Genomic DNA, 112,371 nt, shown 5'->3' on the forward strand with positions numbered 1-112,371 from the left:
GGTGTACCCGCGGCTAGACGGAAAGACCCCGTGAACCTTTACTACAGCTTGGCACTGAACATTGAACCTACATGTGTAGGATAGGTGGGAGGCTTTGAAGGCGTGACGCCAGTTGCGCTGGAGCCGTCCTTGAAATACCACCCTTGTATGTTTGATGTTCTAACGCAGGGCCCTGAATCGGGCTCGCGGACAGTGCCTGGTGGGTAGTTTGACTGGGGCGGTCTCCTCCCAAAGAGTAACGGAGGAGCACGAAGGTTGGCTAATCCTGGTCGGACATCAGGAGGTTAGTGCAATGGCATAAGCCAGCTTAACTGCGAGACGGACAGGTCGAGCAGGTACGAAAGTAGGTCATAGTGATCCGGTGGTTCTGAATGGAAGGGCCATCGCTCAACGGATAAAAGGTACTCCGGGGATAACAGGCTGATACCGCCCAAGAGTTCATATCGACGGCGGTGTTTGGCACCTCGATGTCGGCTCATCACATCCTGGGGCTGAAGTCGGTCCCAAGGGTATGGCTGTTCGCCATTTAAAGTGGTACGCGAGCTGGGTTCAGAACGTCGTGAGACAGTTCGGTCCCTATCTGCCGTGGGCGTTGGATGATTGAAGGGAGTTGCTCCTAGTACGAGAGGACCGGAGTGAACGAACCTCTGGTGTTCGGGTTGTCACGCCAGTGGCACTGCCCGGTAGCTAAGTTCGGAATCGATAACCGCTGAAAGCATCTAAGCGGGAAGCGAGCCCTGAGATGAGTCATCCCTGACCCCTTGAGGGTCCTAAAGGGCCGTTGGAGACCACAACGTTGATAGGTGGGGTGTGTAAGCGTAGCGATACGTTGAGCTAACCCATACTAATTACCCGTGAGGCTTAACCATACAACACCCAAGAAGTGTTCAGAGACTTGTAGCAGATACCGAGAACGAATAACTAAATCAGCTTTCTCAGATTGAAGATTTTGCCTGGCGGCAATAGCGCAGTGGAACCACCTGACCCCATGCCGAACTCAGAAGTGAAACGCTGTAGCGCCGATGGTAGTGTGGCATTCGCCATGCGAGAGTAGGACACTGCCAGGCACCCAATTTTAGATTACGCATTGAGCGTGGTCTTTACCGGTTAGTGTGCTGATATGGCTCAGTCGGTAGAGCGCATCCTTGGTAAGGATGAGGTCCCCAGTTCGATTCTGGGTATCAGCACCATTTTCAAGCAGTACAGCTTTTGCCTGACGGCAATAGCGCCGTGGAACCACCTGATCCCATGCCGAACTCAGAAGTGAAACGCGGTAGCGCCGATGGTAGTGTGGCATTCGCCATGCGAGAGTAGGACACTGTCAGGCACCTATTCAGAAGAGGCCTCCCATGCGGGAGGCCTTTTTGCATTTCTGTCCTCCCGCCGCAATTCCCTGCTTCTATTTCAGTAAAAATGCTGGGCTATCAAGGGATTGCTCGTTACTCTTTAGCCGTTGCCCGATGAACACGTGATGCTGCCTGCGAGGTATTGATGGCTACGTTGAAGGAAATTGCACAGGAGGCGGGGGTATCGCTTGCTACCGTATCCCGTGTGCTGAACGAGGATCCCAGCCTGAGCGTCAAGGACGAGACCAGGCAGAAGATCTTCGAGATTGCCGAGCGGCTGGAGTACAAGACCAGCAGCGCCCGCAAAGGGGTGCACAAGAGCAAGCTGCAGCTCCTGGCTGTCTACGCCTATCCCCAGAGCACCGAGGTCAACGATCCCTATTACCTCGCCATCCGCTACGGCATCGAGACCCAGTGCACCCGCCTCAACATCGAGCTGGCCCACTGTTACAACGGTGCCGAGGGGCGTGAGCTCTCTGCCGTCGATGGCATCCTGGTCATCGGCCATCTGCCGGAAGAACGGCTGGCCGTGCTGCGCGGCCTGTCTGCCCAGCTGGTGTTCGTGGATTGCCGCTCCCAGGGGGATTTTGACTCGATTGACGTGGATCTGGCACTCATCAGCCAGCAGGTAGTGGACTTCTTCATCGCCGAGGGCCATCAGCGCATCGGCTATATCGGTGGCCAGGATGATGGCCCGGATCTGCGGGAACTCGCCTTTCGCGATTATGGCCAGCGGCTTGGCGTGGTACAGGAGAGCGATCTCTATCGCGGAGACTTCTCCAGCGCTTCCGGCTACAAGCTGGCGAAGGAGATGCTGGCCGGCGACTGGCCCAGGGCACTGTTTGTCGCCTCCGACTCCATCGCCATCGGCGTGCTGCGTGCCATCCACGAGAAGGGACTGGCGATTCCCCAGCAGATCGAGCTTATCAGCGTCAACGATATCCCGACCGCCAAGTTCACCTTCCCGCCGCTCTCAACGGTGCGGATCCACTCCGAGTTGATGGGCTCCCAGGGAGTCAATCTGTTGGTCGAACGGCTACGTGACGAGCGTGATATTCCCCTTCGGGTGCTGGTACCGAGCAAGTTGACCCTGCGTGGCACTACGCGCTGATTTTAGTAAAATACCCTGCATTTTAGTCGTGCCATCTTGCGGTGGTGCGACACCCCTACCAAGCAAACTGCTTTGCCATATCATCCAATGACGTCACATCACAATGTTTTATAGTTGATTTTACTGCCATTCAGCCAGCTATCATCAACATCCATGCCACACCCATCCGCCCTATTCCCTTTTATCTTCCGCTTCTGATCTCGCTCACAAAACCATCCGCTCACTGTGATCAGGTTAAAACTTTACCTATTCAAAACTGATATTTAGTAAATATTTATCTAGGGTTTACCCAGTTAACGTTGCCTTGTTCCGGGAGGACATGTGAATAACTGGGAAAACGTCCAATTCGTTGGTGAAAACAGGCTGGCTCCGCGTGCCTACTTCTTCTCTTATGCCGACCACGCGCTGGCGGCCACCATGCAGCGCGAGCTGAGCCGCCGTTTTCTGAGCCTTAGCGGTCAGTGGCAGTTCCACTACTTCGACCACCCCCTGCAGGTGCCGGAGGCCTTCTATCACAGCCCCATGAGCGACTGGGGCCAGATAGCCGTCCCCAACATGTGGCAGATGGAGGGGCACGGCCAGCTGCAGTACACCGACGAGGGCTTCCCCTTCCCCATCGATGTGCCCTTCGTGCCGACCAACAACCCCACCGGCGCCTATCAGCGCAGCTTCACGCTGAGCCCGGCCTGGGATGGCGAACAGGTGATCATCAAGTTTGACGGGGTGGAGACCTACTTCGAGGTCTATGTGAACGGCCACTACGTCGGCTTCAGCAAGGGGAGCCGCCTTACCGCCGAGTTCGATATCAGCGCCTACGCCAAGGTTGGCGAAAACCTGCTGTCGGTGCGAGTGATGCAGTGGGCGGACTCTACCTATATCGAAGATCAGGACATGTGGTGGATGGCGGGGATTTTCCGCGACGTCTACCTGGTGGGCAAACCGGCCACCCATGTGCAGGACTTCTTCATCCAGACCGCGCTGGCCGATGACAGCCAGAGCGCCACCCTGAGCTGCGATATCCAGCTGGATAATCTGGGAGCGCCAGCCCGTGATCACCGTCTGGTCTGGTCCCTGCTGGATCAGGGCAGCGAGATCGCCAGCGGCTCGCTCGACCATCTCGCCATCGATGGCAAGTGTGATTGCCGCTTCACGCTGGATCTGGCCAACCCCCATCTGTGGAGCGCCGAAGATCCTTACCTCTATCAGCTGCAACTCTCCCTCTACAACGGTCAGGGCGAGCTGCTGGAAGTGATCCCGCAGCGGGTCGGGGTGCGTGAAATCACCGTCAAGGATGGCCTCTTCTACGTCAACGGCCACTACCTCAAGCTGCACGGGGTGAACCGCCACGACAACGACCACCTCAAGAGCCGCGCGGTCGGTATGGATAGGGTGGAGCGCGATATTGTGCTGATGAAGCAGCACAACCTCAACTCGGTGCGCACCGCCCACTACCCGAACGACCCTCGCTTCTACGAGCTGTGCGACCAGTACGGTCTGTTCGTGATGGCGGAGACCGACGTGGAGACCCACGGTTTTGCCAACGTCGGCGATCTCAGCCGCATCACCGACGACCCCTTCTGGGAGCCGGTGTTCGTGGATCGCATCGAGCGCCACGTGCACGCCCAGAAGAACCACCCCTCCATCATCATCTGGTCGCTCGGCAACGAGTCCGGCTACGGTTGCAACATCAGAGCCATGTACCAGCGCTGCAAGGGGATCGACCCGACCCGGCTGGTGCACTACGAAGAGGATCGCGATGCCGAGGTGGTGGATGTGGTCAGCACCATGTATTCCCGCGTCTCCCAGATGAACTGCTTCGGCGAGTTCCCGATGGCGAAGCCACGCATCCTCTGCGAATACGCCCACGCCATGGGCAACGGCCCGGGTGGCCTGAGCGAATACCAGCAGGTGTTTGACCGCCATCCCCACATTCAGGGTCACTACATCTGGGAGTGGTGCGATCACGGCATTCTGGATCAGGACGAGCAGGGCCGCCCAGTCTACAAATACGGCGGCGACTACGGCGACTATCCCAACAACTACAACTTCTGCATGGATGGCCTCATCTATCCGGATCAGACCCCGGGGCCTGGCCTGCGTGAATACAAGCAGGTGATCTGCCCGGTCAAGGTGCGCGCGCTGGATCTGGCGAGCGGCAAGCTGGAAGTGGAAAACCGTTACTGGTTCTCCAATCTCGACGACATCCGTCTGCTGGTCGAAGTGAAGGCCGAGGGCGAACTGCTGGCCAGCCAGCAGATCCGGCTGGAAGGGGTGGCTCCCGGTGCCACCACTGAGCGGCAACTCGAACTGCCATCCCTCGATGGGCGAGAAACCTTCGTCCAGCTGCGGGTCATCAAGGCCACCGCCACCCGCTACAGCGCGGCGAAGCACGAGCTTGGCCAGTACCAGTTCCAGCTGAAAGAGTCGACTCGCCAGCTGCAGCCCTTTGCCAACCCCAACGCCACTGCGCTGCAGATTGCCGACGAGCGCCTCGTGTTGACCTTGAGCGGCAGCGGCTTTGCCCTGCGCTTCTCACGCCTCGATGGCAAGCTGGTGAGCTGGCAGCAGGACGGTATCGAGCTGATTGAGCGGGCGCCACGCCTCACCTTCTTCAAGCCGATGATCGACAACCACAAGCAGGAGTACGAGAGCCTGTGGTACCCGAACCACCTGCAGATCATGCAGGAGCACTTCCGCACTCTGAGCTGGCGTCAGCTGGGTGAGGCGGTGGAGGTGACGGTGGAGAGCCTGATCGCGCCGCCGGTGTTCGACTTCGGTATGCGCTGCCGCTACGTCTACACCCTGAGCCCGAACGGTCAGCTGCACGTGGCACTGTCCGGTCAGCCCTACGGCGGTTATGACGACATCATCCCCAAGATCGGCTTCGAGCTGGGCATTCGTCAGGATCTCGACCGGGTGCACTACCTTGGCATGGGGCCGGGCGAGAACTATCAGGACAGCCGCCAGAGCAACTGGATCGACAGCTTCCAGAGCACAGTCAGCGAGATGTGGGAGCACTACCCCTTCCCGCAGGATAACGGCAACCGCCAGCAGGTGCGCTGGGCGACCCTGACCAACCGCCACGGCGCCGGTCTCTACGTGCGGCCTGATGCCCCCATCAACCTGAGCGTCTGGCCCTACAGCTGGGAGCATATTCACGCGGCGCAACACATCAACGAGCTGGAGCCGAGTGGTTATCTCACCCTCAATCTGGATCACAAGGTGCTGGGGCTGGGTTCCAACTCCTGGGGCTCCGAGGTGCTGGACTCCTGGCGGGTGCGCTTCGAGCCGTTCAGCTTCGGCCTGACCCTGCTGCCCATCGCCCGTGGCAACCTCAATCCGGCTGCGCTGGCCGGGCTCGATCTCACCATCAACGGCGGGAGGAACCTCGCATGATCACCCTGGACAACCTGACCCTGTTCAAAAACATCTACCGGGAAGGCAAGAAGTGGGGCCGCTGCGTGGAGGCCATCAACAACCTGGCGAACCTCAAGCCAGGTATCTGCCACTCCATCGGTGACTCCCTCACCTACCGCTTGCAGGAGGGGGCCAGTCCGGCCACCTCGTTGTTCGAGGGGCAGCGCCGCTACTTCGACGTTCATTACTACCTGGAAGGGGAAGAGACGGTGGAGTGGGCAGCCAAGAGCGAGCTGCGGGTCGAGCAGGCCTATGACGACACCACAGACCGCGAGTGGCTGGCAGGCGAGGTGCGTGAGCGCCAGCAGGTGGGCAACGGGCAGGTGGTGATCTTCGAGAACGACGAGGCCTACCGCTTCGTCGGCGATGCGCCGGTGCGCAAGGTGATCATCAAGGTCACCGTCGAAGGCGGCTACTTCAAAAACAAATAACAAGCCGCCGGTTCTGCACTGACAAAAGCCGGAAGGGCGGGGCTCACCCTACACATCATGCCCCGCTCTTTCGCTGAGATAACTACAGGTCTGGAGATGCACCATGTCTGATTCCAAACGCAATACGATAGGCAAGTTTGGTCTGCTGTCGCTCACCTTCGCGGCGGTATTCAGCTTCAACAACGTCATCAACAACAACATCGAAATCGGTCTGGCCTCGGCCCCGATGTTCTTTCTGGCCACCCTTTTTTACTTCATTCCGTTCTGCCTCATCATTGCGGAATTTGTGTCACTGAACAAAAACTCCGAAGCGGGGGTGTATGCCTGGGTGAAGAGCTCCCTCGGCGGTCGCTGGGCCTTTATCTCCGCCTACACCTATTGGTTCGTGAACCTCTTCTTCTTCACCTCCTTGCTGCCGCGGGTCATCGCCTACGCCTCCTATGCCTTTCTCGGCTACGAATACATTCTCACTCCGGTGGCGACCACGGCATTGAGCATGGTGCTGTTCGCCTTTGCCACCTACGTCTCCACCAACGGCGCCAAGATGCTCGGCCCCATCACCTCGGTGACCTCGTCCCTGATGCTGCTGCTGACCCTCTCCTACATTCTGCTGGCGGGTGCGGCACTGGTGGGCGGCGTGCAACCGGCTGACCCCATCACGGTAGAGGCCATGGTCCCCGATTTCAGCTGGGCCTTCCTCGGTATCACCACCTGGATCTTTATGGCGGCCGGTGGCGCCGAGTCGGTGGCGGTCTACGTCAATGACGTGAAAGGGGGCTCCAAATCCTTCGTGAAGGTGATCATCGTCGCCGGGATCTTTATCGGGGTGCTCTACTCCATCGCATCGCTGTTGATCAACGTGTTCGTCCACAGCGACACCCTGAAATATACCGGCGGCTCGGTGCAGGTGTTTGAAGGGCTGGCAGCCTACTTCGGCCTGCCGGAGATCCTGATGAACCGCTTCGTCGGTCTGGTCTCCTTCACCGCCATGTTTGGCTCCCTGCTGATGTGGACGGCGACCCCGGTGAAGATCTTCTTCTCCGAGATCCCGGCCGGCATCTTCGGCAAGAAAACCGTCGAGCTGAACGAGAACGGCGTGCCCGCCCGTGCAGCCTGGATCCAGTACCTCATCGTGCTGCCGCTGATGGTGATCCCGACTCTGGGCTCCAACACAGCGCAGGATCTGATGAACACCGTCATCAACATGACCGCCGCCGCTTCCATGCTGCCGCCGCTGTTCATCATGCTGGCCTACCTCAATCTGCGTCTGAAGCTCGATCACCTGCCGCGGGATTTCAGGATGGGTTCGCGCACCACCGGCATCGCCGTGGTGTCGGTGCTGATCGCCATCTTCTCGGTGGGCTTCCTCGCCTCCACCTTCCCGACCGGCGCCGACATCATGACCATCATCTTCTACAACGTCGGCGGGATCGTGATTTTCCTCGGCTTCGCCTGGTGGAAATACAACCGCTACGAGGCCTCCCTCAGTGCCGAGGCGCGCGCCAAAGAGGCCCAGCCGACGGCGCAGGTTGCCATGCAGACGCCATAGCCACTGCATTGAATCCGAATAAAACCGGGTGGCCGTTGGCCACCCGCAAACCGTTGAACCAGAAAAGGAAAAGAGCATGAGCGAGACGATCGAGTTTACCGAATTCAAGCGGGTCGAGATGAAGGTGGGCAAGGTACTGGAGGTGGTGCGTCACCCCGGGGCCGACAAACTCTACATCGTCCAGATCGATGTGGGTGGCGAGCGGCCGCTGCAGACAGTCACCAGTCTGGTGCCTTACTACAGCGAAGAGGAGCTGATGGGCAGCGAGGTGGTGGTGCTGACCAACCTCAAGCCCACCAAGATGCGCGGCGAGCGATCCGAGTGCATGTTGCTCTGCGCCGAGACCCCGGACGAGAGCCAGAGCGTGCTGTTGCAGCCGCGGGTGCCGATGGCGCCGGGCACTCCGATCGTCTGACTGGTATTGCGAGCCGGTGCGGGAGACGGTACCGGTTCACCAACGAGGCCGCCCACGCGGCCCGATCATAACAAGAGAGTAAAGCGCGGGGCCGACAGACCCTTGCCGAACACATCACAGAGTCACAGCGTTACCCGCAGGGAGCGCAAGTCCACTGGAGGACACCATGTCTGAATCCGTACGCGGCACCATAGGCAAGTTTGCCCTGTTGTCGATGACCTTTGCCGCCGTGTTCAACGTGCGCAACATCGTCAACAACAACATCGAGCTGGGGCTTAGCTCCGCCCCCATCTTCCTGCTGGCGACCATCGTCTACTTCATCCCGTTCGTCTTCATCATCGCCGAGTTCGTCTCGGCCAACAAAAACTCCGAGTCGGGGATGTACGACTGGCTTAAAAAACCGCTCGGCACCCGGATGGCCTATCTGGGCTCGTTTCTCTACTGGTTCGTGAACCTGTTCTGGTTCGTCTCCCTGCTGCCCAACGTCATCGCCTACGCCTCCTACGCCATGCTGGGCTATGAGTACAGCTTCTCGCCCATGGTCACCTCGATCATCTCCATCGTGCTGTTTGCGGCGGCGACCCACATCTCCACCAAGGGGGCGAGCTGGCTTGGCAAGATTGCCGAAATAGTGGCCTACGGGGTGTTTGCCCTGTTCGCCATCTATGTGCTGGGCGCCCTCATGGCTCTGAGTGGCGATCATGTGCCGGCCCAGCCCATCACGCTGGAGGCGATGACTCCCACCGTCAACTGGGCGACGCTCGGCATCATGTGCTGGATCTTCCAGGCGGCGGGCGGTGCCGAGACCGCAGCGGCCTACCTCAATGACGTGAAGGGCGGCCAGAAGTCCTTTATCAAGGTGATCATCAGTGCGGGTATCGTCATCGGTGCCATGTATGCGGTCGGTTCCCTGCTGGTGAACGTGTTCGTACCGCGCGAGAGCCTCACCTATGCCGGCGGCATGGTGGAGATCTTCACCGGCATGGCGCAGTACTTCGGGCTCTCCGAGGCGCTGGTGGGCCGCTTCGTCGGCGTGGTGCTGTTTATCGCCATGTTCGGCTCCATGATGATGTGGACCTCGGCGCCGGTGAAGATCCACTTCTCCGAGATCCCGCAGGGGGTTTACGGCGAGAAGACCACCCAGCTCAACGAGCACGGCGTGCCGGTGCGCGCCGCCTGGTGGCAGTTTGTCTTCGTGTTCGCGATGCTGGTGGTCAACGGCTTCGGCTCGGAATCCGTGCAGCAGATGATGAACACCGCCATCAATCTCACCGCCGGGACTGCCATGCTGCCGCCGATCTTCATCATGGTGGCCTACTTCGTGTTTCGCTGGAAACACGACGACACCCCCCGCGAGTTCCGCATGGGGTCGCGCACCTTCGGGATGGGGGTGGTGTCGGTGCTGATCGCCATCTTCGTGGTGAGCATGAGCGCTTCTGCCTTCCCGGCCGGAGTGGATCTGGTGCGCGCCTTCTTCATCAACGTCTTCATGACCGCGGTCTTCTCGGCGCTGGCCTACTGGTGGATCTCCCGCTTCGAGAAGCGCCAAGCCCGCAAGTCAGGTGGCAACGAGAAGAAAGCGGGCAGCGACACCCTGGCCAGCCAGCGCTGACCGGCATGTGGCAAACAGGAGACGGGCGACCAGGGTCGCCCGTTTTTTATTGGCCGGATCCGGGGCCGGAGGGGCAAACTCGTTTAGTTTTGCTGTTAGAATGTGCGTTATCGTTTAACAAAATGAAACAAATGAAGCCGCCGCTCAACTTTGCACCACAGGGTGTTCGGGGTAAGCTTGTCCCTTCGTATCCGGGGTCGCCGCCTGATGACGCCTTCCCCGTGCCCTGTCGTCCCCTCCCGTGCGGGACGCGCTTTCTCTGGAGACTCCCCGTGCGTCTGGATCCTTTTACCTCTGTGCTGATTGCCGTGGTGGCCCTGGCCTCCTTCTTCCCCTGCGAGGGGCAGGTGGCCGTCTGGTTCGGTCTGCTGACCAAGCTGGCGGTGGCGCTGCTCTTCTTCATGCATGGTGCCAAGCTGTCGCGCCAGAACCTGCTGGCGGGCCTCGGCCACTGGCGGCTGCACCTGGTGGTGATGGCCAGCACCTTCGTGCTCTTCCCGCTGCTGGGGCTGCTGCTCACGCCGCTGGTGCCCCAGTGGCTGAGCCCGGCCATCTATCTCGGTTTCCTCTACCTCTGCGCCCTGCCCGCCACCGTGCAGTCGGCCATCGCCTTCACCTCCATGGCTGGCGGCAATGTGTCGGCGGCGGTGTGCAGCGCCTCGGCCTCCAGCATTCTCGGCATCTTCCTCTCGCCGGTGCTGGTGGGGCTGATGATCAATGTGCAGGGGGAGGGGGTCGATACCTGGCACTCCATTCAGGCCATCATGGTGCAGCTGATGCTGCCCTTCGTGGTGGGCCACCTGTCACGCCCCCTCATCGGTGGCTGGGTCGACAGCCACCGGCCGCTCATCGGCAAGCTGGATCAGAGCTCCATCCTGCTGGTGGTCTATGTGGCCTTCAGCGAGGCGGTGGTGCAGGGGATCTGGCACCAGGTCGGCTGGTACGATCTCGCCAGCATCGTGCTGCTGAGTTGCGTGCTGCTGGCCCTGGTGCTGGGGTGGAACGTCTGGATCAGCCGTCGCCTCGGTTTCAACAGGGCGGACGAGATCACCATCGTCTTCTGCGGCTCCAAGAAGAGCCTGGCCAACGGGGTGCCCATGGCCAACGTCATGTTCCCCGCCGCCAGCGTCGGTGTCATGGTGCTGCCGCTGATGATCTTCCACCAGATCCAGCTGATGGTGTGCGCCGTGCTGGCCCGCCGCTACCGCGAGCAGGAGGCCCTGCCCCAGGTTCAGCAGGGGTAAGTCGTCTGGATAAAAAAGAGGGAGGCCATGGGCCTCCCTCTTTCGTTTGCCGCGTCTGCCGCGTCGTCAGCGTTTGCGCCAGACGGTGAGCTGGGCCACCGTGTGCTGGTACTTGCGGGCGGTCTCGCGGATGACGAAGGGGACGTCCCGCGGGGGCATGTGCTCCTCGAACTCCTCCGCCAGCAGCCGTTGCAGCGCCTGATAGGTGCCGAGGGCCTCGCCGTTTTCCCGAATGCCACCGAGCCAGTTGGCCTTGGGGGTGTAGTCGGTCAGCCAGGTGTAGGGGCTGGTGAGCACCAGCAGGCCGCCGCTGCGCAGGCGCGGAGCAATGTCCCGCAGGAAGCGGGCGGGCTCCCGCAGCCGGTCGATGAGGTTGGAGGCGAGCACCAGGTCGTAGTCGCCGTACTTGGGCTTGAGGTTGCAGGCATCCCCCTGGCTGAAGTGGACCCGCTCGCTCTGCTGGCGGCCAAGCTCATGGCGGGAGAGGCGCGCCTCGCAATATTCCACCAGATCCCCTTCCACCGGCACCGCATAGCGGAAGCTGTCCTGTCTTGCCAGGGTCAGGGCCACGTCGATGAAGCGGGCCGAGTAGTCCACCCCGTCCACGTGGGCGAAGCGGCGAGCCAGTTCGAAGCTGGCGCGACCGGTGGCGCAGCCGATGTCGAGCGCCCGCTCATGGCGGCCGCAGAGCTCGCTGGCAAGACCGGCCAGAGCCTCGGCGTAGTTGGCGACCCCGAAGTGGTTCGGCCCGTACTGGAAGTCGAGGTACTGAGCGACCAGGGTGTCGGTTTCATAGGGGTTCACGATGACGGGTTCCTGATGGCGGGAGACCAGGTAGCGGAAGCCCGCGTGCTGGAAGAAGTGGCGACGGAAGGCGTAGCGGGAGGATTTGAGTGCCTCGTTGCCGGTGCTGATCCAGCTTCCGCCCTTGATGAGGGTGTGTTTGCCGTCGAAGGTGGGGGTGGAGAAGTCGTCGTAGAGGGGGTGCACCTTGAACCTCTCGAAGCCGTCGATGGCTGTGCTGGTCCACTGCCAGACGTTGCCCACCAGATCGAAGAAGCTGCCCTGGGGGCAGGCATCCACCGGGCAGGAGGAGGCGAAGCGCGCCAGGTTGATGTTGCCGGGGGCCTCCATCCAGTCCGGCTGATCGCCGGCCAGTTGCTCCCGCAGCAGCATCCACTCCCCCTCGCTTGGCAACTGGACGGGCAGGCCGGTCTGATCCGCCTTCCAGCGGCAGAAGGCGGCGGCCTCCAGCTGGTTCACCTCCACCGGCCAGTCCCAGGGCATGGGGACCTGCTCGGTCATCAGCCGCAGTTGCAACTGCTCGGGTTCATTGGGATCGCCGACCCAGAAGGTAGGCATGCGGGCGTTGGCATACTGACGCCAGCCCCGGCCCTCGTCGTCCCACCAGGCGGGCGCTTCATATCCGCCCGCCTGCACGAAGGCCAGGTACTCGGCGTTGCTCACCAGCATGCGGCTGGCCTGGAAGGGGGCCAGCTCGATGTGGCGCTCGCCATATTCGTTGTCCCAGCCGTAGGTGGCGTCCTGTTTGCCGAGCCGCACCTGGCCGCCGGCCACCGGCAGCAGGGTGTTGACGGGGACGGCGGCGAGATCGTGGCGCGCCTCGGGGCAGACCGGCCACTGGGGCTGGCTGCGCACCCAGGCCAGGGGCAGCTGGCGGATCAGCACGCTGGAGGTCTCGAGGTGGATGCGCTCGTGCTCTATCCCCATCAGGATGACCCAGGCCGGGCTCTGCCAATGGATGGGCAGCTCGATCGGCATCCGCTCGATGAAATCACACACCAGGGCGCGCACCCGGCCGCGGTAGTCACGCAGCTCGGCCACAGTGGGCCAGTCGTAGTGGGTTTCGTCCAGATCGTCCCAGCTCATCTCGTCCACCCCGATGGCGACCAGGGCCTCGATGCGGGCGTCGAGCCGACCCTCGATGAGACGGGCCGCCAGCAGCTTGTTGACGAAGAAGGCGGCGGTATGGCCGTAGTAGAAGATGAGCGGGTGGCGCAGGGGGATCGCCTTGTTGAACCAGGCCCGCTCGTCGGCCAGGCAGTCGAACAGTGAGTCGTAGAGATCGAAGGTCTGGCAGAAGTAGGCGAGGAGCTCGCGGCGCTTGTGGTCGGGATCGTCGCCGGTCAGCAGCGGGGTGCGGGTGGGGGCAGGCAGGCCCGGATGGACGAATGGGTGGCTGGCTTGGGTCACGCTCTGACTCCTTGTTGATTCTGGCGGGTGAAGCAGCGATGGAGTGCTCTATACGCACCAGGTATCACTATTGGCTCAACGAACCGGGGCGGCAACCAAAAAAATGGGTCAACACCCCCCTTCGGGTGTGGTCAGATTGACCAGATTGTGGTCTGAATGACTCTTTGTTATGGACCCTTCGAGCCTCGAAATATTGAAATGGATATATAAATCATGATTTTAGCCGTATGGCACAGGGTTTGCTGATTGCCACTCACCTGCCGCGCCGTGCGGCAAAGAGGAAACGAGGAGTAGCGGGATGAAATGGATGCTGGGAGTGGTGCTGGCCCTGGGACTGACCGGATGCAGCTGGCAGGATGACGTCAAGGTGCGCGGGGAGGGGGCCGTGGTGGAGCAGCAGCATCCCCTGGGGCATGAGGTGACCCGGGTGCTGGCGGGCGTGCCCGCCAACCTGTACCTGGTGGCGGGAGAGAGCCACACCCTCAGGGTCAAGGGGGAGGCCAACCTGCTGCCCTATCTGGTACTCACCGAGCAGGGGGAGAAGCTGGAGATCGAGGTCAAGGATGGCTACCGGCTCGACCCCACCCAGCCGCTGGAGATCACCATCACCCTGCCGACGCTGCACGAGTTGGCACTGGCGGGGGTTGGCAACGGCGCCTTGCGCGACTTCAAGGGGGATGATCTGGTGCTCTCCCTGGCGGGCACGGGGGACATCGTCGCCAGCGGGCTGACGCTGGATCGGCTGGAAGGCAACATCGCCGGGCTGGGCAACCTGGATCTGGGGCAGGGCTCCGCCCGGGTGATGGCGCTTAACATCGCCGGCGCTGGTGGCGTCAAGGGGGCCGGGCTCGCCAGCGAGGAGGTCGAGGTGAGCATCGCCGGCAGTGGCGAGGTCGAGGTGCGGGCCCGGTCGCGGCTCAAGATAGAGATCGCCGGTGCCGGTGCGGTCAACTACTGGGGCAGCCCAGCGCTGACCAGCGAGATCGCGGGCTCGGGTCAGGTGAGCCGGTTGGGGAGCTGATCCCATCACCGCAACAATGAAAAAGGCCCCTCGGGCCTTTTTGCAGGATGCGACACTGTGGGACGACACCTCACTCGAGGGGGAGTGCGAGGCCCAGATCGGCGTTCAGGCGCATCAGCAGCCACTGCATGCCGGCGAGGTGCTGGTGGTCATGGCTGATGAGCAGGCGCACCAGACCGTCCAGGGTCACCTCCCCATAGCCGCCATAGCGGGCGCGGCGCTGCCAGGCGTCGGACGGCACCGTCTTCAGCCATTCGACGGTCTGCAGGCGGGCGGTGCGAAAGCGGTCGAGCTGCGTGGCGGTATCCTGCCGGGGGTAATCATGGTCCAGCGCCAGCTGATAGCCATCGAGGGAGGCGAGCTCCGGCAGGCTTTCCGCCAGGGTGCGACGAAACCGCACCTGATAGCCCAGCACCTCGATGTCCAGCAGGTGGCAGAGGTGCCCCCTGGCACTGAAACGCTCGGAGGGGATCCCGGCCCAGTTGGCGGGTTCCCAGTCCAGATGGCCGGTGGGGACCTGTGCCAGCAGCCGCTCGAACTGATCAGGCATGGCCAGCAATGTGGTGAAGAGAGGCATCCTTGTCTCCTGTTTCCGGGTGAATGGCCGCCCGCTGACGGGGCGGCCACGAGCGGATCAGCCTCAGGCCGGTTCGCCCAGGTGGTTGGCGTGAAAGCGCAGGTGCGCCTCGATGAAGCTCGCCACGAAGTAATAGCTGTGGTCGTAGCCGGCATGGCGGTTGAGCGTCAGGGGCCACGCCCGGGTGGCGGCCACTTCGGCCAGGGTGTCGATGCCGAGCTGCTCCGCCAGGAAGGGGTCGTCCAGCCCCACGTCCACCAGGGTCGGCAGGGGCGGGCTGTCGTGGTGGCGCAGCAGCTGGCAGGCATCCCACTCCTGCCACAGCAGGGGGTTGTTGCCGAGGTAGGCGCCGAGGGCCTTCTGGCCCCAGGGGCAGCGGCTCGGGTGGCTGATGGGGCTGAAGGCCGACACCGAGCGGTAGCGACCTGGCTCGCGCAGGGCGGCGATGAGGGCGCCGTGGCCCCCCATGGAGTGGCCGCTGATGGCGCGCTTCGTCGAGACCGGGAAGTGGGTCTCGATGAGCTCGGGCAGCTCCCGGGTGACGTAATCGTACATCTGGTAGTGATCCCGCCAGGGGGTCTGGGTGGCGTTGACGTAGAAACCCGCCCCCATGCCGAGGTCATAGCCGGGATCGTCCGCCACCCCTTCACCGCGGGGGCTGGTGTCCGGCGCTACCAGAGCGATGCCGAGCTCGGCGGCGATGCGCTGGGCCCCGGCTTTTTGCATGAAGTTCTCGTCGGTGCAGGTGAGACCGGAGAGCCAGTAGAGCACCGGGACTTTCTGGCCGGTGAGGGCCTGGGGCGGCAGGTAGATGGCGAAGCGCATCTCGCACCCCAGCACATTGGAGCGGTGGCGATACTGCTTGTGCCAGCCGCCGAAGCTCTTGTTGCTGCTGATGATGTCCAGATTCATGTAAGGACTCCTTGCCCCGCCCATGCGATGGGCGGGGCGCTCATGGGATCAGTAGTGGATGACGGTGCGGATGCTCTTGCCTTCGTGCATCAGATCGAACGCCTCGTTGATCTGCTCAAGGGGCATGGTGTGGGTGATGAAGTCGTCCAGCTTGAACTCACCCTGCATGTAGCGCTGTACGTAGCTCGGCAGCTCGCTGCGACCGCGCACGCCCCCGAAGGCGCTGCCGCGCCACACCCGGCCGGTGACCAGCTGGAACGGACGGGTGCTGATCTCTTGGCCCGCACCGGCCACGCCGATGATGACGGATTCGCCCCAGCCCTTGTGGCAGCACTCCAGCGCCGCGCGCATCACCTTGACGTTGCCGATGCACTCGAAGGAGAAGTCGACTCCGCCGTCGGTCATCTCGACGATCACCTCCTGGATGGGCTTGTCATAGTCGTTCGGGTTGATGCAGTCGGTGGCGCCCAGCTTGCGGGCCAGCTCGAATTTGCTCTCGTTGATGTCGATGGCGATGATGCGGCCGGCCTTGGCCAGGCGCGCGCCTATGATGGCAGAGAGGCCGATGCCCCCCAGCCCGAAGATAGCGACGCTCTCACCCTCTTTCACCTTGGCGGTGTTCATCACGGCGCCGATGCCGGTGGTGACGCCGCAGCCCAGCAGGCAGACCTCTTCCAGCGGGGCGGCCGGATCCACCTTGGCGATGGAGATTTCGGGCAGCACCGTGTATTCGCTGAAGGTGGAGGTGCCCATGTAGTGGTAGATGGGCTGGCCGTCCTTGGAGAAGCGGGTGGTGCCGTCCGGCATCAGCCCCTTGCCCTGGGTGGCGCGGATCTTCTGGCACAGGTTGGTCTTGCCGGATTTGCAGAACTTGCACTCGCCGCACTCGGGGGTGTAGAGCGGGATCACGTGATCGCCGACCTTGACGCTGGTGACACCCTCGCCGACGGACTCGACGATACCGCCCCCTTCATGGCCCAGGATGCAGGGGAAGACCCCTTCCGGATCTTCACCGGAGAGGGTGAAGGCATCGGTGTGGCAGACGCCGGTCGCGACGATGCGCACCCGCACCTCGCCGGCCTGGGGCGGCATGACCTCGACCTCTTCGATGGAGAGGGGCTGACCCGGTCCCCAGGCGATGGCGGCTTTACACTTGATGCTCTGAACCTGTGCCATGAATGACGTCCTCGTAGTGGTTGGATGAACGGAAATGAGTTCGGAGATCCAGTGTAGTTTCCCGCTGATTTGGTGATAATAACGCTAAGTATCAAATCACTTTTACACACAGGTAATAATGTTCGGCTGGGAAGGGGTCTGTGAATTTGTCAGCGTGGCGGAGCAGGGGGGCTTTACCCCGGCCGCGCGCAAGCTCGGGGTGTCGGTGGCCCAGGTGAGCCGCCAGGTGGCGCAGCTCGAAGACAGGCTGCAGGCCAAGCTGCTGCTGCGCACCACCCGCCAGGTGCGACTCACCGAACTCGGGGAGATCTATTTTCGCCACTGCCGCCAGTTGCTGGACAACCTCTACGAGGCGGAGCTGGCGGTGGGGCGCCATCAGGCGGTGCCCCAGGGCTCCTTGCGCATCACGGCCCCGGTCTCCTACGGCGAGAGCCGCATCGCCCCCCTGGTGAACGACTTCATGGTGCGCTTCCCCCAGCTGGAGGTGACCCTCAACCTCACCAACCAGTTGCTGGATCTGGTGCACGAGGGGTTCGATCTGGCGATCCGCCTCGGCCACCTCAAGGATTCGACCCTGGTGGCCCGCAAGCTGGCGCAGCGGGTACCCTATGTGTGCGCCTCCCCCGCCTACACCGCCCGCCACGGCATGCCCAACAGTCTCTCGGAGCTGGCCCGTCACACCTGCCTGGTGGGCAACGGCGACGAGTGGCACTTCACCCTGAACGGTAAACCCCACAGCGTGCGGGTACGCGGTCTGCTGCAGTGCAACAGCGGCCACGCCCTGCTGGATGCGGCCATCAAGGGGATCGGCATCATCCAGCTGCCGGACTACTACGTGAGCGACCACCTCGCCCGGGGGGAGCTCATCGAGCTGCTGCCGGAGCTGCGGGCCCCCGAGGAGGGGATCTGGGCCCTCTATCCCCACAACCGCCACCTCTCCCCCAAGGTGCGGCTGCTGGTGGACTATCTGGCCGAGCGCCTCAGCGATCCCCACCAACCCGCCCTGGTGCGCCCCATCGGCTGAGCCGTCGCCCGAAAAAGAAAAGGCCCGCATGTGCGGGCCTTTTGCATGGCATGAAGGGCGGGGCTATTCCCGCTCCTTGACGTAGGGGGTGCCGAGGGCCTTGGGGGCTACCGCCTTGCCGATGAAACCGGCCAGCAGGAAGACCGTCAGGATGTAGGGCAGCGCCTCGATGGCCTGCACCGGGATCGGGAAATCGCCGATGCTGACCCCTTGCAGCCGGATGGCGACCGCGTCGAGGAAGCCGAACAGCAGACAGGCCGCCATGGCGTTCCAGGGGCGCCACTTGCCGAACACCAGGGCCGCCAGCGCCATGAAGCCCTTGCCCGCGCTCATGTTGGGGATGAACTGGGCAGTCTGGGCCACCGCCAGATAGGTGCCCCCGATCCCCGCCAGCAGGCCACCGATGATGAGGGCGGTGTAGCGCATCCGCACCACGGAGATACCGGCGGTGTCGACCGCGGCCGGGGCCTCGCCCACCGCCCGCAGCCGCAGGCCGAAGCGAGTACGGAACAGCACCCACCAGGCCAGGGGCACGGCGGCGAAGGCCACGTACTCCAGCAGGGAGTGACCGCTCAAGAGCTCGCTGTAGAGCTGGCCGATGACCGGCACGTCATAGAGCTCCTTGGCATAGGGCAGGTCGATGGGGGCGAAGCGCGCCGCACCGGAGAGCGCCGGAGTCTGGCCCCCCTGATCGAACCAGTAGCGCCCCAGGGTCACGGTGAGACCGGCCGCCAGGATGTTGATGGCCATGCCGCTCACCACCTGATCACCCCGGTGGGTGATGGTGGCGAAGCCGTGCAGCAGGGCGAACAGGATGGAGATCCCCACCCCGACCCCCAGCCCAATCCAGGCGGAACCGGTGACGGCGGCCGCCGCCGCACTGGCGAAGGCGGAGGCTAGCAGCTTGCCCTCCAGGGCGATGTTGACCACCCCGGAGCGTTCACAAAACATCCCGGCCATGGCCGCCAGGATGAGCGGAGGCGCGGTACGGATGGTGGCATCCAGCATCAGGATCAGCATTTCGAACATGATCAGGCTCCTTTCACTTGGGCGGCCGGGCGGTTGGCAAAGGCCAGATAGGCCTGCTCGATGCGCGGGCGCAGCATGTGCTCCAGGGCGCCGCAGAACAGGATCACCAGACCCTGCAGCACCACGACGATGTTGCGGTCCACCCCGAACTCGAAGCTGAGCTCGGCGCCGCCCTGGTAGAGGAAGCCGAACAGCAGGCTGGCGATGATGACGCCGACCGGGTGGTTGCGGCCCATCAGGGCCACCGCGATGCCGGTGAAGCCGAAGCCTTCCACGAAGTTGAGCTTGATCTGGTGCAGCTCACCCTGCAGCACGTTGAGGGCGAAGAAGCCCGCCAGCATGCCGGAGATCACCATGGCCAGGATCACCACCTTGGGGTAGGAGATGCCCGCATAGGCGGAGGCACTCTGGCTTGCGCCCACGGAGCGGATCTCGTAGCCCCAGCGGGTATGCCAGATGAAGACCCACACCAGGGCCGCACAGATCAGCGCCCAGAAGAAGCTGATGTTGAGGGGGCTGTTGGGCATGGCGATGCCGAAACCGGCCGCCAGCTCGCTCATCTTCGGCAGCCAGCTCGCCACGGCGAACACCTTGCTCTCGGTGGCCATGGATCCTGGCGGCTTGAAGATATCCACCAGCAGGTAGGCCATCAGGGAGGCGGCGATGAAGTTGAACATGATGGTGGTGATGACGATGTGGCTGCCCCGCTTGGCTTGCAGCCAGGCCGGGATGAAGGCCCAGGCCGCGCCGAACAGGCCGCCGGCGATGATGGCGAGCGGCAGCAAGAGGGCGAACGGCAGCACGTCCCCGAGCAGCAGACAGACCAGACCGACCCCGAGGCCGCCGATATAGGCCTGCCCTTCACCGCCGATGTTGAACAGGCCGGCGTGGAAGGCCACCGCCACCGCCAGACCGGTGAAGATGAAACCGGTGGCGTAGTAGAGGGTGAAGCCTATCCCCTCGCCGGTGCCGAAGGCGCCGTACCACATGATTTCGGCTGCCTCGATGGGGCTGATGTCGAGGTAATAGAACAGGATGGCCGACACCAGGAAGGCCAGCAGGATATTGACTGCGGGCAGCACGCCCACGGATATCCAGGCAGGAACACGTGCTTGGCTCATGAATGGGCCTCCTTGATATCGTCGGGGACTATGTTCGCCATCATCAGGCCGAATCCGTTACAAGTGGTTGTGACCTTCATGATGTGGCTCCTTGTGATTGGCTTGCCGCCACGTCGTCAGGAACTATGTTCGCCATCATCAGGCCGATGGTGCGTTCATCCGCCCTGGCACCGTCCAGCTCGCCGACGATGCGGCCATCGGCGATGACCAGAATGCGGTCGGAGAGGCTCATGATCTCGTCCAGCTCCACCGACACCAGCAGCACCGCCTTGCCCTTGTCGCGCATGGCGATGATCTGCTGGTGGATGTACTCGATGGCGCCGATGTCGACGCCCCGGGTCGGCTGGCCGACCAGCAGCACATCCGGGTCCTGCTCCACTTCCCGGGCGATCACCAGCTTCTGCTGGTTGCCGCCGGAGAAGTTGGCGGTCTTGTGCTCCGGGCTCGGCGGGCGCACGTCCCACTTCTCCATCTTGGCCTGGCAATCCTGGCGGATCGCCTCCTTGTCCTGCAGCCAGCCCTTGTTGTACTGGGCACGGCGGTGATAGCCGAGGATGAAGGCCTCTTTCGCCTCGAAGCGGTTGATGAGCCCCATCTTGTGTCTGTCTTCCGGGATGTGGCCCAGGCCGAAGTTGCGCACCTGCTCCGGGTCGGCCGGGTGGCTCTGGCTTACGTCGTGGCGCTGCGCCCCGGCGATGGTGAAGCCGCCCTTGCTGGGCTTGAGGATGCCGCCGAGCAGGCTGAGCAGCTCGGACTGGCCGTTGCCGGAGACCCCGGCGATGCCGACCACTTCCCCTGCCCGCACCTCGAAGCTGACGGATTTGACCCGTTCCACCCCGGCGTCATCGACGTAAGAGAGGCCCTCGACCTTGAGCTTGGCCTCGCCCGGCTGGGCGGTGCCCTTGTCGACCTTGAGGCGCACCTTGCGGCCCACCATCAGTTCGGCGAGCTGCTCCTTGTCGGTGTCTTTGGTGGCGACATGGGCCACCATCTCCCCCCGGCGCATGATGGAGACCTGATCCGTGATGGCCAGGATCTCCCGCAGCTTGTGGGTGATGAGGATGACGGTCGCCCCCTGATCCCGCAGCTTTTTCAGCACCTCGAACAGGTGATCCGCCTCTTGCGGGGTCAGTACCCCGGTGGGCTCGTCGAGGATCAGGATGCGGGCACCGCGATAGAGCGCCTTGAGGATCTCGACCCGCTGTTGCAGGCCCACCGGCAGATCCTCGACCTTCTCGTGCAGCGGCACCTCGAGACCATAGTCCCGTGCCAGCTCGCCCAGCAGCTTCTCGGCGGCCGCCAGGCTCTTGCCCAGGCGCCAGCCGTTCTCGGCCCCCAGGATGACGTTTTCCAATACGGTAAAGTTGTTCACCAGCATGAAGTGCTGGTGCACCATGCCCACGCCTGCGGCAATCGCATCTTGGGAGCCATGGGGTTTGAACGGATTCCCGTCGATCAGCATCTCGCCTCTGTCGGCGTGGTAGAAACCGTAAATGATGCTCATCAGGGTCGACTTGCCGGCGCCATTTTCGCCGACGATGCCGTGAATGCTGCCTTTACGAACCTGAAGGTCGATCTGCTTGTTGGCGTACACGTCGCCGAACCGCTTATCGATACCCCTTAATTCGATGGCATAGCGATCTGTCTGGTCCATGATGCAGTCCTTGCGGGTCATGAAGTAGAGACTAAAAACCGGCCCGTGCGGGCCGGTCATCACTGGTTGAGAGTCGTAGCTGTGACTCGGTATTTGCAGGATCAGTACTTACAGGAGTTGTCGCTCATGTAGTCGTGCACCTTGATCTTGCCGGCGATGATGTCGGCCTTGATGCTCTCGACCTTGGCTTTCATTTCCGGGGTGATCAGCTTGGCGTTGTTCTCGTCCAGCGCCCAGTCAACCCCGCCTTCGGCCAGACCCAGAGACTGGATGCCCGGCTTCCAGCTGCCCTTGGCGGCGTCATCCCAGCTCTTGTACGCGGCCAGACCCACGGACTTGACCATGGAGGTCAGCATGGTGCCCGGTTGCAGATGGTTCTGGTTGGAATCCACACCGATGGCCAGCTTGCCTTCGTCCTTGGCAGCCTGATAGACACCGATCCCGGTGCCACCGGCGGCGGCATAGACCACGTCGGCGCCCTTGGCGAACTGGGACTTGGCCAGTTCTGCACCCTTGGCCGGGTCGGCGAAGGCTGCCGGGGTGGAGCCGGTCATGTTCTGATAGACGTCGATCTTCGGATTGATGTACTTGGCGCCCTGCTCATAGCCGCACTGGAACTTGCGGATCAGCGGGATGTCCATGCCGCCCACGAAGCCGACCTTGCCGGTCTTGGAGGCGATGGCTGCCAGGGCACCCACCAGGAAGGAACCTTCATGCTCCTTGAAGATGAGGGACTGGACGTTCGGCTTGTCGACCACCATGTCGATGATGGTGAACTGGGTGTTCGGGAACTCGGTGGCGACCTTCTCTACCGCGGAACCCATGTTGAAGCCGACGGCGACGATGGGGCCGTTGCCACGGCTGGCCAGACGACGCAGGCCCTGCTCGCGCTGAGCTTCGTTCTGGGGTTCGAACTCCTTGACCTTGACGCCTTTGTCCTTGTTGTAGACTTCGACGCCGTTGCGGAACACGGCTTCGTTGAAGGACTTGTCGAATTTGCCTGCGGTGTCATAGATGACGGCGGGCTCGGAGGCTGCCTGGGCGGACAGGGCAGCGAGGGTGAGGGCGGCCACGGTGGCCAGCTTGAGCACTTTAGTCACGATCGTATCCTTGATTGTTATGTGAGGGTCCACAACCTGTCTTGGCAGGTCATAAAGCACGCTGGCTAACTGTAAGTGAGCCAGCCCGTTGGTCAAGGGGATCATAGAGGAAAAACGTTTGCGTTAACGGTTTGAAATATAAGCAAATTGCCTTATAAGTGTTTGTTTTATGGTGTTTTTGCAGAATTAAATTCCGGGATTAATAGGGCTCGATCGACATTTGTGTTTGGATTCATGACGTTAGGCGCAACCGTTTTCCTCCCCTGATGAAAAAACTGGCTTCCATCGGCACCAGCCCTGCGGCCTCATCGACGCCATGTTGGCGGGCGGGCTGGCTGAGCGCCAGGAGGTCCGCCCGAGGTGTGACAGCCCAAGATGGATGGCTTTTTCCCCTCCCAGGGTCGTCGTCTGTGGCCGTTTTTCCTGCTCGCTCGGGGCCTGCGTGATGGCAAGCACACTCATATGGAAATGCATTGGTGTTTGTCATATGGATACGCTAGGTTATACCCGGATTAACTTGGCCCCCGGGATGGGGCCGTATTTTTTACATTTGTTCGGGTGATAAAAATGAAAAAAAACGTGCTGAGTATGGCAGTGGCTTGTGTGTTGTCCGGTGTCATGTTGACCGCTTGCGGGGGTGGTGGTGACGATAACGGTGGCGGCAGCAATGGTGGCAACAATGGCGGTGGCACCGACACCGGCAGCAAGCCTCTTCACACTGCCGTCTTCCTGGATTCCGTCGTGGGTGGCCTCGACTATCGGTGCAACGATTACACCGGTGTCACCAATGCCAAGGGTGAATTCCTGTTTGATGATGGCGACACCTGCGAATTCGCATTGGGCAACCAACGCCTGGGGGCGGTGACCCTCAAGGCGGGCAACTCGCTGGTGACCCCTTACACCCTGGCGGGTGACGACAAGGAGAAAGCGATCCGCATTGCGGCATTGCTGCAGACGCTCGACAGCGACAGCAATCCGGAGAACGGCATCACCCTCGACAAGGCGCAGGTCGCGCAACTGGGGATCGTCGAACTGGGTAGCGATGACGCCTTCAACACCTCCCTGGTCGAGGCGCTGAAAACAGCGGGCCTCACCAAGGCCGTCGTCTCTCTGGCTGCGGCGAAAGCCCACCTCTCCGCCACCCTGGCTGGCGTCAATGGCCGCTCCGTGGCGGTCGACAAGGTGCTGAGCGATCTGCAGGGACTGACCGATCTGAAAAACCTGGACGTCGAGAGCAAGTTCAAGGAGTACAAGGAGACCCTGCAGGCCGAGACCGGTGAGAGCGGCAAGGCCGATCGCCAGATCGTGCTGGCCATGCTGACCATGCTGGAGGTGACCAACAACCCCGTGGTGGCTGAACGCCTGGCCTTCACCTCGTCCGCCATTGGCAGTGGTTACAGCACCAGCCTGGCCAAGGTGATGGATGTCATCATCCATACCCCCGGCACCGCCTCCGTGGCGCTCAAAGGTGGCAAGGGATATACCCGTGACGTGGCCAAGCTGATGGGCGCCTATGCCGACAGCCTGGAAAACGTCGCGGCTGCCCTGGCCGATATCCAGGATCCGGATTACAGCGCCACCTATGGCGATGACGATACCGTCACCCTCAACCTCGACGGTGCCAAGGCCCTGCGGGCGTCGGCGATGGCGATGGCATCGGCCCTCAACATCGCCGCCTCCTACCAGTACGGTCCGGACAGCGCCTATGTCACCCAGCAGGAAGAAGTGACCTTGCCGCGTATGCACATCAAGGACACCTGGGGCATGCAGCCGACCACCACCTATGAAGAGAGCAGCAGCACCTTCGAGACCCAGTTCAGTCAGCAGGAAATCGAGCCGGATGCGCTGGTGGCGCACGCCGATTTCTTCCGTTTGACCGACGATGCCAAAGCACGGTTGGCCAAGGCCAAGTCGCAGTTGAAGGATGCGGTGAGCCTCGCTCTGACCATCGATCAGAGCAAGCTGGACGAGTCGTTGACCCAGGATGAGATCGAGGCCAATGCCGCGACCCTCAAGGAGCTGGCGAACCACTTTGCAGGCACTGTGCCCACTATCCAGTGGGAAAGCGTCGAGACCCGATACGTCAATACCGGCATGGGCTGGCAGCCTCAAGAGGTGGGGGTGAAGTACAACATCAATGTGCTGCCGTTCTTCGATGAGATGCTGGATCGCAGTGACATGACCATCAAGGTGACCGGCGGCTGTGATGGCGCCGTGGGGGCGCGGGATGCCGAGCTGTCCAAGGCCATGGGAGAGCCCATGTGTCTCATCACGAGCGACGAGTTCAAGGCACTTGCCCAGAGCGATCGCGGCGCACTGAAGTACATCGGCTGGATGCAGGAAGATCAGGAGAGCCACACCGCCATCTATGCCAAGGGGGTGGGTTATGACTGGTCAACCCAGATGACGCCGGTGGCCGGGTCGACCTTTGACAAGGTATTCGTCTCCTGTACCGACCTGGATGACAACAAGGTCAGCTGTGTCGATCAGCTGTAAACCAGTGGGAGCGCTCCTGACGGGGGCGCTCCTGTTGTGGATGCCGGTGGCACAGGCTGCCGGCATGCTGACGCGCTACACCGATTATCGGGAGCGTGTCTTCGATCGTCAGGGTCAGTTGCAATATCAATTGACCACCCACGAATACTTGCAGCGGATGCCCAGCGGGCGTCCGTCATTGTCCAGTCTGTTTGCGTTGCGAGAGATGCAACGAGCATCACTGCAGCTCAAGCAGGGCACCTTGATGGTGAATGACGTCATCGTGCGCTTCGAGCATGGGCATTATCAGGACGGCATGTTGATGATGGGGAACACGGAAGTGACCCTGCCTGAGGGCCGCATGCTGGCCGCTTCACTGCGATTTGATCCCGTCCAGCAGGTGCTGGATGCCCCCCGCGCCCGGTTGCTCAGCTTTTCCGGTGAGGTACTGGGCCAATACCGGGACTATCACCGCCCCCTTCGTTGATCCTGCCGGTTGGTCTCTGGCGGCTCAGGCCGTATAATCCCCGCCTGTATAAATAAACAGGAGTGGTGATGGACGTTTCAACCCTGCTCGACGGGCTCAATGACAAGCAAAGAGACGCGGTGGCGGCCCCCCGTTGCAACCTGCTGGTGCTGGCCGGTGCCGGTTCGGGCAAGACCCGGGTGCTGGTGCACCGTATCGCCTGGCTGATGCAGGTGGAACGCTGTTCACCCTTCTCCATCATCGCGGTGACCTTTACCAACAAGGCGGCGGCCGAGATGCGCGGCCGGGTCGAGAAGGTGATCGGTGACGGCGTGCGCGGCATGTGGATCGGCACCTTCCACGGCATCGCCCACCGCCTGCTGCGGGCCCACCATCTGGATGCGGGGCTGCCGCAGGATTTCCAGATCCTCGACTCCGACGACCAGTACCGCCTCATCCGCCGGGTGCTCAAGGCGCTCAACCTCGACGAGAAGCACTGGGCCCCGCGCGCCGTGATGGGCTACATCAACGGCAAGAAAGATGAAGGCTTGCGCCCCGGCGACATCGACCTCTACGGCGACCCCGTCACCCGCACCTATCAGCAGATCTACAAGACCTATCAGGAGACCTGCGATCGCTCCGGTCTGGTGGACTTCGCCGAGCTGCTGCTGCGCGCCCACGAGCTGTGGCTCAACAAACCGCACATCCTCGAACACTACCGCGACCGCTTCCAGAACATCCTGGTGGACGAGTTTCAGGATACCAACGGCATCCAGTACGCCTGGCTGCGGATGCTGGCGGGCAACAGCGGCAAGGTGATGATCGTCGGCGACGATGACCAGTCCATCTACGGCTGGCGCGGCGCCAAGATCGAGAACATCCAGCGCTTCCTGACCGACTATCAGGGCGCCGAGACCATCCGCCTCGAACAGAACTACCGCTCCACCGCCAATATCCTCAAAGCGGCCAACAGCGTTATCGCCAACAACGCCGAACGCCTTGGCAAGGAGCTGTGGACCGAAGGGGCCGAGGGCGAGCCGATTTCGCTGTATGCAGCCTTCAACGAGGTGGACGAAGCGCGCTTCGTGGTCGGCCGTCTCAAGGATTGGAAGGAAAAGGGCGGCCTGTTGGCCGACTGCGCCATCCTCTATCGCTCCAACGCCCAGTCGCGGGTGCTGGAAGAGGCGCTGATGCAGGACGCCATGCCCTATCGCATCTACGGCGGCCTGCGCTTCTTCGAGCGGCAGGAAATTAAAGACGCCATGGCCTACCTGCGTCTTATCAACAACCGTGGTGACGACGCCAGCTTCGAGCGGGTGGTCAACACCCCGACCCGCGGCATCGGCGATCGCACCCTCGAGATCCTGCGCGGCAACGCCCGCGATCAGGGGCTCAACCTGTGGCAATCGGCCAAGGCACTGCTCAACGACAAGGTGCTGACCGGTCGCGCCGGTAACGCGGTGCGCGGCTTTGTGGAGCTGATCGACGCGCTGGAGGAGCAGGTCGCCATGCTGCCGCTGCACCAGCAGGCGGATATCGCCATCCAGAACTCCGGCCTCAAGGCGATGTATTTGGCGGAAAAAGGCGAGAAATCCCAGGCGCGGGTAGAGAACCTGGACGAACTGGTCACCGCCTGCCGCCAGTACCAGCGCCCGGACGAGCTGGAAGATATGAGCGATCTCTCCGCCTTCCTCGCCCACGCGGCACTGGAGTCCGGCGAGAATCAGGCGGACGAATATGCCGATGCGGTGCAGCTGATGACATTGCACAGCGCCAAGGGCTTGGAGTTCCCGCTGGTGCTGCTGGTCGGCGTCGAAGAGGGGATGTTCCCCAGCCAGCAATCGACCGAGGAGTCGGGCCGGCTGGAAGAGGAGCGCCGCCTCTGTTACGTCGGCATGACCCGCGCCATGGAGAAGCTCTACATCTGTTATGCGGAGAGCCGCCGCATCTACGGCCGCGAGATGTTCCACAAGCCGAGCCGCTTTATCCGCGAGATGCCCGCCGAGTGTCTGGAAGAGATCCGGCTGCGCACTCAGGTCAGCCGCCCCACCCAGTACGGCCGCTTCAGCCAGAACGAGGTGCAGCAAAGCTTCGACGCCAGCGGCATCAAGCTCGGCCAGCGGGTGCTGCACCCGAAATTCGGGGAAGGAATCGTGCTCAACTTCGAAGGGGTCGGCCAGCAGAGCCGGGTGCAAATCCAGTTCGACGACGTCGGCGCCAAGTGGCTGGTGACGGCGTATGCCAGATTGGAGATGCTTTAAGTAGCCACGCTCTCACAATCACTAAAGGAGCCATTGGCTCCTTTAGTGATAAAGGATCTTGCATACTAGATATGCCATTATTTCTGAACAGGCCTTTCTTAACTTAACATTATTGACTATTCGTCGAGCGGACTCTCCAGTGTTCTAAGGCAAATCAGGCCACCTTTTCTGAACCTGGCAGCCGCAAATAGTGTTTCAATATCAAATTCCCTCATCCCATAATTTTTTGGGCCAGGGTCTGCAACAACGGCGATACCTGAAACGTAGTCGGTGATTACAACAGCATGACCAAGATCTACCTCATCATTACCATATAACCTTCCTGCACTGAGACAACATATCAACCTGCTGCCAGCTGATAGCTCTCCTATTAATAGCTCTTCAAATCGCCATTCTTCATAATCATTGGCTTTAAAATATTCGAAACAGTATTTATCACCAATGGAAAGATCATCCAGTAGCTTGTTAAGTGTTGCTGTCTGTATCCTGGTACCAATGTTTATATCATTGTCATCATCAGTGACTACACCCAGATATCTCCCAACCGAGTCCTGCTCTAATGATGGCAGTATGTCTTGAAGAATCATGCAGATACAAGCAGGCACGCAGTGGTAAGGCAATGCCTGTATAACATTATTCATCAGCTTTTTTTCCTGCACACTGACGACTTATTTCTTCTATCAGCTTGTGTTCAGGATCGACCCAGCTCAGCGGTTTGATGACTTTACCATCACTGTTGAACCTTGGCTCACCATTTTCCCATAGTTTAGACATGTTCGCATCGTGAACTATCTTAAATAGTCCGTCTGGTCTCACTCCCATTTCAACTAAAGTGCCCAAAGCGAAATATATGAGATCAATCATTGCATCTGCTTGTTCTACAACTGTCTCTGATGCTACAAATTCATCAATCTCTTCCAGCATCCATTTGTATCTTGCTTGAACCCTTTCCGCAGGGAGCATATTAGGCTGCTCTTTATGGGGATGTGAAAATGCAACATGAAAATCACGAACCATGTCCCACTCTTTGTTCATATTATGAATCCTCAGCTATTATTGATTAATAGGCCACGCGATCGAGCACTATCAACTATGGCATTAATCGCTCGACGAACTTTAACCTGATGAAAATAGTTACTATCGTTTTCACACTCCGTTTTGAGCGCCATTATATCAGATTTTATATCCTCATCCAAATCGATAACTCTGAACAGTTGTAAGCCTTTCCGATTAAACTTCTCATCTATTTCTTTTGGGCTCAAGTCTGTATCTGCTCTGAATATGGTCAGCACATGAGAAATAGGGGAGATATACTGGAGACTATTTTTTTCGATAGTAGTGTTTAGTATTTCTGCAGCATTGATTAGAGAGGAGCCTCCAGAACAGTTGCAATCTATAATAGCCCCATTAAGCTCTCTATCACTGACCTTAGCCCGTTCGATAAGGAGATTCAAGCCTTCAATATTGGCATTATTCATCATGTTGGGATTTTTCCCACGAAGTCGAGAGCGATCTGCATCTGGCTTTACTATTAATAGTTGACAATCACCTATTTCCTTACACAACTCCTTAACAAAAGTCGGATTGCCCAGTTTTGGTACGACAATGAAATCAAATGGCTTTGTCTTCTTATATATCTCAGTATACAACCCATATAATATTCTCACCATCTCTTTACACTGAACATCATCTAGTGATGCATCCATGGTATTTATATAATATGAAGATTTAGTTGGTGTTTTCGAACCATATACGAGCGGATGCTCGTGCTTATATATATGCTTAGAAATAAATATTATTAACTTTTCTATGTCGGAAGAAGGTCGGAGAATGCTGTGCCTAACAGCAGGATTAATTATATTAAGCCGGTTCATTGTATGAGTGCTTCCTAGACCGACAGCGGTTAATGTCTCCTTCACTGCCTCTTTTATTTGTTTATCTGGTGCATCACCATATATCCATGAAGAAATATACGGTAGTTTCTTAAAGACCCCGAAAGACTTCAGTATTTCTCTTAAAGAACTAAGAAATAGTAGTAGAAGAATCAGCTGTACAAGAATCATGTCAAAAGTCATGCTACTGATCTTATTGATTAGTTCATTCATGGCGATCCTCGCTCATAGAAGAGATCAGTTCTGCATCACTCAGAAATGCCTGCCCGCCCACGCTGGAAATATATGATATGATTTTCTCTGTTTTCTCTCTATCATTGTAAACCAACCAAGTCGGTTTGCTAGGGAGCCATGATACCTTTCTCTCAAACACATGCTCAGGATAATCTGACGCTATTCTATTGGAAAAATCTGATTTACCATCTAGATATAAATCACCAACCATGAAATTCTTAGTTATTTTATTAGTATCATCTATTATTGAAATATATTCATCAAGGCTTATAAATGGAAGAACTGGCTTGATGTTTACACTGGTAAGAATATTATTCTTGCTCAGGCTTTCCAATGAAATGAGGCGATTCCTATAAGATGAGGTGCCAGACTCGAAAAGATCTATGTGATTCTTGTTGGTAATCGAAATACTGAATTTTAATCGTCCACCTAGTTCCCTTAGTGAGGTATCTAAGTCTACGAGGAAAGAGATGTCTCTAGATGTGAGACGCCTTTTACTAGAAAAGCTGACTACCGGTTTTTGGTAATTTTTAACTTGAGCGAGTATTTTATTGATGTAAGCCAGATCTATATGTGGCTCTGAATCACAACATGGATAGATGATAGTAGAGTCGACATTGCCTATAGATTCCACCTTCATATTTCTGATTAACTCTCTATCTGAGTCAAAACATGCGAACTCCGAGAAACAGTAGCTACATTTAAAAGGACATTTCTTTTCGCCACTCATGAAGAGTCTTGTCTTTTCCATATATAGGGTTCTTGATTATGCGTCTTATGGTGAGTTTGGTTGTTGACCTAGTGACATTATCACAAATGAAAAGGAAAAACGGAATCTGGGACACCCATCTTTCTGGCAGAAGGCGCAGCTGGTAATGCTACGCCCTGTTTATTAGGTGAAGATATCGGATCACTTGACCAACTTGCTCTCTATCACCCCTTGCTTTCCTTCCTCCTCACTGACCTGACTCAGCTTGGAGCGGGCCATCAGCAGGCCCATCTTGACCTCCTGCCAAACGCAGCAGTTTTTGCCCGCCTCGGCACTAAGAGTCTGGGTGGCGTCGTTCTCCGACCTGTAAGAGATGCGGCTGCCCGGTGCACTCTGTTTTGGTTGGAAGAAAGGCAAATAAAGGTTCGCATGAGGCTTTGTTGCCGGGCAACCACTCAAACCGCCACCGGTGTGACGGGATTCAATATTTTGGCAATTAACGGACATGGCGTACCGCTTTGACGCTCAAACCAGCCAAGGCATACTGCCCCGTCACCAGATGGGAGTCATTGATGTCTAAGTGGATACCGACACTGCGCCGACTGAGGTTGTGGTTGTTACGAAAAACGGCGCTGGCACTGCTGGCCAGCCTGCTGTTTATTATCTCGTTTACCCTGTTCCAGTACGCTTCTTGGTGGCCAACGCTGACAGACAATGCATTCCTTGTGTGGGGCGGCTCCTATCAAGGAAATACCTTTGCGGAGTTGATCCCGGCCATGCTGGAGTTCAGCGCCGTGCTTGCTTGTGCCTTCTGGCCGCTGTTTTTGCTGACGCCCCGCCCGCTGTTGATGCCGCTCTTTGCCGGGCTCTGGTTGTGGCAGACCTATGACATCGCCTTTATGACGGCAACCGCGTCGACCTGGCTGCCCCACGAGATCATCCAAACCTTTATCCTGCTTCACTCCCATTGGCTGCTGCTCACCCTGCTGGCGCCGCTGCTGCTGATCCGCCAGCTCGGCAGGCGGCTATTTGCTGATACATCGGCAACACAGGCAGGGGGCGTCATCCTGGACGACGGACGGTAGCCAGAGGGAGCGATTGATTACGCGATCGTCCGATGACGCTTCGCTAATCGAACCTACATGCCGCATACAGCGCATACAGTTGGGTATCGGCGTTTCGCCCGAGAGGCAAAAAAACCAAGCTCCCGCCTGTCGGGCTCACCGCAACTGAAACGCCTTGACGAGATATTCGATAAAGAGCCGCACGTTGCGGGACTGCTCCTTGTGGAAGGGGTAGACGGCGAAGAGGGCGTGGGGGTCGGGTTGCCAGTCGGGGAGCAGTCTGACCAGGGTGCCGTCCGACAGGTCGTTCGACACGAATTCATCCGGTACCAGGATCACCCCGAGCCCCTGCACCGCCGCCTGTTTCAGGGCGATGCCGTTGTTGGCGCAGAAGCTGGCGGGGGGCAGCTCCACCGCCACGCTTTCCGCGTCCCGGGTGAAGAACCACTTGTTGGGGGAGGAGGAGAGGCTGTAGCGCAGGCAGTTGTGGGCCTTGAGATCCGCCGGGTGGGCGGGCTGGCCCGCCTCCTTCAGGTAATCGGGGGCGGCGCAGAGCACCCGCTGCACCTCGCACAGGGGTTTGGCGCGCAGGGTGGAGTCCTCCAGGGTGCCAGCCCCCCGGATCACCACGTCCAGCCCCTGATCCACCAGATCCATGTAGGCGTCGCTCAGGATCACCTCGATGCCGATTTCCGGGTAGCGGCGCTGGAATTCGCAGACAAGGGGGTTGAGGCGGATCAGCCCGTAGGACATGGGCATGCCGATCCTCAGCCTGCCCCTGGGGGTGAAGGAGGCGGCCATGATGGACTGGTCGGCGGCCTCCAGGCTGTCCAGCACGGCGCATATCTGGCCGTAATAGGCCATGCCCGATTCGGTGACGCTCAGCCGCCGGGTGGTGCGGTTGATGAGGGCGATGCCGAGAAAGGCCTCCAGCTCGTTGATGTTCTTGCTGACCGCCGCCTGGGAGAGGCGCAGGTCGTCCGCCGCCGCCCTGAAGGTGCCCATTTCCACCACCCGGCGAAAGACGTTCAGCGCCGTGATCTTGTTCATCCTGCCCCCGTTAATTCACTACTGGTAAATGATGGCGCCATCATTGCGCACTTTTATCACAATAGTGCGGATCCCCGGGGTGTCCACCCCCCATCCCCCGCCAGACAGAGAGTTGCCCGCGGTAGAGCGGCCCGGATCATGGCCCTCCGGGGCGTGGCGGGCCCGGCAGAGACGCAGACGAAAGAGAGGCGATGGGCCCCGGGCACCCCGGCCCGTGACGGCAGGCATAAAAGCAGGCGGCAGGGCCCGGGCCCCGCCGCCAGATGGCACGCACCGGCTTACTGCACCTTGCCGGGGGCGGGGGGCAGGGTGATGCCGACATCGGCCCAGGGGTTGGTGCCGAGCAACTGGGCGTGGGGCACGTCCGCCTGGTAGCGCATGGTGAATGCCTTTGGACCGTGGGCGAAGGCCACCAGCAGTCCCTGTTTTGCATCCATCAGCCCGGCGTGCATGCCGAGCCCGTGGTAGCTGACTCGCACCGCCTTGTCCTCCAGGCCCACCTTGTCTATCTGGAAGCGGGCGATGCTGCCGTCTTTGAGGGTAAAGCCCCAGCGGAACGGCCCGCCGCTGACCACCGTCATCACCTCGTCGATGTCGGTGCCGTCCTCGGCGGAGTTGACGTGCATGCGGCCATATTTGCCGAGCACGGCGCTGCGGGTGCGCTCGTCCAGCGCCATCAGGTCATAGACCTTGGGGTAGGGGCCGACGCCTGTCTCCTCGGTGGCGACGCCGCCCCCTTGCACTGCGGGCGCGCGCCCTGCGAGCCTGGCCTGTTCCAGCAGCTCCCCCTGACTCAGGTTGAAGGCCGCAATCAGGGCGCCGTGCTCCGCTTTGGTCAGGGCGCGGCGGTGAGAGGCTTCAAGCAGCGGCCTGGCGGCCTCGGGAATGTCGACGGTGACCACGTTGACGCCGATGGGGTTGAGCGCGTTGTTGACCGCTTCGACGCCGGTCACGGCGGGGCGGCCATCGCTGAACTGCACCGAGACGATGTCACCGGCGAAGGTGTTGAAAGAGAAGGCCGAGGCGAGGGTGCCGGCCAGCAACGGGATAGGGGTGAGTTTCATACAAGACTCCTCGTTAAGGTTCGAGAAGCAGTCTAGGGCGGTGATGTGTTCACTGAAATGACACTCGGATGATATGAAAATTCACTGACAGTAATGAATCGTGGGGATCAGGGTCGTCGGCCCGCCCTGGGGGAGCGTGCCCTCTGCCAGAGGGTGTGAGCCCGGTTGACGCAACGGGGCCCGGCTTGTGGTATGACTCGGGGCGTCACCAAACAGAACCTGTCGGAGGACGAGACAATGCTGGCGTTGATCACCACGGCGCACCACACCTGTTATCCCAATCCCATCGCCTTTCGGGCCGGAGAGCGGGTGCGCATCGGCCACGAGGACGACGAGTTTCCGGGCTGGGTGCGCACCTTTACCGCAGACGGCAACGAGGGGTGGGCGCCCCTGTCCCTGCTGACCCCGATCGGCGCCAGGGAGGCGCAGGCGCGCCAGGACTATACCGCCCGGGAGCTGGACGTGGCGGCGGGGGAGCGGGTTCGAGTGGATCGGGAGCTGGCAGGCTGGCTCTGGGTTCACAACGAAGCGGGGCAATCAGGCTGGATCCCAGCCAGCTGCATCGCCTCGCCCTCATAAGGTGGCAGCGGCTCGGAGAAGGAGTAGAGCGGAGAGAGAAACCCGGCCAGCGACGGACGTGCGGCCGGGTGAATTGTAAAGAGTAGGGTGACGGAAAACGGGATCAGCCTAGTCTAATCAACTCGATGGGGGCGTAGCGCTCCTGGCTGTTTGTCAGCAGCACGCACTTCTCATGTTCCGCCTCATAGGGGGTCAGGTTGTCGGTGTGCGCCTCCTTGAGGGTGTCGACCGCGCCGGTGGCGGCAATCATCACCCGTTGGCCCAGGGTCAGCACATTGCGGTTTCGATCGTAGATCTTCATGGCATTCTCCTTGTGGGATGGGTGCCCCGGCCCGTGCCGGGGCAACGGGCTCCAGACTACGCCCCTCGAAAAACGAGATGCCTGTCACAGATCAAAAAAAGGGGAAAGAGGGACGCGGTGCGGCGACGGGGCGCGGCGCTCTGGTCTCGCTGCCTGCCGGTGATCGCCACTGCCTGTCGCAGGGCAAGGAGGACGCCCTCGCTTTTCATCCCCTCGGGCTCGAACTGCAAGGGGGATGCGCTATAGTGGAGCCGCTCGTTTTACTGCCTTCAACCAACCGAGAGTGCATTATGAATCGTGATATCGCAGCCCAGTTCATCAAGATGCTGACCAACCTGGACCAGTGTCTGGCCAAGGCCGAGGCCCACGCCGAGGCGAAGAAATTCAACGTGGACAACTTCTTCAATGAGCGCCTCATCGTCGACATGCTGCCCCTGAGCAAGCAGGTGCTGATCTGCTGTGACAGCGCCCGCGCCGTGGTGGCCACCGCCAGCCTGAGCGAGCCGCCGGTGCTGGGGGATGATCCCAAGACCATGGCGGATCTGCGCGCCCACGTGGCCAAGACCATCGCCTACCTGCAAGGCAAGCTGGACGCCGATTTCAGCCAGTATGCGAGCGGCCACTACTACCCCTACTGGGCCGGTGGCAAGGGGATGGACGGCCACAGCTGCGTCCACGAGTACGGCATCCCGAACTTCTACTTCCACCTCACCATGACCTATGCCCTGCTGCGCCAGGCCGGGGTGGATCTGGGCAAGCGGGATTACCTGGGCGGTCTGAACCTGCAATAAACCGCGCTTCAGCGACGACAAAGCCTGCCCCCTGGCAGGCTTTGTCGTTTTCGGCCCGGCTCAGCGCCCCAGGTTGTCGGCCAGTTGTTTGGCGCGACTTGCGGCCCACTGATCGATCATCTTCTCCATCTCCTCGGCGGTGATGGGGGAATCCTTGTGGGTGGTGTCCGGGCTCTCGCGAGCGTCCATCACCCGCACCAGCAGCTTGCCGCTCTGGGCGTCGAGCAACTGGGCCATGCTGCCCACCCTGAGCAGATAGGGCTCCTTGCCTATTACCTCGCGGGTGACGTTGATGGCGATCTTGGCGGGCAGCAGATCCCGCAGCTTGGGGTCGGGCCGGGTCAGGTCGAAGTTGGTGATGGCCGCCTGCACCCGCATCACGCCGGGACCGGGTTCGGTAGCCATCTTGACGCCGTGGCTCATCAGCTCCCGCTGGAAGGTGGCGTGGTAGTAGCGGCCGATCTCGTTCTGCTCGTTGGCGGTCAGCAGATACCACTGGCCGTTCTCCTGGCGGATGAACTGCAAGGGATCGAGCAGCACCTGATGGTACTGGCGCAGATCCACGCCGGGCTCCTTGTAGATGCGCTGGTTGGGGTTGCTCTCGCTTTGCTGGAAGGCCGTCAGCGGGATCGCCTGCAGGCTGTGGGTGACCTGGTTCTTCACGGCGCACCCGCCCAGCAGGGCGGCGGCCATGGTCATCATCAAGACTCGTTTCATGGGGGCTCCTGGCGGTGGATGGTCGCTGCAAGAACGCAGCCCGCCCTGCCCACAGAGATACCTGATCAGGCCCCTCTCTCACAAGGGGTATCTATGCGGGGGCCACCGGGGGAGCCCCCGTGTCGGGTCACTCGGCGGGGATCTCGGGCTCCACCAGGGTGGCGAGCTGCATCAGGGACTCCTGCCAGCCGAGGTAGCACATCTCCACCGGGATGACCGCCGGGATACCCGCCTGTTCGATGGCGAGATCGGTGCCGCACAGCACCTGGGTGAGGGTGATGGTGACCTGCATCTCCCCCGGCAGGTTGGGGTCGTCGAAGCGGTCGGTGTAGCGGATGCGCTTGCCCGGCTCCAGCGCGAGATACTCGCCGCCGAAGGCGTGGGTGTGGCCGCTGGCGAAGTGGGTGAACGACATCCTGAACTGGCCGCCGACCCTGGCATCCAGCGCCGCCACCTTGCAGGTGAAGCCATGGGGGGGCAGCCATTTGGCCAGGGCGTCCGGCTCGATAAAGGCCTGGTATACCCGCTGTGGCGGGGCCTTGAGTACGCGATGCAGGGTGACTGTGTTCATGGGGGACTCCTCTTGGTGGCAACAGGGACGGGTCGCAGCAAGGATAGCCGTCATCCCCGTGGCCTGCGGGGGTGCGTCGCCTCCTTTCGCCTGCAGAGAGGATTTTTCGTTTTCTCTTCAAGGAGTTGATCAAGATAGAGGTTATTGTCACCGTTCGCTCATATAATCGCCGCCATGCAAGCGACTCGGAAGGATTCGATGACACAGCTGATGGCGGCCCTGCTGGGGCTGTTTTACGCCAGCCTGATCTGGGCGGCGCCCGTCCCCTTCGTGACGGCCCCCGGCCCCCATGCCACGCAGGGGAGGCTGGAGCCCCTGCTCTCCTGGTTCTCGGGGGAGTTTTCCAGCCAGGAGCAGGCCACCTTCGATGCCCGCTTCACCAGCGCCGAGCTGCGGCTGGTGGAGATCTGGCCCGGGGAGGGCCCCTTCCGCTGGGTCTATGCGGAGCAGTTTCTGACCGAGCGGGCGCAGCGACCGTTTCGCCAGCGCATCTACCGCCTCTCCTCCCTGCCCGATGGCCGCATCCTGATGGCCGAACTGACCATGCCGAGGGCCACGGATTTTGCCGGCGCCTGGCGTCGGCCCGAGCTGCTCGACTCCCTCACCCCGCAGCAACTCTCCCTGCGCGAAGGGTGCGAGATCTGGCTGACCCGCCAGCCGAGCGGGGAGTACAAGGGGCAGACCCGGGTCGGGCACTGCGCCACCGATTTTGGCGGTGCCACCACCCTGGTGCAGTACCTCTGGATCGGCCCGGACAGTGTCCGGTTGCTGGACAGGGCCTATGACAACGGTGCCCATCAGCGCTGGGGCAGCCCGGGGGAGGGTTACGTCTACCTGCGCAAGGGGATGCGGCGCGGGGAGTAGTCGCGCCGTCCGTCAAGGCCCCTCCCTGCTTGCCGCCAACAAGGACGTGCCGGTCAGGCCGCTGGCCAGTGCCCTTGCAGATCCACCAGGATGGAGAGGCTGACCGCGCCAAACAGCAGGCCCGTCATCAGGTTGAGCGGGCGCTGGATGCGGCCGAGCAGGTGCTGGGCGCGGGGAGTGGAGAGGCTCCAGGCCAGGGCGCTGAACCAGACGAGGGAGAGCAGGAACAGCTCCAGGATCAGCAATCCCCGGGTCAGGCCATCCACCTGGGGTGTCACCATGGCGGCCAGCAGCCCCATGAAGAACAGCATCGCCTTGGGGTTGAGCAGATTGGTGGCCAGCCCGCTCTTCACCCCCTTGCGCCAGCCCGGCCGCTCGCCTCCGGCGCGCAGCGCCAGATCCCCGCTTCCCTGCCAGGCCGCCTTCAGCGCCCCCCAGCCCAGCCAGCCCAGATAGAGGGCACCCACCAGTTTCACGGCGAGAAAGAGCCAGGGCTGGCTTGCGATCAGCAGGCTGATGCCGGTCAGGCTCAGGGTGGCGTGGAGCAGGATGGCGAGCGCGATGCCAAGGGCCGCTCCGAGGGCGGTGGGCCTGTGCAGGCTGGTGCGCAGGATGAGTGCGAAATCCGGGCCCGGGCTCGCCAGAGCGACGAGGTGGACGAGACCCAGGGTCAGAAACAGGCTGGTGAACATAAAAGACCTCCGACAGCGGTATGGAGGTGACAGCATGGGGCAGGACGGGGGACGGGAGATTGTAAAAGATTGCAGCGGCGGTGATTCAGGCGGGCAGCATCTGCTGGCGATACTCCGCCGGGGTGAGCCCGAACGCCTGGCGAAAACCGTGGTGGAAGTGGCTCTGATCGAAGAAGCCCACCGCCAGTGCCACTTCGCTCACCGGCAGACCGCTGCCGAGCAGGCGCTTGCCCTGTTCGAGGCGCAGCCGCTTGAGCCAGGCATAGGGGGTCATGCCGGTCTTCTTCTTGAACTGACGCAGGAAGGCGAAGCGATCCAGCCCGAACAGGGCGGCCAGGTCCTCCAGGGTGTGGCGCTCGTCCAGCCGGGCCAGCAGATGGTCGCGCAGGAACCTGAGCTGGGGATCCGCCAGGGCGTGGCGCTCGGGGGCGAGCCGGAACAGTTCGCCCAGCAGGGCCAGCAACTGGCTCTCCGCCAGCAGGCCGTCGGGGGCAGGGCCGTCCAGGTGCATGTGCAGGCGGGCAAAGCCCTGATAGAGGTCGGGGCGGCTCTGCAATCCCTGGTGGAAAAAGGGCTCGGGGTGTTCCGGCAGCCAGCGGGCCAGCTGCTCGGGGGCGATGGAGAAGACCCGCACCTCGTACCCTTCCGGCAGCAGGCTGAGGCCGTCGTGCATCTCGTCCGGGTTGACGGTGGAGAGTTCGCCGCGCACCAGGTTGTGGCTGTTCCCCTTGTGGATGAACTTCTGGCCGCCCCGCTGCACCAGACCGATGTGGTAGTCCAGATGCACGTGGCGGCCATAGCTGAACTCCCTGTGGTGGGAGTGGGAGAGTTCAACCCCCGGCAGCAGCCGGGATTGCCAGTAGTGGATGCGGGATTGGGGTGCGTTCATCCCCTATTGATACCCCGAAAGCGGCCCCTTGGCTTGTAGATTATTGCGCCGGCGCCTCAGCCGGCCTCCTGGCGCCGCTTGCCGCTGCGCAGGCCATCCAGGCTGAACAGCACCAGGGCGCTCCAGATGCAGCCAAAGGTGATCATCTTGTCCAGCGCCAGCGCCTCGCCATACAGGGTCACCGCCAGGATGAACATCAGGCTGGGGCCTATGTACTGGAAGAAGCCCAGGGTGGAGAGCTTGAGCCGGGTGGCCGCTGCGGTGAAGCAGAGCAGGGGGGCCGTGGTGACGGCGCCCGCGGCGATGAGCAGCAGGTTCAGGTGCCAGTCATTCTGGGTGAGGTGGCTGGTGGGGCTGTCGGCGATGCCCCACAGATAGAAGGCGGCCGGCGGCAGCATGATCAGGGTCTCGATGAGCAGGCCGGTGAGGGCGTCCAGGGCCAGTTTCTTGCGAATGAGGCCGTAGATGGCGAAGCTCGAGGCCAGCACCAGGGCTATCCAGGGCAGGGAGCCGAAGGCGATGAGCTGGACGGCGACACCGACAAAGGCGAGCCCTACCGCCCACCACTGCAGGCGGCGCAGCTTCTCGCTCAGAAACACCATGCCGAGCAGCACGTTGAACAGGGGGTTGATGTAGTAGCCCAGGCTCGCATCCAGCATGTGGCCGTTGTTGATGGCCCAGATGAACAGCAGCCAGTTGCCGCCGACGGTGACGGAGGTGAAGGCCAGAGTGAGCAGCACCTTGGGCTGGCGCAGCACCGCCTGCACCTTGTGCCACTGGCGTCCGAGCAGCACCAGCACCATCAGCAGGGCGCAGGACCAGATCATGCGGTGGGTCAGGATCTCGGCGGCCGGCACGGCGGAGAGGGACTTGAAGTAGATGGGTGCCAGGCCCCAAAGGGTGTAGGCGCCGAGGGCATAGAGGACGCCCTGGCGCTGGATCTGTTGTTGCATGCGGATAACCTTCACTGGAGTGCGGATGTCGGGAAACATCGCAAAAAGTCAGTGTAGCGATCCTTTTGCAGGGAAAGAAGACAATAAATGGGTCTGACGGGATTTTAACAGCAGGAGCGACTTCAGCGACCGCCCCCGCGGCGGATCTTCTCCACGTCCATCAGCAGCCACAGCATGAGGGCGATGGCGGAGATCCAAGGGCCCCAGGTGACATAGGCTTCCCCCTGACCCAGCACGAAGAACAACAGCGGCAGTCCCACCACCAGAAACAGTACACTTCCCAGAAAAAACAGCATTTTTATCTTTAAATTTAATGGCTTGCTATTTGACGATTATATCGATTGAGCGAGGGGATAAAAGAGTAAAAATGAGAAAGGGGGATTTCTCCCCCTGTTTTGTTGATAAGCGTCATTTATGACGTTATTCGAGCTGGATCCAGGTGCTTTTCAGCTCGGTGTACTTCTCCAGGGCGTGCAGGGACTTGTCGCGCCCGTTGCCGGACTGCTTGAAGCCGCCAAACGGCATGGTCATGTCGCCGCCATCCCAGTTGTTGACGAAGACGGTGCCGGCGCGCAGGGCGCGGGAGCCCTTCACCGCCTTGTTGAGATCCGCCGTCCAGATCGCCGCGGCCAGGCCGTAGTCGGTGTCGTTGCCAAGGGCGATGGCCTCTTCCAGGGTGTCGAAGCCGGTCACCGCCAGCACGGGGCCGAAGATCTCCTCGCGGAAGATGCGCATCGTCGGGGTCACGTCGTCAAAGATGGTGGGTTCGATGTAGTAGCCGCCCTCCTCGGACTGGGTGCGCTTGCCCCCCAGCAGCAGCTTGGCGCCCTCCTGCTGGCCGATGGCGATGTAGTTGAGCACCTGCTCCATCTGGATGTGGTCCACCATGGCGCCGATGCGGGTGGTGGGGTCGAGCGGGTTGGCCGAGATCCACTCCCGGGCGTGGGCCAGCAGCCGCTCCATGAACTGGGGCTTGATGCTGTTTTGCACCAGCAGGCGGGAGGCGGCGGTGCACACTTCCCCCTGGTTGTAGAAGATGGCGCCGACGGCGCTTCTGGCGGCGGCGTCCAGATCCGGTGCATCCGCCAGCACGATGTTGGGGCTCTTGCCGCCGCACTCCATGAAGGCGCGCTTGAGGTTGGACTTGCCGGAGCACTGCACCAGATGCTTGCCGATCTTGGTGGAGCCGGTGAAGGTGATGCAGTCGACGTCCATGTGCATGGCCAGCGCCTCGCCCACGGTGTGACCAAAGCCCGGCAGCACGTTGAAGACACCGTCGGGGATGCCCGCCTCCTTCGCCAGACCCGCGATGCGCAGGGCGGTGAGGGGGGATTTCTCGGAGGGTTTGAGGATCACCGAGTTGCCGGTGGCGAGCGCCGGCCCCAGCTTCCAGCATGCCATCACCAGGGGGAAGTTCCAGGGCACGATGGCAGCCACGACACCGAGGGGCTCACGGGTCACCAGGGCCAGGGCGGACTCTTCCACCGGGGCGACCTGATCGTAGATCTTGTCTATCGCCTCGGCGTTCCAGGCGATGCAGTTCGCGGCGGCGGGGGCGTCATACCCCATGGCGTCGCCGATGGGCTTGCCCATATCCAGCGACTCCAGCAGTGCCAGCTCCACCAGGTTCAGGCGCATCAGCTCGGCGAAGCGCTGCATGATGAGCTTGCGCTGCTTGGGGGAGAGGCCGCACCAGCGCTTGTCGTCGAAGGCGGCACGGGCCGCCTTGACCGCCAGCTCGGCATCGGCGGCGTCGCAGGAGGCGACCCTGGTCAGCAGTTGGCCGTTGGCCGGATTGATGCAATCGAAGGTGGCGCCGTTGACGGCATCCCGGTAGGTGCCGTCGATAAAGGCTTGCGAGGGCAGGGTCAGATGGGCGGCCTTGTGTTGCCACTGGGCCAGGGTCAGGTCACTCATGTTCACTCCTTGAACCGGCAGAAAGTCAGTCTCCGCGTATCAATATGCTAAACATCCTGCCGCTTGTAAATCCATCTTGTAACAATTCATTAAACACTGACCCCGAACAACCCGGGCCAACGGCGGGGCAAACCGGGCGCCCTGGCCTGTGGTGTCGGGGGTCGCGCGGCGGGGCGGGAGCCCGTGTCGCGGGCCTGATCCCCGGGTCGGGCAGGGGTGGATCCCGGCGGGCTGTTCCGAGAGAAGGCCCGTCAAAAGCTGGCGGGCGTGTTGGCCGAGATCAGCACGCACTCCTGATCCCCCACGTTGCGAAAACGGTGGGGGGTGCGGCTGTCGAAGTAATAGCCATCCCCCGGTGCCAGCAGGTGAACCTGCTCGCCCACGGTGACTTCTACCTGACCCCGGATGACGATGCCGCACTCTTCCCCTTCGTGACTCAGCATGTCGTCACCGGTGTCGGCGCCCGGGGGCAGTATCTCCTGCATCATGCCGATGGCGCGGTTGGCGCGGCTGTGACCCACCAGACGGTAGCTGATGGGGTGGGTGCCGAGATCCGGCATGTCGTCCGCACGGAAGATCACCTCGGAATCCATCTCCGTCTCGTCGGTGAAGAAGCTGGCCAATGACATGGGGATGCCTTCCAGCACCTTGCGCAGGGAGGCCACCGAGGGGCTCACCTGATTTTTCTCGATCTGGGAGATAAAGCCGTTGGTCACACCGGAGCGTTTTGCCAGCTCGCGCTGGGAGAGGGCCGCCTTGGTGCGAACCGCCTTGAGGCGGTGACCGATATCCATCGATAGACACTCCTTGACTGTTTACTATTATTAAAATTGTGTTAAATATCTTATACCACCCCTGAGGGGTGACACCAAGCCGGGCGATAAAAGCCCTTTTTTATGGATTCAGGTGTTTAATTTAATAGGCATGAGCCGGGTGTTACTAAACGCCTTAAGGATGAGGTGACCATGAAACCTGTCAGCGACATCAATACCCCCGACATGTCCGCATTCTGGATGCCGTTCACCGCCAACCAGCAGTTCAAGGCGGCGCCGCGCATCCTGAAGTCGGCAGAGGGGATGTATTATCACTCAGAGGATGGCCGCAAGATACTGGATGGCACTGCCGGACTCTGGTGTTGCAACGCAGGCCATGGTCGGCGCGAGATCGCCGAGGCGGTCTCCCAGCAGATCTCCCACCTCGATTTTGCCCCCACCTTCCAGATGGGCCACCCCCTGCCGTTCGAGCTGGCCAACCGGCTGGTGGAGATCGCCCCCAAGGGATTCGGTCACGTCTTCTATACCAACTCCGGATCGGAGTCCGTGGACACCGCGCTCAAGATTGCGCTGGCCTGGCAGCGGGCTCGCGGCCAGGGGACCCGTACCCGGCTCATCGGCCGCGAGCGCGGCTACCACGGGGTGGGTTTTGGCGGCATCTCGGTGGGGGGCATTCCCGGCAACCGCAAGTGGTTCGGCTCCCTGCTGACCGGGGTGGATCATCTGCCCCACACCCTCAATATAGGGAAAAATGCGTTCACCAAGGGGTTGCCAGCAGAAGACCTCGCCCTGGCCGATGAACTGGAGAAGATTGTCTTCCTGCACGACGCCAGCAACATCGCGGCGGTCATCGTCGAGCCCATCGCCGGCAGCACCGGGGTCATCATGCCCCCCAAGGGCTATCTCAAGCGGCTGCGGGAGATCTGTACCAAACACGGCATCCTGCTGATTTTTGACGAGGTGATCACCGGTTTCGGCCGCCTCGGCTCCCCCTTCGCCGCCCAGGAGTTCGACGTCATCCCCGATATGATCACTTGTGCCAAGGGGCTCACCAACGGCGCCATCCCCATGGGGGCCGTGCTGGTACAGAACCACATCTATGACGACATGATGGCGGCGGGCAAGGGGGCCATCGAGCTGTTTCACGGCTACACCTACTCCGGCCACCCGGTGGCCGCGGCGGCGGGTCTGGCCACCCTCGAGATCTACCGTAACGAGAACCTGCTCAGCCGCGCCGCCGATCTGGCAGGCTACTGGGAGGAGGCGGCCCATTCTCTCAAGGGCTGCAAGCACGTGAAGGATGTGCGCAACTACGGCCTGGTGGCGGGCATCGAGCTCGAATCCATGCCCGATGCACCGGGCAAGCGGGCCTACGAGGTGTTCGTGCGCTGTTTCGAGAAGGGGGCGCTTATCCGGGTGACCGGCGACATCATCGCCCTGTCGCCGCCCCTCATCATCGAGCGCAGCCAGATCGACGATCTCTTCACCCTGCTGCAGGACGCCCTGCAGGCCCAGGACTGACCCCCACATCACACAGGATGGCGCTCGTCCCGGGCGTCATCCCCCTGTGCTGCCCCGGCGCGGCGAGGGGAGGACGGATGACCCATCACGGAGGATTTATGAGTTACAGGATCGACAACTTCATCGACGGCGAGACGACCGAGAGTCGCAGCGTGCGTTTCGGTGCCATCTTCAATCCGGCCACCGGCCAGCAGCAGGGCTCCGTCGTTCTCAGCACGGCCGACGAGTGTGCCGAGGCGATTGCCTGCGCCGAGCGCGCCTTTGGGGAGTGGTCCCAGACCCCGCCGCTGGTGCGGGCCCGGGTGCTGTTTCGCTTCAAGGAGCTGATGGAGCAGCACAGGGACGAGCTGGCCCAGCTCATCAGCCGCGAGCACGGCAAGGTCTTCTCCGACGCCCAGGGGGAGCTGACCCGGGGGCTGGAGGTGGTGGAGTTTGCTTGCGGCATTCCCCACCTGCTCAAGGGGGAGCACTCTCTCAACGTGGGCCGCGGGGTGGACAGTCACTCCATGATGCAGCCGGTGGGGGTCTGCGCCGGCATCACCCCGTTCAACTTCCCTGCCATGGTGCCGCTCTGGATGTTCCCGGTGGCCCTGGCCTGCGGCAACACCTTCATCCTCAAGCCCTCGGAGAAGGATCCGTCCCTCTCCCTGCGCATGGCCGAACTGCTCAAGCAGGCGGGCCTGCCGGACGGGGTGCTCAACGTGGTCAACGGCGACAAGGAGGTGGTGGATGTGCTGCTGACCGACCCGAGGGTCGGTGCCGTGTCGTTTGTCGGCTCCACCCCCATCGCCCAGTACATCTATGCCACCGCCTCGGCCCACGGCAAGCGTGTGCAGGCCTTGGGCGGCGCCAAGAACCACATGGTGGTCATGCCGGATGCCAATCTGGATCAGGCGGTTTCCGCCCTGATGGGGGCCGCCTATGGCGCGGCGGGCGAGCGTTGCATGGCGATCTCGGTGGCCGTGGTGGTGGGTGACGAGACCGCCGATGCCCTGGTGGCGAAGCTCTCGCCCCTGGTGGCGGCCCTGCGGGTGGGCCCCGGTCTCGGTCAGAGTCCGGAGAACGAGATGGGACCCCTCATCAGCCAGGAACACCTGGCCAAGGTGCGCGGCTACGTGGATCAGGGGGTGGCCGAGGGGGCCGAGCTGGTGGTGGATGGTCGGGGCCTGAGCCATGGCGAGGGCTACTTCATCGGGGGCAGCCTGTTCGATCGGGTCGGCCCCGAGATGCGCATCTACCGGGAGGAGATCTTCGGCCCCGTGCTCGCCATCGTGCGGGCCCCGGACTACGAGACGGCCCTGCGCCTCATCAACGAACACGAGTACGGCAACGGCACCGCCATCTTCACCGGTGACGGAGATACCGCAAGGGACTTCACCACGCGGGTTCAGGTCGGTATGGTAGGGGTGAACGTTCCCATTCCGGTGCCCATGGCGTTTCACAGCTTCGGTGGCTGGAAACGGTCCATCTTCGGGCCGCTCAACATGCACGGGCCGGATGGGGTGCGCTTCTACACCCGGATGAAGACGGTGACCGCCCGCTGGCCCCAGAGCCTGCGCGCCGGCGCCGAGTTCTCCATGCCGACCATGAAGTGAGCCACCGGCTCGCTGCCATGGCTTTAATCTCTTGCCCCCGCAGGCCGCCGGTCTGCGGGGGCGCTTCTGTCAAGGAGTAACAGATGCGACTGGGTATTCTCGATTGTGACCGGCTGGACCCCGATTTGGTGGGGGATTTTGGTCCCGTTTACTCCGAGATGTTTATCAAGGGTTTCCGGGCGTTGGCCCCCGAGCTGGAATTTCGGGTCTGGTCCGCCCTCGACGGCGATCTGCCCCCGGATCTGACCGAATGCGATGCCTGGCTCATCACCGGCTCGCGTCACGATGCCTACAGTGACATCCCATGGATCCTGGCGCTGCGCGACTGGATCCGCCGGGCCCACGATGCCAACGTCAAGCTGGCCGGGGTCTGCTTCGGCCATCAGGTGATCGCCCAGGCGCTGGGAGGGGAGGTGATGAAGTCCACCAAGGGGTGGGGGCTGGGGGTGTCGGTCCATGCCATGCAGACGACAAAACCCTGGATGGCGCCGGGGCTGGACACCATCCGCATCCTGGCAAGCCACCAGGATCAGGTGGAGCAGCTTCCGCCGGGGGCGACCCTGCTCGCGGGCAACGACTTCTGCCCCAACTTCATGTTCCTGCAGGGGGATCACATCGTCGCCATCCAGGGGCACCCGGAATTCTCGGTGGCGTACAACCGGGCCCTGATCGAGCGGCGACGGGACAGGCTGCCCGATGCACATTACCAGAGCAGTCTCTCTTCCCTGGAAGGGGAGGTGGATTCCGCCACCATGATGCAGTGGCTGCTGCAGTTCCTCGGCATCCTGCCGATCGGGGCTGACGCGCGCTGAACCCTGTTTGTCATATCCACCGCGCTGATGCTAGATTTTGTAGCAAAATGAAGGATCAAGCGGCGATATGCCCAGTCCGGATGATACACTGGCCGCCATTTTTGGCGGCCTGGTCCATCGACGAGCGCCGCGTCAGTCTGTGAGGGGGCAACCTTGAAACTACAGCAGTTGAAGTATCTGATCGCGGTGCGGGACCACAATCTCAACGTCTCCGTTGCCTCCGATGCGCTCTATACCAGCCAGCCTGGGGTGAGCAAGCAGATCGGCTTGCTGGAGAGCGAGCTGGGGGTGCGCATCTTCGAGCGCCGCGGCAAGCACCTGCACCGGATCACCCCGGTGGGGGAGGAGATCATCAAGTGTGCCGAGGCCATGCTCAATATCGAGAGCAAGATCAAGGCCATCTCCCGGGAGTACCTGGATCCGACCGTGGGCACCCTCAACATCCACACCACCCACACCATCGCCCGCTACCTGCTGCCGAAAAGCGTCACCTACTTCACCAAAAAGTACCCCAAGATCTCGTTCCACCTGCATCCTGTGATGTCCGCCACCAAGGAGCAGATCAGCAAGGGATACTCGGATTTTTCCATCGTGGCCCACGAGATAGGCTTCGACAAGGAGCTGATCGCGCTGCCCGCCTACCTCTGGACCCTCTCCCTGGTGGTGCCCCAGGAGCACCCCCTGGCCAAGGTGAAGAAGCCGACCCTGGAGCAGCTCTGCCAGTATCCCATCCTGAGCTACGAGAGCGGCGCCACCGGGCGTCAGGTGCAGGACAAGGTGTTCCAGGCGGCCGGCCTCACCCCCAACTACTACATGACGGTGATGGATGCCGGCGTCATCAAGCGCTACGTGGAACTGGGCTTTGGCATCGGCATCATCTCCTCCCTGGTAGCCAACGATAGCGATGCCCCCGGCCTCGTGGCCATCAATCTGGAGCACCTGTTCGAGCCCTGCCCGGCCCAGATCTGCTTCAGCAAGAGCATCCTCTTGCAGAACTACATGTATGACTTCATCAGCTCCTTCTCCCCCCATCTCACCAAGGAGATGATCCAGAACGTGATGCAGCAGCCGACCCAGGCGCGCATCGACGAGCTGCTGTCAGGGGTGGAGCTGCCCGTCTACTGATCCCGCTTCCGTTTCTGTGCCGGCACCCCGGGGGGCCGGCCTCCTCCCGCCGAGGTTTCCATGTCCCGCATCCTGCTGCTCGCCAATCTCAACTGTGATCATGTGCTCTCCCTGGCCGAACCCCTGGTGGCGGGGGCGCGGCTGCAATACGTGGATCAGGGGCGCAGGCTCGGCGGCGGCGCCGCCAATACCGGCATCGGACTGGTGTGGGCGGGGCACGAGGTGATCATCGCCTCCCGGGTCGGGCTGGACGACACAGGTGACTGGCTGCTGGAGCAGGCGGCCTCATACGGCCTGGATTGCAGCCATGTGGAACGCTTTGGCGGCGAGACCGGCGAGCTGCTGGTGCTGGTGGACGCCACCGGTGAGCGCACCATTCTCAGGCGCCCACGTCGTCCGGATCTGCCGGGGGATCTGCCGACCGAAGGGGTGGACTGCCTCTATGTGAACTATCCGGGCACCGCCATCGTGGGCTACATGCGCCAGATGCTCGCCAAGAGTTTCGTGGTGGCCCAGTATCCCAAGGGGGGGCAGGCCAGCCGCCCTTGCCACGTGCTGGTGGCCTCCCGCTCCGATCTCGGCGAGGTGAGCGACCCCTGGCAGCATGCCCGCCAGCTCGCGGGGGATCAGCTCGAATGGCTGGTGCTGACCGAGGGCAAGGCGGGAGCCGTGGCCATTCACGGGGAGGAGCAGGTCAGGGTGGCGGCGCGACCGGTCTCCGTGGTGGATACCACGGGGGCGGGGGATGCCTTCGCGGGCGGCCTCATCCACGGTCTTGCGCGGGGCATGGCCATGGCCGATGCCCTGCAGTGCGCCGTGGACTGGGGCGCCTTCGCGGTGGCCTCCGAGAGCTCCATCCCCTCCCAGGCGCTGCGCAACTGGCTGAAACAGCCCCACTGAACTCGCCGGACATCGGCTCCGGCGATGGCAGAGGAGGTGGGGATTTGTCGACGGAAACCGCCAAAACCCCTCGCCGAGGCGGCAAGTTTGCGATCAATCAAAGAAAGTGTCGATTTATGTACATCTTCGTCGACACCCGCCCGGGCTGCTCTTACCCTTGTGACTTCACGACTCGGTCGAAGAAGCCCATCCCGTGCACACGCATGTGCAGACCCCCTCTTTGGCCACCGGCTGTCGTCCTGATTTCTGGCTTGTAGTAAGAGGCAAGTGCGACCATGCAACTGACACGATTTACCGACTACGCCCTGCGTACCCTGACCTTCCTGGCCATCCAGCCCGGTGATCGCCTGTCGACCATCACGGAAGTGGCCGACACCTTCGCCATCTCCCGCAATCACGTGGTCAAGATAGTGCATCAGCTCGGCATCAAGGGATACATCGAGACGGTGCGTGGCAAGCATGGGGGCATCCGCCTCGGCCGTGCCGCCGTCTCCATCAACCTGCGCGATGTGGTGATGGACATGGAGCACGTGCTCTGCCCGGTGGACTGCAAGCGCGAAAACTGCCGTCTCTCCGGGGGCTGCCGCATCCAGGGCATTCTACGCCGCGCCATGCACGCCTTCCTGGAGGTGCTGGGGGAGTACACTTTGGCGGATGCGGTGCGAGATCCCACTCGTCTGTGCCACCTTCTCGGTATAGAGCAGGATAATATTCTGACCATGGCATGATGCCACGGTGAATGACAGAGGGGCCTACGGGCCCCTCTGTCATTGCTGGCGGTCAGAGCTGGGGCACAAGGGTGATGGCTCCGTGCAGGCAGGCGAGGCCGCAAGCGCCGCAGCCATCGCAGGCGGCCATGTTGACGGTCACTCCCTCGCTGCCGACCTTGATCGCCTGCTGGGGGCAGGCATCTTCGCACAGCAGGCAGTAGTAGCCCTGACGTGCCTGGCAGCTCGCCTCTATCCTGACCCGGGTCTGCACCTGACGGCCGAGGCAGAGATCCAGTGCGCCCGTGGGGCAGGCTCTGGCGCAGCTGCCGCAATAGCTGCACTGGCCACAGGCGAGATCCAGCACTGGGGTACCGGCGATGGGGCTGCCGTCATATTCGGGGCGATCGGCGGGCTTGATGAGGCCGTTGGGACACGCCTTGAAGCAGTCGCCACAACGGGTGCAGAGGGTGAGGAACTGGGACTCGTCGATGGCCCAGGGCGGGCGTGCCTCATGGCAGACCACCTCGGGTCTGCGGGGGCTCCCCCATGCGTGTGCCAGCCAGCGACAGAAAAAATGCGTCATGCCCACCCCTATACCTATTAGGGGTTAATTTTATCCAGTTTTGGGCCGGCAAGCCAGAGAATAGCGGCGGGCAGGATCGCAAGCCGGGTTGCCCTTGTGTAAGCTAGGCGGGTCTTTTTGCGGGATTGAATGAACTCATGTGGCTATTTCTGTGGCGTGCTTCTCTGCTCTATGTCTTCCCCCTGCTGATGTGGGCCTACTGCCATCTCAAGGGTATCGAGTTCAGTGAACTGGATACCGGGGTCAACAGCCACAAGTGGGTGGTGCTGGCGGCCTATCTGCTCTATGTGCTGATCTGGTTGCTGCTCAACCGCTATCTCGAACTCTTCCTGCGCCAGCGGGGGCGCCGATGACCCCGCTGCTGACCTGGTGGCCTGCCATGCTGGCTGGCGGGCTGGCGCTGCTGTTCGGCTGGTGGTGGGGGCGGCGCAGCGGCCGTGAAGAGGCGCTGCTGCTGGAGGAGCGTTATCAGGGGTTGCAGGATCGCTGGGACGCGCTGCAGGACGAGAAGATGCTGGCTCAGCAGAAACTGGATCAGCAGCAGACCCTGCTGCTCAAGCTCACCGCCCGTCTCAAGGAAGCCGAGGCGACCCTGCGCAGCGAGCGCATCGCCAGCGCCGAGAAGTTGCAGTTGCAGCAAGAGGCTGAGCAGCGCCTCAGCCAGCAGTTCGAGAACCTCGCCAATCGTATTTTTGAACAAAATGCCGGCAACTTCCGCGAACTGAATCAGAACAGCATGGATCTCCTGCTGACTCCACTCAAGGAGCAGCTCGAGGGCTTTCGCCGCCAGGTGGGAGAGACCCACGCCCAGGAGACGGCCCAGCGCCACAACCTCAAGTTCGAGCTGGAGCGCCTTGCCGAGCTCAACGCCCGCATGACCGAAGAGGCGGCGGCGCTGACCCGGGCCCTCAAGGGCGACAGCAAGCAGCAGGGCAACTGGGGGGAGGTGGTGCTGGCGCGGATCCTCTCCGAGTGCGGCCTGCGCGAAGGCCACGAGTACCACACCCAGGTCAACATCGAGGTGGACAAGGGCAAGCGCTACCAGCCCGACGTCATTGTCCACCTGCCCCAGGACAAAGACATCATCATCGACGCCAAGGTGTCGCTGACCGCCTATGAGCGCTGGTACAACGCCGCTGATGAGCTGGAGAAGGCGGTGGCGCTCAAGGAACACGTCGCCTCGGTGCGCAACCATATCCGCGAGCTGGGCCGCAAGGATTACCAGCAGTTGCCCGGGGTGCGCACCCTGGACTATGTGCTGATGTTCGTGGCGGTGGAGCCTGCCTTCCTCGCTGCCCTGGAAGCGGACCCTTCCCTGGTGCGCTACGGGCTGGAACACAACATCCTGCTGGTGAGCCCCACCAACCTGATGGTGGCGCTGCGTACCATAGAGAACCTGTGGCGCTACGAGCGGCAGAACCAGAACTCGCGCCAGATAGCGGAGCGGGCCGGCCGCCTCTACGAGAAGCTGCGGCTGTTCGTGGAGGAGATGCAGCAGATGGGGGGCAGCCTGCACAAGGCGCAGGAGAGCTACGACAAGGCGATGGGCCGGCTGGTCAACGGTCGTGGCAACCTGATCGCCCAGGCCGAGCGCTTTCGCGAGCTGGGGGTCGAGGTGACCAAGCCCTTGCCGGACGCGCTGGTGGACAGGGCGCTGGAGCGGGAGGAGTCGGCGGACTGAGGGGAATCGTCATTCGCCGGGACAACGAAAAGGGCAGCCATTGGCTGCCCTTTTCGTTTCATGCAACAGCCTGGACGGCTGCTTATTGCTTCCAGAAGGAGGGGAAGAAGAGCACCGCCACCGTCAGGATCTCGAGGCGTCCCAGCAGCATGCCAAACGACAGTATCCACTTGGCCGCATCCGGCAGGCTGGCGAAGTTGGTGCTGGGACCGATGACAGGCCCCATGCCCGGGCCCACGTTGGCCACGGCGGTGATGGAGCCCGAGATGGCGGTCAGGGGGTCCAGCCCGATGGCGGCGAGCAGGGCGGCGATGAGCAGGATGATGGCGAAGTAGACCAGCACGAAGGAGATCAGGGAGCGGATGATGGCGTCGTTGACCGGACGGCCGTTGTACTTCTGGGGAAACACGGCGGAGGGGTGCATCAGCTGGCGCATCTGTTTCTTGAACAGGGCGAAGGCCACCTGGACCCGGAAGATCTTGAGCCCGCCCGAGGTGGAGCCGGAGCAGGCGCCGAGTGCCAGCAGGATGATGAAGATAATGGTGGTGAGCGGGCCCCAGGTGCCGAAGTCGCCGAGTCCGAAACCCGTGGTGGTGAGCACGGAGACGATATTGAAGCTGCTGATGCGCAAGGCATCCATGAAGCCGTAGATGTCTCTCACCCAGAGATAGAAGGTGACGACCAGTGTCACCCAGACGATCAGCCAGAAGAAGCCCTGCACCTGGGCATCCTTGAACAGGCTGTTGTCACGGCGGGAGAGAGCCTGCACATAGAGCAGGAAGGGCAGGCCACCGAGGAACATGAAGAGGGTGCCTATCCAGTGCGCCGCGTGGGAGAAGTGGGACATGGATTGGTCCGAGGTGGAGTAGCCGCCGGTGCTGAGGGTCGTCATGGCGTGGTTGACCGCTTCGAACAGGTTCATGCCACTTACCCAGTAGGCGAGGAAGCAGAGCATGGAGAGCACCAGGTAGACCAGCACTATGTTGTTGGCCACCGTTTTGGCGCGGGGGGCGCTCTTGTCGGACCAATCGGAGCTCTCGGTCTGGAACAGCTTCATGCCACCGACGTTGAGGTAGGGCAGCACCGCCACCGCCATCACGATGAAGCCGACCCCGCCCAGCCACTGCAGGATGGATCGCCACAGCAGGATGCTGTGGGCCATGCCGTCCAGCCCCGACAGCACGGTGGATCCCGTGGTGGTGACCCCCGACATGGTCTCGAAGTAGGCGTCGGCAAAGTCGATATGGGTGATGAAGACGAAGGGCAGGGCCCCGAAGACGCAGGCGACCACCCAGACCGAGGTGGTGAGCAGGAACATCTCCCGCACGCCGAGGTGAAACTCTGCCTTGCGACCGTAATGGAGGCAGAGCAGGGCGGCACCATGGGTGATCAAGACCGACTTGAGAAATTCGACGAAACCTTCCGAACCGGTCAGCAGGGCCAGCAGGGTGGGCAGCCACATGAAGAGCGCCAGCTTGGAGAGTACCAGCCCGAGCGTGAAGACGATGGGATGCAGCTTGATCATGCAAGATAACCTGGTCGTTGATTGAAAAAAGACCCGGACCTTTCCTGAGAAAAGGGGCCGGGTCCGGATACCGTTGCCAGAGACATGGCCGGCTTACAGGAAGAAGGGACTGGGCTGGAACAGACGCTCCACTTCCGGGATGTACTTCTTGTCCACCAGGAACATCACCACGTGGTCATCCTGCTGTATCTGGGTACGATCGTGGGCGATCAGCACCTCATCACCGCGCACCACTGCGCCTATGGTGGTGCCCGGGGGCAGCTTCAGCTCGCCCACCGTCTTGCCCACCACCTTGGAGGTGTTCTCGTCCCCGTGGGCGATCGCCTCGATGGCTTCGGCCGCCCCGCGGCGCAGGCTGTAGACGTTGGCGATGTCGGCGCGGCGCACATGGGTCAGCAGGGCCGAGATGGTGGCCTGCTGGGGGGAGATGGCGATGTCGATGGAGCCGCCCTGTACCAGGTCCACGTAGGCGCCGCGCTGGATCAGCACCATGGTCTTCTTGGCCCCCATCTTCTTGGCGAGCAGGGCCGACATGATGTTGGCCTCATCCTCGTTGGTCACCGCGATGAAGACGTCGATCTGGTCGATGTGCTCCTCCGCCAGCAGCTCCTGATCCGCCGCATCGCCGCAGAAGACGATGGTGTGTTCCAGATGCTCGGAGAGCTGCTCCGCCCGCTTCTGGTTGCGCTCGATGAGCTTGACGCTGTAGCGCTTCTCTAGCTGGCGGGCGAGGCCGGCGCCTATGTTGCCGCCGCCGACGATCATGATGCGCCGGTAGGGGCTCTCGAGGCGTTGCAGCTCCGACATCACGGCACGGATATGGCCCGCCGCAGCTACGAAGAACACCTCGTCATCGGCTTCGATGATGGTGGTGCCCTGGGGGCGGATGGAGCGCCCCTGGCGGAAGATGGCGGCGACCCGGGTTTCGATGTTGGGCATGTGTTCCCGCAGGGTGGAGAGCGCATTGCCCACCAGGGGGCCGCCGTAATAGGCCTTGACCGCCACCAGGCCCACCTTGCCGTCGGCAAAATCCACCACCTGCAACGCCCCCGGATACTCGATCAGGCGACGCACATAGTCGGTCACCAACTGCTCGGGGGCGATCAGGTGATCCACGGGGACGGATTCGGGCAGGAACAGGCGATCCCGCTCCACCAAATAGGCGGGGGAGCGAATGCGCGCCACCTTGTTCGGGGTGTTGAACAGGGAGTAGGCGACCTGGCAGGCGACCATGTTGGTCTCGTCGCTGTTGGTGACGGCGACCAGCATGTCGGCATCCTGGGCGCCGGCTTCGCGCAGCACCCTGGGATGGGCGCCGTGGCCGTTCACCACCCGCAGGTCGAATTTGTCCTGCAGTTCGCGCAGGCGCTCGCTGTCGGTGTCGACGATGGTGATGTCGTTGTTCTCGCCGGCGAGATTCTCGGCCAGGGTGCCACCCACCTGACCCGCGCCCAGAATGATGATTTTCATAAGGCCATCTTACTCAAGGTTGTTGCTTCGTAATGAGGCGGCCCGTCACCGGGCCTGCCATCCGCCGGTTCGGCCTACAGCTTGATGAGCTTGGCATAGTAGAAGCCGTCCATCTCCGCCTCGCCGGGCAGGAACTGGCGACCCGGACAGGCCGGGGTGTCTTCTGCATGCAACGGCACCAGGCGGGCATCCGGGGTATCGGCCAGGAAGGCGCGGATCTGCTCCCGGTTCTCTTCCGGCAACACGGAACAGGTGGCGTAGAGCAGGGTGCCGCCCTGCTTCAGCTTGCCCCAGAGGGCGTCGAGAATGCGGCGTTGCAGCTCGGCCAGTTCGCGGATGTCCTGATCCCGGCGCAACCACTTGATGTCGGGGTGACGGCGGATGACGCCGGTGGCGGAGCAGGGGGCATCCAGCAGGATGCGGTCGAACTGCCCCTGTGGCCACCACAGATCCGGCGTGCTGGCATCACCGTGGATCACTTGGGCCTGAAGGCCGATACGATCCAGGTTCTCCTGCACCCGCTTGAGGCGGTTGTCATCAGCGTCGACGGCAACCACGCCGGCAAGGGCCGGCTGGCGTTCCAGCAGGTGGGCGGTCTTGCCACCGGGGGCGGCGCAGGCGTCCAGCACCCACTCGCCCGGCTGGGGATCGAGCAGGGCGGCGGCCTGCTGGGCTGCTCCGTCCTGCACCGAGCAGTCACCCTGCTCGAAGCCGGGCAGCTTGGTCACGTCGCAGGGGCGCTCCAGCAGGATGCAATCTTCCCCTTCCACACCGGCCATGGCCGGGATGCCCGCCTCGCTCATGCGGGCCAGCATGGCCTCACGGCTCTGGCGCTGGCTGTTGTTGCGGATCCACATGGGCGGGCGCTGGTTGTTCGCCTCCATGATGAACTCCCAGTCATCGGGATAGGCCTGACGCAGGCGCTTGGTGAGCCATTCGGGGTGGCCGAGGCGGACGCTGGGGACGCGGTCGATGCGCAGCAGGATCACTTCGGCGCTGCGCTGGAAGTTGCGCAGTACGCCGTTGATGAGGCCGCGCAGGGAAGAACCCTTGAGCAGCTTGACGGCGTTGACGGTCTCGGCCACGGCGGCGTGAGCCGGAATGCGGGTATAGATGAGCTGGTAGAGGCCGACCAGGATGAGGTAGTGGAAGATGCGGCTCTTGTTCTTGAGCGGCTTGTCCATCATCTCGCTGACCGCCGCATCGAGACGGGGCAGCCAGCGCAGGGTGCCGTAGCAGAGTTCTTGCAGGAGGGCGCGATCGCGAGGGGCGACCTTCTCCTGGGCAGCAGGCAGAACGGCGGAGAGAGATTGACCCTGATCCAGCACCTGTTGAATGACGAGAGCAGCCTGTGCGCGTGTTTTCATAGCGTTACCTTAGATGCACAAGTCGGGGCCAGGGCCCCGCTTGTGTCAATTCAATCCAGATCAAATCAGTTGCGTGCCAGGTTCAAACCAGTCGCGGCGAGAGTTGAGCAGATCCGAAACGGACATGGCCTTCTTGCCGGGAGGTTGCAGGGTCAGCAGGCGCAGCACGCCCTGACCGGTGGCAACCTCGATCCCCTGCTTGTCGGCCTTGAGCAGGGTGCCGGCTGCCTGGCCGTGATCCTGTGCGACGACCTCGGCCTGCCACACCTTGACGGTCTGTCCGGCGACGTCGAACCAGCTGATGGGCCAGGGGTTGAAGGCACGGATGCAGCGCTCGATGGCAACGGCGTCCATCGACCAGTCGATGCGGGCCTCTTCCTTGGAGAGCTTCTCGGCGTAGTTGGCCAGCGCATCGTCCTGGGGCTCGGCGGCGGTGTCGCCGGCAGCCATGGCGTCCAGGGTATCGACCAGTGCCTGCGGGCCCAGACCGGCCAGCTTGTCATAGAGGCTGGCAGAGGTCTCATCACTGGCGATGGGGCAGGTTACCTTGCGGATCATGGCGCCGGTGTCCAGCCCCACGTCCATCTGCATGATGGTGACGCCGGTTTCGGCATCCCCTGCCCAGATGGAGCGTTGAATCGGGGCGGCACCGCGCCAGCGCGGCAGCAGGGAGCCGTGCACGTTGATGCAACCCAGACGCGGCGTATCGAGCACCGCCTTGGGGAGGATGAGGCCATAAGCCACGACGACCATCAGATCGGCACCCAGAGCAGCCAGTTCGGCCTGCGCCGCTTCATTGCGCAGGGAGGCAGGTTGATAGACCGGCAGATCGTGGGCCAGCGCCAGCTCCTTGACCGGGCTGGCGGTGAGCTTCTGGCCGCGACCGGCGGGCTTGTCCGGCTGGGTATAAACGGCGACGACCTCGTGGCCGGAAGACAACAACGCCGCCAGATGACGGGCGGCGAAGTCGGGGGTACCGGCAAAAATCAGTTTCAGCTTGTTCAATGGAGCGGATCCTCAGAGGACTTTGCGATCTTCACGGGCCATCTTTTCCAGCTTCTGACGAATGCGCTGGCGCTTGAGCGGGGACAAGTAATCCACAAACAGCTTGCCGACCAGATGATCCATCTCATGTTGTATGCAGATGGCGAGCAGATCGTCCGCTTCCAGCTCGAAGGTGTTGCCGTGACGATCTTGCGCCCTGACCTTGACCCACTCGGCGCGCGGAACCAGAGCACGGTTGCCGGGCACGGAGAGGCAGCCCTCTTCGATGCCGGTGCTGCCGGACTGCTCCAGGATCTCCGGGTTGATCAACACCAGCTGTTCTTCGCGGTTCTCGGAGACATCGATGACGATGATGCGCTGATGAATGTCGACCTGGGTCGCGGCCAGGCCGATGCCTTCCTCCGCGTACATGGTTTCGAACATATCATCTACAATGTGTTGTAACTCGGGTGTAAAGGCTTCGACAGGGGCCGCGACTGTGCGCAGACGCTCATCGGGGAAACGCAATACATCTAGAATGGCCATAATTTTTTCTTTAGTTTCATATAAACGCAGTCAATATTGACGTAATTCTAGTCATTTACGCCGACAAAAAACAGCAACACTTTGCGTGCAGAAGTAACAGGGAGTGTTATGTATCTGAAGCAAATCGTCGTCGCCTGCCTGGCGACAGCCCTGGCCGGTGGCGCCATGGCACAGCAGTTGACGCTCAAATCCGGTTACCCCGAGACTTATGTGGTGCAAAAAGGGGACACCCTCTGGGACATCTCGGGCCAGTATCTGGCCGAACCCTGGCTCTGGCCACGCCTCTGGAACATCAATCCGCAGATCGCCAATCCCCACTGGATCTATCCCGGTGACGTGCTGCACCTGAGCTGGGTCAATGGTGAGCCTCGGCTCGGCAAAGCCAGTCAGGGGGGCAAGCAGGTCATCCGTCTCTCGCCCAAGAACCGCTATGAAAACAAGGCCAATCCCATACCGACCCTTCCTCTGAGTGAGATAGCGCCCTTCCTGCAGACCGACCACATTCTGGCCAACAGCCAGCAGAGCAAGGACCTGCCCTATGTGCTCGGCAACAATGACAAGCATGTCGGGATGCTGGAGGGCGACATTCTCTATGTGAAAGGAGCCCTGAACCCGGGCCAGAGTTATGGCCTCTATCGCCCGGGGGTGGCATACAAGGACAAGCATACCGGCGAGTCGCTAGGTCAGGAGGCAATTTTTGTCGGCACGGTGCGGGCAGAGGAGTACCTTGCCCACGACACCACCAAAGTGACGCTGACCCATAACCGGCGTGAGGTGTATCAGGGCGACAAGGTGATGCCGCTGCCGTCGCAGGAGAGCATCTCTGCCGTGTTCATGCCAAAGGCGGCACCCTCCATTTCCCCCGGCTATGTGATCGAGCTGCCGAGTAAGGTACATGGTGGGGGCAAATTTGATGTGGTACTCATCAACAAGGGGGAGCGTGATCAGGTGGCCCCGGGCGATGTGCTCGAGATCCTGCGCCCGGGAGCCGAGATGGTAGACAAGAATGGCAAGGTGTCATATCGGGAATATTCATCCGTCTATGACAAGGCGTTCTATTCTGCCGGCAAGTCATCGCTGCCTGCCGAGGCCGTTGCCAGAGTCATGTTGTTCAAGGTCTACGACAAATTGAGTTACGGTCTTATCCTGCAGAGCCAGGATCTGGTCGGATCTGGTTATCAGGTCAGTAATTTCTGACGTGCCCTTGCCACTGGAGCGGTTGTCGCTATGGCTGACGCTGGATGCCGTTACAGGCATAGGCCCGGTCACCGCCGCTCGCCTGTTGGCTCATGTGGGTGGTGACATCACAACTCTGTTTGACTCAGACGATGGCGCCCTGCGAGCTCTTGGCCTGCAGAGTGTCCAGATTCAGCAGATGAGATGGCCTCTTCCTGTCGTGGAGCAGGGATTGAGCTGGGCCGCCGAGCCCGGCAATCACCTCCTCTGTCCCGATGACCCCGCATATCCTGCCCTGCTCAAAGAGATCCCCGGCGCCCCGCTCTTGCTCTACTGCCGCGGGAACGTCTCATCCCTCTCCCTTCCACAGTTGGCGATGGTGGGTACCCGCCACCCCACCTATGCCGGCAAAGACAATGCGACACGTTTGTGTGCCGAGTTGGTGGGCTGTGGTCTGGCGATCACCTCCGGCCTCGCGTTGGGCATCGATGGCGTTTGCCATCAGCAGGCGCTGGCATCGGGCGGAATCACCCTGGCGGTGCTCGGGTCCGGTCTGGATTGTCTCTACCCCAAGCGTCATCAGGGGTTGGCGATGCAAATCCTCGAGCAGGAAGGCCTGCTTGTTTCCGAGTTGGCGCCCCAGCAAGGCCCCCTGGCTGAACACTTCCCTCGCCGCAACCGTATCATCAGTGGCCTGTCGCTGGGGACACTGGTGGTGGAAGCGGCAGAACAGAGTGGTTCGCTCATCACGGCCCGTTATGCGCTGGAGCAGGGCCGCGAGGTCTTTGCCGTTCCCGGCGCCCCGCAAAATGCACAGGCAGCAGGGTGCAACCGTCTGCTTCAACAGGGTGCCAAGCTGGTCTTGAATGCCGCCGATATCCTGGAAGAGTTTCCAAGGCTGGTCTTGCCCCCTGGACCCGCCAACGGTTCTTCCGAGGCGCAGCATAATAGCGAATTGCCTTATGCCGATTTGTTGGATAACGTAGATTATGAGACCACGAGCGTGGATACCGTTGCCGAACGGGCCCGGCTTCCTGTCGATGTCGTACTGGGCAGGTTGGTAGAGCTGGAGCTGGTTGGTGCAGTGATGGCGGTAGCCGGTGGATACGTCAGAGCGAGGAGGGCGAATCATGTTTGATGTATTGATGTACCTTTTCGAGACCTACATCCACAGCGATGCAGATGTGATGGTCGAGCAGGATGAACTCACCGACGAACTGAGCCGGGCCGGTTTCGACAAGGACGAGATCGAGAAAGCGCTCAACTGGCTGGAGCGACTGGCCAACCTGCACGACAGCGAGCGGGAAGTCTATGTCACCGCAAGCCAGCAGGGCTCTATGCGGATCTATGCGCCGCAGGAGCTTGTTCGCCTCAGTACTGAATGTCGCGGTTTCCTGCTGTTCCTGGAGCAGGCGCAAGTTCTGAATGCCGAAACCCGTGAAATCTGCATTGAACGGTTGCTCGAGCTGGACAAGCCGGACATCGAGCTGGACGATCTGAAGTGGGTCGTCATGATGGTGCTGTTCAATGTGCCAGGCAGCGAAAACGCCTACCAGCAGATGGAAGAGCTGGTGTTTGACGAGTCGGACGGCGTCATCCACTGACAGCCCGGTGCCGCGCTGGTAGAATTCAGGCCATCTGGATTTCAAGGCGCGGCCCATGTCAAAGATCGATCACCACCTCTTCTCTGCCCACGAACATGCCTTCGAGCGCGAGCCGTGCCCGCAGTGTGGTGCTGAACTGGTGATCCGCCAGGGCAAGCACGGTCCCTTCCTTGGTTGTTCAGCCTATCCCGCTTGCGATTACATTCGCTCCCTCACCCCCTCCGGTCGCGACATAGAGAAAGTGCTTGAGGGGTCGTCCTGTCCGGAGTGTGGCCGTCCACTGGCCATCAAGAAGGGTCGTTACGGTCTGTTTGTGGGATGTACCCAGTACCCGGCCTGTCAGCATATCGAATCCCTTCAGGAGAGTGACGATACCCAAATCCTCTGCCCGGAGTGTGGCAAAGGTCATCTGGTGAGCCGCACGTCCCGTTATGGCAAACAGTTCTACTCGTGTGACGCCTATCCTCACTGCAAGTATGTGGTGAATGACAAGCCGGTTCCCATGCCCTGTCCCGAGTGTGGCTGGGGCATCATGGTCGAGAAGAAGGTGCGGGGAAACCTGCGCTGGGTCTGCCCGCAAAAGAAATGCTCCCACCAGATTGAGCGGGTATAATCTCGCCGCCCGTGATCAGGCAGGCGGATTGCTGGTCAGCGTGAGGTTGTGAGCCGATGCGCATCGCCCAAGTCGCCCTGCTCCTGATCGCCATCTCAAGCTCCCTGCGGTTGCTCGGTTCACTGATGCACTCAAGCGTCTGAACCGAAATGCATGACTGAAGAGGAGCAGGGATATAGCCCATATCGCAGCAGTGATGGCCCAGATGCCGTCATGTCGGTTCAACATACAATCCAGTGATGAGAGGCGGCAGCGTGGCTGTCGCATGTGCTTATGCCAAATGAATTTGAACAAGCGGTTGCCGCCCTTCAAGGAGAAGGGGTTATCGCCTATGCCACCGAAGCCGTGTTTGGTCTGGGGTGTGATCCTGATTCCGAAGCCGCCGTGCAGCGGCTGCTGGCCATCAAGCAGCGGCCGGTGGAGAAGGGATTGATCCTGATCGCGGCAGATCTGGCGCAATTGCAGGACTACATCGACCTGAGTCAACTCAGCGATGAGCAGCTTGCTCGCGTGCAGGCGAGCTGGCCTGGTCCCTTCACCTGGATCATGCCCGCTCGCGCGACGACGCCGTCCTGGTTGACCGGTCAGTTCGAGACCCTGGCGGTGCGGGTCACAGGTCATCCCCAGGTGCAAGGGCTTTGCCGGGCATTTGGCAAACCGCTGGTGTCCACCAGTGCCAATCTCACCGGTGAGGAGCCCGCTCGCCGGGTGGCTGATATTGGCGATCTGCTGGCAAGCCAGCTGGCTTACATTCTGCCCGGCGAAGTCGGGGGGCAAGCCAACCCGTCCGAAATCAAGGACGCCCGCACCGGGGCCATTATTCGCCCATCCTGAGTTGGGCACGGCCCTGTTTCATGCAGGTTGTGCGATGAGGTCATGACAATACGAGAAGTGCAGGCAGTGCATGCATGATGCCTGTCTGACAGGAGATAAAATGAGCAAACCGGATGTGGCCCAGGTAAAAGCCTTCCTGCTGCAATTGCAGGATGATATCTGCCGTGGCCTGGAGCAGGCCGATGGATGCGGGCGCTTTGTGGAAGATGCCTGGAGTCGCGAAGGTGGTGGTGGCGGTAGAACACGGGTGCTGCGTCAGGGGGCGGTGATCGAGCAAGGTGGGGTCAACTTCTCCCATGTCTATGGCGATGCCATGCCGGCATCCGCGACCGCACATCGTCCCGAACTGGCTGGCCGCAGGTTTGAGGCCATGGGGGTATCGCTGGTGATCCACCCGCATAATCCCTATGTACCGACCAGCCATGCGAATGTGCGGTTCTTCATCGCCGAGAAAGAGGGGGAGGAGCCGATCTGGTGGTTTGGTGGCGGCTTCGACCTGACGCCCTTCTATCCGTTCGAAGAGGACGTGAGGCATTGGCATCAGGTCTCCCATGAGCTCTGTCAGCCGTTCGGCACCGACATTTATCCCGAGTTCAAATCCTGGTGCGATCATTACTTCTTCCTCAAGCATCGGGGCGAGACGCGCGGGGTGGGTGGTCTTTTCTTCGATGACCTGAACCGCTGGCCATTTGCCGACTGCTTTGCCTTCATGCGTGCAGTGGGTGAGGGTTACCTGGCGGCCTACTTGCCGATTGTCGAGCGACGTAAGGAGCTTGCTTATGGGGAGCGGGAACGGGCATTCCAGCTTTATCGCCGTGGCCGCTACGTGGAGTTCAATCTGGTCTACGACCGCGGGACCCTGTTCGGACTGCAGACGGGGGGGCGCACCGAATCCATTCTGATGTCGATGCCGCCGCTGGCGCGCTGGGAGTACGACTGGCAGCCGGAGGCTGGCAGCCCGGAGGCATTGCTCTACAGCGACTACCTCAAATCGCGCGAGTGGTTGTGACCAGAGGGGCCATGATGGCCCCTTCTTATTGGCCGATATTCGGCTTGTTCCTTCATGAGAAAACCCGTTAAATCGGGATATTGCCCTCAAAAGGAACGCCTTGATGGATCGTTATCTGGTTTTTGGCCACCCCGTGCGCCACAGCAAATCTCCCTTCATTCATACCCTGTTTGCCAGGCAGACCCAGCAAGCGCTGGAGTATGGTCTGGCAGAACCTGCTGTCGATGAGTTTGCCAGCGCTCTGAACCACTTCTTCGCCGAAGGAGGGAAGGGGTGCAACGTGACCGTACCTTTCAAGGAGCAAGCCTTTGGGCTGGTGGAGCGGCTGAGCCCCAGGGCCAAGCGGGCGGGAGCGGTCAACACCATCAAACTGACGGATGATGGTGTGCTGCTGGGTGACAATACCGACGGCGCCGGGCTGGTCGCCGATCTCAAGGCTCACGGAGTGAACCTTGCCGGTAGCAGGATCCTGCTTCTGGGGGCCGGTGGCGCTGCTCGTGGTGCCCTGGCCCCCCTGCTGGCGGAAGCGCCGGGCGAGATCGTCGTGGTCAACCGTACCCATGCCAAGGCGGAACAGCTGGCTGTGGAGTTCAAGGATCTGGGCAGCATCACGGCTCAATCCTATGAACAGCTGGTGGGGCCGTTCGATCTCATCATCAATTCCACCTCAGCCAGTCTGCAAGGTGAGTTGCCACCTTTGGCTCCAACCCTCATCCACCCGGACATCGCGATCTACGACATGATGTATGGCGCAACGGACACAGCCTTCATCGGCTGGGCCAAGCAACATGGTGCGCGCCATACCATGGATGGATTGGGCATGCTGGTCGAGCAGGCTGCTGAGGCCTTTACCGTATGGCGAGGGATCCGGCCCGGCACCAAGCAGGTATTGAGAGAGTTGCAGCGCAATCTGCGCGTCGTGTGAACCAGCTTGTGCGCTCTATTGGGCTGTCGGCAGATCTGATGTAGAGATTCTGCATCTCTGGATAAGGGCTCCCTCGTGATGCGGAACGGCACGTGTGATGTGAAACGGTCGTTCTGCGGTGGGTGTGTGGCAGAACCGGTGCCATTTTTATAAAACCATTGCGTAACAATAAGTTACTTTTACTTTTCCGTCACTCGCAGGATTTTTTTGAGTTTTTTCTCAAAGCAGCGGAACTTCTGTAACGGACTGCTGACTAACTGAATAGTTGAGGAAGTGCTAGCTAGTCACCTTTATAACTCCCCGGTATTCGTACTGGGGATTTTTTTATCTACATGAAAATTATGAATATTTTTTCCTTCCCTCATATTTGAAACTAAATTACATAAATTACTTTCACTTTCTGCTGCTTTGCTGTACAGTTGTGGGCGTAGGGTACAGAGGTAAGATGTTCTATCTTTCAGACCTTTTATTTCACGTAATTGAATGTGGCTGAATAGCAGCCCCGATGAGTCATCGTCGGGGCGTTTTTTTATGCGCAACATTTAGAGTAAATGCTTTAATTGTTGCCGTTCTTTGTTAGAATGAAGGCGCTTCTTGAGGAAAACCAATCGTCTTTGTTCTCGAGAACTCGCTTTTTCCCAAATTTTTGAACTCATTTCTTCAGGCCGGTTTGCAATGACAATACCGGCCTCATTTTTATCCCTATATTGCCTCATTGTGTAATTAAATTTCAGTTTCGTTTGTTACAGCCTTCAATTCTGATTTTCTACTCGATATTCATGAAAACGCTATCAGGTTGATGATTAGTTAATTCTTTTCGCGTCTAAACATGCTATCGGTATGATTTAAATATATTTTTTTAGGTTTTTCTTCAGAGGTGGCGAAGGCGGGGAGGAAGGGCTCGGAGATGGGGGGATCATGAAAGTCTTTCAATCAGCGGAGGTCCAACTCCGCCAATTGCAGCCAGGGAGAGGAGTCGTTTACTCCTCGTTCTGATGATCTTCGTCGTCTGCCTGGGCGTTGTCTGCTTCGGATAGATACCAGCCGCTCAGGGTCTGGGCCAGCTTCTCGACGCCGATATTGGTCAGAGAAGAGAATGCTTCAACCTGGATCTGCGGGCCCAGTTCTGCCACCGCCTGACGAACCTTGATCACCTGGTTGTTGCGGGGCCCCGGGCTTAACTTGTCCGCCTTGGTCAGCAACAGCATCACCGGCAGTTCACGGTGTGAACTCCATTCCAGCATGTTCATGTCGGTTTCCTTGAGCGGATGGCGGATGTCCATCAGGATCACCAGCCCTTTCAGGGACTCCCGTCGCTGCAGGTATTCAGCCAGTGACTTTTGCCACTTGAGCTTCATTTCCAGCGGAACCTGGGCATATCCATAGCCAGGCAAGTCTACCAGGCGTTTGCCCGGCTCCAGCTCAAACAGGTTGATCAGCTGAGTACGGCCAGGGGTCTTACTGGTACGCGCCAGGTTCTTGTGTTTGGTCAAGGTATTCAATGCAGACGATTTGCCAGCGTTGGAACGACCGGCAAACGCAATCTCGACACCCCCATCATTTGGCAGGTGGCGGATGTCGGGTGCGCTGGTCACAAAATGCACCTTATTGAAATTCAGAGTTTGTGTATCCAACGTAAATTCCCCATAGAGATAGAGGGTTATAGAGTTACTTTTTTGTGAAATAGTGTAAAATGGCGTCGCTTGAACGCGTTTATTTTAACATGCCTTCAGCGGCATGGGATCTGGAAGCCTAATAACGAGAAAGTTGGAACGCCATGAAGAACCTAGTCATTACACTTGCTCTGATGGTTGGCGTAACTGGGATGGCACAAGCCAAGGGCGATGCCGCTGCGGGACAAACCAAGGCTGCCGTCTGTGCGGCCTGTCATGGACCGGACGGCAACAGCCCAGTCGACATGTATCCCAAGATTGCTGGTCAGCACGCATCATATATCAAAAAACAATTAGTTGAACTGAAGGCTGCAGCTTCTGGCCAAACTGGTCGGGTTGCGCCCATCATGGGACCCATGGCGTTGCCGTTGTCCGAGCAGGATATGGACGATCTTGCCGCCTATTTCTCCAGCCAGAAGGTGACGCCGGTTGCCGTGCCCGATGATGTGGTTGCCGCAGGCAAGGCGCTTTATATGGGGGGAGACATGGAGCGAGGCCTGGCCGCCTGTACCGCCTGTCATGGCCCACGGGGTTCCGGCGTCGAGCAAGCGAAGTACCCCAGCCTGTCAGGGCAGCATCCCGCCTATATCAAGGCCCAGCTCACCGCTTTTCGTTCGGCGACCCGCGACAACGATCCCAATGGCATGATGCGGGATGTGGCCAAGAAACTGACGGATCAGGACATCGAGGCGCTCTCCAAGTATGTGGCGGGGCTTCACTGATATAGCCTGTCAGTTATCTTGTTGAAAAGAACAGGGAACCATTGTGTTCCCTGTTCTTTTTTGAGGTTGTAGCGATCGCCCGTAAACAGCCTGCATTGCTGTAAGAGATCTTCTATATACGGGGCTGGTCGTGTCTGAAAGATCGCTCACAGATATTTTTTTATGTTTTGTTTTTCAATTAATTAAGAAATAAATCATCACTTTGTACCAGTTCGAAATGTGCTTTGGTTGATTGAGTCATCCAGCGAAGAAGTTACAGTAGGCAATCAGGATTGGCCGGAGAGAGGGTGCAAGACCCGTCTTCGGTTTGACAGGATGTCGGCTCGGAGCATGCGATGAGCAATAGATGCAAAAAGCCAGGATGGTGACCGCCAGGGATGAGCGGGGCTGCGGGAGGTAACCACCCCGATGGGAGGCAGGATGTCGCCGGTTTGGGTTAGACAAACAAACACACGCACACTCAGGACTGGTCAATAAGGATCAGGATGATCCAACGAAATGATGCGCCGTGGTTCGCCCAGGGATAAGGCGATTGGCTACCAGGGAATGGAACTCGCATGATGGAAAAAGGCAGCTTCGGCTGCCTTTTTTCTATTGGGTCATTAACCCGCCAAGACATTCTGTGTCAAAATACCAGCAACATGCCCAGAGGATGCCGATCCTGCGGTGTTCAGCGACCCAACGTGGTCGAATTGGTGCGGGATCCCACTCTTGTTCCATATTTACTGTTCCCCGCTTCAGCATCCTCCCCGGACGACACGCTCCGGGGGTTTCCATTCAGTTATTTGTCGGAGTCATTCATGTCGGCCAAACAACCCAACCGCAAGCCTACCGGCAAGCGCAAAGAATCAGATGCCAGTGCCCAGGAAGGTCGTGAGCGCAAGCGCGCCGCCAAGCGCAAGGGCCTGAAGGCGGGCTCCCGCCAACAGGTCGAGCAGGCGGGCAAAAAGAGCGGCTCCAAGCAGGCCAAGGATCCACGCATCGGCTCTCGCAAGCCCATCGCGCTGATTGCCGACGAGAAGGGTAGCAAGCCGGTGGCGACCAAGCCTGCGAAAGAGAAGCGGGTGGTGATGACCCCCGAGCAGGAGCTGGCGTCCATCGAGAATGATGATCGCCTCAATGCCTTGCTGGATCGTCTGGATGCCGGTGAAACCCTGGAGGCCGCAGAGCAGGCATGGGTCGATCAGCGGGTTGACCGTTATCAGGAGCTGATGGACGAGCTCGGTATCATCGACAACGACGATGACGAAGATGGCGACATGGATTTTGATGATGCCGATTTTGACGAGCCGAGTCAGCCTGCCTCCGAAGAGGAGTTGTGGGAGCGTTTCTCTCAGGCGGACTACCAGCCTGAAGCCAAACCCGAGCCGAAGAAAAAGTGATGAGTGGATGGATGCTGGCCGCCCTGTTGGGTGGCCTGATTTTGCTGGGGCTTGCCGTCTATGCCGGCGCCCTGATGGCGCGCCTCAAACGCCAGCAAGAGATGCAGCAGCACGCCATTGCGGCCCGCAACGAGCGGATCCTGGAGAGTGTCAGGGTGATCGCCCACGCGGTACGAGATGGTCAGTGCGACTACTCAGAAGGCGCCATCCGGCTGACCAATCTGCTGGATGCCTTGCAAATAAAGGGGGGCCGCGCCTTTGCCACCGAGTTCCCGGGGCTCTACGGCCTCTATGAGAAGGTGAAGGAGATGCCGACCCATGAGGCGAGGCGGGCACTCAAGCGCAATGAAGTGATGAAGATGGATCTCGAACGCAGCGGCTACGAGGCCGAGCTGGAGGCGCAGATCCTTGAGGATGTCGCCAGACTGAAGGATTTTCAGTTAAGCCGGTGAGCCCATGACAAAGACAGAGGAAGCAAGCGTGCAAGCAGAACAGATTGTGTGGGATCAGGCCCTGATCGAAAAATACAACTACAGTGGTCCGCGTTACACCTCCTATCCCACTGCGCTGGAGTTCAACGAGGGGTTCGGCTATCCGGACTTTGTCCAGGCAGCGGGCCAGTATCCTGCACGCAATCTGTCGCTCTACGTGCATATCCCCTTCTGTCACAAGCTCTGCTACTACTGCGGCTGCAACAAGGTCATTACCCGGCACCAGCACAAGGCAGATCAATACCTCGACTACCTCGAACAGGAGATCAAGGGCCAGGCCCCCCTGTTCAAGGAGAGACTGGTCACCCAGCTGCACTGGGGTGGCGGCACACCCACCTATCTGAGCGAACCCCAGACTCGTCGTCTGATGGCCATGTTGCGGGAGCACTTCCACTTCGCCGAGGAGGGGGAGATCAGCATCGAGGTGGATCCCCGCGAGATCGAATTGTCCATGCTGGATGTGCTGCGGGAGCTCGGTTTCAACCGCATCAGCCTTGGCGTTCAGGACTTCAACAAGGCGGTCCAGGTCGCGGTCAATCGGGAGCAGGACAACGACTTCATCCGCGCCATGCTGGTTCGTGCCCGCGAGCTGGGGTTCCGCTCCACCAATCTGGATCTCATCTACGGTCTGCCGCACCAGAACCGGGAGAGCTTCCATCACACCCTGGAAGAGGTGCTCAAGACCGACCCGGCCCGCCTCTCCATCTTCAACTATGCCCACCTGCCGAGCCGTTTTGCCGCACAGCACAAGCTGAAAGAAGCGGACATGCCGGCGCCGCAGGAGAAGCTGGCCATGCTGCAGGACACCATTGCCTTCCTGACCGGCCAGGGTTATCAGTTCATCGGCATGGACCACTTTGCCAAGCCCGATGACGAGCTGGCCGTCGCCCAGCGCGAGGGCAAGCTGCATCGCAACTTCCAGGGCTATACCACCCAGGGGGATTGCGATCTGCTGGGGCTGGGGGTCTCCTCCATCAGCATGATGGGGGATGCCTATTCCCAGAACCAGAAGGATCTCAAAACCTACTATGCCCAGGTCGAGTCACTGGGCCATGCCCAGTTGAAGGGGTGCTCCCTCAATCGGGACGATCTGATCCGTCGTGAGGTGATCAAGCGCCTCATCTGCGATTTTTCCCTGAACTTCGCCGCTGTGGAGCAGGCCCACGGCCTGGTGTTCAAGGAGTATTTTGCCGAGGATCTCAAGCTGTTGCAGACCTTCATCGATGACGGCCTGGTGCGCATGACCGAAGAGGGGCTGGAGGTGGTCTCCACCGGTCAGCTGCTGATCCGCAACATCTGCATGTGCTTCGATGTCTACCTGCGCAACAAGGCGCGCCAGCAGCAGTTCTCCCGGGTGATCTAGGCCGGGCAATGTCGTGGGACAATAAAAAAACCGCCTTTCGGCGGTTTTTTTATTGGGTTTTACCCCTGCTCAGCGTTGAGCCGCACGGGCACTCAGCTCGGCCTTCTCGGCTTCGCTCAGGAAGGCCAGGGTCAGGCCGTTCTGCTGGGCGGTGCGGATCTCGCTCACCGTCATGCTGGCAGCCGAGGCCGCCACCTCGTATTCATGGGGCAGGTCGATCCCCTCCACCGCCGGATCGTCGGTATTGAGGCAGGCCAGCACGCCGGCGGCCAGGAACTGGCGGATAGGATGCTCGGCCAGACTCGCCACCGTGGTGGTCTGGAGGTTGGAGGTGAGGCAGGACTCGATGCCGATGCGGTGTTCGGCCAGATAGGCCATCAGGGCCGGATCCTGGATGGCCTTGACGCCGTGGCCGATGCGCTCGGCTCCCAGCTCGCGAATGGCCTGCCACATGCTCTCGGGGCCGGCGGCTTCACCGGCGTGCACGGTGACCCGCATGCCTGCATCCCGCACCCGGCGGAAGTGGTCGGTGAAGAGATCGCCCGGGAAGCCCAGTTCGTCGCCGGCCAGATCGATGGCGACCAGGCGATCGCGATGAGCCAGACAGGCATCAAGCTCCTGCTTGCACTGCTCGGTGCCGAAGGTACGGCTCATGATGCCGATCAGGTTGGTCTTGATGCCGAAGTCACGGCTGCCTGCGGCCACGCCGTCGATGATGGCTTCGACCACGCCCTGCGGGTGAAGTTTGTGGGTCATCGCCATGTAGGCCGGGCTGAAGCGCAGCTCGGCATAGTCGATCCCGGCACGCAGCAGATCTTCCACGTTCTCGTAGGCGACCCGGCGGCAGGCATCGTAGTCGGCCAGCACGGCTACACCCCAGTCCAGTTTCTTCAGGAAGGCCACCAGACTCGGCTCGTTCTCGACGATCTGCACGTGCGGGCGCAGGGCTTCAAGCTCGTCGGCCGGCAGTCGGATGTTGTGCTGACGTCCCAGCTCGAGAATGGTCTGCGGGCGGATGTTGCCATCCAGATGGCGATGCAGGTCGGTCAGGGGGAGGGATCTGTCAATCATGGGGCACCTTCTGCGAGTCGGGTTGGAAAGCCTGCCATTCTAGGCGGGGCGCCTGAAAAAGATACCCCGTTTGCAAGCAAACGGGGTGTGATTGGTCAGGCTTTCCCTCAAGGCGTGATGGGAATCGTTTTTCCCGCAGGCTCAGGGAATGTCGAGCTCCTTGAGCTTGCGGGTCAGGGTATTGCGGCCCCAGCCGAGCAGGCGGGCAGCCTCCTGCTTGTGACCGTGGGTGTGATCCAGTGCCGTCTCCAGCATGATCCGTTCGAACTGGGGCATGGCATCCGCCAGGATATCTGTCTCCCCCAGCGCCAGCTTGGCGGCCACCCAGTCCTGCAACTGCTGCTGCCAGCCACCGGTCAGGGCGGGCTGGCCCGGCTCGGCGGTGCTGGTGATGGGAGTCAGCAGCTCGGTGGGCAGATCGCCTACCAGCACCTCCTGGCCCGAGGCCATCACCGTCAGCCAGCGGCAGACGTTCTCCAGCTGGCGCACGTTGCCCGGCCAGGGCAGGCGGCTGATGTAGGTCTGGGTATCCGGGTGCAGGCTCTTGGCCTCCACGTTCAGCTCCTTGGCGGCTCGCAGCAGGAAGTGCTGGGCCAGCTGGGGGATGTCCTCCCGGCGCTCCTTGAGGGCCGGAATATGGATGCGGATGACGTTGAGGCGGTGGAACAGGTCTTCCCGAAACTCGCCGTCGGCGACCCGCTTCTCCAGATTCTGGTGGGTGGCGGCAATGATCCGCACATCCACCTGCACCGGTTGGTGGCCGCCAACCCGGTAGAACTGCCCGTCCGCCAGTACCCGCAGCAACCGGGTCTGCACGTCCAGCGGCATGTCGCCTATTTCGTCGAGAAACAGGGTGCCGCCATCGGCCTGTTCGAAGCGGCCGTGACGAATGTTGTTGGCGCCGGTGAAGGCTCCCTTCTCATGACCGAACAGCTCGGATTCGATGAGATCTTTCGGGATGGCCGCCATGTTGAGGGCGATGAAGTTCTTGTGGGCCCGGGGGCTGTGCTTGTGCAGGGCATGGGCAACCAGCTCCTTGCCGGTACCGCTTTGACCGTTGATGAGCACCGAGATGCTGGAGCGCGACAGCCGGCCGATGGCGCGGAACACCTCCTGCATGGCAGGGGCTTCGCCGATGATCTCCGGAGTGGTGGTGGCTTCCTGTTGGCGAGCCTTGCGCTTGGTCCGCTGCTCCTTGAGGTGGTTCTCGGCCCGGCGTACCAGGGTGACCGCTTCGTCGATGTCGAACGGCTTGGGCAGGTATTCGAAGGCACCGCGCTGGTAGGCGTTGACCGCGCTGTCGAGGTCCGAGTGGGCCGTCATGATGATGATGGGCAGATCGGCCTGGCGGCGATGGATCTGCTCCAGCAGGCTCAGGCCGTCGATGCCCGGCATGCGGATATCAGAGAGGATCACGTCCGGTGAGCGCATCTCCAGTGAACTCAGCAGGGCTTCGCCGTCGGCGAAACTTTCGCATTCGAAGCCTTCGCTGCCAAGGGTGCGCTCCAGAACCCACCGGATGGAGCTGTCGTCATCGACGATCCACACTTTTGCTGTCATGAGGTTCCCTTATTTGCGAAGTGGTAGATAAATGGTGAATTCGGTGTGGCCCGGCCAGCTGATGCAGTCGATGCGACCCTTGTGCTGATCGATCAGGTTCTGGGCGATGGAGAGGCCCAGGCCCGTTCCCCCTTCCTTGCCGGTGATCATGGGGTAGAAGAGGGTGTCGCGAATGGCGTCGGGAATGCCGGGGCCGTTGTCGATGATCTTGATTTCGGCCGCCAGGCGATAGCGCTGGCCATGGATGGTGATCTGGAAGGCGGTGCGCGTCTTGATGCGGATGAGGCCGTCCTGATCCCCAAGGGCCTCGGCGGCGTTGCGCACTATGTTCAGGAACGCCTGTTGCAGCTGGTCCGATTCCATCTCGAATTCGGGGATGCTGGGGTCGTAGTCCCGCTCGATGCGGATCTGCGGCGGCAGCTCCAGGTCCACCAGACGGCGCACTTGTTCCAGCACGGAGTGAACGTTGTGCATCTGGTGACGGCCGGGACGCTGGGGGCCGAGCAACCTGTCGACCAGCACCCGCAGGCGATCGGCCTGCTCGATGATGATGCCGGTGTATTCACGCAAGGCCGGGTCGGGCAACTCCTTTTGCAGCAGTTGGGCCGCGCCGCGCAATCCCCCCAGGGGGTTCTTGATCTCGTGCGCCAGGCCGCGCACCAGCTCCTTGGCGGCCTGCTGCTGGGCGTGTTGCTGCAGCTCCTGGCTGATCTTCTTCTGCTGATCGATCTTGCGCAGTTCTACCACCATCAGTCGCTGTTCATGATCGGCCATGGGACTGACGCTGATCTCCACCAGCCTGGGCTCCCCCTCCACCACCAGGGTGACTTCGCTGTCGGTGAAGCCCTGCCCCGAAATGAGGCACTGTTTGAAACGCTGCAGATCGAGAGAGATGTGTTCCAGCAGGTGGGGCAGTTCGATGCCGATCAGTCGTCGTTCGCTGAGGGAAAGCAGCTGCTCTGCCGCCGGGTTGACGAATTGAATGCAGAGACGTTCATCCATGAGAATGACGGCGGTCAGCAGATTGTCCAAGAGTGTCTTGGCGTTGTCCGAGCGGGTTGGCACAGGTTTCTCCCTAAAACGGTGCTGTACACCTAGAATGCACCAATGTAGTGCATCAAGTTTACCCGCATCGGTGCGTCACATCACCCCTAATTGGCTTTGGGGGCGGCTCTGGGAGCCTGATTCACCGACGCCCTGTGCAGGTAAAAGGTGGTTGGCTTAGATTTAGCAAGGATCGTACCGTCTTTGGCGAGCAACTCGAGCCGTGCCTCGTAGGCGCCCCTATCGAGGTTTTCCACCCGTATGGCCAGGCTGTTGTGAACCAGGGGCACCGCCTTGCCGTTCAGGATAAGACGCACATCGTATTGCACCGGGACCTGGGGAGAGATCTCGCCCTGGAAGACGATGTTGCCGGTATTGTCGCGCAATGTGCTGCCCGGTTCCGGAGAGATGAGGTCGATCTCCAGGGGAGCGGCTTCCAGGGCTTTCCTGGCATCGACACCGGTCAGGCTGTTGAAGTTGTCCACCTGGACCGAGTGGGGGGCTGTGCCGATGAGCGGCGAGACCCGCAGGTCCACCTCTTTTGCGCTCTTGCCGGGAGGAGGGGCATCGGTGTAGTGGGTCACCCCCTGGGGATCGACCCAGGAGTAGACGCGGGCGGCCTGTGCGGAGCAGGAGGCCATCAGCAGGAGGCTCAGCAGCCAGGGTACAGTGTTCATCCATCTCTCCTTGACGGGGTTCACCTTAATCCTATCAGAGAAAAACCACGGGGTCGGGGTGTGAGCAGCCGAGGGTGGTACGGCTCCGTGAACGGGATCATCTTTCTGCATGATCGTGCCCGTTCGGCGGAATTTCCGTTGCCAGAATGAAAAAAACCCGCCAGATGGCGGGTTTGTCATGGGAAAGCGGATTAGACGGAGTAGTACAGCTCGAACTCCAGCGGGTGCGGGGTCATGCGCACGCGGTCAACATCCTGCTGTTTCAGTTCCAGATAGGAGTTGATGAAGTCATCGCTGAACACGCCACCACGGGTCAGGAACTCACGGTCTGCATCCAGTGCGGACAGCGCTTCGTCCAGGGAACCGGCAACGGTCGGCACTTCGGCGGCTTCTTCCGGCGGCAGATCGTACAGGTTCTTGTCCATTGCATCGCCCGGATGGATCTTGTTGATGATACCGTCCAGACCGGCCATCAGCTGGGCAGCGAAGGCCAGGTACGGGTTGGCAGCCGGATCCGGGAAGCGTACTTCGATGCGGCGGGCTTTCGGGCTCGGCACGACCGGGATACGGATGGAGGCAGAACGGTTGCGGGCGGAGTAGGCCAGCATGACCGGTGCTTCATAGCCCGGCACCAGACGCTTGTAGGAGTTGGTGGTCGGGTTGGCGAAGGCGTTGATGGCCTTGGCGTGCTTGATGATGCCGCCGATGTAGTGCAGTGCCATCTCGGACAGACCGCCGTACAGGTCGCCTGCGAACAGGTTGACGCCGTCTTTGGCCAGGGACTGGTGGCAGTGCATGCCGGAGCCGTTGTCGCCAAACATGGGTTTCGGCATGAAGGTGACGGTCTTGTTGTAGGCGTGGGCCACGTTGTGGATCACGTACTTCAGGACTTGCACTTCGTCAGCCTTCAGGGTGAGGGTGTTGAAGCGGGTTGCGATCTCGTTCTGACCGGCGGTCGCCACTTCGTGGTGGTGAGCTTCGACGACCTGGCCCATCTCTTCCAGCACCAGGCACATGGCGGCACGGATGTCCTGGGAGGAGTCAACCGGGGCAACCGGGAAGTAACCACCCTTGACGAACGGACGGTGACCCTTGTTGCCGTGCTCGTAGTCGGTACCGGAGTTCCAGGCAGCTTCTTCGGATTCGATCTTCACGAAGCTGTGGCCCATGGTGTTGGAGAAGGTGATGTTGTCGAACATGAAGAATTCCGGCTCCGGCCCGAACAGCACGGTGTCAGCGATGCCGCTGGACTTCAGGAAATCTTCGGCACGCTTGGCGATGGAGCGCGGATCGCGGTCATAGCCTTGCATGGTGGCGGGTTCCAGCACGTCACAGACGATGTTCAGAGTGGTCTCTTCGGTGAACGGGTCCAGTTTGGCGGAAGCCGGGTCCGGCATCAGCACCATGTCAGACTCGTTGATGCCCTTCCAGCCGCCGATGGAGGAACCATCGAACATCTTGCCGTCTTCGAAGAAGTCTTCGTCAACCTGGTGGGCAGGGATGGATACGTGCTGCTCTTTACCCTTGGTGTCGGTAAAACGCAGATCAACAAACTTGACTTCGTGTTCCTGGATCAGGGCCAAAACGTTCTGGGCTGACATGCTAAGTAACCTCCGGTGTTAAAACTCTTTGGGTGAATGCGTCGTCACATTCACATAAGCCAGTATCGTGCCAAGTTTGTGACAGCTTGATTTCAGGGCACTTGCACCGTTTCAGGCTGTCGAGAAACCCGTTCTCATGCCGGTTGCTGCATTAAAGTGGTGCAACCTTGGATCGTTTTGGTGCACCGAGATGGTGCGCCAGCGTATCCAGGCCATCTAAGCAGCCTTTTGCTGCGGGGTCCATGATCCTGATCCTTTGTTGTGTGTGAATGTGTTGCAATTCTGCTAGGCAGATCACAAAGGCGAGAGTACAATTAGCGCCCAATTTTACCCGGTGATTTGAGGCGAGAATGTTAGAGAATTTACGCAATATTGCGATTATTGCGCACGTTGACCACGGCAAAACGACTCTGGTTGATAAGCTGCTGCAGCAATCCGGCACTCTGGATCGCACCAGCGAAGGTCAGGAACGGATCATGGACTCCAATGATCTGGAACGGGAACGTGGCATCACCATTCTCGCCAAGAACACTGCGATCCGCTGGAACGACTATCGCATCAACATCGTGGATACCCCGGGTCACGCCGACTTCGGTGGTGAAGTTGAGCGCGTACTCTCCATGGTTGACTCCGTGCTGCTGCTGGTCGACGCCGTTGACGGCCCGATGCCGCAGACCCGTTTCGTGACCCAGAAGGCGTTCGCCCAGGGTCTGAAGCCCATCGTGGTCATCAACAAGATCGACCGTCCGGGTGCTCGTCCTGACTGGGTAATGGATCAGGTCTTCGATCTGTTCGACAACCTGGGTGCCACCGATGAGCAACTGGACTTCAAGGTTGTTTACGCCTCTGCACTGAACGGTTGGGCCACCCTGGATCAGGACGTCCCGTCCGAGAACATGGAACCCCTGTTCCAGGCCATCGTCGACAACGTGGAAGCCCCGAAGGGCGACGTTGACGGTGCCTTCCAGATGCAGATCTCCCAGCTGGACTACAACTCCTACGTGGGCGTCATCGGTATCGGCCGCATCACTCGTGGTCGCGTCAAGACCAACCAGCAGGTCACCATCGTCGGTGCCAACGGCAAACCGCGTACCGGCAAGGTCGGTCAGGTGCTGGGCTACCTGGGCCTGTCCCGTACCGAAGTGACCGACGCGCAAGCGGGCGACATCATCGCCATCACCGGTCTGGGCGAGCTGAAGATCTCCGACACCATCTGTGACAACAGTGCCGTCGAAGCCCTGCCGCCGCTCTCCGTTGACGAGCCGACCGTGAACATGACCTTCCAGGTCAACACCTCGCCGTTCGCCGGTAAAGAAGGCAAGTTCGTCACCTCCCGCAACATTCTGGAGCGTCTGAACCAGGAGCTGGTCCACAACGTGGCCCTGCGCGTGGAAGAGACCGAAGATCCGGACAAGTTCCGCGTCTCCGGCCGTGGTGAACTGCACCTCTCCATCCTGATCGAAAACATGCGCCGCGAAGGTTACGAACTGGCGGTATCCCGTCCGGAAGTTATCCTGCGTACCGTGGATGGCGAACTGCAAGAACCGTTCGAAACCGTTACTGTGGACGTGGAAGAAGCGCATCAGGGTTCCGTGATGGAGCAGCTCGGCCTGCGTAAAGGCGAGATGACCAACATGACCCCGGATGGCAAGGGTCGCGTCCGTCTGGACTTCATCATCCCGAGCCGTGGTCTGATCGGCTTCCAGACCGAGTTCCTGACCATGACCTCTGGTACCGGTCTGCTGTACCACACCTTCGACCACTACGGTCCGCACAAGGGTGGCAGCATCGGTGAGCGTCAGAACGGTGTGCTGATCTCCAACGCCACCGGCAAGGCCCTGACCTTCGCCCTGTTCGGTCTGCAAGATCGTGGTCGTCTGTTCATCGGTCACGCGACCGAAGTGTACGAAGGCCAGGTGATCGGGATCCACTCCCGCTCCAACGACCTGACCGTCAACTGCCTGAAAGGCAAGCAGCTGACCAACATGCGTGCCTCCGGTACCGACGAAGCCCAGGTGCTGACTCCGCCGATCCGCATGACCCTGGAGCAAGCTCTGGAGTTCATCGACAACGATGAGCTGGTGGAGATCACCCCGAAAGCCATCCGTATCCGTAAAAAGCTGCTGACCGAACTGGATCGCAAGCGCGCCGGTCGTGCTTGATCGATAGCTGTTCATCGACAGACCAAAGAGAGGCCTTAAGGCCTCTTTTTTTATGGGCTCGACATGAGGGCGCATGGGGCCTGAGCTCGATGGAGGCGCATCCGGCCGGTCTGCGGGTGGCCAAATGACCACCCTATCTGACACAATGTCTGCATGATCACGCTTACGAGAAACAAGATGCAGCAGCAGATCCGCGGCCGTCTGGCCCATGCACTCTCCTTCTTGCGCCACGATGGTGCCCACTTCGCCCAGTTTGTCTGGGGCCGCTTCCAGCAGGACAGATTGACGGTGACCGCCGGTTACCTGGCCTATGTCACCCTGCTCTCCCTGGTGCCCATGATCGCCGTGGTGTTCGGTATGATGTCGGCCTTTCCGGTGTTCCAGAGCCTGAAGCAGGCGATGGAGCAGTTCGTCTATCACAACTTCGTCCCCACCGCCGGCGAGATGCTCAAGGAGTACATCGACGGCTTCGTGGCCAACGCCACCAACACCACGGCCGTCGGTATCGGTGCCCTGATCGTGGTGGCCCTGATGCTCATCTCGGCCATCGACAAGAACCTCAACTACATCTGGCGATCCACCCGAAGCCGGCCCTTGGCCCAGGCATTCGCCATGTACTGGATGATCCTGACCCTGGGCCCCGTGCTCATCGGGGCCAGCATCGCCATCTCCTCCTACATTCTCTCGCTCAGGTTGTTCGCGGCTGACAGCCTGTTCGGTATCGGCTATCTGCTGCTGCGCAGCCTGCCGTTCCTCTTCTCCGTGCTCACCTTCCTGCTGATCTATACCGTGGTGCCCAACTGCCGCGTGCGGCTGACCCACGCCTTCATCGGTGCCCTGGTGGCGGCCACCCTGTTCGAACTGGCCAAGCGCGGCTTTGCCATCTACATCACCAACTTCCCCTCCTACCAGGCCATCTATGGCGCCCTGGCGACCATTCCCATCCTGTTCGTCTGGGTGTATCTGAGCTGGCTGGTGGTGTTGCTGGGGGCCGAGACTACCGCCTGCCTCGGGGAGTACGAGAAGCCCGGTGCAGAGGAACTGGCCTGACGCCGGCCGGCCATCACACCGGATCCCGACACAAAGGGGTTGGCCCGGGCAGGGCATTTATTGGTAGCATCGACGACCGCTCATCCCGCAGGATGGGCGGTCGTGCTGTTTTGAGAGGAGAGGGATGTGATTGCACTGATTCAGCGGGTCAGCGAGGCCAGCGTAACGGTAGAGGGAGAGGTGACCGGGGCCATCGGCCAGGGGTTGCTGGTGCTGCTCGGGGTGGAGCAGGGGGATGACGAGGCCAAGGCGGACAAGCTGCTGCACAAGGTGAGCGGCTATCGCATCTTCTCTGACGAGAACGGCAAGATGAACCTCAACGTGAGCCAGGTGAGCGGCAGCCTGCTGGTGGTCTCCCAGTTCACCCTGGCGGCGGATACCGGCAAGGGGATGAGACCCAGCTTCTCCGGTGGCGCCCATCCCGCAGATGCCGAGCGACTCTATGAGTACTTCGTGGCTCGCGCCAGGGAGAGCGGCGTGCCGACCGAAACCGGCCGCTTCGCCGCCGACATGAAGGTCAGGCTGCTCAACGACGGCCCCGTCACCTTCTGGCTGCAGGTATAAGGGTGGCAGGCAGGGCAGGCCTCACCGGAGGGGCAGGACGCGATGCCTGCACACTTCGCAGATTCTTCACCCTGCCGGTGCTCGCCCGCCCTGGCCATGCTGACGGGTCGCGTGCAGGATGACGTTGCGGTAGCCGGGCACGTCGTGGACGTGGGTCGGGCCTATCCACTCCTCTGCCAGTCGCAGAGCCTGTGCCTGTTCGAGCCGGGTGCGGGGCAGCAGATTGATGATGAGGGTTCCGCTCAGGCGGCTGGCCAGTGCCTGATAGAGCGGAGCCTGGAACAGCAGAAGGGGGTTGCCGTCCTGGCTGAACAAATCCAGCAGCACCAGATCGTAGATCTCCTGGCTCTGGTGCAGGAAGTGCAGCGCATCGGCGTGATGCAGCCGAGGCGAGCCCCCTGACGAGGGGAGGAAGAACTGCTGGAACAGGGTGAGGATCTCGGCATCCAGATCCACGCAGTCGTGGTGGGCATCGGGCCAGCGTGCCGCCAGGTGACGGGTGAGATCCCCTCCGCCCAACCCCAGCTCCAGGATCCGGCTTGCCTGCTTTGGCAACTGCTCCGCGATGCTCCGTTGATGAGGCAGACAGAGGCGGGCCGGCTGGTGGAGGCTCATGGCGGATTGCACCACGCCGTCCATTTCCAGCCAGCGATGACGGGCATTTTCAAGCACCGAAACGCGGCGTTCGGGTTTGGCACTGAGGTGCAATAAGTGATCGGCTTGGTACGCTTGCAGATTGAAGTCCATGAATTTGCACGGCAAGATGGCTTTCGACCAGTGTAACTCAAGGATGTTGTTATGTACCGGGTGGTCATCCCCCAAACGGCAGCCGAGCTGGATACCTACTACAGGCTGCGCCGGGAGAAATGGTTGCGTCAGTCCTTCCATCTGCCAGTCGGCGCACACTCAAGGATCGCTTTATGTACCGGGTAGTCACCCCAGAAACACCAGCGGAGCTGGATGCTTACTATCAGTTGCGCTGGGAACTACTGCGCAAACCCTTCAATCTGCCCCTTGGCTCCGAGCGTGACGAGTACGATACCGTTGCCATTCACCGGCTGATGCTCTCACCCGACGGAACGCCCATCGCCGTGGGTCGCCTCTTTGTGGGCGGCGATGAAGCCCAGATCCGCTTTATGGCGCTGCGACCCGAATTTCGCGGCCAGGGGCTGGGCGCCCGCATGGTGGAAGATCTCGAGCAGCTTGCCCGCGACGAGAAGGTGAAACGGCTGGTGATGAACGCCCGCCAGGAGGCGGTGGAGTTCTATCGCCGCTGCGGCTTCCTCGAGGTAGGGGAAGGCCCCGTCTCCTTCGGCCGCATCCCTCACCGCCAGATGATCAAGTCCCTGAGTCCCATGCAGACCATCCAGTACCGTCCAGAGTGGTGCCAGGATCTCACCACCCGCTGGTCGCGGGGTATTCCCATCAGTGAGAAGATGGGGGTGCACATCACCCACTACGATGGCCAGACCTTCCACCTCAAGGCCAACCTGGCGGCCAATCTCAACGTCCACGACACCATGTTCGCCGGCAGCATCTACAGCCAGTGCGTGCTGGCGGGCTGGGGTCTTATCTGGTTGCAGCTCAAGGAGGCAGGGCTGGGAGGCGATACCGTGCTGGCCGAGGGCAACATCAAGTATTACCGGCCGGTGAGCGAAGAGCCGGAGGCGCGGGTGGCCCGGGAGGGCATGCCCGCCGTGCTCGAGCCGCTGAGGGGCGGAGAGTCCGCCAAATTCAGCCTGCGGGTGCAGTTGTTCAGTGGCCGCAAGCTGGCGGTGGAGTTTGTCGGTCAGTACGTGGTGCTGCCCATCAAGCGCGGCGCACGCTGATCCCTGATGTTCACAGCAACAAGGCCTCTTCGCGAGGCCTTGTTCGTTATTGGGCGGCAGGGGCCGGGGGCCGGGGGCGCCAGAGCGGGCCGCTTCGTCCCTGGGCGGGGTAGCGCACACCTGCCTCCCAGCCACAGGCGTCCTGTCCAGTGGGGAAACTCCAGCCCAGGTCGGGCGCATTGAGGGGGCCGCGCCAGCGGGCGAGCAGCTCGGCGCAGCGTCCCTTGTTCAGGACCCCGAGGTCGAGCTGCCACTGGTCTGCGGCCAGGTCGACACCCCCTTGCAGCGCCAGCAGGTGGGTGATGGTGGAGGCGCCACCTTGCTCGATCCGTACCTTGCCCTGCTCCGCCCTGGCATCCAGCCTGATCTGATAGAAGGGGGTGTCTCCGCGCTGCATCGCCTGCCACAGCGTCTGCGGTGTCAGATCGGGGGGGGTCTGCTCCCTGAACCAGTCATCCAGCAGGGGGTCGATGCTGACCTTGTCCCAGAAGGGATCCTTGCTCTCCAGGCTCAGGCTGCCCTGAAGGGTCCGGCGCCAGTTGGCCGTCTGCTCGCCGGGCTGCCCGTTGAGGTCGGCCTGCAGATCTGCCGCCAGATCCACCTTGCCCGCGAAAGAGACGGGGGAGTGCAGCAACTTGCCCCACTGCTCCAGAGCCAGCTGCTTGCCCTGCAACTGCAGGCGGCTCTCCTGCCCGGGCGTCCTGCCCCACTGGCCGCTCAGGTTGAGGGAGCCCTCGTCGGGCAGGGAGGTGGCGAGGGTGTTGAGCTGCCAGGAGCTGGGGGTCAGCTCGCCATCCAGGGTGCCGTTGCGGGCACTGAGACCGTCCCACACCAGCTCGAACCACTTGCTCTCGATGCGGGCACGTCCCAGCAGGGGGCCTGGCTGGTTGCCCCGCAGGGCGAGATCGTTCAGGTAGAGTTGCCAGCCGGTCAGGGAGAGGGGCAGGGTGTCGTCGAAAGAGAGCACCTTGAGCTTGTCGAAGGCCAGTTTGCGGATGTCGATCTGTTGCGGGCGCCAGCCCTGCCAATCCTGCCACCACCCCTGGGGCAAACTGATGTCCATGCCGCTCAGGGCCAGATCCTTCAGGGTGAGCTTCTGCTGCTGGGTGTCGAGAGCCAGCTCGACGTTGAACTCCCCTTCGTATGCCTTGCCTCGCAGCTCGGCATCCAGCTGCCGGGGGGAGAAGGCGAGCTTGCCCTCGACGGCCTCAAGCTGGAACAAGCCGCGGCCCATGTCGCCCAGGGTGCCCGCCAGATAGCCGCTGGGCTGGCTGCCCGCCTGCCAGTCGAAGGCGGTGAGCTGGCCGTTGAAGTTGTTGAAGGAGAGCTCCTGATCGATGGCATTGATGCTCATCTGGGCAAGCTGACCCCTGTCCAGGGTGATGCGGCGCAGGGGGAACTCGCCAGGGGGAATGTCACCAAGCTCGAGGCGCATGGCGCGGGCCTTGAGATCGTGCAGTTGCAGGCTGCGCTCTGGCCAGTTCAGCACCATACCGGTCTCGAGCAGGCCGTCGAACAGGTTGGTGCTCAGTCTGTCGGTGCTGAGCACCTGCCCCTCCAGCCGCCCCTTGAGGCTGAGACGGGCCAGGGTGAACATGGGGGTCTCCAGCTGGTTGATGCCCAGGGTGAGGTTGGCCTGGGGCTGGCGTCTCGGGTCGATCAGTTCCCAGTCACTCAGGGACGCACTGAGGCCGCGCAGGGTCAGGGCCTCGCTCTGCAGGCTCAGGTTGTCGATGGTGCTGTCGCTGATGGTGAGGGAGTGAACCGGCAGGCTTGGCAACTGGTTGGGGAGCGGCAGCTTGATGACGGGACGGATGAGGTCCAGGTGGGCGATGCGCACATCCCGGTTCAACCAGTCGATGTGCTCGATCTCCAGATAGAGTTTTTCCAGCTGTACCGCATCCCCATAGCGCACCTGTTCCGCCAGCAGTGTGTAGGGGTGCAGCGGATTGAACACCAGTCGGCCTATGGTGACGGGCACCCCGGTCTGCTGGCTGAGCCAGTTGGCGATGGGGCCTTTGGCGCGCTCGGCATCGAACAGGCCGAGACCGACCCAGACAAAGAGCAGCAGGAAGGCAAAGGTGTAGAGCAGGCCGCGCAGCCAGGAATTCATCAGTGCTTTCCTCCTGTTTCTGTTGCTTGGTCAGGCATTCGAGTAGTGATCCCGTAGACCGAGCCAGCATCGTATCAAGGGTTCGACATGGCTCGTGTGTTTATCCATCAGGCAAGGTGACCCTCTTCTGCATCTGCCCTGGTCAAGCATTGGAGTAGTGGTCCCGCAGGCCCAGCCAGCGGCGGATCAGGGGCTCGACATGAGCCGGGTGTTTGTCCATCAGGAAGCGCGCCATCTTCTGCACCTGAGGGATGAGCGGCTGGTCGCGCACCAGATCGGCGATCTTGAGATCGGCCAGACCGGTCTGGCGGGTACCGAGCAGCTCGCCTGGGCCGCGCAGTTCCAGATCTCGCTGGGCGATGAGAAAGCCGTCATTGGTCTCCCGCAGTACCCCGAGGCGGCTCTGGGCGGTCTTGGACAAGGGGGCATGATAGAGCAGCACGCAGTGAGAGGCCACCGACCCCCGCCCGACCCGGCCGCGCAGCTGGTGCAACTGGGCCAGCCCCAGTCGCTCCGGGTTTTCGATGATCATCAGGCTGGCATTGGGCACATCCACCCCCACCTCGATGACGGTGGTGGCGACCAGCAGTTGCAGTATGCCCGCCTTGAACTCCTCCATCACCCGTTGTTTCTCGACGGGGCGCATCCGACCGTGTACCAGGCCGATGTGCAGGCCGGGCAGCAGGGTTTGCAGCTCGGCGGCAGTGTCTTCGGCGGCCTGGCACTCCAGCACCTCCGACTCCTCGATCAGGGTGCAGACCCAGTAGGCCTGCTTGCCCTCCTCGCAGGCGAGCCTCACCCGCTCGATCACATCCTGGCGGCGACTGTCCGGCAGGGCGACCGTGGTAATGGGAGTGCGGCCCGGCGGCAGTTCGTCGATGATGGAGGTGTCGAGGTCCGCATAGGCGGTCATCGCCAGGGTGCGGGGGATGGGGGTGGCGGTCATGATGAGCTGGTGGGGATGCACTCCTTCCCGCTCCCCTTTTTCCCGCAGGGCAAGGCGCTGATGCACCCCGAACCTGTGCTGTTCATCGATGATGACCAGGGCGAGGCGCTGGAATACCACCTGCTCCTGGAAGATGGCGTGGGTGCCCACCACCATCTTGACGCTGCCGTCCGCGATGGCGGCCAGCGCCTCTTCCCGTGCCTTGCCCTTCTGCTTGCCCGCCAGCCAGCCCACCTTGATGCCGAGCGGCTCCAGCCACCTGGCGAAGTTGATGGCGTGCTGCTCGGCCAGCAGCTCGGTCGGGGCCATCAGCCCCACCTGGCAGCCGTTGCCGATGGCCTGCAGGGCGGCCAGTGCCGCGACCAGCGTTTTACCTGAGCCCACGTCCCCCTGCACCAGCCGCATCATGGGGTGGCTCTGTTGCAGATCCCGGCCGATCTCCGCCACCACCCGGCTCTGGGCGCCGGTGGGGGTGAACGGCAGGGCGCCGAGCAGCTGCCGGACCAGCTCGGGAGCGGGCTTGAGGGCACGGGCCAGCTGGGTCTGTGCCTGGGCCCGCACCTTCAAGACCGAGAGGTTGTGGGCCAGCAGCTCTTCCAGTACGAGCCGCTGCTGTGCCGGGTGCTGGCCGCTCTCGAGCAGGGCCAGCGCCACCGAGGGAGGCGGGCGGTGCAGCAGCTTCAGGGCGGCGGCCAGATCGATCTGCTGGGGATAGAGGCCGGCAGGCAGCAGCTCCTCGACCCCGTAGAGGTCGAGCTGGGCCAGGGCCTGATCCGTGAGGCTGCGCAGGGTGAGCTGGCGCAGCCCCTCTGTGGTGGGGTAGACGGGGGTGAGGGCCTCTTCGGTCTGGCCGGCCTGCTCTTCGCCGAGCAGCTTGTACTCGGGGTGGGCCATCTCCAGGCCGTACTTGCCGGGACGGGTCTCGCCGAAGCAGCGGATAAGGCGGCCCTGGGCCAGGCTGTTTTTCTGGGCAGCGGTGAAATTGAAGAAGCGCAGGGTCAGGCTGCCGGTGCCGTCGCTGATACGGCACACCAGCATGCGGCGGCGCCCCATCACCAGCTGGGTGTCCTGGATCTCGCCCTCGACGGCACCGTGCAGGCCGGGCGGCAGATCGCCGATGGGCCACACCTGGGTGCGGTCCTCGTAGCGCAGGGGGAGGTGGAACAGCAGATCCTGTACCGTGGCCAGCCCCAGCCGCTCGAGTTTCTCCAGCATCTTGCTGCCGACACCCTTGAGGCTGTCGAGGGAGATTTTATCCAATTTCATCAATTAGATGCCCGAAAACACTGTAAATATGTCCAGATGATAGGGGTTGTTGCGGCCTCGATGCAAGCCGCGTTGTGCCGTTCCGGGCTGGTGGGCAAGGGAGCGGGGGGAGGGTCATCCATGAAAAAGGCCTGCCGGAAACGGCAGGCCTTTTCACTGACGGGGCGCCCTGGCGGTCAGATGATGCGCTTGAGCAGGAGGTGAGCCTTGACCCTGTGGATCCGGGCCAGCAGCTTGCGCACCTGATCCGGGTAATCCTTGATCTGCTCTATCTGGTCGAAGTGACTGATGCGGCGGGTGTGGGCCAGGATGTTCTCCCGCTCCGCACTGAACTGCTCGCGCAGGTGATGGTGCTGGTCGTGTACCAGCAGGCCGTTCTCCAGATCCAGCGCCCAGGCTCGGGGATTGAGGTTGTTGCCGGTGAGCAGGGCCCACTCCTCATCCACGAAGATCCCCTTGAGGTGATAGGAGTTCTTCTCGCAGCACCAGAGCATGAGGTTGAGCCGGCCGTTGTCGATGTGGTGCTGGTTGCGCTCGGCAAACTTGCGCAGGTTGGTCTCGTAGAGATAGGGCAGACCGCCGATGGTGGAGAACTTCTCCTCCGGGGGGATGAAGAAGTCGTTGGCGGTCTTGTCGCCCACGACGATGGTCACCTTGCAGCCGCGTTTGAGCAGTGCCTCCACGTCCTTGTTCAACTCCTTGGGGGGGTTGAAGTAGGGGGTGCAGATGAAGATCTCCCGCTCGGTGGCCCGCACCAGGTTGCGGATCATCCGGTTGAGCTGGTTGCCCCGCTTGCCCAGACCCACCATGGGGGTCACGGCGATCTCCCGATCGTTGGGCTGGATGCTCTCGAAGCGGTACTGGCAGAGGCGCAGGCGCTGCTTGAAGCGGCGGATCGGTCCCTTGAGCTGCTTGGCGCCGGGGATGCCGGTGCGATCCAGTCGCTGGACGGCCTCGCTGCCGAGGAAGACGTCATCCACGTAGTTGACCATGCTGCGGGTCAGTGCCGGGCTGTGGATCTGGTGATAGCGATCGAAGCGGTAGCGCTCCTGCTGGTGCAGGTAGATGTCGTTGAGGCTGGCGCCGGAGTAAAGCAGGGTGTCGTCGAAGATGAAGCCCTTGAGGTGCAGCACCCCGAGCAGCTCGCGGCCCTTGACCGGCACGCCGTAGATCTCGATCTGGTGTTGGTGGCTGGCGGCCATGGCCTGGTACATCAGGTGGTTGCCCCCCTGCTTGCCCTTGCCGATCAGGCCGCGCTGGGCGCGGTGGAAGTCGACGAACACCTTGATGTCGAGAGAGGGATTGCGCTGCTTGGCGGCATAGAGGGCGGAGAGGATCTCCCGTCCCGCCTCGTCATCCTGCAGATAGAGCGCGATCAGATAGATGCGCTGGGTCGCATGGGCGATGAGCGACAGGATCCGGCTCTTGAAGTCTTTGGCGCTGCTGAGTATCTGGAACTGATCCGCGGCGACCGCGATCTGGGGTAAGCGGGTCAGCAACTGTCGATAATGTGCCGATGAATGCATAGAGAAGCCTGAAATCACGGGATGAAGCGTTCCACTCGGGGCGAAGAATAGGCAATTCTAGCAATCTGTGGCGATGGGCCCAAGCAAGAATCCGTAAAAAGTCGGTGCAATATCACATCGGGGCCGACGGATGCGGCCCCGATGTGTTTCCGTCAGAGGATGGCGCTGGCCGTGGCCACGATGAGGAAGGCGATGGTGCCGAGCAGGGTCTCCATCACGGTCCAGGTCTTGAGGGTGGTCTTCTCGTCCATGTTGAGGAAGCGGCTGACCAGCCAGAAGCCGGAGTCATTGAAGTGGGAGAGCACGGTGGCGCCCCCGGCGATGGCGATGACGATGAAGGTCAGGTCCAGCTCGCTCAGGCCGGTGGTGGCGGCCACGGTCGGCGCCATCAGGGCGGCGGTGGTGGTCAGGGCCACGGTGGCGGAACCCTGGGCCACCCGCAGCGCGGCGGACACCAGGAAGGCTGCGAGGATCACCGGCATGCCGGTATCGGAGAGCACGTCGGCCAGCGCGGTGCCGATGCCGCTCGCCCGCAATACGCCGCCGAACATGCCGCCGGCACCGGTGACCAGGATGACGGCGCAGACCGGGGCCAGGGCGTCGTTGCAGAACTTCTCGAGCTGCACCTTGCCCTGGCTCTGGCGGAACATCCAGAGGGCGTACAGCACGGTGATGAGCAGGGCGACCGGGGTCTTGCCGACCATGCGCAGCACGTTGACCCAGTCCGCACCCTTGTCGATGACGCCCATGACGCCCAGGGTATTGAGGCCGGTATCCATGAAGATGAGCACCAGCGGCAGCAGCAGAATGGAGATCACCTGGCCGAAGCTCGGCGCCTTGTCGGAGATCTGCTCGGCACTGGCGGTGAAGCTCGGGGGCAGGGGCAGCTCAAACTTCTTGCCGGACCAGAGCCCGAACAGGTAGGCACCCAGATACCAGGTGGGCAGCGCGACCAGCAGGCCCACGACGGTGAGCAGACCGATGTTGGCACCCAGCAGCTCGCTGGCGGCCACCGGACCCGGGTGGGGCGGCAGGAAGGCGTGCATCACCGCGAAGGCACCGGCGGAGGGCAGGGCATACTTGAGGACGGAGCCGCCGAACTGCTTCGCCACGCTGAAGATGATGGGCAGCATGACGATGAGGCCGGCGTCAAAGAAGATCGGGAAGCCGAACAGCAGGGAGGCCACACCCAGCGCGAAGGGGGCGCGGTGGGAGCCGAAGCGGTTGATCAGGGTATCGGCCAGTACCTTGGCGCCCCCCGTCATCTCCAGGATCCTGCCTATCATGGCGCCGAGGCCGACCAGCAGCGCGACCGAGGCCAGGGTGCCGCCGAAACCGGTCAGCATGGTGGGGATCACCTGGTCATAGGTGACCCCGGTGGCCAGGGCCGTCAGCATGCTGACCAGGGTCAATGCCACGAAGGCATGTACCTTGAATCGCATGATCAGCACCAGCAACATGACAATGGCTCCGCCCGCTACCGAGAGCAGATAGGTGACATCGGGTGTGTTCATTGCTCCGTCCATAAAGTTGTCCTCAAATGGTTCTAGTTGTTGTTCTGCACATTTCTGTGCTGCACTTCACATTGCGAAACGTTACCGGTAACATGTTACCGGTAACGTGGTAGCTTAGAACCCATCAGGCGAACGTTTTTTGAAAAGTGAGAGAGAGGTCAAATAATGGCGGGCAAGTGCATTATCGTGATGGGTGTGTGTGGCAGCGGCAAGTCCAGCATCGGCCTCAAGGTGGCCAATGCCCTGGGGGCCAAGTTCATCGACGGCGATGATCTGCACCCTCGCGCGAACATCCAGAAGATGGCGGCGGGCAACCCGCTCAACGATGAAGACAGAGCCCCCTGGCTGGAGCGGATCCGCGATGCGGCCTACAGCCTGGAGCGCAAGAACGAGCTCGGCGTCATCGTCTGCTCGGCCCTCAAGAAGCAGTACCGCGACCAGATCCGCGAGGGCAACGACTCGGTGAGTTTCCTGTTTCTGGATGGCAGCCAGTCCCTCATTCTCGAACGGATGCGGGCACGGCAGGGCCACTTCATGCGCGAAGCCATGGTACAAAGCCAGTTTGATACCCTGGAGCGACCGGATGGCGAGCCCGGCGTGTTTCGCATCGATATCGACGGGACCTTCGAACAGGTGGTCGACCGTGCCGTCACCGCGCTGACGCAGGCGCAATGAGCCATGTCGCGCGGTCGGCTGCAGCCGACCGCGCCCGTATATAGAGTTGGAGAGAAAGCTATGACCCATCCCGTGATCACCCAGGTGACCAACCGCATCCGCGAGCGCAGCACCGCCCGCCGTGCCCGCTTCCTGGCCCGCATCCAGCGCCAGGCCGATCAGGGCAAGACCCGCGCCTCCCTCTCCTGTGGCAACCTGGCCCACGCCGTGGCCGCCTCGAGCTGTGACGAGAAGGGGCGGATCCTCGACATGACCCGCGCCAACGTGGCCATCGTCACCGCCTACAACGACATGCTGAGTGCCCATCAGCCCTATCAGGGCTACCCGGACATCATCAAGGGCGCCCTGGCCGCGCTCGGCCACAGCGCCCAGGTCGCCGGCGGCGTGCCCGCCATGTGCGACGGCGTGACCCAGGGTCAGCCGGGGATGGACATGTCCCTCTTCTCCCGGGACCTCATCGCCCAGGCCACCGCGGTCTCCCTCTCCCACAACACCTTCGACGCCACCCTGCTGCTCGGCATCTGCGACAAGATTGCCCCGGGCCAGATCATGGGGGCGCTTTCCCACGCCCACCTGCCCACCGCCTTCGTGCCTGCCGGTCCCATGGCGAGCGGCATCAGCAACGACGAGAAGGTGAAGGTGCGCCAGCAGTACGCTGCCGGTGAAGTGGGCCGCGACGCCCTGCTCAAGATGGAGTGCGGCGCTTACCACGCGGCGGGCACCTGCACCTTCTACGGCACCGCCAACACCAACCAGCTGGTGTTCGAAGCCATGGGCCTGATGCTGCCGGGCTCCGCCTTCGTGCATCCCCACAGCGAGCTGCGCCACGCCCTCACCGAGGAAGCGGCCCGCCGCATCAGCGCCATGATCCCGGGCTCCCCGGCCTATCGCCCCCTGAGTGCGGTGATCGACGAGCGCGCTCTGGTCAACGGCCTGGTGGCCCTGCTCGCCTCCGGCGGCAGCACCAACCACAGCATCCACATGGTGGCGCTGGCCCGCGCCGCCGGGCTGGAGCTGACCTGGGACGACCTGAGCGATCTCTCCGACGTGGTGCCGCTCCTGGTGCGCATGTACCCGAACGGCCCGGCGGACGTCAACGCCTTCGAGCAGGCGGGGGGCGTGCCCGGCCTGATGCGTCGTCTGGCCGAAGAGGGGCTGATCCACATGGATGCCACCCCGGTCTTCGGCGAGATGCAGGACTACCTCAGCCGTCCGGCACTGGTGGATGGCAAGCTGGTGTGGCAACCGGTGGGCGAGAGCGGGGATCCGAGCGTGCTCTCCCCCTCTGGCAGCGAGTTCCAGGCCACCGGCGGCACCAAGCTGCTGGCGGGCAACCTGGGCCGCGCCGTGGTCAAGGTTTCCGCCGTCGCGCCCGAGTATCGGGTCATCGAGGCCCCGGCCCGGGTCTTCTCCTCCCAGCATGCGGTGGAGGCGGCCTACAAAGCCGGTGAGTTGAACCAGGACGCCGTCATCGTGGTGCGCCACAACGGCCCGGCCGCCAACGGCATGCCGGAGCTGCACAAGCTGATGCCGGTACTTGGCAACCTGCAGAAGGCGGGTCACAAGGTGGCTCTGGTCACCGACGGCCGCCTCTCCGGCGCCTCCGGCAAGATCCCGGCCGCCATCCACGTCACCCCGGAAGCCCTGCACGGCGGGGCCATCGGCCTGCTCGCCAATGGCGACCTGCTGCGGGTGGATGCCGAGTCAGGCCGACTCGACTGCCTGACCGATTTGAGTGGCCGTACCCAGGCCGAGATCGACCTCACCCTGGAACAAGAGGGGTGGGGCCGTGAACTGTTCAGCGTGATGCGTCGCGCGGTATCGAGCGCCGAGTGCGGCGCCACCATCTTTGACTAAGGAAGAGCTATGCAGAACTGGAAAGTGACCCCTGCCGAGGTGTTTGCCGCCTCCCCCCTGGTACCCGTGATGGTCATCAACGACCTGGAGCAGGCCCTGCCGATGGCCAAGGCGCTGCTCGACGGCGGCATCTCGGTGTTCGAGATCACCCTGCGCACCCCGGTGGCGCTGGACGCCATCGCCCTCATCGCCAAGGCGATGCCGGATGCCATGGTCGGTGCCGGTACCGTGCTCAACTGCGCGCAGTTTGATGCCGCCGTCGCTGCCGGTGCCCGCTTCGTCATCTCCCCGGGCATGACCCCGGCCCTGCTGGCCCACGCGGCCAAGAGCACGGCGCCGCTGATCCCGGGCGTGGCCACCCCGTCCGAGGTGATGCAGGCGCTGGAAGCAGGCTACGACCACCTCAAATTCTTCCCGGCCGAGGCGAACGGCGGCACCAAGGCACTCTCCGCCATCGCGGCGCCTCTGCCCCAGGTGAAGTTCTGCCCCACCGGCGGCATCGGACCGAAAAACGTGGCCGACTACCTGGCACTGAAATGTGTGGCCACCGTCGGCGGCTCCTGGATGCTGCCGGCAGACGCCGTCAAGAGCGGCAACTGGGAGGAGGTTACCCGCCTCTCCCGGGAAGCGGTTGAATTGGTTAAACGTTAAGCAAATATCGTTTAGAAAAATTAAACAGGCCACCCCCGGGTGGCCTGCTGTTTTTCCGCCCCCGGAGGGGGTGGGCCGTTTGCTTCCGGCCTCGCCCTGGCTTAAGGTCGGGGGCCGCCCCTCTCCCCTGGAGCCTTCATGTCCTGTCTGCATCCATCCTACCCGCAAGGGCACTTCACCGCGCTGCACTGCCACCCCCATGCCCAATACTGCTATCTGCACGACGGGGGCGGCATCATCACGGGGCGAGGGGAGGGAGAACTGCTGGTGGCGGGCCAGATCTGCTTTATTCCGGCGGGGTGGGAGCACGAGTTTCGCGTGCTGCGCCGCTCCCGACTCTCCCTCCTCTATGTGCCGACGTCGGCCCGTACCGCCTTCGGCCCCTTGCAGGCCAGCCCACTGCTGGCGGGCCTCTTCGCCCGCCTGTCCGAGCTGGCCGAGGAGGAGGTGAAAGGGGCCTATCTGACGGTGCTTGGCCAGGAGCTGGAGCGCGCCGACCCGCTCGCGGCGCGCATTCCCCTCGCCGGGGCGCTGGACCCGCGCCTGCTGCGGGTGCTGGACAGGGTGTGCCAGGCACCCGCCATCCATCTGACGCTGACGGCGCTGGCGGCAGATTGCGGCGCCTCGGTGCGCACCCTCAACCGGCTCTTCCTCCAGCAGCTGGGGTGCAGCTTTCGCCAGTGGCGGGAGCAGGTGGTGCTGGGACGGGCGCGCCAGTTGCAGCACCGGGGGCTCACGCTGGCCCAGATCGCCGATCGGCTCGGCTACGAAGATCCCGGCGCCTTGTCCCGCGCCCTCCAGCGCCTTGCCCGGCGCGAACAGGCGGCCTGAGGGCGCGTCGTCTGCCTTCCTGCCCGCCATGGCGGTGTCTGCGGGTTGCCGGCAGTCAGCGCCGCGAGCCGATATCCGCATCCTCCTTGCTGCCTGCCAGCAGACAGGTCACCTCGTCGGTGTGGCAGATCCGATCGCCGCGAAAGGTGAAGAGGCCGCTCACCTTGCAGACCAGGGTGCCGCCGTCCTGGCGGGTGGCCCGTACCACATGGGTCGAGTGCACCCGCTCCCCCTGCGCCAGGGTGGCGACAAACTCGATGCTCGCCCCGGCCAGATGGCGGCGCAGTGTGGCGATGTGCTGGTGAAACGCCGGGTAGTCGAGCCGCTCGCCGTTCACCTCCTGGCCGTAGTCGGGGGTGAACCAGGCGTCGAGCTCCGCCAGAGGGAAGGCGGGATCGCAGATGACGCGCTGCAGGCAGGCTTTCAATCGTTCGGTGTGGTGCATGGTCTGCTCCTGACAGGGTGGATGGAGGAGCCAGCATAGGCCAGGGGGCGGCGAGGGGAGAGGGGAGAAGGCGCCATCATGGCGGTCGAACGCGCCATGATGGCCGGGGATCAGCCGAGGCTTTCCCCCTCATAGAGGGAGAAGCCGATGTCCTTGCACCTGGTCGCCAGCGGCTGGCCGCCGAGGCGGGCCAGCAGCATGATGGCGGCTTCGCGACCTATGGTCTCGCGGGGGGTGACGATGCTGGCGAGCTTGGGGGTCATGGCGTGGCCGATGTCGAGGGCGTTGCTGCCGGCGATGGCCACCTGCTGGGGCACCGGGATCCACCTGGCCTGGCATTGCAGCAGGGCCCCCACTGCCAGGTCGTCGTTGGTGCAGAACAGGCCGTCGAGATCGGGGAAGCGCGCCATGGCCTGGGCCAGCAGCTCTCCCCCCAGGGTGAAGCTGGAGGATTGCTCCGTCAGCAGGTGCTGGCCGGTCAGACCGAAATCGGCCATCGCCTGGTAGTAGCCTTCCATTCGCAGCTGGGTGCGCACGTCGAGCCGGGCGCCGAGGTAGATCACCTTGCGCCGTCCCCGGCGCAGCATCTCTGTTACCATGGCCCGGGCGGCGGCCCGGTGATCCATGCCCACCACCATGTCGATGGGGGAGAGGGGCAGATCCATGGTCTCCACCACCGGGATGCCGGCGGTGGCGATCATCTTGCGGGTGCGCTCGGTGTGCTGGGTGTCCGAGAGGATGAGCCCGTCCACGTTGTAGGAGAGGAGGGAGGCGACCTGCTCCTCCTCCCGCTCCGGGCTGTAGCCGTAGTGGGCGAGCAGGGTCTGGTAGCCGGCGGGCCGGGTCACCGCCTCGATGCCGTGGATCACCGCCGAGAAGACCTGGTTGGAGAGGGAGGGGATCAGGATGCCGATCGCCTTGCTGGTGGCGTTCGACAGCATGTCCGGCGCCCGGTTCGGGATGTAGCCGAGCTCCTCCACCGCGGCGGCGATGCGTTCGCGGGTCCCTTCGGCCACGGCGGACGGGTCGCGCAGGTAGCGGCTGACGGTCATCTTGGTGACACCGGTCAGGTCGGCAATGTCCTGCAGGGTAGGGCGGCGCTTGCGGGTGTCGTTCATCTGGGGATCCGGCAAAAAATGTTACACGTAACATTACCGTTTTTGCACGGCAATGTCAGCATATGACGCCATCAACAGGGGGCAGGGGATGATCAAGGGCAGGTGTTTCGAGGGGGTCCACTTCGAGCAGCAGGAGGTGGAGGGGGAGCAGTTCCAGGGGTGCCGCTTCATCGGCTGTCACTTCTCCTGGCTCGATCTCGGGGAGAGCCGCTTCGTCGACTGCAGCTTCTATGACAGGGAACGGGAGCTGGGATGCCTGTTTCAGGGCTGCGATCTGAGGGAGGTGAGCTTCCTGCGCTGCGATCTCACCCTGTCGGACTTCGGCCGCAGCCAGTGTCTTGGGCTGGAGATGCGCGACTGCCAGGCCATGGGGATCAACTTCGCCCATGCCAGCTTCGCCAACCGGATCACCGCCAAAAGCTACTTCTGCGAAGCCCACCTCACCGGCAACAACTTCAGCTACGCCAACTTCGAAAGCTGCCTGCTGGAGCGGTGCGAGCTTGCCGGCAACCGCTGGCAGGGGGCCAACCTGCTGGGCGCCTCCCTGGCGGGCTCGGATCTCAGCGGCTCCGAGTTCGGGCAAATCGACTGGACCAGCTTCAACCTGCAAGGCTGCGATCTGCGCCAGTGCGATCTGCCCGGCCTGGATCTGCGCCGGGTCAACCTCGCCGGGGTGCAGATCACTGAAGATCAGCAGCAGGGGCTGCTGGAGCAGATCGGGCTGGTGGTCTTCCCCTGAGCGGGGTGGAAAAGAGGTAAGTTTTCATCATCGGGGCGGGCGGTGTGGTGCCTCCCCTGCCAAGCAAAAAGCCTGCGCGATGCAGACTTTTTGTCGGGTGAAGTGGTAAACGACGCGGTGTTGCTGTCTTTTGCTCCCTGCTCCCCTCGCGGGAGAAGGGCTGGGGATGAGGTAGCGGACTCCGCTCGGGCACCGCCAAGGCGGGCTTAGCGTCTGGCCAGCCACTTGGTCGGGTTGATGGCCTCGCCCTGATAGCGGATCTCGAAGTAGAGGCCGGAGCGCTCCTGTCCGCCGCTGTCGCCGACCAGGGCCACGGGCTCACCCTGCTCCACCTTTTGTCCCACCTGGCGCAGCAGCGACTGGTTGTGGCCGTAGAGGCTCATGTAGCCCTTGCCGTGGTCGATGACCAGCAGCATGCCGAAGCCGTCGAGCCAGTCGGCGTAGACCACCTGGCCCGGTGCCACCGCCTTGACCTGGGTCCCTTCGCTGGCGCCGATCAGGGTGCCCTTCCACTTCAGCTCGGCGGTACGTGGCGAGCCGTAGGAGATGAGGATGGGGCCCTGCACGGGCCAGCGCAGGTTGCCACCCGTGCTCAGACCGCCGTAGCCGTTGCTGCTCGCCTTGGCGCTGTTGCGGGCGGCCGCTTGCTGCTGCGCCACCTTGGCCTGCTGCTCGGCGACGCGTTGCTGCTGGGCCGCCAGCCGCTGCTGTTCACCGACCTGGCGCTGCTGGGCGGCGATCCGCTGCTGTTCCTCGATGCGTTTCTGTTCGGCTGCCAGGCGCTGGGCCTCCAGACGGCGCTGGCGCTCCTGCTCGGCCTTGATCTTGGCGAGGCGCTCCCGCTCGGCCCGTTCGCGGCGTTCCTTTTCTTCCTGCTGACGACGCAGCTCTTCCAGCCGCGCCTTGAGCGCCTTCTCCGCCTTGACCAGCTTGTCGAGCTTCTGCTCGTCGGCCTGCACCGATTGCTGCAACTGGTTGCGCACCTTGGCACGGCTCTGCTGGCTGGCCAGCAGGCTCTGGTGATGCTCCTGCTGCTCGCCGAGCAGGGTCTGGAGGCGGTTCTCGGTCTCCCTGGTGGCCTGCTGGTTCTTGGCCAGCTTGTCACGGGTGGCGCGCAGGGCTTCAATGGCCTCGATACGGGCCTTGTTGAGGTAGTCGAAATAGTCGAGGGCGCGGCTCAGCTTGGCCGGATCCTGCTGGTTGAGCAGCAGTTTGAGGTAATCGTGGTTGCCCGCCTGGAAGGCGCTTTCCGCCTGCTTGGCCAGCAACTGTTTCTGATGTTTTGCTTGTTGCTCCAGTGCCAGCTTGTCCTGCTGCAGGGACGCCAGCTTCTGCTGGTTCTGCCGGAGTTGCTGTCTGGTCTGCTCGAGTTTGGCGGCGGCAGCCGAAATGGCCTGCTCGTCAGCCTTGAGCTGGGTGTTGAGCTTGGCAAGCTCCTGCTTGCTGAGCTTGAGGGTCTGTTGCTGTTCCTTGATCTGGGACTGCATGGCCCCCAACTGCTGGTTCGCAGCCTGGGCTGTGCCGGTACCGCCGATCAGGCAAAAAAACAGCGCGCCGGCCAACAGGCCGACGCGACTGGTTTTCTGTGAAATAATTTCGCATCCCCGCATGGGGCAGGATTATTTCAGAATCATCAGGGGCTTGCCAGTCATTTCCGGCGGCACCGGCAGACCCATCAGGGTCAGCATGGTGGGGGCCAGATCGGACAGTTTGCCACCTTCGGCGACCTCGGCTTTACGACCGAAGTAGATGAGGGGAACCGGCAGATTGGTGTGGGCGGTGTGGGCCTGACCAGTCTCTTCGTCCATCATCTTCTCGGCGTTGCCATGGTCGGCGGTGATGAGGCACTCGCCGCCCACTTCCGCCAGGGCGTCGGTGACGCGACCGATACAGTGGTCGACCGCTTCACAGGCTTTGACGGCTGCATCGAACACGCCGGTGTGGCCGACCATGTCGCCGTTCGGGTAGTTGCAGATGATGACGTCGTACTTGCCGCTCTTGATGGCCGCAACCAGCTTGTCGGTCAGCTCTTCGGAGCTCATCTCCGGCTGCAGGTCATAGGTAGCCACTTTCGGGCTCGCTACGATTTCGCGATCTTCGCCAGTGAAGCAGGCCTCTTCGCCACCGTTGAAGAAGAAGGTGACGTGGGCGTACTTCTCGGTCTCGGAGATGCGCAGCTGGGTCTTGCCCTGCTTGGCCAGCCACTCACCCAGGGTATTGACCAGGGCGGTGGGCGGATAGGCGCAGGCGGTTTTGATGTCGGCCGCGTATTCGGTCAGCATCACGAAGTGCAGGGCCGGGGTGGCGGTGCGGGCGAAGCCGGTGAAGTCGGTATCGACGAAGGCGCGGGTGATTTCGCGGGCGCGGTCGGCGCGGAAGTTCATGAAGATCAGCGCATCGCCGTCGATCATCGGTACAGCGTCGCCGATGCGGGTGGCTTTGACGAACTCGTCGTTCTCGTCGCGGGCATAGGCGGCGGCCAGCGCGTCGGTGGCGTTGTCAGCGGTGAATTCGCCCTTGCCCTGGGTCATCAGGTCATAGGCCTGCTGCACGCGATCCCAGCGGTTGTCGCGGTCCATGGCGTAGTAACGACCGATCATGGAGGCGAAACGGCCCTTGCCCAGTCGGGCAAACAGGGCGTCGAACAGCTCGATGGAGGACTGGGCACTGCGCGGCGGGACGTCGCGGCCATCCAGGAAGGCGTGGAAGTAGATCTGCTCGGCGCCACGCTTGGCGGCCATCTCGATCATGCCCATGATGTGCTCTTCGTGGCTGTGTACGCCACCCGGGGACATCAGACCCATGATGTGCACGGCCTTGCCCTTGGTCACGGCAGCGTCGACAGCCTTGGCCAGCTCGACGTTCTGGAAGAAGTCGCCGTCCTGGATGTCCTTGGAGATGCGGGTCAGCTCCTGATAGACGACGCGACCGGCACCGATATTGGTGTGGCCCACTTCGGAGTTGCCCATCTGGCCGTCCGGCAGACCCACGTCCAGGCCGGAGCCGGAGATCAGGGTGCTGGTGTAGTCACGGGCCAGGCGATCCAGGTTGGGGGTCTTGGCGGCAGCAACGGCGTTGTACTCTTGCTTGGTGCTGTAGCCCCAACCGTCCATGATGACCAGAACCAGCGGTTTCTTAGCTGTTGACATAAGGCTATGTCCTCTCGGATAGGAATGAATTGCGGGAAGTGAAACTAGCGTAATATTACTACATCTGCCGAAATAGTCACCTGATAGCCAAGTCCCTCTCCAGCCTCGCTTTTTAACTGTTATCCCGCTGTTTTAGGCATGTTGCCGGCTTGTCTGCCGCGGCGGGTTTTCCTCTGTTTCCCCCCTCTTTTCGGCATGGAGCATCCTCTCGTTCGGCCCGGTTGGAGGAGGAAGAATCGGCAGCCATCCCTGATGGGAGCTTGCTCTCGCTTTGCCGCCAAGATGGCTGATCTTATGCAGGGCCCCATGTATACTCGGGCCCTTGTCTTGGTCCCTGGATAGTAGAAGATGCAAGAGTATTTGGATTTCGCGGCCCGCAATCCGCTGCTGACCGCAGCCTGGTTGGGCCTGGCAGGCACCCTGGTGTACACCACTGTGCGTGCTCGTTTTTCTCCGGTGAAGGCGGTCAACAACCACGCCGCTACCCTGCTTATCAACCGTGAAAATGCCACCGTCGTGGACATTCGCAGTCAGGATGAATTTGCCAAGGGCCATCTGGCCGGGGCCCATCACCTGCCGCTCGCCCAGATCCAGGCGAATAATCTGGGTCCGGTTGAAAAGCACAAGGATGCCCCCATCATAGTGGTGTGCGAGTCGGGGATGACCGCTGGTGGCGCGGGTCGCCAACTGAGCAAGGCCGGTTTCAAGCAGGTGTATGTGCTCAGCGGTGGCATGGCCCAATGGCGTGCAGACAATCTGCCGGTGACCAAAAAACGCTGATTTAAGGGCCTGCGCCCACTCATTATCTTAAAAGGAATCAAACGAAATGGCTGACGAAATCAACAACCAGGAAGTGCAACCGGAATTCCACATCCAGCGTGTCTACACCAAGGATGTCTCCTTCGAAGCCCCGAATACCCCGCACATCTTCCAGAAAGAGTGGCAGCCGGACGTCAAGCTGGACATGGACACCAAGACCAATGTCCTGGCCGACAGCGTCTATGAAGTGGTGCTGACCCTGACTGTCACCTGCAAGCTGGAAACCGAGACCGCCTTCCTGTGCGAAGTGCAGCAAGCCGGCATCTTCACCATCGGCAACCTGCCTGAGCCGCAACTGGCCCACTGCCTGGCGGCCTTCTGCCCGAACATCCTGTTCCCGTATGCCCGCGAAGCGGTGTCCAACCTGGTGAGCAAGGGTTCCTTCCCGCAACTGAACCTGGCTCCGGTCAACTTCGACGCCCTGTTCGCCCAGCACATGGCGCAGGTTCAGGCCCAGCAGGCGACTGCGGAAGCCTGATAATGGCCGACCAGATCGCAATCTCGGTCCTGGGGGCGGGGTCTTATGGCTCCGCCCTTGCCATTTCTCTGGCGCGCAACGGTCATCCGACCCTGCTGTGGGGTCACGACCCTGCCCATGTCGCCGAGCTGGAACAGGATCGCTGCAACAAGGCATTCTTGCCGGATGTCCCCTTCCCGGCCGATCTGCAACTGACGTCGGATCTGCAGACGGCGGTGCAAGCCGCTCCCGTGCTGCTGCTGGTGGTGCCGAGTCATGTGTTCGGCCAGGTACTGGCCCGGGTCAAACCCTTCCTGCGCCCGGATACCCGGATCGCCTGGGCCACCAAGGGGCTGGAGCCGGACAGCGGCCGTCTGCTGCAAGAGGTGGCGCGGGAGGTGCTGGGGGATGCCATTCCACTGGCGGTCATCTCGGGCCCGACTTTCGCCCGCGAGCTGGCTGCCGGTCTGCCGACCGCCATCTCGGTGGCCTCCACCCACGACGACTTTGCCGACGATCTCTCCCACCTGCTGCACTGCGGCCGCTCGTTCCGGGTCTATACCAATCCGGACTTCATCGGTCTGCAGCTGGGCGGGGCGGTCAAGAACGTCATCGCCATCGGTGCCGGTCTCTCTGACGGACTCGGCTTTGGCGCCAACGCCAGAACCGCGCTCATCACTCGGGGTCTGGTGGAGATGCAGCGCCTCGGCGCCGCCCTCGGGGCCGATGCCAAGACCTTCATGGGGATGGCGGGGCTCGGGGATCTGGTGTTGACCTGTACCGACAACCAGTCGCGCAACCGCCGTTTCGGTCTGGCGCTGGGAGCGGGCAAGTCGGTTGACACCGCCATGGCCGAGATAGGCCAGGTGGTGGAAGGCTATCGCAACACCAAGGAGGTGCATCTGCTGGCGGCCCGTTGCGGCGTCGAGATGCCCATCTGCGAACAGATCTTCAAAGTGCTGTACGAAGGCAAGAATCCGAAAGAGGCGGCCATCGCCCTGCTGTCGCGAGACAAGAAGGACGAGTGATCCGCCCGCTGCAGAATGCAAAAGGCCCCGCCAGCTGGCGGGGCCTTTTCTTTGCCGCATGTCTTTGCGACAGCGGCAGCAAATCAGTAGTAGGAGTGATCGCCGCGCTGGTGCTCGGTGGCATCCTTGACGCCGTTGAGTTCGCCCGGGAATTTCTCCAGCAACTGCTTCTCGATCCCCTCTTTCAGGGTGTAGTCGACCATGGAGCAACCGTTGCAACCGCCGCCGAACTGCAGGATGGCCAGTTTGTCGTCGGTCAGCTCGACCAGGGTGACCTTGCCGCCGTGACCGGCCAGCATGGGGTTCACCTCGGACATCAACACGTATTCGATACGGTCGATCAGCGGGGCGTCGTCGGCCACTTTGCGCATCTTGGCGTTGGGGGCTTTCAGGGTGAGCTGGGAGCCCATCTGATCGGTGACGAAGTCGATGGTGGCATCCACCAGAAAGGGGGCGCTCAGGGGATCGACCAGGCAGTCGAAGCCGCTGAAGGGCAGGTGCTGATCTTCCGGATCGACCGCGTCGGGTGGGCAATAGGATACGCCGCACTCGGCATTCTGGGTTCCCGGATTGACCACAAACACCCGGATGTTGGTGCCATCAGGCTGCTTCTCCAGCAACTTGCGGAAGTGGGCCTGGGCGGTGTCGGAAATGCTGATCATCACTATCCTCATAAACCTGAGTGTACGACTAGGGTATTCATGATAACTCGCTTGGCGGGGCTTGGGTAGCGTGCCGATGGCGAGCCTGTGAGCCCGGGCGTATCGGAATCATGCCGTCAGCGGCCTCCCGGGCCGGATCCCTGCCCGGTTATTTCAGGTGTCGGAGGGTACGGCAGATGGCCCACACCTCTACCGTGGTGACGCCGTGCTCATGAAGCAACCGGGTGAGCTGACCTGCGGTGGCGCCCGTGGTGACCACATCATCGAGCAGTGCCACATGCCGGTAGTGGTGAGGTGCCATTTCGAAGGCGCCACGCAGATTGCGTCGCCGCTGGCCGGCACTGAGCCGGGTCTGTTGCGGGGTCGACCTTGTCCGGCACAGTACGCGGGTGTCGCAAGGAATGCCGGTGAGTGCGCTCAGGGCATGGCCGATTTCTTCTGCCTGGTTGAAGCCGCGCCACCACTGGCGCCACCAGTGCAGGGGAACCGGAATGATGACCTGCGGCGGGTTGGCGAGATCCAGATGGTCTGCCAGCAGGCGGGCAAGCAGCGGCGCGAGCAGGATCTGACCGGAATACTTCAGCCGGGGGATGAGTTGGGCATAAGGTGCCTGATAATCGCCGATCACCTGCAAACGCTCCCAGGGGGCGGGTCTGCGCTGGCAGCGTCCGCACAGCAGTTCGCTCTCGCGATGTTGCTCCGGCAGCGGTGCTGCACACATCAGGCATCGTCTGTCGTGCTGGCGCTGGGCGTGGCGGCACCAGGAGCACAACAAGGGCGTCTCGTCACAGGGTTGGCGACAGAGCAGGCACAGACCGAGCCAGTCGGACTGGGTGCCAAGGATCGGACTTGCTTTGGCGAGCAGCCGCTTTAACATGCAGGCTCCAAGCAGATAAACAGGGATCTTGAGTCTAGATGAGCGTATCGGTTGAGCGGTTTGGCCAGGGCCCGGACCTGGTGTTGTTGCATGGCTGGGGCATGAACGGGGCCGTCTGGCACGGTATTGCCCAAGAACTGGCTGCCCACTATCGGCTGCATCTGGTGGACCTGCCCGGCTTTGGCAACAGCCCCCTGCAAGCAGGGACAGACTACACCCTGCCCTGGCTGGCAGAGCAGGTGGCGGCCATATTGCCTGAAAAATGCCATCTGCTCGGCTGGTCCCTCGGTGGTCTGGTGGCGAGCCAGTTGGCGCTGACCATGCCTGGGCGCCTTCACTCTCTCATTACCGTAGCCAGCTCTCCCTGCTTCATGGCCCGCGACGAGTGGCCCGGGATTGCCCCCAAGGTGCTGGCGGGGTTCAACCAGATGCTGGCCGGCGACTTCATGCAGACCATAGAGCGCTTCCTCGCGATCCAGGCCATGGGCAGCGAGCACGCCAGAAACGACATTCGCCAGTTGCGTCACTGGCTGGCGGAGCGACCCGCTCCCCGGCTTGCGGCCCTGGAGGCGGGTCTGGGCCTGCTGGCCGAGGTCGATCTGCGGGATGAACTGATCGGCCTGGATCTGCCCTGGCTGCGTCTTTACGGCAGGCTGGATACCCTGGTGCCGAAGGCGGCGATCCCCTTGCTGGATGCGCGCTACCCTGCCAGCCACAGTCTGGTGCTGGAGAAGGCATCCCATGCTCCCTTCATCTCCCATCCAGAGCAGTTCATCACCCTCCTGCGGCGGTTCATTGACTGAGATTTGAGCGGCAGGCTTCAATAACTCGTCAGGTTGGTGGATAATTAGCCAACCCTACAGAGGAGTGTGCCAATGCGTATCGAATCAGCCATGACGGCGGGCGTGCAGGGGTTCCAACGGGCCGAGCAGTTGGCCGGCCAGGCGTCCAGCCAGATCGCCCGTCTCAATACGCCAGCGGGTGATCAGGTGCAGTTGCCGGATGAACTGGTGAATCTCAAGGTGGCCGAGCTGCATGCCGGGGCATCCGCCAAGGTGATCCAGACGGCCAGCGACATGCTGGGCACCCTGATCGATATCCGGGTGTGACATGAACATCAACGTCAGTCTGCCGACCATCATTCCGAATCAACTGCAGCCGCAGACGGAATCGGCACAGACTGACAACCGCCGCGCCGAACTGGTGCCCCCCAGCCGCCAGAGTGAGGCGTCCAACGCCGAGTCCGGCGTCGGTTCCCAGAAAGAGAGAGCCCGGGCCGCCCAGGCCAATCCCGCCGCCCCATCCTCGTCCACGAAAGAGAACGGCCAGACCGGCCCCGTGATGGTGGCGCACCGTTTTGTCGAGGCAACGGGGGAGGAGGGGGAGCGTCGACAACGTCAGGAGGGTGAGCAGCAGGAGCAGCAAAAGCAGCAGCGTCAGGTGGCTGCGCTGGTCGAACGGGATCTCGAAGTTCGCAAGCACGAGCAGGCTCACCAGGCAGCCGGCGGCGAGCATGCGGGGAGCCCTACCTACCAGTTTTCCCGTGGGCCGGATGGCAAGCGTTATGCCACCGGGGGGGAGGTGGTCATCGACATGGGGACCATTCCCGGGGATCCCGCCGCGACCATCGCCAAGATGCAGCAGGTGCGTGCCGCTGCACTGGCTCCCGATGAACCATCGTCACAAGACATGAGTGTGGCCCGTGCCGCCTCTGGCAAGGAGGCACAGGCCCGCAAGGATCTGATGACCCTCAGGCAGGAAACCACAGGCCCGCTCGGTGCTTATATGGACAATCGAAACCAGGTGATTGCCAGGCACTATCAGCAAGCGGTGAGGCCGGCCTCCCCGCATAGCCTGAGTCAGGACGTTTGATCCCGCTCCGTGCAGGCATGAAAAAGCCCCTTTCGGGGCTTTTTTGCATTCTGGGGGCTTATTTCTTCAGTTTCGACAGGGCGGCCGCGAAGGCGTTGCCCATGGCTCCCTCGGTCGGAGCGCTCTGACGGGGCGCCTGTTTCGGTCGGGCGTTGCCGGTGTGACGCGGCTCGGTCGGTTTGCGGGCAGGTTGGCCGGCTTTTTCATCCAGACGCATGGTCAGACTGATGCGTTTGCGTGGTACGTCGACTTCCAGCACCTTGACCCGGACGATGTCACCGGCCTTGACCACCTCGCGGGGATCCTTGACGAAGCGATCGGTGAGGGAAGAAATGTGCACCAGCCCGTCCTGATGGACGCCGATGTCGACGAAGGCGCCGAAATTGGTGACGTTGGTGACCACACCCTCCAGCACCATCTCGGGCACCAGATCGCTGATTTTCTCCACCCCTTCCTTGAAGGTGGCGGTCTTGAACTCGGGACGCGGGTCGCGGCCGGGCTTGTCCAGCTCGCCAATGATGTCGGTGACGGTAGGCACCCCGAACTGCTCGTCGGTGTAGTCGGTGGGCTTGAGGGTGCGCAGCAGGCTGCTGTTGCCGAGCAGGCTGCCCACAGTCTGCTCCAGCTTGGCGAGGATCCGCTCCACCACCGGGTAGGATTCCGGGTGCACCGCCGAGCCGTCCAGCGGGTTGCTGCCGCCCCGAATGCGCAGGAAGCCGGCGCATTGCTCGAATGCCTTGGGCCCGAGTCGGCTTACTTTCAGCAGCTGCTGACGATGCTGGAAGGCGCCGTTCTCATCCCGGTAGGCGACGATGTTCTGGGCCAGGGTCTGGGAGAGGCCGGAAACCCGGTTGAGCAGGGCGACCGAGGCGGTATTCACATCCACCCCCACCGCGTTCACGCAATCCTCGACCACCGCGTCGAGGCGGCGGGCCAGCTGGCTCTGGCCGACGTCGTGCTGGTACTGGCCCACACCGATGCTCTTGGGGTCGATCTTGACCAGTTCGGCCAGCGGATCCTGCAGCCGGCGAGCGATGGAGACGGCGCCACGAATGGAGACGTCGAGATCCGGGAATTCTTGGGAGGCGAGCTCGGAGGCGGAGTAGACCGATGCCCCCGCTTCACTCACCACAATCTTCTGCGCCTTGGCGGCCGGGTAGCGCTCGAACAGATCGCTCACCAGGCGGTCGGTTTCCCGGGATGCGGTGCCGTTGCCGATGCTGATGAGCTCGACCTTGTGCTTCTGGCACAGCTCGCTCAGGGTCTTGAGACTCTGGTCAACCTGGCGTTTGGGTTCGAACGGATAGATGGTCGCGTGATCGACCAGCTTGCCGGTGGCATCCACCACCGCCACCTTGACCCCGGTGCGGATGCCGGGATCCAGCCCCATGGTGCAGCGCATGCCGGCCGGTGCCGCCATCAGCAGATCCTTGAGGTTCATGGCGAACACCTTGATCGCCTCGTCTTCTGCCGATTCGCGGATGCGGCCGATCAGCTCGGTTTCCATCTGCAAGGACAGCTTGATCTTCCAGGTCCAGCTCACCACCCCCTGCAGCCACTTGTCGGCCGGGCGGTGTTGCAGATTGAGTCTGAGGTGATGGGCGATGATCCCTTCGCAGGGGCTGGTACCCTCATCCTCGCCGGTGACCAGCGCCAGGTTGAGGATCCCCTCGTTGCGGCCGCGCAACATGGCCAGCACCCGGTGGGAGGGGGCCTTGTGCAGGGGTTCGTCGTGTTCGAAGTAGTCCTTGAACTTGGCCCCTTCCTGCTCCTTGCCGGCCACCACGCGGGCACGCAGGGTGGCGTTCTGCCACAGGTAGTCCCGCAACTTCTCAAGGAGATCGGCCTGCTCGGCGAAACGCTCCATCAGGATGTAGCGGGCACCGTCGAGGGCGGCCTTGCCGTCGGTGATCCCCTGCTCGGCATTGAGGAAGCGAACCGCCTCCTGTTCGGGATCCTTCATGGGGTCACCCAGCAGCAAATCCGCCAGTGGCTCCAGCCCCGCCTCGATGGCCATCTGCCCCTTGGTGCGCCGCTTGGGCTTGTAGGGTAGGTAGAGGTCTTCCAGCCGGGTCTTGCTGTCGGCGTCGTTCAGCTCGCGGGCCAGCTCGGGGGTCAGTTTGCCCTGCTCTTCGATGGAGCGCAGGATCACCTGGCGGCGATCCGCCAGTTCACGCAGGTAGCCGAGGCGGCTCTCCAGGGTACGCAGCTGGCTGTCGTCCAGACCGCCGGTCACCTCTTTGCGGTAACGGGCGATGAAGGGAACGGTCGCGCCTTCGTCCAGCAGGCGAACAGCTGCCTGCACCTGTTCCGGGCGGGCATTCAGCTCACCGGCGATCTGATGTTCTATTACGTGGCTTTGCATGGAGGGTCTCTTGGTCGGGTCCTGTCTAACTGGTCAGCGTGGGGCTATGTCGCCGAACAGGGGGTCTGTCCTGGCGATACTTTAGATACCTGCCAGGCCACTGCCGCGCGGGCCGATTGGCGCCGCAAGGCGCCGGGTGTGAGCACTATATGGGGTCGGGCAGCGGGATGCCACCCCGGCAGAAATGACGTTTCTCATACCCGGTGGGCGGACATGCTCGGTCTCTCCTGGCCTTGTCAGCCGATTTGGCAGTCAGGGTCGGCCTGGCTTATTTGGGATAGCTGATCTCATTGACGTACCAGCAGGCGTCACCCACTGGCGTTTGCACCAAGGCTTCATCGCCCACCTCTTTCTTGAGCAGGGCACGGGCCATGGGGGAGTCGATGGAGATGTAATCCTTGCGGCCGAAGATCTCGTCATAGCCGACAATGCGAAAGCGCTTGGTCTCTCCCTCTTCGTTTTCCACCTCGACCCAGGCGCCGAAGAAGACCTTGCCCTCCTGGGAGGGGGAGTAGTCGACTATGGTCAGCTCTTCCAGGCACTTGCGCAGGTAGCGAACCCGGCGGTCGATCTCCCGCAGGCGTTTCTTGTTGTACTGGTAATCGGCATTCTCGCTGCGATCACCCAGGCTCGCCGCCCAGGCCACTTTTTTGGTGACATCGGGCCTCTCCTCCCGCCAGAGCATGTCGTGCTCCTGCCGGAGCCTGGTGTAGCCTTCACGGGTAATGAGTTTGGTTTTCATGGAGTTATCACTCCCTCGCCAATTGCATCCGGTTGCTCGGGATCTTAGTCATTGTCGCCGCCCTGTCGAGCAAAAAGCAGAGCTGGTCATCCATCCTTCCCGGCTCCGGGGCCGAATGAGGGCAATAACCGGTAACATATTTATGCTTTGTGGTTGCAGGGGGCGGCTCTAGTATGAGGGGAGACAGAGAAGAGAGGTGGCAATGAGTCAGCAATACAAGGTCCTGGTGGTGGACGACGATCTGAAACTGCGTTCCTTGCTGGAGCGCTACCTCACCGAGCAGGGGTTTGTAGTGCGGGGTGTCGCCAACGGGGAGCAGGCCGATCGCCTGCTGACGCGTGAAAACTTCAGCCTGATGGTGCTTGATCTGATGCTGCCGGGGGAAGACGGCCTCTCCATCTGCCGCCGCCTGCGCGAGGCCGGCAACCAGATCCCTGTCTTGATGCTCACCGCCAAGGGGGACGAGGTGGATCGCATCGTCGGTCTGGAGATGGGGGCCGACGATTATCTGCCCAAGCCGTTCAACCCCCGTGAGCTGCTGGCCCGGATCCGCGCCGTGCTGCGCCGCCATACCGTGGAGCTGCCCGGCGCCCCTTCCGCGGCGGAGAAGATGGTGAGTTTCGGGGCCTACCAACTCAATCTGGCGACCCGTGAACTGAGCCGTGATGGCGAACCGGTTTCCCTGACCAGCGGGGAGTTCGCCGTGCTCAAGGTGCTGGTGAGTCATCCTCGCGAACCGCTCTCCCGTGACAAGCTGATGAACCTGGCCCGTGGTCGCGAGTACACGGCCACCGAGCGCAGCATTGATGTGCAGGTCTCCCGCCTGCGCCGCCTGCTGGAACAGGACCCGGCCCAGCCCCGCTATCTGCAGACTGTCTGGGGTCTGGGGTATGTGTTCGTACCGGACGGTGAGAGCGCATGAAGAAAGTGGGCAGCATGTTCTCCCGCATGCTCTGGTTTCTGGCTGCCGTGCTGGTGGTCTATCAAGTCGTCTCCTACGTTACCTTCTACAACTACCTGCTGGCGCCGACCGTCAAGCAGATCAGCCACCTGCTGGCAAACCAGGTCAAACTCATCTTCCCGGTGGACAACAACCAGCTGGCGCTCAGTGAAGATGCCGAGGCGCTGGTCTATGTGACCACTGGCAGCGACATCTATACCCAGAGCGAGGCGGAGCAGCACGGGCTGAATGATTCCAAGCCCTACCCCTATCTGGAGCAGAGCATCAGCCGCGAATTGAAAGGGGATACCAGGGTCAGGGTTGAAATCCAGGATCACTACATCATCTGGATCCAGCCTCCCCAGGCCAGCCAGATGTGGGTGCGCATTCCCCTGACGGAGATTGAAGATGACGACATCGAACCGCTCATCCTCTATATGAGCGTCTTGCTGGTGGTGACCCTGTTTGCGGCCTGGCGTTTTGCCCGTCAGCTGGTGCGACCGCTGGAGGATCTGGAAGCGGGGGCTGTGGCGGTGGCGCGCGGCAACTTTCCCGATGCCCTGGGGGAGCAGGGCTCGCGGGAGGTGCGCCGCCTGACCCGCACCTTCAACCACATGTCGAGCTCCATCAAGGGGCTGATCGAGGAGCGCAACCTGATGATGGCCGGGGTATCCCACGATTTGCGCACCCCTCTCACCCGCATTCGTCTCGCGACCGAGATGATGTCCTCGGGGGATGAGTACCTCAAGGAGAGCATCAATGCGGACATCGATGAGTCGAACGGTATCATCGATCAGTTCATCGACTACATTCGCCCGAACGAGGGGCTCGATGCCCGGCCCGTCGACCTGACCCAGCTCATTCACGATGCGTTGCTGATGCAGACCGATCAGGGACTGGAAGTGGAGCTGCTCCTGCCGGAGGAGGCGGTGCGTGTGGCCTGCCATCCCATCAGTATTCGCCGTATCCTCAACAATCTGTCGGGCAACTCCCTGCGCTATGGCGCGACCCGGTTGCAGGCCGAGCTCAGGGATGATGGCCACTGGGTGCGGCTGCGACTCTCCGACAATGGCCCGGGGATCGCAGAAGAGGACTACTCCCGGGTGCTCAAGCCCTTCACCCAGGGTAATGTGGCGCGCACCGGTGGCGGCAGCGGGCTGGGGCTGGCCATCGTTGCCAAGATAGTCTCCCAGCATCACGGCACCATCAGGTTGGGGCGTTCCGAACTGGGGGGCTTGCAGGTGGAGATCCGGCTACCCAAGAACCAGCCGTTGGAGTGGATGGATTGAAAGCAGGGCGTATCGAGGGATACGCCCTTTTGTCTGTCAGGGGTGGGGGTCGCTCACCTTGCGGTAGCGCTTGCCATATTTGAGTTGCTGGATAAGCAGGGCGGCGACGATGAGAGCCAACCCGATGGGGGTCGCCGGGTGAATGGTTTCGCCGATCAACAGGTTGAGCAGCACCAGAGAGGCAAACGGCGAGATGAAGATAAGGTTGCTGATGGGGGCCGTGTTGGTGGCGTGGCGCAGTGCCATCAGCCAGAGCACGAAACCGAAACCCATCTCGAACAGCCCCACATAGATGGCGCCAGCCCATCCCTGCCAGGCGGTCATGGCAAAGTCCGAGAGCAACCAGGTCGCCACGATGATGAAGGGCAGGCTGATCATGAAGCCGAGCAGCAGGCTGACGACGGGATCCCCCTGATTGCGGGTGTTGAGGATCCAGTAACCGGCCCAGATCAGGGTCGACACCAGCGCCAGCGTGACGCCGAGGGGGCTGTCGAACTGCAGACCGAACACGTCCCCCCTGGTGGCGATCACCAGGGCGCCGAAATAGCCAAGCACGATGGCGACGCCATCGCGGCGGCGCAGCTTTTGACCGAGGAAGGGAACGGCCAGCAGGCTGAGGGTGATGGCCCAGGTGTAGTTGAGAGTCTGTGCCTGCTGGGCGGGCAGCAGATCATATGCCTTGAACAGCAGCAGGTAATAGAGAAAGGGGTTCAGGACCCCGAGAGCGAGGTAGTAGAGGGGGCTACTCTTGATGTAGTCGAGCAGTAGTGGCAGTTTGCCCTGACAGGCCACAATGCACCCCAGGGTCAGGGTCGAGGTGCAGGCCGCGACCAGCAGCAGCTGTACCGGTTCAAAGTAGGCGAGGGAGATCTTGAAGGCGCTGGCCACCGTGGACCAGAGGGCGACGGCACAGAGCCCGTACTGGTAGGCTTTCTTCTGATTCTTGAGCATGGGATGGGTTCCGCAGACAGGGGCGAGGGCGCAGTCTATCAGCCTGTTTGCAACATTGTCGTTACCCCTGCCAGGCAAGGGCTTGCCCAGCCGTTGGCGAGATCCATCTGTCACATAAAATTGCGCACAATCTGTCCGCCTTCACTTGCGTGAGTGGAAAAAATCCGTATAATCCCCTCCGCTTGCCCATGAGGCAGCCAGACGATATGTCTGCTTGCTGAGCTTCCCGTTTACGAGTTGCCAGCCATACAGTCCTCCCGATATGGGAGGAAACGTGAAAAATCACACCTCTGGCGGGAGCAGTCCCGGTCGGGCGGTGTTGATTTATGTTCTTTTATCTATTGGAGCTCTGTCAATGCAGAACCAAAGAATCCGTATCCGCCTGAAGGCTTTTGATCATCGCCTGATCGATCAATCCACTGCGGAAATCGTTGAAACTGCTAAGCGCACTGGCGCGCAGGTTCGCGGTCCTATCCCGCTGCCGACTCGCAAAGAGCGTTTCACCGTTCTGATCTCCCCGCACGTCAACAAAGACGCGCGTGATCAGTACGAGATCCGCACTCACAAGCGTCTGGTAGACATCGTTGAGCCGACTGACAAGACCGTAGACGCTCTGATGCGTCTGGATCTGGCAGCTGGTGTAGACGTCCAGATCAGCCTGGGTTAATTACGGAAAGAGGTTGATAACAATGACAATCGGTCTTGTAGGTCGCAAAGTGGGTATGACTCGCATCTTCACTGAAGATGGCGTTTCTATCCCGGTGACTGTTATCGAAGTTGAAGCTAACCGTGTAACTCAGGTCAAATCTGTAGAAACCGACGGCTACAACGCTATTCAGGTTACCACTGGCGCCAAGAAAGCCAGCCGCGTAACCAAGCCGGAAGCTGGCCACTTCGCCAAAGCTGGTGTAGAAGCCGGTCGCGGTCTGTGGGAATTCCGCCTGAACAACGGTGAAACTTTCACTGTTGGTAGCGAGCTGAAAGTAGATCTTCTCGCTGACGTTAAGCTGGTAGACGTTACCGGCACATCCAAGGGTAAAGGTTTTGCCGGTACTGTTAAGCGCTGGAACTTCCGTACCCAGGATATGACCCACGGTAACTCCCTGTCCCACCGTGTACCTGGCTCCATCGGTCAAAACCAGACCCCGGGCCGTGTATTCAAGGGCAAGAAGATGGCTGGTCACATGGGTGCTGAGCGTGTAACGACTCAGAACCTGGAACTGGTTCGTGTTGACGCTGAACGCAACCTGCTGCTCATCAAAGGCGCAGTACCGGGTGCAACCAACGGCAACGTGATCGTCAAACCTGCCGTCAAAGCGTAACGTCTGAGGAGATAGTAATGGAATTGGTAATGAAAGACGCCAAGAGCGCTCTTGAAGTTTCCGAGACTACCTTCGGGCGCGAATTCAACGAAGCTCTGGTTCACCAGGTTGTCGTTGCATATGCCGCTGGTGCCCGTCAGGGTACTCGTGCGCAGCTGACTCGCTCTGAAGTGTCTGGTGGCGGCAAAAAGCCGTGGCGTCAGAAGGGCACTGGTCGTGCCCGTGCTGGCTCCATCCGTTCGCCCATCTGGCGTTCCGGTGGTGTGACCTTTGCTGCTAAGCCGCAAGATCACAGCCAGAAAGTAAACAAGAAGATGTACCGCGGCGCTATCCGTAGCATCCTGTCCGAGCTGGTACGTCAAGAGCGCCTGATCGTTGTTGAGAAGTTCGGCATCGAAGCGCCGAAGACCAAAGAACTGATCGCCAAGCTGAAAGAAATGGAACTGACTGACGTTCTGATCGTGACTGCTGAAGTCGATGAGAACCTGTTCCTGGCTGCTCGTAACCTGTACAAAGTTGACGTGCGTGACGTTGCCGGTATCGACCCGGTCAGCCTGATCGCTTTCGACAAGGTTCTGATGACTGCTGACGCAGTTAAGCAAATCGAGGAGATGCTGGCATGATCCGTGAAGAGCGTCTGCTGAAAGTTCTGAAGGCTCCGCACATCTCTGAAAAGAGCACCATGGTCGCAGAAAAGCAGAACACTATCGTGTTCAAAGTTGCTGTTGATGCCACCAAGGCGGAAGTCAAAGCTGCAGTTGCGAAACTGTTCGAGGTCGAAGTTGAGACCGTCCGTACCCTGAACATGAAGGGTAAGACCAAGCGCGCAGGTG

The 112,371-nt window shown here is 61.6% G+C and carries 105 protein-coding genes, 1 tRNA gene, 3 rRNA genes and 1 pseudogene (2 of these 110 only partly in view); 60 read left to right on the plus strand and 50 right to left on the minus strand.

Going from position 1 to position 112,371, the window contains the following annotated elements; all coding sequences use genetic code 11:
• The 11 genes from I6L48_RS04510 to I6L48_RS04560 all read left to right on the plus strand — a co-directional run.
• Positions 1–869 (plus strand): 23S ribosomal RNA (locus I6L48_RS04510) (it extends 2,020 nt beyond the left edge of the window).
• A gap of 83 nt (positions 870–952) precedes the next feature.
• Positions 953–1,067: ribosomal RNA gene (gene rrf, locus I6L48_RS04515) — 5S ribosomal RNA — on the plus strand.
• Between the two features lie 47 nt (positions 1,068–1,114).
• Positions 1,115–1,190: transfer RNA gene (locus I6L48_RS04520), tRNA-Thr, on the plus strand.
• A gap of 22 nt (positions 1,191–1,212) precedes the next feature.
• Positions 1,213–1,327 (plus strand): 5S ribosomal RNA (rrf, locus tag I6L48_RS04525).
• Between the two features lie 164 nt (positions 1,328–1,491).
• The gene (gene ebgR, locus I6L48_RS04530; protein ID WP_041214116.1) at positions 1,492–2,457 is read left to right on the plus strand and encodes a transcriptional regulator EbgR; all 966 of its coding nucleotides are present in this window, start codon (positions 1,492–1,494) and stop codon (positions 2,455–2,457) included.
• A gap of 321 nt (positions 2,458–2,778) precedes the next feature.
• Complete coding sequence (gene ebgA / locus I6L48_RS04535; RefSeq protein WP_216987806.1) at positions 2,779–5,853, plus strand: beta-galactosidase subunit alpha; 3,075 nt, start codon at positions 2,779–2,781, stop codon at positions 5,851–5,853.
• A complete protein-coding gene (locus I6L48_RS04540; RefSeq protein WP_073348616.1) occupies positions 5,850–6,305 on the plus strand; it encodes a beta-galactosidase subunit beta in 456 nt (151 codons plus the stop codon). Before ebgA ends, I6L48_RS04540 begins: the two co-directional genes overlap by 4 nt.
• A 103-nt stretch (positions 6,306–6,408) precedes the next feature.
• The gene (locus I6L48_RS04545) at positions 6,409–7,854 is read left to right on the plus strand and encodes an amino acid permease (protein WP_216987807.1); all 1,446 of its coding nucleotides are present in this window, start codon (positions 6,409–6,411) and stop codon (positions 7,852–7,854) included.
• Positions 7,855–7,930: 76 nt separating this feature from the next.
• Positions 7,931–8,269, plus strand: coding sequence for a tRNA-binding protein (locus tag I6L48_RS04550; protein WP_216987808.1), 339 nt, complete (start codon positions 7,931–7,933; stop codon positions 8,267–8,269).
• Positions 8,270–8,435: 166 nt separating this feature from the next.
• Positions 8,436–9,881, plus strand: a complete 1,446-nt coding sequence (locus I6L48_RS04555) for an amino acid permease (protein ID WP_216987809.1) — start codon at positions 8,436–8,438, stop codon at positions 9,879–9,881.
• A 272-nt stretch (positions 9,882–10,153) separates the two neighbouring features.
• Positions 10,154–11,125: a bile acid:sodium symporter family protein gene (locus tag I6L48_RS04560; RefSeq protein ID WP_216987810.1), complete on the plus strand. Its 972-nt coding sequence runs from the start codon at positions 10,154–10,156 to the stop codon at positions 11,123–11,125.
• Positions 11,126–11,191: 66 nt separating this feature from the next.
• On the opposite strand, the gene ovoA is transcribed toward I6L48_RS04560, so the two are convergent.
• Positions 11,192–13,339 (minus strand): 5-histidylcysteine sulfoxide synthase, encoded by a 2,148-nt coding sequence (gene ovoA / locus I6L48_RS04565; protein ID WP_216987811.1) that lies wholly within the window; start codon positions 13,337–13,339, stop codon positions 11,192–11,194.
• Positions 13,340–13,637: 298 nt separating this feature from the next.
• Between ovoA and I6L48_RS04570 the strand changes: the two genes are divergently transcribed.
• Positions 13,638–14,360: a DUF2807 domain-containing protein gene (locus I6L48_RS04570; RefSeq protein WP_042864626.1), complete on the plus strand. Its 723-nt coding sequence runs from the start codon at positions 13,638–13,640 to the stop codon at positions 14,358–14,360.
• 70 nt (positions 14,361–14,430) lie between these two features.
• Here I6L48_RS04570 and I6L48_RS04575 read toward each other — a convergent pair whose 3' ends face one another.
• The 3 genes from I6L48_RS04575 to I6L48_RS04585 form a co-directional block, all read right to left on the minus strand.
• Positions 14,431–14,937 (minus strand): DinB family protein, encoded by a 507-nt coding sequence (locus I6L48_RS04575; RefSeq protein WP_216987812.1) that lies wholly within the window; start codon positions 14,935–14,937, stop codon positions 14,431–14,433.
• A gap of 63 nt (positions 14,938–15,000) precedes the next feature.
• Positions 15,001–15,849 carry an S-formylglutathione hydrolase gene (gene fghA / locus I6L48_RS04580; protein WP_039039543.1) on the minus strand — a complete coding sequence of 283 codons (849 nt, stop codon included), beginning with the start codon at positions 15,847–15,849 and terminating at the stop codon, positions 15,001–15,003.
• 48 nt (positions 15,850–15,897) lie between these two features.
• Complete coding sequence (locus tag I6L48_RS04585; RefSeq protein WP_053288845.1) at positions 15,898–17,025, minus strand: S-(hydroxymethyl)glutathione dehydrogenase/class III alcohol dehydrogenase; 1,128 nt, start codon at positions 17,023–17,025, stop codon at positions 15,898–15,900.
• Between the two features lie 118 nt (positions 17,026–17,143).
• On the opposite strand from I6L48_RS04585, the gene I6L48_RS04590 reads away from it, so the two are divergent.
• Entirely contained in the window at positions 17,144–18,049 is a 906-nt protein-coding gene (locus I6L48_RS04590; RefSeq protein ID WP_039039541.1) for a LysR substrate-binding domain-containing protein, read from the plus strand.
• Between the two features lie 63 nt (positions 18,050–18,112).
• Here I6L48_RS04590 and I6L48_RS04595 read toward each other — a convergent pair whose 3' ends face one another.
• The 4 genes from I6L48_RS04595 to I6L48_RS04610 form a co-directional block, all read right to left on the minus strand.
• Positions 18,113–19,078 (minus strand): ABC transporter permease, encoded by a 966-nt coding sequence (locus tag I6L48_RS04595; protein WP_010672471.1) that lies wholly within the window; start codon positions 19,076–19,078, stop codon positions 18,113–18,115.
• A 2-nt stretch (positions 19,079–19,080) separates the two neighbouring features.
• Positions 19,081–20,199 carry an ABC transporter permease gene (locus tag I6L48_RS04600; protein WP_128344606.1) on the minus strand — a complete coding sequence of 373 codons (1,119 nt, stop codon included), beginning with the start codon at positions 20,197–20,199 and terminating at the stop codon, positions 19,081–19,083.
• 76 nt (positions 20,200–20,275) lie between these two features.
• Positions 20,276–21,853 (minus strand): ABC transporter ATP-binding protein, encoded by a 1,578-nt coding sequence (locus I6L48_RS04605; protein WP_216987813.1) that lies wholly within the window; start codon positions 21,851–21,853, stop codon positions 20,276–20,278.
• 101 nt (positions 21,854–21,954) lie between these two features.
• Positions 21,955–22,953 (minus strand): BMP family protein, encoded by a 999-nt coding sequence (locus I6L48_RS04610; protein ID WP_041212138.1) that lies wholly within the window; start codon positions 22,951–22,953, stop codon positions 21,955–21,957.
• A gap of 588 nt (positions 22,954–23,541) precedes the next feature.
• Here I6L48_RS04610 and I6L48_RS04615 point away from each other — a divergent pair.
• The 3 genes from I6L48_RS04615 to uvrD all read left to right on the plus strand — a co-directional run bounded on the left by I6L48_RS04615 (position 23,542) and on the right by uvrD (position 28,155).
• Entirely contained in the window at positions 23,542–25,449 is a 1,908-nt protein-coding gene (locus tag I6L48_RS04615) for a hypothetical protein (protein ID WP_216987814.1), read from the plus strand.
• The gene (locus I6L48_RS04620; RefSeq protein WP_216987815.1) at positions 25,433–25,915 is read left to right on the plus strand and encodes a hypothetical protein; all 483 of its coding nucleotides are present in this window, start codon (positions 25,433–25,435) and stop codon (positions 25,913–25,915) included. Before I6L48_RS04615 ends, I6L48_RS04620 begins: the two co-directional genes overlap by 17 nt.
• A gap of 68 nt (positions 25,916–25,983) precedes the next feature.
• Positions 25,984–28,155, plus strand: a complete 2,172-nt coding sequence (uvrD, locus tag I6L48_RS04625; protein ID WP_216987816.1) for a DNA helicase II — start codon at positions 25,984–25,986, stop codon at positions 28,153–28,155.
• A gap of 116 nt (positions 28,156–28,271) precedes the next feature.
• Here the strand turns inward: uvrD and I6L48_RS04630 are convergent, their stop codons facing one another.
• The 5 genes and pseudogenes from I6L48_RS04630 to I6L48_RS20950 form a co-directional block, all read right to left on the minus strand.
• A complete protein-coding gene (locus I6L48_RS04630; protein WP_216987817.1) occupies positions 28,272–28,796 on the minus strand; it encodes a hypothetical protein in 525 nt (174 codons plus the stop codon).
• Complete coding sequence (locus tag I6L48_RS04635; protein WP_216987818.1) at positions 28,789–29,190, minus strand: hypothetical protein; 402 nt, start codon at positions 29,188–29,190, stop codon at positions 28,789–28,791. Before I6L48_RS04635 ends, I6L48_RS04630 begins: the two co-directional genes overlap by 8 nt.
• A gap of 11 nt (positions 29,191–29,201) precedes the next feature.
• Positions 29,202–30,260 carry a hypothetical protein gene (locus I6L48_RS04640; protein WP_216987819.1) on the minus strand — a complete coding sequence of 353 codons (1,059 nt, stop codon included), beginning with the start codon at positions 30,258–30,260 and terminating at the stop codon, positions 29,202–29,204.
• Positions 30,253–30,921, minus strand: coding sequence for a hypothetical protein (locus I6L48_RS04645; RefSeq protein ID WP_216987820.1), 669 nt, complete (start codon positions 30,919–30,921; stop codon positions 30,253–30,255). The genes I6L48_RS04640 and I6L48_RS04645 overlap by 8 nt, the downstream gene beginning before the upstream one ends.
• 270 nt (positions 30,922–31,191) lie before the next feature.
• Positions 31,192–31,389, minus strand: a pseudogene (locus I6L48_RS20950) (hypothetical protein); the annotation flags it as partial.
• A gap of 173 nt (positions 31,390–31,562) precedes the next feature.
• Between I6L48_RS20950 and I6L48_RS04655 the strand changes: the two are divergent.
• The gene (locus I6L48_RS04655; RefSeq protein WP_216987821.1) at positions 31,563–32,075 is read left to right on the plus strand and encodes a hypothetical protein; all 513 of its coding nucleotides are present in this window, start codon (positions 31,563–31,565) and stop codon (positions 32,073–32,075) included.
• A gap of 135 nt (positions 32,076–32,210) precedes the next feature.
• Here I6L48_RS04655 and I6L48_RS04660 read toward each other — a convergent pair whose 3' ends face one another.
• A complete protein-coding gene (locus I6L48_RS04660) occupies positions 32,211–33,104 on the minus strand; it encodes a LysR family transcriptional regulator (protein WP_216987822.1) in 894 nt (297 codons plus the stop codon).
• A 278-nt stretch (positions 33,105–33,382) separates the two neighbouring features.
• The gene (locus I6L48_RS04665; RefSeq protein ID WP_216987823.1) at positions 33,383–34,168 is read right to left on the minus strand and encodes a hypothetical protein; all 786 of its coding nucleotides are present in this window, start codon (positions 34,166–34,168) and stop codon (positions 33,383–33,385) included.
• 237 nt (positions 34,169–34,405) lie between these two features.
• On the opposite strand from I6L48_RS04665, the gene I6L48_RS04670 reads away from it, so the two are divergent.
• The gene (locus I6L48_RS04670) at positions 34,406–34,747 is read left to right on the plus strand and encodes an SH3 domain-containing protein (protein WP_216987824.1); all 342 of its coding nucleotides are present in this window, start codon (positions 34,406–34,408) and stop codon (positions 34,745–34,747) included.
• Positions 34,748–34,850: 103 nt separating this feature from the next.
• Here I6L48_RS04670 and ydfZ read toward each other — a convergent pair whose 3' ends face one another.
• Complete coding sequence (ydfZ, locus tag I6L48_RS04675; RefSeq protein ID WP_010672483.1) at positions 34,851–35,048, minus strand: putative selenium delivery protein YdfZ; 198 nt, start codon at positions 35,046–35,048, stop codon at positions 34,851–34,853.
• 290 nt (positions 35,049–35,338) lie between these two features.
• On the opposite strand from ydfZ, the gene I6L48_RS04680 reads away from it, so the two are divergent.
• Complete coding sequence (locus I6L48_RS04680) at positions 35,339–35,839, plus strand: DUF1993 domain-containing protein (RefSeq protein WP_041212145.1); 501 nt, start codon at positions 35,339–35,341, stop codon at positions 35,837–35,839.
• A gap of 60 nt (positions 35,840–35,899) precedes the next feature.
• Here I6L48_RS04680 and I6L48_RS04685 read toward each other — a convergent pair whose 3' ends face one another.
• Together I6L48_RS04685 and I6L48_RS04690 are read right to left on the minus strand one after the other, a co-directional pair.
• Entirely contained in the window at positions 35,900–36,556 is a 657-nt protein-coding gene (locus I6L48_RS04685) for a DUF3313 domain-containing protein (protein WP_216987825.1), read from the minus strand.
• A 127-nt stretch (positions 36,557–36,683) separates the two neighbouring features.
• The gene (locus tag I6L48_RS04690) at positions 36,684–37,127 is read right to left on the minus strand and encodes an SRPBCC family protein (RefSeq protein ID WP_042882233.1); all 444 of its coding nucleotides are present in this window, start codon (positions 37,125–37,127) and stop codon (positions 36,684–36,686) included.
• A 198-nt stretch (positions 37,128–37,325) separates the two neighbouring features.
• On the opposite strand from I6L48_RS04690, the gene I6L48_RS04695 reads away from it, so the two are divergent.
• The gene (locus tag I6L48_RS04695) at positions 37,326–37,991 is read left to right on the plus strand and encodes a chromophore lyase CpcT/CpeT (RefSeq protein WP_216987826.1); all 666 of its coding nucleotides are present in this window, start codon (positions 37,326–37,328) and stop codon (positions 37,989–37,991) included.
• A gap of 53 nt (positions 37,992–38,044) precedes the next feature.
• On the opposite strand, the gene I6L48_RS04700 is transcribed toward I6L48_RS04695, so the two are convergent.
• From I6L48_RS04700 to I6L48_RS04725, 6 genes are all read right to left on the minus strand, one after another.
• Complete coding sequence (locus I6L48_RS04700; protein WP_010672488.1) at positions 38,045–38,683, minus strand: LysE family translocator; 639 nt, start codon at positions 38,681–38,683, stop codon at positions 38,045–38,047.
• A gap of 85 nt (positions 38,684–38,768) precedes the next feature.
• Complete coding sequence (locus I6L48_RS04705) at positions 38,769–39,572, minus strand: AraC family transcriptional regulator (protein WP_010672489.1); 804 nt, start codon at positions 39,570–39,572, stop codon at positions 38,769–38,771.
• Positions 39,573–39,628: 56 nt separating this feature from the next.
• Positions 39,629–40,525, minus strand: a complete 897-nt coding sequence (gene rarD / locus I6L48_RS04710) for an EamA family transporter RarD (protein WP_010672490.1) — start codon at positions 40,523–40,525, stop codon at positions 39,629–39,631.
• Positions 40,526–40,647: 122 nt separating this feature from the next.
• The gene (locus I6L48_RS04715; protein WP_010672491.1) at positions 40,648–40,821 is read right to left on the minus strand and encodes a hypothetical protein; all 174 of its coding nucleotides are present in this window, start codon (positions 40,819–40,821) and stop codon (positions 40,648–40,650) included.
• 124 nt (positions 40,822–40,945) lie between these two features.
• Positions 40,946–42,442, minus strand: coding sequence for an aldehyde dehydrogenase (locus I6L48_RS04720; RefSeq protein WP_216987827.1), 1,497 nt, complete (start codon positions 42,440–42,442; stop codon positions 40,946–40,948).
• Between the two features lie 251 nt (positions 42,443–42,693).
• Positions 42,694–43,236: a cupin domain-containing protein gene (locus I6L48_RS04725; protein ID WP_010672493.1), complete on the minus strand. Its 543-nt coding sequence runs from the start codon at positions 43,234–43,236 to the stop codon at positions 42,694–42,696.
• Positions 43,237–43,407: 171 nt separating this feature from the next.
• Here I6L48_RS04725 and I6L48_RS04730 point away from each other — a divergent pair, with 171 nt between their 5' ends.
• The 6 genes from I6L48_RS04730 to I6L48_RS04755 all read left to right on the plus strand — a co-directional run bounded on the left by I6L48_RS04730 (position 43,408) and on the right by I6L48_RS04755 (position 49,896).
• A complete protein-coding gene (locus I6L48_RS04730; RefSeq protein ID WP_216987828.1) occupies positions 43,408–44,736 on the plus strand; it encodes an aspartate aminotransferase family protein in 1,329 nt (442 codons plus the stop codon).
• 98 nt (positions 44,737–44,834) lie between these two features.
• Complete coding sequence (locus tag I6L48_RS04735; protein ID WP_216987829.1) at positions 44,835–46,331, plus strand: CoA-acylating methylmalonate-semialdehyde dehydrogenase; 1,497 nt, start codon at positions 44,835–44,837, stop codon at positions 46,329–46,331.
• 83 nt (positions 46,332–46,414) lie between these two features.
• Entirely contained in the window at positions 46,415–47,143 is a 729-nt protein-coding gene (locus I6L48_RS04740; RefSeq protein ID WP_010672496.1) for a glutamine amidotransferase, read from the plus strand.
• 153 nt (positions 47,144–47,296) lie between these two features.
• Positions 47,297–48,268: a LysR substrate-binding domain-containing protein gene (locus tag I6L48_RS04745; protein ID WP_029313477.1), complete on the plus strand. Its 972-nt coding sequence runs from the start codon at positions 47,297–47,299 to the stop codon at positions 48,266–48,268.
• Between the two features lie 60 nt (positions 48,269–48,328).
• On the plus strand, positions 48,329–49,168 hold the full coding sequence (locus I6L48_RS04750; protein ID WP_113069422.1) for a PfkB family carbohydrate kinase: 840 nt from the start codon (positions 48,329–48,331) through the stop codon (positions 49,166–49,168).
• A gap of 275 nt (positions 49,169–49,443) precedes the next feature.
• Entirely contained in the window at positions 49,444–49,896 is a 453-nt protein-coding gene (locus I6L48_RS04755) for an Rrf2 family transcriptional regulator (protein ID WP_010672499.1), read from the plus strand.
• 52 nt (positions 49,897–49,948) lie between these two features.
• On the opposite strand, the gene I6L48_RS04760 is transcribed toward I6L48_RS04755, so the two are convergent.
• The gene (locus I6L48_RS04760; RefSeq protein WP_010672500.1) at positions 49,949–50,461 is read right to left on the minus strand and encodes a ferredoxin-type protein NapF; all 513 of its coding nucleotides are present in this window, start codon (positions 50,459–50,461) and stop codon (positions 49,949–49,951) included.
• A 137-nt stretch (positions 50,462–50,598) separates the two neighbouring features.
• On the opposite strand from I6L48_RS04760, the gene I6L48_RS04765 reads away from it, so the two are divergent.
• Both I6L48_RS04765 and rmuC read left to right on the plus strand, forming a co-directional pair.
• Positions 50,599–50,814 (plus strand): hypothetical protein, encoded by a 216-nt coding sequence (locus tag I6L48_RS04765; RefSeq protein WP_010672501.1) that lies wholly within the window; start codon positions 50,599–50,601, stop codon positions 50,812–50,814.
• On the plus strand, positions 50,811–52,142 hold the full coding sequence (gene rmuC / locus I6L48_RS04770) for a DNA recombination protein RmuC (protein WP_113069423.1): 1,332 nt from the start codon (positions 50,811–50,813) through the stop codon (positions 52,140–52,142). The genes I6L48_RS04765 and rmuC overlap by 4 nt, the downstream gene beginning before the upstream one ends.
• Positions 52,143–52,224: 82 nt before the next feature.
• Here the strand turns inward: rmuC and I6L48_RS04775 are convergent, their stop codons facing one another.
• From I6L48_RS04775 to def, 5 genes are all read right to left on the minus strand, one after another.
• Positions 52,225–53,667, minus strand: coding sequence for a TrkH family potassium uptake protein (locus tag I6L48_RS04775; protein ID WP_010672503.1), 1,443 nt, complete (start codon positions 53,665–53,667; stop codon positions 52,225–52,227).
• 93 nt (positions 53,668–53,760) lie between these two features.
• Positions 53,761–55,137, minus strand: a complete 1,377-nt coding sequence (gene trkA, locus I6L48_RS04780) for a Trk system potassium transporter TrkA (protein WP_010672504.1) — start codon at positions 55,135–55,137, stop codon at positions 53,761–53,763.
• 74 nt (positions 55,138–55,211) lie between these two features.
• Complete coding sequence (rsmB, locus tag I6L48_RS04785; RefSeq protein WP_010672505.1) at positions 55,212–56,504, minus strand: 16S rRNA (cytosine(967)-C(5))-methyltransferase RsmB; 1,293 nt, start codon at positions 56,502–56,504, stop codon at positions 55,212–55,214.
• Between the two features lie 60 nt (positions 56,505–56,564).
• Positions 56,565–57,509: a methionyl-tRNA formyltransferase gene (gene fmt, locus I6L48_RS04790; RefSeq protein WP_042015233.1), complete on the minus strand. Its 945-nt coding sequence runs from the start codon at positions 57,507–57,509 to the stop codon at positions 56,565–56,567.
• Between the two features lie 12 nt (positions 57,510–57,521).
• Positions 57,522–58,034, minus strand: coding sequence for a peptide deformylase (def, locus tag I6L48_RS04795; protein WP_010672507.1), 513 nt, complete (start codon positions 58,032–58,034; stop codon positions 57,522–57,524).
• 108 nt (positions 58,035–58,142) lie between these two features.
• Between def and I6L48_RS04800 the strand changes: the two genes are divergently transcribed.
• The 7 genes from I6L48_RS04800 (at position 58,143) to aroE (ending at position 64,195) form a co-directional block, all read left to right on the plus strand.
• Positions 58,143–59,231 (plus strand): LysM peptidoglycan-binding domain-containing protein, encoded by a 1,089-nt coding sequence (locus I6L48_RS04800; protein WP_041214093.1) that lies wholly within the window; start codon positions 58,143–58,145, stop codon positions 59,229–59,231.
• A 1-nt stretch (position 59,232) separates the two neighbouring features.
• The gene (gene dprA / locus I6L48_RS04805) at positions 59,233–60,348 is read left to right on the plus strand and encodes a DNA-processing protein DprA (protein ID WP_113069425.1); all 1,116 of its coding nucleotides are present in this window, start codon (positions 59,233–59,235) and stop codon (positions 60,346–60,348) included.
• Positions 60,341–60,814: a DUF494 family protein gene (locus I6L48_RS04810; RefSeq protein ID WP_010672510.1), complete on the plus strand. Its 474-nt coding sequence runs from the start codon at positions 60,341–60,343 to the stop codon at positions 60,812–60,814. Before dprA ends, I6L48_RS04810 begins: the two co-directional genes overlap by 8 nt.
• Before the next feature lie 55 nt (positions 60,815–60,869).
• The gene (locus I6L48_RS04815) at positions 60,870–61,427 is read left to right on the plus strand and encodes a type I DNA topoisomerase (RefSeq protein ID WP_113069427.1); all 558 of its coding nucleotides are present in this window, start codon (positions 60,870–60,872) and stop codon (positions 61,425–61,427) included.
• Positions 61,428–61,700: 273 nt separating this feature from the next.
• Entirely contained in the window at positions 61,701–62,261 is a 561-nt protein-coding gene (locus tag I6L48_RS04820) for a Sua5/YciO/YrdC/YwlC family protein (protein WP_039039520.1), read from the plus strand.
• A 100-nt stretch (positions 62,262–62,361) separates the two neighbouring features.
• A complete protein-coding gene (gene hemF, locus I6L48_RS04825; RefSeq protein WP_113069429.1) occupies positions 62,362–63,270 on the plus strand; it encodes an oxygen-dependent coproporphyrinogen oxidase in 909 nt (302 codons plus the stop codon).
• Positions 63,271–63,373: 103 nt separating this feature from the next.
• Complete coding sequence (gene aroE, locus I6L48_RS04830; protein ID WP_113069431.1) at positions 63,374–64,195, plus strand: shikimate dehydrogenase; 822 nt, start codon at positions 63,374–63,376, stop codon at positions 64,193–64,195.
• A gap of 980 nt (positions 64,196–65,175) precedes the next feature.
• On the opposite strand, the gene yihA is transcribed toward aroE, so the two are convergent.
• A complete protein-coding gene (gene yihA / locus I6L48_RS04835) occupies positions 65,176–65,829 on the minus strand; it encodes a ribosome biogenesis GTP-binding protein YihA/YsxC (protein ID WP_041212162.1) in 654 nt (217 codons plus the stop codon).
• Positions 65,830–65,972: 143 nt separating this feature from the next.
• Between yihA and I6L48_RS04840 the strand changes: the two genes are divergently transcribed.
• The 4 genes from I6L48_RS04840 (at position 65,973) to hemN (ending at position 69,826) form a co-directional block, all read left to right on the plus strand.
• Positions 65,973–66,590 (plus strand): cytochrome c, encoded by a 618-nt coding sequence (locus I6L48_RS04840; RefSeq protein WP_113069434.1) that lies wholly within the window; start codon positions 65,973–65,975, stop codon positions 66,588–66,590.
• 800 nt (positions 66,591–67,390) lie between these two features.
• Positions 67,391–67,972, plus strand: a complete 582-nt coding sequence (gene yihI / locus I6L48_RS04845) for a Der GTPase-activating protein YihI (RefSeq protein WP_039039515.1) — start codon at positions 67,391–67,393, stop codon at positions 67,970–67,972.
• A gap of 11 nt (positions 67,973–67,983) precedes the next feature.
• Positions 67,984–68,424 carry a DUF2489 domain-containing protein gene (locus tag I6L48_RS04850; RefSeq protein ID WP_053288829.1) on the plus strand — a complete coding sequence of 147 codons (441 nt, stop codon included), beginning with the start codon at positions 67,984–67,986 and terminating at the stop codon, positions 68,422–68,424.
• A 28-nt stretch (positions 68,425–68,452) separates the two neighbouring features.
• Entirely contained in the window at positions 68,453–69,826 is a 1,374-nt protein-coding gene (hemN, locus tag I6L48_RS04855; protein WP_113070603.1) for an oxygen-independent coproporphyrinogen III oxidase, read from the plus strand.
• A 69-nt stretch (positions 69,827–69,895) separates the two neighbouring features.
• On the opposite strand, the gene add is transcribed toward hemN, so the two are convergent.
• The 5 genes from add to glnA form a co-directional block, all read right to left on the minus strand.
• The gene (gene add, locus I6L48_RS04860) at positions 69,896–70,897 is read right to left on the minus strand and encodes an adenosine deaminase (protein WP_216987830.1); all 1,002 of its coding nucleotides are present in this window, start codon (positions 70,895–70,897) and stop codon (positions 69,896–69,898) included.
• Between the two features lie 141 nt (positions 70,898–71,038).
• Positions 71,039–72,457, minus strand: coding sequence for a nitrogen regulation protein NR(I) (gene glnG / locus I6L48_RS04865; RefSeq protein WP_010672523.1), 1,419 nt, complete (start codon positions 72,455–72,457; stop codon positions 71,039–71,041).
• Positions 72,458–72,466: 9 nt separating this feature from the next.
• Complete coding sequence (glnL, locus tag I6L48_RS04870; protein ID WP_010672524.1) at positions 72,467–73,522, minus strand: nitrogen regulation protein NR(II); 1,056 nt, start codon at positions 73,520–73,522, stop codon at positions 72,467–72,469.
• An 86-nt stretch (positions 73,523–73,608) separates the two neighbouring features.
• Positions 73,609–74,178, minus strand: a complete 570-nt coding sequence (locus tag I6L48_RS04875) for a DUF4124 domain-containing protein (RefSeq protein WP_010672525.1) — start codon at positions 74,176–74,178, stop codon at positions 73,609–73,611.
• 191 nt (positions 74,179–74,369) lie between these two features.
• Entirely contained in the window at positions 74,370–75,779 is a 1,410-nt protein-coding gene (gene glnA, locus I6L48_RS04880; protein WP_216987831.1) for a glutamate--ammonia ligase, read from the minus strand.
• Positions 75,780–76,129: 350 nt separating this feature from the next.
• Here glnA and typA point away from each other — a divergent pair, with 350 nt between their 5' ends.
• The 3 genes from typA (at position 76,130) to dtd (ending at position 79,555) form a co-directional block, all read left to right on the plus strand.
• A complete protein-coding gene (gene typA, locus I6L48_RS04885) occupies positions 76,130–77,941 on the plus strand; it encodes a translational GTPase TypA (RefSeq protein ID WP_039039512.1) in 1,812 nt (603 codons plus the stop codon).
• A 177-nt stretch (positions 77,942–78,118) separates the two neighbouring features.
• The gene (locus tag I6L48_RS04890; RefSeq protein ID WP_039039511.1) at positions 78,119–78,991 is read left to right on the plus strand and encodes a virulence factor BrkB family protein; all 873 of its coding nucleotides are present in this window, start codon (positions 78,119–78,121) and stop codon (positions 78,989–78,991) included.
• Between the two features lie 126 nt (positions 78,992–79,117).
• Entirely contained in the window at positions 79,118–79,555 is a 438-nt protein-coding gene (gene dtd / locus I6L48_RS04895; RefSeq protein ID WP_010672529.1) for a D-aminoacyl-tRNA deacylase, read from the plus strand.
• Positions 79,556–79,621: 66 nt separating this feature from the next.
• Here dtd and I6L48_RS04900 read toward each other — a convergent pair whose 3' ends face one another.
• Positions 79,622–80,302 (minus strand): methyltransferase domain-containing protein, encoded by a 681-nt coding sequence (locus tag I6L48_RS04900; protein WP_113070604.1) that lies wholly within the window; start codon positions 80,300–80,302, stop codon positions 79,622–79,624.
• Positions 80,303–80,475: 173 nt separating this feature from the next.
• On the opposite strand from I6L48_RS04900, the gene I6L48_RS04905 reads away from it, so the two are divergent.
• Positions 80,476–81,384 carry a bifunctional GNAT family N-acetyltransferase/hotdog fold thioesterase gene (locus tag I6L48_RS04905; protein ID WP_010672532.1) on the plus strand — a complete coding sequence of 303 codons (909 nt, stop codon included), beginning with the start codon at positions 80,476–80,478 and terminating at the stop codon, positions 81,382–81,384.
• Between the two features lie 46 nt (positions 81,385–81,430).
• Here the strand turns inward: I6L48_RS04905 and I6L48_RS04910 are convergent, their stop codons facing one another.
• The 4 genes from I6L48_RS04910 to I6L48_RS04925 all read right to left on the minus strand — a co-directional run bounded on the left by I6L48_RS04910 (position 81,431) and on the right by I6L48_RS04925 (position 88,749).
• On the minus strand, positions 81,431–83,497 hold the full coding sequence (locus I6L48_RS04910) for an AsmA-like C-terminal region-containing protein (protein ID WP_216987832.1): 2,067 nt from the start codon (positions 83,495–83,497) through the stop codon (positions 81,431–81,433).
• Positions 83,498–83,639: 142 nt separating this feature from the next.
• Positions 83,640–85,709, minus strand: coding sequence for an ATP-dependent DNA helicase RecG (gene recG, locus I6L48_RS04915; RefSeq protein WP_048209245.1), 2,070 nt, complete (start codon positions 85,707–85,709; stop codon positions 83,640–83,642).
• Positions 85,710–85,885: 176 nt separating this feature from the next.
• Positions 85,886–87,235 (minus strand): CDP-diacylglycerol--serine O-phosphatidyltransferase, encoded by a 1,350-nt coding sequence (pssA, locus tag I6L48_RS04920; protein ID WP_041212167.1) that lies wholly within the window; start codon positions 87,233–87,235, stop codon positions 85,886–85,888.
• Between the two features lie 152 nt (positions 87,236–87,387).
• Entirely contained in the window at positions 87,388–88,749 is a 1,362-nt protein-coding gene (locus I6L48_RS04925) for a GntP family permease (protein WP_225159645.1), read from the minus strand.
• A 165-nt stretch (positions 88,750–88,914) separates the two neighbouring features.
• Here I6L48_RS04925 and I6L48_RS04930 point away from each other — a divergent pair, with 165 nt between their 5' ends.
• The 4 genes from I6L48_RS04930 to I6L48_RS04945 all read left to right on the plus strand — a co-directional run bounded on the left by I6L48_RS04930 (position 88,915) and on the right by I6L48_RS04945 (position 92,763).
• The gene (locus I6L48_RS04930; protein WP_039039504.1) at positions 88,915–89,424 is read left to right on the plus strand and encodes a gluconokinase; all 510 of its coding nucleotides are present in this window, start codon (positions 88,915–88,917) and stop codon (positions 89,422–89,424) included.
• Positions 89,425–89,484: 60 nt separating this feature from the next.
• Positions 89,485–91,281, plus strand: a complete 1,797-nt coding sequence (gene edd / locus I6L48_RS04935; protein WP_113069443.1) for a phosphogluconate dehydratase — start codon at positions 89,485–89,487, stop codon at positions 91,279–91,281.
• A 9-nt stretch (positions 91,282–91,290) separates the two neighbouring features.
• On the plus strand, positions 91,291–91,932 hold the full coding sequence (locus I6L48_RS04940) for a bifunctional 4-hydroxy-2-oxoglutarate aldolase/2-dehydro-3-deoxy-phosphogluconate aldolase (RefSeq protein WP_039039502.1): 642 nt from the start codon (positions 91,291–91,293) through the stop codon (positions 91,930–91,932).
• Between the two features lie 138 nt (positions 91,933–92,070).
• Positions 92,071–92,763 (plus strand): AraC family transcriptional regulator, encoded by a 693-nt coding sequence (locus I6L48_RS04945; protein WP_113069445.1) that lies wholly within the window; start codon positions 92,071–92,073, stop codon positions 92,761–92,763.
• A gap of 55 nt (positions 92,764–92,818) precedes the next feature.
• Here I6L48_RS04945 and I6L48_RS04950 read toward each other — a convergent pair whose 3' ends face one another.
• Together I6L48_RS04950 and I6L48_RS04955 are read right to left on the minus strand one after the other, a co-directional pair.
• Positions 92,819–93,208 carry a nuclear transport factor 2 family protein gene (locus I6L48_RS04950; protein WP_180898699.1) on the minus strand — a complete coding sequence of 130 codons (390 nt, stop codon included), beginning with the start codon at positions 93,206–93,208 and terminating at the stop codon, positions 92,819–92,821.
• A 110-nt stretch (positions 93,209–93,318) separates the two neighbouring features.
• On the minus strand, positions 93,319–94,326 hold the full coding sequence (locus tag I6L48_RS04955) for a substrate-binding domain-containing protein (protein ID WP_039039499.1): 1,008 nt from the start codon (positions 94,324–94,326) through the stop codon (positions 93,319–93,321).
• 88 nt (positions 94,327–94,414) lie between these two features.
• On the opposite strand from I6L48_RS04955, the gene I6L48_RS04960 reads away from it, so the two are divergent.
• Positions 94,415–95,065 carry a Qnr family pentapeptide repeat protein gene (locus tag I6L48_RS04960; protein ID WP_113069447.1) on the plus strand — a complete coding sequence of 217 codons (651 nt, stop codon included), beginning with the start codon at positions 94,415–94,417 and terminating at the stop codon, positions 95,063–95,065.
• Between the two features lie 206 nt (positions 95,066–95,271).
• Here I6L48_RS04960 and I6L48_RS04965 read toward each other — a convergent pair whose 3' ends face one another.
• Together I6L48_RS04965 and gpmM are read right to left on the minus strand one after the other, a co-directional pair.
• Positions 95,272–96,675, minus strand: a complete 1,404-nt coding sequence (locus I6L48_RS04965) for a peptidoglycan DD-metalloendopeptidase family protein (RefSeq protein ID WP_039039497.1) — start codon at positions 96,673–96,675, stop codon at positions 95,272–95,274.
• A gap of 9 nt (positions 96,676–96,684) precedes the next feature.
• Positions 96,685–98,214, minus strand: coding sequence for a 2,3-bisphosphoglycerate-independent phosphoglycerate mutase (gpmM, locus tag I6L48_RS04970; RefSeq protein ID WP_052816405.1), 1,530 nt, complete (start codon positions 98,212–98,214; stop codon positions 96,685–96,687).
• 348 nt (positions 98,215–98,562) lie between these two features.
• Here gpmM and I6L48_RS04975 point away from each other — a divergent pair, with 348 nt between their 5' ends.
• Genes I6L48_RS04975 through gpsA form a run of 3 tightly spaced genes read left to right on the plus strand, consistent with a single transcriptional unit; the run spans position 98,563 to position 100,518 of the window.
• Complete coding sequence (locus I6L48_RS04975) at positions 98,563–98,994, plus strand: rhodanese-like domain-containing protein (protein WP_010672546.1); 432 nt, start codon at positions 98,563–98,565, stop codon at positions 98,992–98,994.
• A gap of 46 nt (positions 98,995–99,040) precedes the next feature.
• A complete protein-coding gene (secB, locus tag I6L48_RS04980; RefSeq protein WP_010672547.1) occupies positions 99,041–99,511 on the plus strand; it encodes a protein-export chaperone SecB in 471 nt (156 codons plus the stop codon).
• 2 nt (positions 99,512–99,513) lie between these two features.
• Positions 99,514–100,518: an NAD(P)H-dependent glycerol-3-phosphate dehydrogenase gene (gpsA, locus tag I6L48_RS04985; RefSeq protein ID WP_041212174.1), complete on the plus strand. Its 1,005-nt coding sequence runs from the start codon at positions 99,514–99,516 to the stop codon at positions 100,516–100,518.
• Between the two features lie 83 nt (positions 100,519–100,601).
• Here gpsA and nfuA read toward each other — a convergent pair whose 3' ends face one another.
• Both nfuA and I6L48_RS04995 read right to left on the minus strand, forming a co-directional pair.
• Positions 100,602–101,180 carry a Fe-S biogenesis protein NfuA gene (gene nfuA / locus I6L48_RS04990; protein WP_010672549.1) on the minus strand — a complete coding sequence of 193 codons (579 nt, stop codon included), beginning with the start codon at positions 101,178–101,180 and terminating at the stop codon, positions 100,602–100,604.
• A 148-nt stretch (positions 101,181–101,328) separates the two neighbouring features.
• Entirely contained in the window at positions 101,329–102,057 is a 729-nt protein-coding gene (locus I6L48_RS04995; protein ID WP_113069449.1) for a ComF family protein, read from the minus strand.
• Positions 102,058–102,095: 38 nt separating this feature from the next.
• Here I6L48_RS04995 and bioH point away from each other — a divergent pair, with 38 nt between their 5' ends.
• The 3 genes from bioH (at position 102,096) to I6L48_RS05010 (ending at position 103,929) form a co-directional block, all read left to right on the plus strand.
• Positions 102,096–102,860, plus strand: coding sequence for a pimeloyl-ACP methyl ester esterase BioH (gene bioH, locus I6L48_RS05000; RefSeq protein WP_113069451.1), 765 nt, complete (start codon positions 102,096–102,098; stop codon positions 102,858–102,860).
• 72 nt (positions 102,861–102,932) lie between these two features.
• Complete coding sequence (locus I6L48_RS05005) at positions 102,933–103,166, plus strand: hypothetical protein (protein ID WP_010672552.1); 234 nt, start codon at positions 102,933–102,935, stop codon at positions 103,164–103,166.
• Between the two features lies 1 nt (position 103,167).
• Positions 103,168–103,929 (plus strand): putative metalloprotease CJM1_0395 family protein, encoded by a 762-nt coding sequence (locus tag I6L48_RS05010; RefSeq protein WP_103259342.1) that lies wholly within the window; start codon positions 103,168–103,170, stop codon positions 103,927–103,929.
• A 58-nt stretch (positions 103,930–103,987) separates the two neighbouring features.
• On the opposite strand, the gene I6L48_RS05015 is transcribed toward I6L48_RS05010, so the two are convergent.
• Complete coding sequence (locus I6L48_RS05015) at positions 103,988–106,294, minus strand: Tex family protein (protein ID WP_113069453.1); 2,307 nt, start codon at positions 106,292–106,294, stop codon at positions 103,988–103,990.
• A 268-nt stretch (positions 106,295–106,562) separates the two neighbouring features.
• Positions 106,563–107,036 carry a transcription elongation factor GreB gene (greB, locus tag I6L48_RS05020; RefSeq protein WP_113069455.1) on the minus strand — a complete coding sequence of 158 codons (474 nt, stop codon included), beginning with the start codon at positions 107,034–107,036 and terminating at the stop codon, positions 106,563–106,565.
• Positions 107,037–107,238: 202 nt separating this feature from the next.
• Between greB and ompR the strand changes: the two genes are divergently transcribed.
• Together ompR and envZ are read left to right on the plus strand one after the other, a co-directional pair.
• Positions 107,239–107,958, plus strand: a complete 720-nt coding sequence (gene ompR, locus I6L48_RS05025; RefSeq protein ID WP_113069457.1) for a two-component system response regulator OmpR — start codon at positions 107,239–107,241, stop codon at positions 107,956–107,958.
• A complete protein-coding gene (gene envZ / locus I6L48_RS05030; protein ID WP_010672557.1) occupies positions 107,955–109,265 on the plus strand; it encodes a two-component system sensor histidine kinase EnvZ in 1,311 nt (436 codons plus the stop codon). The genes ompR and envZ overlap by 4 nt, the downstream gene beginning before the upstream one ends.
• Before the next feature lie 36 nt (positions 109,266–109,301).
• Here envZ and I6L48_RS05035 read toward each other — a convergent pair whose 3' ends face one another.
• Positions 109,302–110,216 carry a DMT family transporter gene (locus tag I6L48_RS05035; RefSeq protein ID WP_113069459.1) on the minus strand — a complete coding sequence of 305 codons (915 nt, stop codon included), beginning with the start codon at positions 110,214–110,216 and terminating at the stop codon, positions 109,302–109,304.
• A 355-nt stretch (positions 110,217–110,571) separates the two neighbouring features.
• Here I6L48_RS05035 and rpsJ point away from each other — a divergent pair, with 355 nt between their 5' ends.
• The 4 genes in view from rpsJ to rplW are tightly spaced (at most 22 nt apart) and all read left to right on the plus strand, a layout consistent with a single transcriptional unit that may run on beyond the window.
• Complete coding sequence (gene rpsJ, locus I6L48_RS05040) at positions 110,572–110,883, plus strand: 30S ribosomal protein S10 (protein ID WP_005307944.1); 312 nt, start codon at positions 110,572–110,574, stop codon at positions 110,881–110,883.
• A 22-nt stretch (positions 110,884–110,905) separates the two neighbouring features.
• The gene (gene rplC, locus I6L48_RS05045; protein WP_010672559.1) at positions 110,906–111,538 is read left to right on the plus strand and encodes a 50S ribosomal protein L3; all 633 of its coding nucleotides are present in this window, start codon (positions 110,906–110,908) and stop codon (positions 111,536–111,538) included.
• Between the two features lie 17 nt (positions 111,539–111,555).
• A complete protein-coding gene (gene rplD, locus I6L48_RS05050; RefSeq protein ID WP_005340616.1) occupies positions 111,556–112,161 on the plus strand; it encodes a 50S ribosomal protein L4 in 606 nt (201 codons plus the stop codon).
• Positions 112,161–112,371 carry the 5' portion of a 50S ribosomal protein L23 gene (gene rplW, locus I6L48_RS05055; RefSeq protein ID WP_342690021.1) on the plus strand. It continues 89 nt past the right edge of the window, so the window shows 211 of its 300 coding nt (coding positions 1–211); the start codon lies at positions 112,161–112,163; its stop codon lies off the right edge, out of view. Before rplD ends, rplW begins: the two co-directional genes overlap by 1 nt.

This window comes from Aeromonas sp. FDAARGOS 1418 (assembly GCF_019048585.1).
In the GTDB taxonomy this organism is placed as follows: Bacteria; Pseudomonadota; Gammaproteobacteria; order Enterobacterales; family Aeromonadaceae; genus Aeromonas; species Aeromonas caviae.

Excerpts from the sequence above, each read along its gene's own strand:
- ebgR (WP_041214116.1), top strand. The coding sequence starts at position 1,492 with ATGGCTACGTTGAAGGAAATTGCACAGGAGGCGGGGGTATCGCTTGCT.
- I6L48_RS04540 (WP_073348616.1), top strand. The coding sequence starts at position 5,850 with ATGATCACCCTGGACAACCTGACCCTGTTCAAAAACATCTACCGGGAA.
- I6L48_RS04545 (WP_216987807.1), top strand. The coding sequence starts at position 6,409 with ATGTCTGATTCCAAACGCAATACGATAGGCAAGTTTGGTCTGCTGTCG.
- I6L48_RS04550 (WP_216987808.1), top strand. The coding sequence starts at position 7,931 with ATGAGCGAGACGATCGAGTTTACCGAATTCAAGCGGGTCGAGATGAAG.
- I6L48_RS04555 (WP_216987809.1), top strand. The coding sequence starts at position 8,436 with ATGTCTGAATCCGTACGCGGCACCATAGGCAAGTTTGCCCTGTTGTCG.
- I6L48_RS04570 (WP_042864626.1), top strand. The coding sequence starts at position 13,638 with ATGAAATGGATGCTGGGAGTGGTGCTGGCCCTGGGACTGACCGGATGC.
- I6L48_RS04575 (WP_216987812.1), bottom strand. The coding sequence starts at position 14,937 with ATGCCTCTCTTCACCACATTGCTGGCCATGCCTGATCAGTTCGAGCGG.
- fghA (WP_039039543.1), bottom strand. The coding sequence starts at position 15,849 with ATGAATCTGGACATCATCAGCAGCAACAAGAGCTTCGGCGGCTGGCAC.
- I6L48_RS04585 (WP_053288845.1), bottom strand. The coding sequence starts at position 17,025 with ATGGCACAGGTTCAGAGCATCAAGTGTAAAGCCGCCATCGCCTGGGGA.
- I6L48_RS04590 (WP_039039541.1), top strand. The coding sequence starts at position 17,144 with ATGTTCGGCTGGGAAGGGGTCTGTGAATTTGTCAGCGTGGCGGAGCAG.
- I6L48_RS04595 (WP_010672471.1), bottom strand. The coding sequence starts at position 19,078 with ATGTTCGAAATGCTGATCCTGATGCTGGATGCCACCATCCGTACCGCG.
- I6L48_RS04600 (WP_128344606.1), bottom strand. The coding sequence starts at position 20,199 with ATGAGCCAAGCACGTGTTCCTGCCTGGATATCCGTGGGCGTGCTGCCC.
- I6L48_RS04605 (WP_216987813.1), bottom strand. The coding sequence starts at position 21,853 with ATGGACCAGACAGATCGCTATGCCATCGAATTAAGGGGTATCGATAAG.
- I6L48_RS04615 (WP_216987814.1), top strand. The coding sequence starts at position 23,542 with ATGGCAGTGGCTTGTGTGTTGTCCGGTGTCATGTTGACCGCTTGCGGG.
- uvrD (WP_216987816.1), top strand. The coding sequence starts at position 25,984 with ATGGACGTTTCAACCCTGCTCGACGGGCTCAATGACAAGCAAAGAGAC.
- I6L48_RS04630 (WP_216987817.1), bottom strand. The coding sequence starts at position 28,796 with ATGAATAATGTTATACAGGCATTGCCTTACCACTGCGTGCCTGCTTGT.
- I6L48_RS04635 (WP_216987818.1), bottom strand. The coding sequence starts at position 29,190 with ATGAACAAAGAGTGGGACATGGTTCGTGATTTTCATGTTGCATTTTCA.
- I6L48_RS04640 (WP_216987819.1), bottom strand. The coding sequence starts at position 30,260 with ATGAATGAACTAATCAATAAGATCAGTAGCATGACTTTTGACATGATT.
- I6L48_RS04645 (WP_216987820.1), bottom strand. The coding sequence starts at position 30,921 with ATGAAGGTGGAATCTATAGGCAATGTCGACTCTACTATCATCTATCCA.
- I6L48_RS04655 (WP_216987821.1), top strand. The coding sequence starts at position 31,563 with ATGTCTAAGTGGATACCGACACTGCGCCGACTGAGGTTGTGGTTGTTA.
- I6L48_RS04660 (WP_216987822.1), bottom strand. The coding sequence starts at position 33,104 with ATGAACAAGATCACGGCGCTGAACGTCTTTCGCCGGGTGGTGGAAATG.
- I6L48_RS04665 (WP_216987823.1), bottom strand. The coding sequence starts at position 34,168 with ATGAAACTCACCCCTATCCCGTTGCTGGCCGGCACCCTCGCCTCGGCC.
- I6L48_RS04670 (WP_216987824.1), top strand. The coding sequence starts at position 34,406 with ATGCTGGCGTTGATCACCACGGCGCACCACACCTGTTATCCCAATCCC.
- ydfZ (WP_010672483.1), bottom strand. The coding sequence starts at position 35,048 with ATGAAGATCTACGATCGAAACCGCAATGTGCTGACCCTGGGCCAACGG.
- I6L48_RS04680 (WP_041212145.1), top strand. The coding sequence starts at position 35,339 with ATGAATCGTGATATCGCAGCCCAGTTCATCAAGATGCTGACCAACCTG.
- I6L48_RS04685 (WP_216987825.1), bottom strand. The coding sequence starts at position 36,556 with ATGAAACGAGTCTTGATGATGACCATGGCCGCCGCCCTGCTGGGCGGG.
- I6L48_RS04690 (WP_042882233.1), bottom strand. The coding sequence starts at position 37,127 with ATGAACACAGTCACCCTGCATCGCGTACTCAAGGCCCCGCCACAGCGG.
- I6L48_RS04695 (WP_216987826.1), top strand. The coding sequence starts at position 37,326 with ATGACACAGCTGATGGCGGCCCTGCTGGGGCTGTTTTACGCCAGCCTG.
- I6L48_RS04700 (WP_010672488.1), bottom strand. The coding sequence starts at position 38,683 with ATGTTCACCAGCCTGTTTCTGACCCTGGGTCTCGTCCACCTCGTCGCT.
- I6L48_RS04705 (WP_010672489.1), bottom strand. The coding sequence starts at position 39,572 with ATGAACGCACCCCAATCCCGCATCCACTACTGGCAATCCCGGCTGCTG.
- rarD (WP_010672490.1), bottom strand. The coding sequence starts at position 40,525 with ATGCAACAACAGATCCAGCGCCAGGGCGTCCTCTATGCCCTCGGCGCC.
- I6L48_RS04715 (WP_010672491.1), bottom strand. The coding sequence starts at position 40,821 with ATGCTGTTTTTTCTGGGAAGTGTACTGTTTCTGGTGGTGGGACTGCCG.
- I6L48_RS04720 (WP_216987827.1), bottom strand. The coding sequence starts at position 42,442 with ATGAGTGACCTGACCCTGGCCCAGTGGCAACACAAGGCCGCCCATCTG.
- I6L48_RS04725 (WP_010672493.1), bottom strand. The coding sequence starts at position 43,236 with ATGGATATCGGTCACCGCCTCAAGGCGGTTCGCACCAAGGCGGCCCTC.
- I6L48_RS04730 (WP_216987828.1), top strand. The coding sequence starts at position 43,408 with ATGAAACCTGTCAGCGACATCAATACCCCCGACATGTCCGCATTCTGG.
- I6L48_RS04735 (WP_216987829.1), top strand. The coding sequence starts at position 44,835 with ATGAGTTACAGGATCGACAACTTCATCGACGGCGAGACGACCGAGAGT.
- I6L48_RS04740 (WP_010672496.1), top strand. The coding sequence starts at position 46,415 with ATGCGACTGGGTATTCTCGATTGTGACCGGCTGGACCCCGATTTGGTG.
- I6L48_RS04750 (WP_113069422.1), top strand. The coding sequence starts at position 48,329 with ATGTCCCGCATCCTGCTGCTCGCCAATCTCAACTGTGATCATGTGCTC.
- I6L48_RS04755 (WP_010672499.1), top strand. The coding sequence starts at position 49,444 with ATGCAACTGACACGATTTACCGACTACGCCCTGCGTACCCTGACCTTC.
- I6L48_RS04760 (WP_010672500.1), bottom strand. The coding sequence starts at position 50,461 with ATGACGCATTTTTTCTGTCGCTGGCTGGCACACGCATGGGGGAGCCCC.
- I6L48_RS04765 (WP_010672501.1), top strand. The coding sequence starts at position 50,599 with ATGTGGCTATTTCTGTGGCGTGCTTCTCTGCTCTATGTCTTCCCCCTG.
- rmuC (WP_113069423.1), top strand. The coding sequence starts at position 50,811 with ATGACCCCGCTGCTGACCTGGTGGCCTGCCATGCTGGCTGGCGGGCTG.
- I6L48_RS04775 (WP_010672503.1), bottom strand. The coding sequence starts at position 53,667 with ATGATCAAGCTGCATCCCATCGTCTTCACGCTCGGGCTGGTACTCTCC.
- trkA (WP_010672504.1), bottom strand. The coding sequence starts at position 55,137 with ATGAAAATCATCATTCTGGGCGCGGGTCAGGTGGGTGGCACCCTGGCC.
- rsmB (WP_010672505.1), bottom strand. The coding sequence starts at position 56,504 with ATGAAAACACGCGCACAGGCTGCTCTCGTCATTCAACAGGTGCTGGAT.
- def (WP_010672507.1), bottom strand. The coding sequence starts at position 58,034 with ATGGCCATTCTAGATGTATTGCGTTTCCCCGATGAGCGTCTGCGCACA.
- I6L48_RS04800 (WP_041214093.1), top strand. The coding sequence starts at position 58,143 with ATGTATCTGAAGCAAATCGTCGTCGCCTGCCTGGCGACAGCCCTGGCC.
- I6L48_RS04810 (WP_010672510.1), top strand. The coding sequence starts at position 60,341 with ATGTTTGATGTATTGATGTACCTTTTCGAGACCTACATCCACAGCGAT.
- I6L48_RS04815 (WP_113069427.1), top strand. The coding sequence starts at position 60,870 with ATGTCAAAGATCGATCACCACCTCTTCTCTGCCCACGAACATGCCTTC.
- I6L48_RS04820 (WP_039039520.1), top strand. The coding sequence starts at position 61,701 with ATGCCAAATGAATTTGAACAAGCGGTTGCCGCCCTTCAAGGAGAAGGG.
- hemF (WP_113069429.1), top strand. The coding sequence starts at position 62,362 with ATGAGCAAACCGGATGTGGCCCAGGTAAAAGCCTTCCTGCTGCAATTG.
- aroE (WP_113069431.1), top strand. The coding sequence starts at position 63,374 with ATGGATCGTTATCTGGTTTTTGGCCACCCCGTGCGCCACAGCAAATCT.
- I6L48_RS04840 (WP_113069434.1), top strand. The coding sequence starts at position 65,973 with ATGAAGAACCTAGTCATTACACTTGCTCTGATGGTTGGCGTAACTGGG.
- yihI (WP_039039515.1), top strand. The coding sequence starts at position 67,391 with ATGTCGGCCAAACAACCCAACCGCAAGCCTACCGGCAAGCGCAAAGAA.
- I6L48_RS04850 (WP_053288829.1), top strand. The coding sequence starts at position 67,984 with ATGCTGGCCGCCCTGTTGGGTGGCCTGATTTTGCTGGGGCTTGCCGTC.
- add (WP_216987830.1), bottom strand. The coding sequence starts at position 70,897 with ATGATTGACAGATCCCTCCCCCTGACCGACCTGCATCGCCATCTGGAT.
- glnG (WP_010672523.1), bottom strand. The coding sequence starts at position 72,457 with ATGACAGCAAAAGTGTGGATCGTCGATGACGACAGCTCCATCCGGTGG.
- I6L48_RS04875 (WP_010672525.1), bottom strand. The coding sequence starts at position 74,178 with ATGAACACTGTACCCTGGCTGCTGAGCCTCCTGCTGATGGCCTCCTGC.
- glnA (WP_216987831.1), bottom strand. The coding sequence starts at position 75,779 with ATGTCAGCCCAGAACGTTTTGGCCCTGATCCAGGAACACGAAGTCAAG.
- typA (WP_039039512.1), top strand. The coding sequence starts at position 76,130 with ATGTTAGAGAATTTACGCAATATTGCGATTATTGCGCACGTTGACCAC.
- I6L48_RS04890 (WP_039039511.1), top strand. The coding sequence starts at position 78,119 with ATGCAGCAGCAGATCCGCGGCCGTCTGGCCCATGCACTCTCCTTCTTG.
- I6L48_RS04900 (WP_113070604.1), bottom strand. The coding sequence starts at position 80,302 with ATGGACTTCAATCTGCAAGCGTACCAAGCCGATCACTTATTGCACCTC.
- I6L48_RS04905 (WP_010672532.1), top strand. The coding sequence starts at position 80,476 with ATGTACCGGGTAGTCACCCCAGAAACACCAGCGGAGCTGGATGCTTAC.
- I6L48_RS04910 (WP_216987832.1), bottom strand. The coding sequence starts at position 83,497 with ATGAATTCCTGGCTGCGCGGCCTGCTCTACACCTTTGCCTTCCTGCTG.
- recG (WP_048209245.1), bottom strand. The coding sequence starts at position 85,709 with ATGAAATTGGATAAAATCTCCCTCGACAGCCTCAAGGGTGTCGGCAGC.
- pssA (WP_041212167.1), bottom strand. The coding sequence starts at position 87,235 with ATGCATTCATCGGCACATTATCGACAGTTGCTGACCCGCTTACCCCAG.
- I6L48_RS04925 (WP_225159645.1), bottom strand. The coding sequence starts at position 88,749 with ATGAACACACCCGATGTCACCTATCTGCTCTCGGTAGCGGGCGGAGCC.
- I6L48_RS04930 (WP_039039504.1), top strand. The coding sequence starts at position 88,915 with ATGGCGGGCAAGTGCATTATCGTGATGGGTGTGTGTGGCAGCGGCAAG.
- edd (WP_113069443.1), top strand. The coding sequence starts at position 89,485 with ATGACCCATCCCGTGATCACCCAGGTGACCAACCGCATCCGCGAGCGC.
- I6L48_RS04940 (WP_039039502.1), top strand. The coding sequence starts at position 91,291 with ATGCAGAACTGGAAAGTGACCCCTGCCGAGGTGTTTGCCGCCTCCCCC.
- I6L48_RS04945 (WP_113069445.1), top strand. The coding sequence starts at position 92,071 with ATGTCCTGTCTGCATCCATCCTACCCGCAAGGGCACTTCACCGCGCTG.
- I6L48_RS04950 (WP_180898699.1), bottom strand. The coding sequence starts at position 93,208 with ATGCACCACACCGAACGATTGAAAGCCTGCCTGCAGCGCGTCATCTGC.
- I6L48_RS04955 (WP_039039499.1), bottom strand. The coding sequence starts at position 94,326 with ATGAACGACACCCGCAAGCGCCGCCCTACCCTGCAGGACATTGCCGAC.
- I6L48_RS04960 (WP_113069447.1), top strand. The coding sequence starts at position 94,415 with ATGATCAAGGGCAGGTGTTTCGAGGGGGTCCACTTCGAGCAGCAGGAG.
- I6L48_RS04965 (WP_039039497.1), bottom strand. The coding sequence starts at position 96,675 with ATGCGGGGATGCGAAATTATTTCACAGAAAACCAGTCGCGTCGGCCTG.
- gpmM (WP_052816405.1), bottom strand. The coding sequence starts at position 98,214 with ATGTCAACAGCTAAGAAACCGCTGGTTCTGGTCATCATGGACGGTTGG.
- I6L48_RS04975 (WP_010672546.1), top strand. The coding sequence starts at position 98,563 with ATGCAAGAGTATTTGGATTTCGCGGCCCGCAATCCGCTGCTGACCGCA.
- secB (WP_010672547.1), top strand. The coding sequence starts at position 99,041 with ATGGCTGACGAAATCAACAACCAGGAAGTGCAACCGGAATTCCACATC.
- gpsA (WP_041212174.1), top strand. The coding sequence starts at position 99,514 with ATGGCCGACCAGATCGCAATCTCGGTCCTGGGGGCGGGGTCTTATGGC.
- nfuA (WP_010672549.1), bottom strand. The coding sequence starts at position 101,180 with ATGATCAGCATTTCCGACACCGCCCAGGCCCACTTCCGCAAGTTGCTG.
- I6L48_RS04995 (WP_113069449.1), bottom strand. The coding sequence starts at position 102,057 with ATGTTAAAGCGGCTGCTCGCCAAAGCAAGTCCGATCCTTGGCACCCAG.
- bioH (WP_113069451.1), top strand. The coding sequence starts at position 102,096 with ATGAGCGTATCGGTTGAGCGGTTTGGCCAGGGCCCGGACCTGGTGTTG.
- I6L48_RS05005 (WP_010672552.1), top strand. The coding sequence starts at position 102,933 with ATGCGTATCGAATCAGCCATGACGGCGGGCGTGCAGGGGTTCCAACGG.
- I6L48_RS05010 (WP_103259342.1), top strand. The coding sequence starts at position 103,168 with ATGAACATCAACGTCAGTCTGCCGACCATCATTCCGAATCAACTGCAG.
- I6L48_RS05015 (WP_113069453.1), bottom strand. The coding sequence starts at position 106,294 with ATGCAAAGCCACGTAATAGAACATCAGATCGCCGGTGAGCTGAATGCC.
- greB (WP_113069455.1), bottom strand. The coding sequence starts at position 107,036 with ATGAAAACCAAACTCATTACCCGTGAAGGCTACACCAGGCTCCGGCAG.
- ompR (WP_113069457.1), top strand. The coding sequence starts at position 107,239 with ATGAGTCAGCAATACAAGGTCCTGGTGGTGGACGACGATCTGAAACTG.
- envZ (WP_010672557.1), top strand. The coding sequence starts at position 107,955 with ATGAAGAAAGTGGGCAGCATGTTCTCCCGCATGCTCTGGTTTCTGGCT.
- I6L48_RS05035 (WP_113069459.1), bottom strand. The coding sequence starts at position 110,216 with ATGCTCAAGAATCAGAAGAAAGCCTACCAGTACGGGCTCTGTGCCGTC.
- rpsJ (WP_005307944.1), top strand. The coding sequence starts at position 110,572 with ATGCAGAACCAAAGAATCCGTATCCGCCTGAAGGCTTTTGATCATCGC.
- rplC (WP_010672559.1), top strand. The coding sequence starts at position 110,906 with ATGACAATCGGTCTTGTAGGTCGCAAAGTGGGTATGACTCGCATCTTC.
- rplD (WP_005340616.1), top strand. The coding sequence starts at position 111,556 with ATGGAATTGGTAATGAAAGACGCCAAGAGCGCTCTTGAAGTTTCCGAG.